This window comes from Bifidobacterium sp. 2450 (genome assembly GCF_041900695.1).
Taxonomy (GTDB): Bacteria; Actinomycetota; Actinomycetes; order Actinomycetales; family Bifidobacteriaceae; genus Bifidobacterium; species Bifidobacterium longum.
Genome location: NZ_JBHEEA010000004.1, coordinates 1 through 115343 on the forward strand (window position 1 = coordinate 1; position 115343 = coordinate 115343).

The 115343-nt window shown below is 59.2% G+C and carries 97 protein-coding genes, 6 tRNA genes and 1 pseudogene (1 of these 104 running past the window's edge); 33 read left to right on the top strand and 71 right to left on the bottom strand.

The window, feature by feature from the left end; all coding sequences use genetic code 11:
- Window positions 1–114: 114 nt before the first annotated feature.
- The gene (locus tag ACEUKI_RS02275; RefSeq protein ID WP_131218582.1) at window positions 115–1299 is read left to right on the top strand and encodes an IS256 family transposase; all 1185 of its coding nucleotides are present in this window, start codon (window positions 115–117) and stop codon (window positions 1297–1299) included.
- Between the two features lie 246 nt (window positions 1300–1545).
- On the opposite strand, the gene ACEUKI_RS02280 is transcribed toward ACEUKI_RS02275, so the two are convergent.
- The 12 genes from ACEUKI_RS02280 to ACEUKI_RS02335 all read right to left on the bottom strand — a co-directional run bounded on the left by ACEUKI_RS02280 (window position 1546) and on the right by ACEUKI_RS02335 (window position 18036).
- Window positions 1546–1728, bottom strand: coding sequence for a hypothetical protein (locus ACEUKI_RS02280; protein WP_065443404.1), 183 nt, complete (start codon window positions 1726–1728; stop codon window positions 1546–1548).
- Window positions 1729–1918: 190 nt separating this feature from the next.
- Window positions 1919–3892 carry a right-handed parallel beta-helix repeat-containing protein gene (locus tag ACEUKI_RS02285; RefSeq protein ID WP_374156452.1) on the bottom strand — a complete coding sequence of 658 codons (1974 nt, stop codon included), beginning with the start codon at window positions 3890–3892 and terminating at the stop codon, window positions 1919–1921.
- 63 nt (window positions 3893–3955) lie between these two features.
- Window positions 3956–4588, bottom strand: coding sequence for a sugar O-acetyltransferase (locus tag ACEUKI_RS02290; RefSeq protein ID WP_374156453.1), 633 nt, complete (start codon window positions 4586–4588; stop codon window positions 3956–3958).
- 72 nt (window positions 4589–4660) lie between these two features.
- Complete coding sequence (locus tag ACEUKI_RS02295) at window positions 4661–6427, bottom strand: glycoside hydrolase family 43 protein (protein ID WP_374156454.1); 1767 nt, start codon at window positions 6425–6427, stop codon at window positions 4661–4663.
- A 45-nt stretch (window positions 6428–6472) separates the two neighbouring features.
- Window positions 6473–8116: a glycoside hydrolase 43 family protein gene (locus ACEUKI_RS02300; RefSeq protein ID WP_080785952.1), complete on the bottom strand. Its 1644-nt coding sequence runs from the start codon at window positions 8114–8116 to the stop codon at window positions 6473–6475.
- A 46-nt stretch (window positions 8117–8162) separates the two neighbouring features.
- Complete coding sequence (locus tag ACEUKI_RS02305) at window positions 8163–9605, bottom strand: carboxylesterase/lipase family protein (protein WP_013141220.1); 1443 nt, start codon at window positions 9603–9605, stop codon at window positions 8163–8165.
- A 64-nt stretch (window positions 9606–9669) separates the two neighbouring features.
- Window positions 9670–10800, bottom strand: a complete 1131-nt coding sequence (locus ACEUKI_RS02310; protein WP_013141221.1) for a glycosyl hydrolase family 8 — start codon at window positions 10798–10800, stop codon at window positions 9670–9672.
- A 15-nt stretch (window positions 10801–10815) separates the two neighbouring features.
- Window positions 10816–12789 (bottom strand): sialate O-acetylesterase, encoded by a 1974-nt coding sequence (locus ACEUKI_RS02315; protein ID WP_013141222.1) that lies wholly within the window; start codon window positions 12787–12789, stop codon window positions 10816–10818.
- A gap of 156 nt (window positions 12790–12945) precedes the next feature.
- Window positions 12946–14565, bottom strand: a complete 1620-nt coding sequence (locus ACEUKI_RS02320; protein WP_374156455.1) for a glycoside hydrolase family 43 protein — start codon at window positions 14563–14565, stop codon at window positions 12946–12948.
- Window positions 14566–14721: 156 nt separating this feature from the next.
- Window positions 14722–15603 (bottom strand): carbohydrate ABC transporter permease, encoded by an 882-nt coding sequence (locus ACEUKI_RS02325; protein ID WP_013141224.1) that lies wholly within the window; start codon window positions 15601–15603, stop codon window positions 14722–14724.
- A gap of 1 nt (window position 15604) precedes the next feature.
- Window positions 15605–16642 carry a carbohydrate ABC transporter permease gene (locus tag ACEUKI_RS02330; RefSeq protein WP_374156487.1) on the bottom strand — a complete coding sequence of 346 codons (1038 nt, stop codon included), beginning with the start codon at window positions 16640–16642 and terminating at the stop codon, window positions 15605–15607.
- Window positions 16643–16761: 119 nt separating this feature from the next.
- Window positions 16762–18036: an ABC transporter substrate-binding protein gene (locus ACEUKI_RS02335; protein WP_071474302.1), complete on the bottom strand. Its 1275-nt coding sequence runs from the start codon at window positions 18034–18036 to the stop codon at window positions 16762–16764.
- Between the two features lie 365 nt (window positions 18037–18401).
- Between ACEUKI_RS02335 and ACEUKI_RS02340 the strand changes: the two genes are divergently transcribed.
- Window positions 18402–19445 carry a LacI family DNA-binding transcriptional regulator gene (locus ACEUKI_RS02340; RefSeq protein ID WP_374156456.1) on the top strand — a complete coding sequence of 348 codons (1044 nt, stop codon included), beginning with the start codon at window positions 18402–18404 and terminating at the stop codon, window positions 19443–19445.
- Between the two features lie 8 nt (window positions 19446–19453).
- Here ACEUKI_RS02340 and ACEUKI_RS02345 read toward each other — a convergent pair whose 3' ends face one another.
- Together ACEUKI_RS02345 and xylA are read right to left on the bottom strand one after the other, a co-directional pair.
- Window positions 19454–20653: an iron-containing alcohol dehydrogenase gene (locus ACEUKI_RS02345; protein WP_374156457.1), complete on the bottom strand. Its 1200-nt coding sequence runs from the start codon at window positions 20651–20653 to the stop codon at window positions 19454–19456.
- Between the two features lie 358 nt (window positions 20654–21011).
- A complete protein-coding gene (xylA, locus tag ACEUKI_RS02350) occupies window positions 21012–22361 on the bottom strand; it encodes a xylose isomerase (RefSeq protein WP_374156458.1) in 1350 nt (449 codons plus the stop codon).
- A 205-nt stretch (window positions 22362–22566) separates the two neighbouring features.
- Between xylA and ACEUKI_RS02355 the strand changes: the two genes are divergently transcribed.
- Window positions 22567–22893 carry an MFS transporter gene (locus ACEUKI_RS02355; protein WP_256867027.1) on the top strand — a complete coding sequence of 109 codons (327 nt, stop codon included), beginning with the start codon at window positions 22567–22569 and terminating at the stop codon, window positions 22891–22893.
- 19 nt (window positions 22894–22912) lie between these two features.
- On the top strand, window positions 22913–23221 hold the full coding sequence (locus ACEUKI_RS02360; protein WP_179133606.1) for a permease: 309 nt from the start codon (window positions 22913–22915) through the stop codon (window positions 23219–23221).
- 18 nt (window positions 23222–23239) lie between these two features.
- Here ACEUKI_RS02360 and ACEUKI_RS02365 read toward each other — a convergent pair whose 3' ends face one another.
- The 7 genes and pseudogenes from ACEUKI_RS02365 to ACEUKI_RS02395 form a co-directional block, all read right to left on the bottom strand.
- The gene (locus ACEUKI_RS02365) at window positions 23240–24040 is read right to left on the bottom strand and encodes a hypothetical protein (protein ID WP_115770763.1); all 801 of its coding nucleotides are present in this window, start codon (window positions 24038–24040) and stop codon (window positions 23240–23242) included.
- Window positions 24041–24962: 922 nt separating this feature from the next.
- Window positions 24963–25382 carry a peptide deformylase gene (locus ACEUKI_RS02370; protein ID WP_080785946.1) on the bottom strand — a complete coding sequence of 140 codons (420 nt, stop codon included), beginning with the start codon at window positions 25380–25382 and terminating at the stop codon, window positions 24963–24965.
- A 7-nt stretch (window positions 25383–25389) separates the two neighbouring features.
- Window positions 25390–26238, bottom strand: coding sequence for an aldo/keto reductase (locus ACEUKI_RS02375; protein ID WP_374156459.1), 849 nt, complete (start codon window positions 26236–26238; stop codon window positions 25390–25392).
- A gap of 105 nt (window positions 26239–26343) precedes the next feature.
- Window positions 26344–26514: pseudogene (locus tag ACEUKI_RS02380) on the bottom strand (MFS transporter); the annotation flags it as partial.
- A 90-nt stretch (window positions 26515–26604) separates the two neighbouring features.
- Window positions 26605–27135, bottom strand: a complete 531-nt coding sequence (locus ACEUKI_RS02385) for a MarR family winged helix-turn-helix transcriptional regulator (protein ID WP_374156460.1) — start codon at window positions 27133–27135, stop codon at window positions 26605–26607.
- 241 nt (window positions 27136–27376) lie between these two features.
- Window positions 27377–28327 (bottom strand): ROK family glucokinase, encoded by a 951-nt coding sequence (locus tag ACEUKI_RS02390; RefSeq protein ID WP_080785943.1) that lies wholly within the window; start codon window positions 28325–28327, stop codon window positions 27377–27379.
- 422 nt (window positions 28328–28749) lie between these two features.
- Window positions 28750–28826, bottom strand: a tRNA-Asp gene (locus ACEUKI_RS02395).
- Between the two features lie 333 nt (window positions 28827–29159).
- Between ACEUKI_RS02395 and ettA the strand changes: the two genes are divergently transcribed.
- The 5 genes from ettA (at window position 29160) to ACEUKI_RS02420 (ending at window position 33966) form a co-directional block, all read left to right on the top strand.
- Complete coding sequence (gene ettA, locus ACEUKI_RS02400; RefSeq protein ID WP_080785942.1) at window positions 29160–30839, top strand: energy-dependent translational throttle protein EttA; 1680 nt, start codon at window positions 29160–29162, stop codon at window positions 30837–30839.
- Between the two features lie 312 nt (window positions 30840–31151).
- Entirely contained in the window at window positions 31152–32057 is a 906-nt protein-coding gene (locus tag ACEUKI_RS02405) for an acyl-CoA thioesterase II (RefSeq protein ID WP_008782912.1), read from the top strand.
- A 273-nt stretch (window positions 32058–32330) separates the two neighbouring features.
- Window positions 32331–32891, top strand: a complete 561-nt coding sequence (locus ACEUKI_RS02410; protein WP_374156461.1) for a transposase — start codon at window positions 32331–32333, stop codon at window positions 32889–32891.
- Between the two features lie 2 nt (window positions 32892–32893).
- On the top strand, window positions 32894–33727 hold the full coding sequence (locus ACEUKI_RS02415) for an IS3 family transposase (protein WP_374156462.1): 834 nt from the start codon (window positions 32894–32896) through the stop codon (window positions 33725–33727).
- The gene (locus tag ACEUKI_RS02420) at window positions 33646–33966 is read left to right on the top strand and encodes a transposase (RefSeq protein ID WP_374156463.1); all 321 of its coding nucleotides are present in this window, start codon (window positions 33646–33648) and stop codon (window positions 33964–33966) included. The genes ACEUKI_RS02415 and ACEUKI_RS02420 overlap by 82 nt, the downstream gene beginning before the upstream one ends.
- A gap of 28 nt (window positions 33967–33994) precedes the next feature.
- Here ACEUKI_RS02420 and ACEUKI_RS02425 read toward each other — a convergent pair whose 3' ends face one another.
- The 21 genes from ACEUKI_RS02425 to ACEUKI_RS02525 all read right to left on the bottom strand — a co-directional run bounded on the left by ACEUKI_RS02425 (window position 33995) and on the right by ACEUKI_RS02525 (window position 59129).
- Window positions 33995–35017, bottom strand: coding sequence for a LacI family DNA-binding transcriptional regulator (locus ACEUKI_RS02425; protein ID WP_080785937.1), 1023 nt, complete (start codon window positions 35015–35017; stop codon window positions 33995–33997).
- A gap of 129 nt (window positions 35018–35146) precedes the next feature.
- Window positions 35147–35905, bottom strand: a complete 759-nt coding sequence (locus tag ACEUKI_RS02430; protein WP_143248076.1) for a hypothetical protein — start codon at window positions 35903–35905, stop codon at window positions 35147–35149.
- Between the two features lie 64 nt (window positions 35906–35969).
- Complete coding sequence (locus ACEUKI_RS02435) at window positions 35970–38066, bottom strand: beta-galactosidase (protein WP_080785935.1); 2097 nt, start codon at window positions 38064–38066, stop codon at window positions 35970–35972.
- A gap of 38 nt (window positions 38067–38104) precedes the next feature.
- Window positions 38105–39046 carry an ABC transporter permease gene (locus ACEUKI_RS02440; RefSeq protein WP_080785934.1) on the bottom strand — a complete coding sequence of 314 codons (942 nt, stop codon included), beginning with the start codon at window positions 39044–39046 and terminating at the stop codon, window positions 38105–38107.
- Window positions 39046–40611 (bottom strand): sugar ABC transporter ATP-binding protein, encoded by a 1566-nt coding sequence (locus tag ACEUKI_RS02445; protein WP_374156464.1) that lies wholly within the window; start codon window positions 40609–40611, stop codon window positions 39046–39048. Before ACEUKI_RS02445 ends, ACEUKI_RS02440 begins: the two co-directional genes overlap by 1 nt.
- Before the next feature lie 25 nt (window positions 40612–40636).
- A complete protein-coding gene (locus ACEUKI_RS02450; protein ID WP_080785933.1) occupies window positions 40637–41812 on the bottom strand; it encodes a substrate-binding domain-containing protein in 1176 nt (391 codons plus the stop codon).
- Window positions 41813–42428: 616 nt separating this feature from the next.
- Window positions 42429–42650, bottom strand: a complete 222-nt coding sequence (locus tag ACEUKI_RS02455; RefSeq protein ID WP_229031649.1) for an IS3 family transposase — start codon at window positions 42648–42650, stop codon at window positions 42429–42431.
- A gap of 8 nt (window positions 42651–42658) precedes the next feature.
- The gene (locus tag ACEUKI_RS02460) at window positions 42659–43339 is read right to left on the bottom strand and encodes an IS3 family transposase (protein WP_374156465.1); all 681 of its coding nucleotides are present in this window, start codon (window positions 43337–43339) and stop codon (window positions 42659–42661) included.
- The gene (locus tag ACEUKI_RS02465) at window positions 43303–44100 is read right to left on the bottom strand and encodes a hypothetical protein (RefSeq protein ID WP_374156466.1); all 798 of its coding nucleotides are present in this window, start codon (window positions 44098–44100) and stop codon (window positions 43303–43305) included. Before ACEUKI_RS02465 ends, ACEUKI_RS02460 begins: the two co-directional genes overlap by 37 nt.
- 152 nt (window positions 44101–44252) lie before the next feature.
- On the bottom strand, window positions 44253–44780 hold the full coding sequence (locus tag ACEUKI_RS02470) for a DUF3180 domain-containing protein (protein ID WP_080785932.1): 528 nt from the start codon (window positions 44778–44780) through the stop codon (window positions 44253–44255).
- A gap of 174 nt (window positions 44781–44954) precedes the next feature.
- On the bottom strand, window positions 44955–46367 hold the full coding sequence (folK, locus tag ACEUKI_RS02475) for a 2-amino-4-hydroxy-6-hydroxymethyldihydropteridine diphosphokinase (RefSeq protein ID WP_080785931.1): 1413 nt from the start codon (window positions 46365–46367) through the stop codon (window positions 44955–44957).
- 109 nt (window positions 46368–46476) lie between these two features.
- Window positions 46477–47352 (bottom strand): dihydropteroate synthase, encoded by an 876-nt coding sequence (folP, locus tag ACEUKI_RS02480; protein WP_080785930.1) that lies wholly within the window; start codon window positions 47350–47352, stop codon window positions 46477–46479.
- An 87-nt stretch (window positions 47353–47439) separates the two neighbouring features.
- Window positions 47440–48039, bottom strand: a complete 600-nt coding sequence (gene folE, locus ACEUKI_RS02485) for a GTP cyclohydrolase I FolE (protein WP_080785929.1) — start codon at window positions 48037–48039, stop codon at window positions 47440–47442.
- Window positions 48040–48133: 94 nt separating this feature from the next.
- On the bottom strand, window positions 48134–50224 hold the full coding sequence (gene ftsH / locus ACEUKI_RS02490; protein ID WP_080785928.1) for an ATP-dependent zinc metalloprotease FtsH: 2091 nt from the start codon (window positions 50222–50224) through the stop codon (window positions 48134–48136).
- Window positions 50221–50784, bottom strand: a complete 564-nt coding sequence (hpt, locus tag ACEUKI_RS02495; RefSeq protein ID WP_080785927.1) for a hypoxanthine phosphoribosyltransferase — start codon at window positions 50782–50784, stop codon at window positions 50221–50223. Before hpt ends, ftsH begins: the two co-directional genes overlap by 4 nt.
- On the bottom strand, window positions 50771–51937 hold the full coding sequence (gene tilS / locus ACEUKI_RS02500) for a tRNA lysidine(34) synthetase TilS (protein WP_374156467.1): 1167 nt from the start codon (window positions 51935–51937) through the stop codon (window positions 50771–50773). The genes hpt and tilS overlap by 14 nt, the downstream gene beginning before the upstream one ends.
- A gap of 91 nt (window positions 51938–52028) precedes the next feature.
- Window positions 52029–53519, bottom strand: coding sequence for a D-alanyl-D-alanine carboxypeptidase/D-alanyl-D-alanine-endopeptidase (gene dacB / locus ACEUKI_RS02505; RefSeq protein ID WP_080785925.1), 1491 nt, complete (start codon window positions 53517–53519; stop codon window positions 52029–52031).
- Window positions 53520–53541: 22 nt separating this feature from the next.
- Window positions 53542–55215: an ABC transporter permease gene (locus tag ACEUKI_RS02510; protein ID WP_080785924.1), complete on the bottom strand. Its 1674-nt coding sequence runs from the start codon at window positions 55213–55215 to the stop codon at window positions 53542–53544.
- Entirely contained in the window at window positions 55212–56168 is a 957-nt protein-coding gene (locus ACEUKI_RS02515) for an ABC transporter ATP-binding protein (RefSeq protein WP_080785923.1), read from the bottom strand. Before ACEUKI_RS02515 ends, ACEUKI_RS02510 begins: the two co-directional genes overlap by 4 nt.
- 94 nt (window positions 56169–56262) lie before the next feature.
- Complete coding sequence (locus ACEUKI_RS02520; RefSeq protein ID WP_080785922.1) at window positions 56263–57486, bottom strand: glycosyltransferase family 2 protein; 1224 nt, start codon at window positions 57484–57486, stop codon at window positions 56263–56265.
- Window positions 57486–59129 carry an AI-2E family transporter gene (locus ACEUKI_RS02525; protein ID WP_080785921.1) on the bottom strand — a complete coding sequence of 548 codons (1644 nt, stop codon included), beginning with the start codon at window positions 59127–59129 and terminating at the stop codon, window positions 57486–57488. Before ACEUKI_RS02525 ends, ACEUKI_RS02520 begins: the two co-directional genes overlap by 1 nt.
- A 75-nt stretch (window positions 59130–59204) precedes the next feature.
- On the opposite strand from ACEUKI_RS02525, the gene ACEUKI_RS02530 reads away from it, so the two are divergent.
- Window positions 59205–60131, top strand: a complete 927-nt coding sequence (locus ACEUKI_RS02530) for a glycosyltransferase family 2 protein (protein WP_080785920.1) — start codon at window positions 59205–59207, stop codon at window positions 60129–60131.
- A gap of 222 nt (window positions 60132–60353) precedes the next feature.
- Here the strand turns inward: ACEUKI_RS02530 and fucO are convergent, their stop codons facing one another.
- Window positions 60354–61505, bottom strand: a complete 1152-nt coding sequence (gene fucO / locus ACEUKI_RS02535) for a lactaldehyde reductase (protein WP_080785919.1) — start codon at window positions 61503–61505, stop codon at window positions 60354–60356.
- A 335-nt stretch (window positions 61506–61840) separates the two neighbouring features.
- Here fucO and ACEUKI_RS02540 point away from each other — a divergent pair, with 335 nt between their 5' ends.
- Complete coding sequence (locus ACEUKI_RS02540) at window positions 61841–62332, top strand: hypothetical protein (protein ID WP_236838342.1); 492 nt, start codon at window positions 61841–61843, stop codon at window positions 62330–62332.
- Here ACEUKI_RS02540 and ACEUKI_RS02545 read toward each other — a convergent pair.
- The 3 genes from ACEUKI_RS02545 to galE (ACEUKI_RS02555) all read right to left on the bottom strand — a co-directional run bounded on the left by ACEUKI_RS02545 (window position 62298) and on the right by galE (ACEUKI_RS02555) (window position 63732).
- A tRNA-Phe gene (locus ACEUKI_RS02545) sits at window positions 62298–62373 on the bottom strand. The two genes, ACEUKI_RS02540 and ACEUKI_RS02545, sit on opposite strands and share 35 nt — an antisense overlap.
- A gap of 47 nt (window positions 62374–62420) precedes the next feature.
- A tRNA-Asp gene (locus tag ACEUKI_RS02550) sits at window positions 62421–62494 on the bottom strand.
- A gap of 224 nt (window positions 62495–62718) precedes the next feature.
- The gene (gene galE, locus ACEUKI_RS02555) at window positions 62719–63732 is read right to left on the bottom strand and encodes a UDP-glucose 4-epimerase GalE (protein WP_080785917.1); all 1014 of its coding nucleotides are present in this window, start codon (window positions 63730–63732) and stop codon (window positions 62719–62721) included.
- Between the two features lie 283 nt (window positions 63733–64015).
- Between galE (ACEUKI_RS02555) and trmB the strand changes: the two genes are divergently transcribed.
- From trmB to ACEUKI_RS02575, 4 genes are all read left to right on the top strand, one after another.
- Window positions 64016–64921 carry a tRNA (guanosine(46)-N7)-methyltransferase TrmB gene (gene trmB, locus ACEUKI_RS02560; RefSeq protein WP_179133599.1) on the top strand — a complete coding sequence of 302 codons (906 nt, stop codon included), beginning with the start codon at window positions 64016–64018 and terminating at the stop codon, window positions 64919–64921.
- Between the two features lie 69 nt (window positions 64922–64990).
- A tRNA-Glu gene (locus ACEUKI_RS02565) sits at window positions 64991–65062 on the top strand.
- Window positions 65063–65357: 295 nt separating this feature from the next.
- The gene (locus ACEUKI_RS02570; protein ID WP_251847982.1) at window positions 65358–66161 is read left to right on the top strand and encodes an AzlC family ABC transporter permease; all 804 of its coding nucleotides are present in this window, start codon (window positions 65358–65360) and stop codon (window positions 66159–66161) included.
- Window positions 66158–66490: a branched-chain amino acid transporter permease gene (locus tag ACEUKI_RS02575; protein ID WP_080785914.1), complete on the top strand. Its 333-nt coding sequence runs from the start codon at window positions 66158–66160 to the stop codon at window positions 66488–66490. The genes ACEUKI_RS02570 and ACEUKI_RS02575 overlap by 4 nt, the downstream gene beginning before the upstream one ends.
- 178 nt (window positions 66491–66668) lie before the next feature.
- Here the strand turns inward: ACEUKI_RS02575 and ACEUKI_RS02580 are convergent, their stop codons facing one another.
- The 3 genes from ACEUKI_RS02580 to ACEUKI_RS02590 form a co-directional block, all read right to left on the bottom strand.
- Window positions 66669–67187 (bottom strand): low molecular weight protein-tyrosine-phosphatase, encoded by a 519-nt coding sequence (locus ACEUKI_RS02580; protein WP_080785913.1) that lies wholly within the window; start codon window positions 67185–67187, stop codon window positions 66669–66671.
- Window positions 67188–67310: 123 nt separating this feature from the next.
- Complete coding sequence (locus tag ACEUKI_RS02585) at window positions 67311–67973, bottom strand: dihydrofolate reductase (protein ID WP_080785912.1); 663 nt, start codon at window positions 67971–67973, stop codon at window positions 67311–67313.
- A 109-nt stretch (window positions 67974–68082) separates the two neighbouring features.
- Window positions 68083–68883, bottom strand: a complete 801-nt coding sequence (locus tag ACEUKI_RS02590) for a thymidylate synthase (RefSeq protein WP_077384829.1) — start codon at window positions 68881–68883, stop codon at window positions 68083–68085.
- Between the two features lie 199 nt (window positions 68884–69082).
- Between ACEUKI_RS02590 and ACEUKI_RS02595 the strand changes: the two genes are divergently transcribed.
- Window positions 69083–69496: an OsmC family protein gene (locus tag ACEUKI_RS02595; protein WP_007052358.1), complete on the top strand. Its 414-nt coding sequence runs from the start codon at window positions 69083–69085 to the stop codon at window positions 69494–69496.
- A 70-nt stretch (window positions 69497–69566) separates the two neighbouring features.
- On the opposite strand, the gene ACEUKI_RS02600 is transcribed toward ACEUKI_RS02595, so the two are convergent.
- The 4 genes from ACEUKI_RS02600 to ACEUKI_RS02615 form a co-directional block, all read right to left on the bottom strand.
- Window positions 69567–70604: a universal stress protein gene (locus tag ACEUKI_RS02600; RefSeq protein WP_080785911.1), complete on the bottom strand. Its 1038-nt coding sequence runs from the start codon at window positions 70602–70604 to the stop codon at window positions 69567–69569.
- Window positions 70605–70773: 169 nt separating this feature from the next.
- Window positions 70774–71508: a C40 family peptidase gene (locus tag ACEUKI_RS02605; RefSeq protein WP_080785910.1), complete on the bottom strand. Its 735-nt coding sequence runs from the start codon at window positions 71506–71508 to the stop codon at window positions 70774–70776.
- A gap of 154 nt (window positions 71509–71662) precedes the next feature.
- Window positions 71663–72409, bottom strand: a complete 747-nt coding sequence (locus ACEUKI_RS02610) for an NlpC/P60 family protein (RefSeq protein WP_115770215.1) — start codon at window positions 72407–72409, stop codon at window positions 71663–71665.
- A gap of 212 nt (window positions 72410–72621) precedes the next feature.
- Window positions 72622–73578, bottom strand: coding sequence for a CHAP domain-containing protein (locus ACEUKI_RS02615; RefSeq protein ID WP_080785908.1), 957 nt, complete (start codon window positions 73576–73578; stop codon window positions 72622–72624).
- Window positions 73579–73969: 391 nt separating this feature from the next.
- Here ACEUKI_RS02615 and serC point away from each other — a divergent pair, with 391 nt between their 5' ends.
- A complete protein-coding gene (gene serC, locus ACEUKI_RS02620; RefSeq protein ID WP_115770216.1) occupies window positions 73970–75112 on the top strand; it encodes a phosphoserine transaminase in 1143 nt (380 codons plus the stop codon).
- 130 nt (window positions 75113–75242) lie between these two features.
- Window positions 75243–75497: a DUF2530 domain-containing protein gene (locus tag ACEUKI_RS02625; RefSeq protein WP_179133598.1), complete on the top strand. Its 255-nt coding sequence runs from the start codon at window positions 75243–75245 to the stop codon at window positions 75495–75497.
- Between the two features lie 124 nt (window positions 75498–75621).
- On the opposite strand, the gene ACEUKI_RS02630 is transcribed toward ACEUKI_RS02625, so the two are convergent.
- Window positions 75622–76815 (bottom strand): cell wall metabolism sensor histidine kinase WalK, encoded by a 1194-nt coding sequence (locus ACEUKI_RS02630; protein ID WP_080785905.1) that lies wholly within the window; start codon window positions 76813–76815, stop codon window positions 75622–75624.
- Window positions 76816–77005: 190 nt separating this feature from the next.
- On the opposite strand from ACEUKI_RS02630, the gene phoU reads away from it, so the two are divergent.
- Entirely contained in the window at window positions 77006–77680 is a 675-nt protein-coding gene (gene phoU / locus ACEUKI_RS02635; protein WP_080785904.1) for a phosphate signaling complex protein PhoU, read from the top strand.
- Window positions 77681–78056: 376 nt separating this feature from the next.
- Here the strand turns inward: phoU and ACEUKI_RS02640 are convergent, their stop codons facing one another.
- The 3 genes from ACEUKI_RS02640 to lysS all read right to left on the bottom strand — a co-directional run bounded on the left by ACEUKI_RS02640 (window position 78057) and on the right by lysS (window position 81566).
- Window positions 78057–78797 (bottom strand): phosphoglyceromutase, encoded by a 741-nt coding sequence (locus ACEUKI_RS02640; RefSeq protein ID WP_007052347.1) that lies wholly within the window; start codon window positions 78795–78797, stop codon window positions 78057–78059.
- Between the two features lie 59 nt (window positions 78798–78856).
- A complete protein-coding gene (gene menA / locus ACEUKI_RS02645) occupies window positions 78857–79822 on the bottom strand; it encodes a 1,4-dihydroxy-2-naphthoate octaprenyltransferase (protein WP_080785903.1) in 966 nt (321 codons plus the stop codon).
- A 61-nt stretch (window positions 79823–79883) separates the two neighbouring features.
- Window positions 79884–81566 carry a lysine--tRNA ligase gene (gene lysS / locus ACEUKI_RS02650; RefSeq protein ID WP_080785902.1) on the bottom strand — a complete coding sequence of 561 codons (1683 nt, stop codon included), beginning with the start codon at window positions 81564–81566 and terminating at the stop codon, window positions 79884–79886.
- Between the two features lie 204 nt (window positions 81567–81770).
- Between lysS and ACEUKI_RS02655 the strand changes: the two genes are divergently transcribed.
- The 4 genes from ACEUKI_RS02655 (at window position 81771) to ACEUKI_RS02670 (ending at window position 86426) form a co-directional block, all read left to right on the top strand.
- Window positions 81771–81844: transfer RNA gene (locus ACEUKI_RS02655), tRNA-Pro, on the top strand.
- A gap of 233 nt (window positions 81845–82077) precedes the next feature.
- Window positions 82078–83268 (top strand): MFS transporter, encoded by a 1191-nt coding sequence (locus tag ACEUKI_RS02660; protein WP_080785901.1) that lies wholly within the window; start codon window positions 82078–82080, stop codon window positions 83266–83268.
- Between the two features lie 86 nt (window positions 83269–83354).
- Window positions 83355–85718, top strand: a complete 2364-nt coding sequence (locus tag ACEUKI_RS02665) for a DUF4037 domain-containing protein (protein ID WP_374156468.1) — start codon at window positions 83355–83357, stop codon at window positions 85716–85718.
- Window positions 85719–85793: 75 nt separating this feature from the next.
- The gene (locus ACEUKI_RS02670) at window positions 85794–86426 is read left to right on the top strand and encodes a DUF4125 family protein (protein ID WP_080785900.1); all 633 of its coding nucleotides are present in this window, start codon (window positions 85794–85796) and stop codon (window positions 86424–86426) included.
- Between the two features lie 149 nt (window positions 86427–86575).
- Here ACEUKI_RS02670 and ACEUKI_RS02675 read toward each other — a convergent pair whose 3' ends face one another.
- The 3 genes from ACEUKI_RS02675 to ACEUKI_RS02685 all read right to left on the bottom strand — a co-directional run bounded on the left by ACEUKI_RS02675 (window position 86576) and on the right by ACEUKI_RS02685 (window position 90705).
- The gene (locus tag ACEUKI_RS02675) at window positions 86576–88177 is read right to left on the bottom strand and encodes a S9 family peptidase (RefSeq protein ID WP_080785899.1); all 1602 of its coding nucleotides are present in this window, start codon (window positions 88175–88177) and stop codon (window positions 86576–86578) included.
- 102 nt (window positions 88178–88279) lie between these two features.
- Entirely contained in the window at window positions 88280–88969 is a 690-nt protein-coding gene (locus ACEUKI_RS02680; RefSeq protein WP_080785898.1) for a hypothetical protein, read from the bottom strand.
- Window positions 88970–88998: 29 nt separating this feature from the next.
- Window positions 88999–90705: a PspC domain-containing protein gene (locus tag ACEUKI_RS02685; protein WP_179133602.1), complete on the bottom strand. Its 1707-nt coding sequence runs from the start codon at window positions 90703–90705 to the stop codon at window positions 88999–89001.
- A 113-nt stretch (window positions 90706–90818) separates the two neighbouring features.
- On the opposite strand from ACEUKI_RS02685, the gene ACEUKI_RS02690 reads away from it, so the two are divergent.
- Window positions 90819–92102, top strand: a complete 1284-nt coding sequence (locus ACEUKI_RS02690) for an ATP-binding protein (RefSeq protein ID WP_080785896.1) — start codon at window positions 90819–90821, stop codon at window positions 92100–92102.
- Window positions 92099–92794 (top strand): response regulator transcription factor, encoded by a 696-nt coding sequence (locus ACEUKI_RS02695; protein WP_080785895.1) that lies wholly within the window; start codon window positions 92099–92101, stop codon window positions 92792–92794. Before ACEUKI_RS02690 ends, ACEUKI_RS02695 begins: the two co-directional genes overlap by 4 nt.
- A 47-nt stretch (window positions 92795–92841) precedes the next feature.
- Here ACEUKI_RS02695 and galE (ACEUKI_RS02700) read toward each other — a convergent pair whose 3' ends face one another.
- From galE (ACEUKI_RS02700) to ACEUKI_RS02710, 3 genes are all read right to left on the bottom strand, one after another.
- The gene (gene galE, locus ACEUKI_RS02700; protein ID WP_080785894.1) at window positions 92842–93864 is read right to left on the bottom strand and encodes a UDP-glucose 4-epimerase GalE; all 1023 of its coding nucleotides are present in this window, start codon (window positions 93862–93864) and stop codon (window positions 92842–92844) included.
- Between the two features lie 416 nt (window positions 93865–94280).
- Complete coding sequence (locus ACEUKI_RS02705) at window positions 94281–94928, bottom strand: HAD family phosphatase (protein WP_251847985.1); 648 nt, start codon at window positions 94926–94928, stop codon at window positions 94281–94283.
- Window positions 94929–94938: 10 nt separating this feature from the next.
- Window positions 94939–95373 (bottom strand): UTRA domain-containing protein, encoded by a 435-nt coding sequence (locus ACEUKI_RS02710; RefSeq protein WP_144169770.1) that lies wholly within the window; start codon window positions 95371–95373, stop codon window positions 94939–94941.
- Between the two features lie 5 nt (window positions 95374–95378).
- Here ACEUKI_RS02710 and ACEUKI_RS02715 point away from each other — a divergent pair, with 5 nt between their 5' ends.
- On the top strand, window positions 95379–96068 hold the full coding sequence (locus ACEUKI_RS02715; RefSeq protein WP_144169769.1) for a DUF5695 domain-containing protein: 690 nt from the start codon (window positions 95379–95381) through the stop codon (window positions 96066–96068).
- Window positions 96069–96129: 61 nt separating this feature from the next.
- Here the strand turns inward: ACEUKI_RS02715 and ACEUKI_RS02720 are convergent, their stop codons facing one another.
- The 4 genes from ACEUKI_RS02720 to serS form a co-directional block, all read right to left on the bottom strand.
- A complete protein-coding gene (locus ACEUKI_RS02720) occupies window positions 96130–97593 on the bottom strand; it encodes an amino acid permease (RefSeq protein WP_144169768.1) in 1464 nt (487 codons plus the stop codon).
- A gap of 158 nt (window positions 97594–97751) precedes the next feature.
- Entirely contained in the window at window positions 97752–98819 is a 1068-nt protein-coding gene (locus ACEUKI_RS02725; RefSeq protein ID WP_115770789.1) for a phosphotransferase enzyme family protein, read from the bottom strand.
- A gap of 380 nt (window positions 98820–99199) precedes the next feature.
- Window positions 99200–99283: transfer RNA gene (locus ACEUKI_RS02730), tRNA-Ser, on the bottom strand.
- Window positions 99284–99366: 83 nt separating this feature from the next.
- On the bottom strand, window positions 99367–100653 hold the full coding sequence (serS, locus tag ACEUKI_RS02735; RefSeq protein WP_144169767.1) for a serine--tRNA ligase: 1287 nt from the start codon (window positions 100651–100653) through the stop codon (window positions 99367–99369).
- Window positions 100654–100878: 225 nt separating this feature from the next.
- On the opposite strand from serS, the gene ACEUKI_RS02740 reads away from it, so the two are divergent.
- On the top strand, window positions 100879–102060 hold the full coding sequence (locus tag ACEUKI_RS02740) for a diacylglycerol kinase family protein (RefSeq protein ID WP_080785888.1): 1182 nt from the start codon (window positions 100879–100881) through the stop codon (window positions 102058–102060).
- Between the two features lie 4 nt (window positions 102061–102064).
- Here the strand turns inward: ACEUKI_RS02740 and ACEUKI_RS02745 are convergent, their stop codons facing one another.
- Both ACEUKI_RS02745 and ACEUKI_RS02750 read right to left on the bottom strand, forming a co-directional pair.
- The gene (locus ACEUKI_RS02745) at window positions 102065–102904 is read right to left on the bottom strand and encodes a PRD domain-containing protein (protein WP_080785887.1); all 840 of its coding nucleotides are present in this window, start codon (window positions 102902–102904) and stop codon (window positions 102065–102067) included.
- A 17-nt stretch (window positions 102905–102921) separates the two neighbouring features.
- Window positions 102922–105276, bottom strand: coding sequence for a glucose PTS transporter subunit IIA (locus ACEUKI_RS02750; RefSeq protein WP_374156469.1), 2355 nt, complete (start codon window positions 105274–105276; stop codon window positions 102922–102924).
- A gap of 486 nt (window positions 105277–105762) precedes the next feature.
- On the opposite strand from ACEUKI_RS02750, the gene ACEUKI_RS02755 reads away from it, so the two are divergent.
- Together ACEUKI_RS02755 and pgm are read left to right on the top strand one after the other, a co-directional pair.
- Window positions 105763–107325 (top strand): sugar porter family MFS transporter, encoded by a 1563-nt coding sequence (locus tag ACEUKI_RS02755; protein ID WP_080785885.1) that lies wholly within the window; start codon window positions 105763–105765, stop codon window positions 107323–107325.
- A gap of 86 nt (window positions 107326–107411) precedes the next feature.
- Complete coding sequence (pgm, locus tag ACEUKI_RS02760; RefSeq protein ID WP_144169764.1) at window positions 107412–109088, top strand: phosphoglucomutase (alpha-D-glucose-1,6-bisphosphate-dependent); 1677 nt, start codon at window positions 107412–107414, stop codon at window positions 109086–109088.
- 733 nt (window positions 109089–109821) lie between these two features.
- Here pgm and ACEUKI_RS02765 read toward each other — a convergent pair.
- Window positions 109822–110919 (bottom strand): hypothetical protein, encoded by a 1098-nt coding sequence (locus ACEUKI_RS02765; RefSeq protein ID WP_144169763.1) that lies wholly within the window; start codon window positions 110917–110919, stop codon window positions 109822–109824.
- Window positions 110920–111151: 232 nt separating this feature from the next.
- Here ACEUKI_RS02765 and ACEUKI_RS02770 point away from each other — a divergent pair, with 232 nt between their 5' ends.
- Window positions 111152–111574, top strand: coding sequence for an Rrf2 family transcriptional regulator (locus ACEUKI_RS02770; RefSeq protein ID WP_144169762.1), 423 nt, complete (start codon window positions 111152–111154; stop codon window positions 111572–111574).
- Between the two features lie 153 nt (window positions 111575–111727).
- Window positions 111728–113362, top strand: coding sequence for an FAD-dependent oxidoreductase (locus tag ACEUKI_RS02775; RefSeq protein ID WP_144169761.1), 1635 nt, complete (start codon window positions 111728–111730; stop codon window positions 113360–113362).
- A 158-nt stretch (window positions 113363–113520) separates the two neighbouring features.
- Here the strand turns inward: ACEUKI_RS02775 and ACEUKI_RS02780 are convergent, their stop codons facing one another.
- Window positions 113521–113673: a hypothetical protein gene (locus ACEUKI_RS02780; RefSeq protein ID WP_186289937.1), complete on the bottom strand. Its 153-nt coding sequence runs from the start codon at window positions 113671–113673 to the stop codon at window positions 113521–113523.
- Between the two features lie 669 nt (window positions 113674–114342).
- Here ACEUKI_RS02780 and ACEUKI_RS02785 point away from each other — a divergent pair.
- Both ACEUKI_RS02785 and rpiA read left to right on the top strand, forming a co-directional pair.
- Window positions 114343–115179, top strand: coding sequence for a ribonuclease H (locus tag ACEUKI_RS02785; RefSeq protein WP_374156470.1), 837 nt, complete (start codon window positions 114343–114345; stop codon window positions 115177–115179).
- 130 nt (window positions 115180–115309) lie between these two features.
- A protein-coding gene (gene rpiA / locus ACEUKI_RS02790) for a ribose-5-phosphate isomerase RpiA (protein ID WP_374156471.1) crosses the window boundary here: on the top strand, window positions 115310–115343 show its beginning. Its footprint extends 665 nt past the window's final position; only the first 34 of its 699 coding nucleotides appear in the window; its start codon is at window positions 115310–115312; its stop codon lies off the right edge, out of view.

Sequence of the window (115343 nt, forward strand, 5' to 3'; positions counted from 1 at the left end):
GAGATTTTGCGCACTTTGGTTTGGGCTTGAGATAGGGGCATGGCCCGTGTCCTGTGTACGATTTTCAGTCGCCAGACATTAGAAAACCGCGATTGGAAACGAGGGCACGAAGCCATGTCACAGCAGATTCTACAGGTCGACCAGGCCATGTTGGAAACCACCCTGGACCGGATGGTCCGCAAAAGCGTCGAGGAGACCCTGAACGCGATGCTCGACGCCGAGGCCGACGAGATCACCGGCGCCGCGCGCTACGAGCGCAGCGGGGACCGCAAGGCGTACCGGGCCGGCCACTACGAGCGCGACCTGACCGTCAAGGCCGGCAAAATGAGCCTGAAAGTGCCGAAACTCAAGGGCGCGGTGTTCGAGTCGGCCGTGATCGAACGATACCGTCGGCGTGAGGAGAGCGTCGAGGAGGCCTTGATCGACATGTACCTGGCCGGCGTCTCCACCCGCCAGGTCGATGATGTCAGCCGGCTCCTGTGGGGCGACCGCATGCCCTCGCAGACCCTGAGCGACAAGCTCAAGCGCGTCTATGCGGATATCGACGCATGGCGGGGCAGGCCCCTCGAACAGGATTACCCGTACCTGTTCATGGACGGCGTGTGGCACAAAAGGTGCTGGGGCGGGTCCGTGGAGAACGTGAGCATCCTGGTGGCCATCGGCGTCGGCATGGACGGGCGGCGCGAGGTGCTTTCGGTGGCCGAGGGCATGAAGGAGGACGCGGAAAGCTGGCGCGAATTCATCAAAGGCATGCTCGCACGAGGCCTCAAGGGCGTGAGACTGGTGACGGGAGATCGGTGCGCGGGGCTGGTCGCCGCCGCGGGCGAGCTGCTGCCCGATGCCCGCTACCAGCGGTGCATGGTGCATTTCGAGCGCAACATACTCGCCAGGGTCAACCCCGGGAACCGCGACTGGGCGGCCGACGCACTGAAGGCCGTGTTCTCCATGGAATCACGCGACAAGGCGTTGGAGAAGGCCGAATCCGTCGCCCGGGACATGGAATCCAGGAAACTCAAGGAGGCCGCCAAATGCCTGCGCGAGGGCATCGGCGAGACCACGACCTACCTGCTCGACGACTACCCGCGCGAGCATAGGCGTCGGATCCGCACCAACAACATGATCGAACGGCTCAACCGCGAGATCAGGCGCAGGACCCGCGTGGTCGGCTCGTTCCCCGACGGACGCAGCGCGTTGATGCTCGTCTGCGCGAGGGTCCGCTACGTGACATCCGACGAGTGGTCGACGCGCCGCTACCTCGACATGTCAAGGCTCGGTGAGACCGTACCAGCAGCGAACTGATCACCGCCACAGGGACGGGCGAAGACCAAAGTGCGCAAGAGTTCGGGCACTACCTTTCGGCCCGATATGTCAATCAATCTGCTGAAGTGAACATGAATGCATGTACCGGCTATTGTTGGGAGCACGGCACCCCCGACACGAAAGTGGCCATAGCACACCCTCCCCACTTCGACCTCGGCCAAAAGAAAAAGCCCGGCGAGCGTCCGGGCTTAAAAGGAGAAGAGAGGAAGAAGAAGATTCATCAGATCATGCTTCGTTGAATAGAGCCAGGAATTTGGCGCGCCACGCATAGCGCGTCGAGGCCAGCACCAGACCAACAGCGGTTAGCGTGACGCCAATCGGCGCAGCGGCTGGTGAAACGAATAGCAGTACGGCGTAGGCTGCGGCCAACAGGCAGAGCGACAGCAGCAGAACATGATGTGCGCGCATAGCAGTATCTCCATTGACGTTGTGTAGGTATGCATGGACTTACAGTACTTAGTTTAATGATTTAACCATATATCATATTTGTTACCAATGCAAATCGAAAAGGGGCCGGCCTGCCAAATACTGGCAGCCCAGCCCCACTCAGTGCCACACAAAGGCCGAGGCAGAGGCAACAGTCGAAACCGCAATCCCGTCACTTCGACCAGATGAGCACTTCCCCATCGTCATACGCTGCCAATGGGCCTCGGGCCGAGCATGCACCGCGCGCAGCACCGGTGATATCCCGGTCCACAACAACCGGCGAACCATCGGGATTCTCGAAATATTCCTCGACAATACGCGGTTGGCCAAGATCAGCAGTGGAGATCACCGGTCCAGTCGCCGACCGAATCGGTTCGGGCAACGAGACGGTCATCCATAGCTCATCATCGGTTTCGCGCAACGCCAACGAAGAGCCGTCATCACTCACCACGGCCTCGGCTTCGCCGGAAGCGGCCTTCGCGCCCGAAACATAGGCGTTCGAAGCCAGCAATACCGGCTGCTTCACGCTGCGATACAACTCCTCATCGCCAAGGCCAGCCTCTTCAATCAGCTGTTCATACTCCTCAAGCGAGCGCGGATAGCCGTCAAAGAACGCGGTTCCGGCTTCCGCCATACCGGCCGCACCGGCGGCAGTGCGCAACGGTTTGGCGGAATCGCCCACAGCCAAGAACAGGTTGTTGATGTACCGATCATCGCCACCGTAGACGAATGCCTCGCCGGCCACATCGGTGGCATGCGGGAAATGGTATGGCGTGGATCGGTCCAAGACGGCGGTGTGACGAATGCGACCGGCGAACAGATTGTTGACGAACGCCGCGCCTTGCGCATAGTCGTCGAAACTGAACTCGGAGGCAAACACGTTGTTCATAAACGTAATCGGCCCGTGGGTCACCTCGGTCATCACATCTCGCGTGTTGCGGTAGAACACGTTCGAATCCACCACGGTGCCCTGCGCCTGCCAGTCGAGCCACATGCCCAGCACCGAATCATGCACCCGATTGCCGCGCACCACCGTGTCAACGGCTGCGTGCATTTTAATGGCGGCCACTTCCCAGCCGAAGAACTCGCGCTTGGTGCCGATGCGGTGTATGTGGTTGCCTTCAATCAGTGAGAAGGCACAACCCATATGACCAACCACACCATTCTGGCCGCAGTCGTAGATTACGTTGCCGCGCACCACGTGCCCGCCGACTACGCCTTTCTCCCAGCCGGCATGCAACGCCTTGTAGACGGCCTCTTTTTGGTATTGGTACCCGGACTTGCGATGGGTGCGCGTCGATTCGTTGTCGCCGGTGGAAATCTCCTTGCCCAGCGAGATCGCCGAACATTTCGCGTCATGAATGCGATTGTTTTCGATAACCCACCCGCGGGACCAATGCGGGCCCACCAGCCCGACCTGATCGGCAGTCGGCGGCGTGTAGGGGCAGGCCGCCTGCGCCATTTCAAAGCCGGAGACCGTAATGTAATTGACGAACGGGCGGCTCGGGTAGAAACAGGTCTCGCGCACGTTGATTTCGGTAAGTTCCGCATTCGGATCGGCTTCATGGAAATTGGCCCAAATGGTTGTGGCCTCATCATCGACCGCACAGCACCACACGTTCACGGTGGCATCCGGATCAATCAGAGGCACGATGGAATCGGTGGCGGCGTCACGGCCGGTATCCCAACGCTGTGGGTTGCGCACCTTGTCCAGCGAGAAGACTTCGTAGAAGGATTTGCCATTCAGATACACATCGCCCAGGTGGCGTACCTCGGCCTTTGGGTCCGGATATACGGTCCAATCGCCGAATACGGTTTCCACGTACGGGTTGTATCCGTTGAAGAATGTGTTCGGGATTACGGCTTTCCACATACCATCGCCTTCGGGCTGCCATGTGTCGATACGTTCGGAGCCGGTGATTACCGGGCGCGGTTCGCCCGCGGCCGCACGGTAGACGATGCGGTTCGTGGCGCTCTCGCCGCCGAATCGGGGGTCGACGGATTCCCGATAGGTGCCGGCATGCACAATCACCTCATCGCCGGCTCGGGCGATGGCCGCCGCTTGGCCGATGGTCAGAAACGGGTCGGCCTCGCTGCCGGCGCCATTCGTCTTCGCCGCCTGCGCGGAAACATGATATTGCGTCATTGCATTGTTCCTTTCTCTCCTTTATCCCGGTTTCGCCGCGACAGTTGGGTTAGAGCGGCAAACCTACTGCTTCTCGGCAGCGGCCCGCTCTTCAGGAGTCCAGTCATCCGGGACTTCGGCAATCACATGGCAGGGATTGCCCACGGCGATGGAATCGGCGGGAATATCATGGGTGACGACTGCGCCCGCACCGATAATCGAGTTGTCTCCGATGGTGACGCCGGGGCAGATCACTGCATTGCCGCCCAGCCACACATTGTTGCCGATGGTCACGTCGGCGTTGTGCTGCCAGCCTTCCAGTCGAGGCTTGCGGGAGATGGCGTGGTTTGGCGTATAGATGCTCACGCGCGGGCCAATCAGGCAATCGGAACCGATGGAGATCGGGCCGCCGCCCACAATCAGCAGGTCCATGTTGATGAACGTACGGTCTCCGATTTTCAGGCCTAGCCCGTAATCAAGCCGGATTGGCGGGCGGAAGTCCACGCCCTCGCCGGCCTCGGGCACGAGTTTGCGGAACAGTCGCTCAGCTTCGGCGGTGTCTTCAAAGTAGATGCGATTGATGCGGTCGCACGTGGACTGCGCCTCGCGCGTAAGTTCCGGCAAAATCTCCGACTTACGGTACTGCAACCAGTCATCGGCGAACAGTTTCGCCACATCCGGGTGATCTTGCTTGAGTTGTTCGAGATCGTGCGCCATCGATTGCCCCCTTGCATTTGTTTAACGATTAAACAATATGATTGCACAATATTGTAGAGCGGGCTGAGATCATTACCGCCGCTTTACGCCGATCAGACAACCCACGAATCCGCCGGCCCATTCGGTACTGAGGAATCGCGCATCACAATCTGCCATGATACGAGCATAAGTAACGTCCGCATGCGCAATTAGTGCAATATCAGGCATTGTTCCCTCATCAATACTGTCAGGTGCAGGCTGCCCGGCAAGGAATTCCAAACGATTGCCATGCAAGCGCAATCCGAACCATTCGTTGGCCCCAAGCGCTCCAAGCGCAATGCACCGCTTATCTCCCCTATCGGTGATTTCGGCCGTCAATTGGCCGGATTCCGCTTCCGCCATGACCATGACAACATGGGTGGAATCCTGATGCATCATCATCGTGTATTCGGGCCGGGTGAACGCGGCATATTCCTGCCCGTCGACGCGCAGGAACCGGTAATCGTCACGGCCTCGAACGCCGACTAGGCGGGTATCGTCGAGCTGGATGAGCTCAGCAGAGCATGCGGCATTATCACCAGCAGCGCAATCACACCTCGCAGAGTCCACACCCCTCACTGCACATGGCAATCCATCCTCGTCAACGTCCACGACCAACTTCTCGGGAAGCCGGCCAAGCCCCGGAGCCACGACAGGCCAACCGGGATCGACGATATCGATACGCTTATTCGGCTCCCCACCGTCCAGCTTCCACGAGACCGGATTGTGCTGCCATACGACCGGTGCCACGAACGTTTCCCGGCCACAGTAGCTGAACGTTTCTCCGGGTTCCTCGCCCGGAGTCTCGCGTACGCCAAGACACGCGAGCAGCCAGCCGACGGTCGGATGCAGCAGCAGATCGGCGTGCCCAACGCATTGGACTGGCTCCCCCGCTCCCAAATGACGGTGTGTGAGGATCGGATTGCGTTTGCAAGCCTCAAACAGCCGGTCATCGCGGCCCACCACGCTTCGTTCACCGTCACGCGCCGGCTCAATCCAGATATCTTGCGCAGCAAGGTTCTTCTCAAAACCGGCGAGCGCCGCCGCGAATCCGCGCGGTGCGTGCGTGCGCATTATCATCTCACTGTGCTCGAAGCTGGTGCCGCCCTCGGCGGTCATCAGGTAGAGGTAATCGCCCACCCGGTACAAATGCGGCCCTTCAGCCCATACCGCATCCATGCCATAGCCGCGCCAAATCACGGTTTTATGGTCTTGCAACGTCCACGTGCCTGGGGCGATGGGCTGCGTCCAGATCTCGGTTTGACCATCCCACTGCGGGTGTAATGCCGGGCGCGTTTGCGTCCACCACACTGTGCCATCGCCGTCTTCAAAGATGTCCGGATCAATGCCTTCGGCCCCGGCCACCCAGTACGGGCCGCGCCATGGTCCGGTCAACTCATCGGCCTCGATGACGAAATTGCCTTGGGCGTCACGGCAGTTATCAATATCCTTCTGCGAGCATCCCGCAGCGAGCGCCTTCACCTCATCCACGCGGGCCACGGTGCATACGATCACATATCGCCCGCCGATACGGCGAATGGTCGGCGCGTACAGGCCGCCGGAATCCTCGACGCCATCAATGAGCAGCCGATGAGACATCGCCTCATCCACCGCATTCGCCGTGCGCGTCCACGTCACAAGATCACGGGTCGTATGAATGGGCAACCCCGGCACCAATTCAAACGAGGAGTTGACCAGCACGATTTCCTCGCGCGTCGTATCCCAGATCCAGGACGGGTCCGGGTACATGCCGCGCAGCACCGGGTTGGTAATGACACACGCTCTTGCCTTGAACGTTGATTGATCTTTCCTATCACACATATTGATTCTGGCCTTTCTGTATGGTCATGGCGTATCGAGGTTTGGCTATGAAAGCTCAGGCGTCTCTTCAGGTCCGAAGAACTTGAATTCACTGAAGGCAGCAGTACCACCACGCTTTTCGGTAGGTAGCAAGAACAGGCCTATTCGACATCCGATGAAGTAATCCAGCGTGTAATACAGGTCATAGGTATTCCCCAATCGGATCCAGTGCGGCGCGGATGCCGCCAAATCCGAATACTCGAATGCCACCTTGTCTCTTTTATCGGTGAAATCATAAATGGCTCGAAGCCTTACCGTGTCCCCACATAGATTCGTCCGAGCAACCTCTATCGCGGACGCATCGTAGTTTCCATCGCCCCATATCGAATCGTCATCCTTTGGCTTGATACGTACGCTAAGTGCATATCCTCTTTCCGCGCGCCGTATAGCAATATACCGGTAATAACCTTGGAAAGCCGCCAATCCAGCGAAATCTCCATCCTGCAATTGTGAAGCACCTACTGTGACTTCAGCCATGCACCGCGGCCCTACCGTGCGCTGGGTTAGTGTATTCTGTGCATAGTTCAGATTCGCTGCAATCTTTCCGCCATGCAATGTAAATGTCCCAGTAGGTTCATTGACAGACCAGAATTGATTATGAGGATTGTGATTGAACTGCCAGAAGGGCGCAAGCTTGTCAGATTTGACAATGTCCGCAACGTCTTCAGCAGACTTATCACTATCAGTTGCACAACAAAAACCATCCCCATTCAATGGCCTATACGGATAATCCGCATACGCAGTCGGAACGCTCACCTCAGTCGGCACCCTACCATCGTTGCCTAATATCGGAAATCCGTCCTCCCCGAATCTCATGGGCATGATGGTAGGCACACGTCCCAGCGCCCCACGGTCATGCATCATGAAGGCATACCATTGGCCGTCCGGCGTATCGACCATTCCTCCTTGTGCATCGCCGAGATCATGGAAACCAAGATCATCATCAAGCACTTCACGAGCTATAAACTCACCGTCCAACGCATCGGCCATCAAACAGACCTCGCTTTTACGGCAGCCGGAACGATAATGACAAGTCCACACGTAATAGCGACCATCATGCTTGTATATATGACTGCCTTCATATCCCAAATCAGCATCAGGCTCATCTTCGGCAATGATGCGATTCAGTCCGCCTGCTTTGGGCCGGCTCAGGTCAGCTTCCAGCTCCGTCAGATGCAATTGAGTGTTTCCGTGGACGATGTACACACGACCATCGTCGTCATACAGCACGCTGTTGTCATAGTAGAAGCCTTCAATCACACGCTTCGCCCAAGGGCCGGCAGGATTACACGCTTCCAGTACATAGGTTTTTTGCGTATCGTTTGAAGTAAACACGATGGAGAACAGTCCGTCATGCCAACGCAACGAAGGTGCCCACATACCGCATCCGTAGGCATTGCGTCCTCGTTCTTCCAGATTCTCTGCCGGCGTATCGTCCAATTCGGCATACGCATGTGTAAGGAACTCCCAGTGAATCAGATCGTAGGAGCGAAGTACATCACAGCCGGGCATGAGAAACATCGTGGTGGAAGCCATGTAATAGGCATCATCAACCCTGATGATATCGGGATCGGGAAAATCGCTATGGATGACAGGATTACTACCAGTAACCTTCTGCACCTTCTGCGCAATACCAGCGTTGCCGTTCATAGCCAATTATGCTCCTTTGCTTCAGACCATTGCGAATAGTGATTTCTTAGCAGTTCTTCTGCATACTTACGGATTTGCCGAAAAGCATGGCTGCTTGAGTTGCCGGCTCAAAACGAGTCCATTCAGGCAATAGCACGTCACGATCTGCGATACCGAAAGATTCATTGGGATTGCCGGTCGCCGCGAAGTTCGACCAATACCGGCTCATCATGTTTGCCAGTTCATAGTGCCAGCCGGAGAAAGGACGCCAGCATTTTCCGAGATTGTTGAATGTGAACCATAAATCCGAGGAGTGAAATGCGCCGGCATCGTCACCCGGCATGGCAACGTCAAAACGGTAATAAAAAGGCGGATTGGAGCCTCCCTGCACCCATGCCTGCATCAACTCAAGATTACCTTGTTCCCCAGCTGCAATGACCGTGCCGTCCGCAGCAGTTTCCATGAATTCACCGGTGGTGTTGCCCACAATGATATCGACCGGCTGCTGCGAGCCTTGTGCAAGGGTTACGCCGTACTGATCGGTAAGGAATCGTCCGTCCACGCAAGGCACCCAGTTGATCGGCATGGGCCAGCCTTCAAATAATTCATGATTCTGGTTCAAAGCCGGGAACCGTTCGGCCGCATCCAGCAATTCCGCAGCCGGCACGGTTCGCGCTTCCTCCACTGAACGGACGCCAATAAAGTCGAGAAAACGACTGCCAAGACGTTGTGCATCGTTCAATGAACGCAGGTGTCGGTTGAACATGCCCAAGCCTGCGCCGGACTGCATAATCGCACGTTGGAACAGATTCTCATTCATCGGCGAGCAGATTTGCGCCAATACGCTTGCCGCACCGGCCGATTGCCCGAAAATCGTAATCGCTTCGGGATTGCCGCCGAATACGGCGACGTTGTTCTTCACCCATTCGATTGCGGCGCGCTGATCCAGAAGACCAAAGTTCGCGCACGGCTCGGCGACGTCAATGCCATCCGATTCATGCTGCAAATCAGTATGCGTAAAGAAGCCGAACACATTAAGTCGATACGTCACACTAACTACGACCACGCCAAGACGTGCGAGCGCGCTGCCGTCGAATTCCTTCTCTGCAGCAGATCCACACTGGTAGGCTCCGCCGTGAATCCAGACCATGACCGGTAAGCCACCTTGCGAAGCAATCCGTTCGTCATATTGTGCCGCACCGCTTCCATGCAATGCCGGCGTCCAAACATTAACATACAGACAATCCTCGTTACGGGGCGAGTCCGGATCCATCTGCCATTCGCGACCATAGAAATCATCCGAATCCCATCGGGGCTGCATGGCGCTTGGAGCGAAATCATGCGCATGGAGCACGCCATCCCACGGTTCAACGGGCTGGGGCGCACGCCAACGCAATTCGTTCATCGGCGCTTTGGCAAAAGGAACACCGCGGAACACAGTAATGACTGGATCTTCGACGGCCATGCCTTCAATCTCACCGTACCGGGTACATACTCGTCGCAGCACCATTGCCACTCTCCTTGGATCAGGTCATATCAACATGTAAGAGCATTGTCATCGCTCGGAGCGAAAATTACCATTCACGACGGTACTGGCCGCTGAGTGCCAGAATGGCGAAAGCATAGAGGAAATTGTCATAGTAACGCCGGCGTCCCACTCGCATGGGGGTATTCCACAGCATGTGCACCCACGCGCGGGCGTTACGCACGGCGTCCGGCTCGGAGACGGAGTGCATCGCGGCCAGAGAGCCTTGGGCCGTAGCCGCCAAGAAGCCTACCGGATGTAGAACGCGCTCATCCACGGGTGTACCATCCACCTCATAAACGCAGGTGCGGTCGTGAGTTAGGAAGAAGCGCTGCAATGCGGCTGCTCGGTCACAGAGCGCAACATCAGGCACATTGTTCCAACTCGCATCCAATCCGATGTTCGCGACGGTACGATAAGCATCGGAATAGAACCAGTCATGACGTCCGAATCGCTCCTCCGTATAAGGAGTGCCATCGTAAAGGGCGTATTCGCCATTCATACCGGTATACGCATTGCATGCCGTCTTCAGATATGCACGGCTGGCTGAAGCGGCTTCACTCCAGAATGCTCGATCCTGTCCATCGGCACACTCGGCAAATACTTCATAGAAATGCGGCAGATGGTAGGAGGGGTCGCTCCACTCGGTTTCAGGAATGAACTTGATGAGCTTGTTGTCGGCATTCCACATCGGTTCGCCGTCCTCGTCTCTTCCCTTATGCACGCAGTAGTGCAACAGTTCACGGGCTTGAGCAGCATAATCGTGGATGCCACTGCTGCCCCAGCGTCGGTCGGCAAGGAACAAATCCATAGCGAAGTACTCCTCGCCATCCGGCGCAGGACCATCCGCACGATCGGAACCGTCGGGACTTACCGACCAGGAGAAGTAATGAGCATGGTGACCGTCCATCATGTACATGTGCTTCATGACCCATCCCCACAGACGATCGAACACATCTTGTCGGCCATATTGCACTGCGAGCATCATCGCGTAGCTCATGCCCTCGGTACGTACATCATTGTTACCGGTGTCCATCACATAGCCAAGTCCGTTTTCCGTCTCCCAATAGAATTTATTGGGCCCCTCGAAAATCTCGTGCCAGACTTGTGCCACGCGCGCATCAATCTCAAGCTGGTTGTATCCGCATTCGGCGAACAACGAATGTTGCGTACTTATCATCACGATGACTCCTTTTCACTGCTTGTCGCGAGATAGAGTATTCAGAATCACACGCAACGGCGAAACCATGGTACCGTTTTCATTGCACAGTAAGCCGGTGCTGGGATTATTGCGCCACGCGTAACGTAATTCCGTCGGCATTCGCCCCGGTAGACGAATCATCACTTGATTGTCAACAATCGCAGCTTTTGCTGGAGCTTGGCTCCCGTCTGCCCAAAAGAACATGAACTCGCCGGGCTCGCATCCATCTACGGTGTTCAATTGGCTTGGCGAGATATGCGACGCCGCATCACACAAACAACTGGAAATTGGATAATCACTAAAAGAGAGAACGACCGCTCCATTTACTATCCGGGCTTCAGCCAACACTGGCTGACGAACCGTGACAGATTCCCCGTAGACCAACTGTCGCGCAGCCTGGAATAGTCGCTGTGCAATCGGCTTCTTGTGTGCCGGATGCAGATCATTCCAATCACCGGCGTCGATAGTAACGACCGTCGCCGCGTCATGCACTATCTGAGCGACCTGCCACTGCGCCTCACGCACTACCGACCAACCACCATCCTCAATACAATCGATGGCAAAATTCGGCAGCTGCACAATCAAAAACGGCAATCGATCCTGATTCCATTGCCGCCGCCACAGTTCAATCATGGAGACAAGCATGTCCCGATACAACGGTGCAAAATCGCCAGTGTTTGACTCTCCTTGATACCACAGCGCCGCGCGAACACGGTAAAAGAAGCAGGGAGCGAGCATGGCATTGTACAGTCCGGTCGGTTTCCATCGTACGAAATCCTCACCCGGGCAGTCGCTTTTCACTTCACGCACGACAGCATACCGCCATGCTCCGCTCAGGTCAAACACATCGTCGCCAATGGTCAGCGTCATGGCTTTACCGGGTGTCACACGACCGGTGTCATGTTCGCATACCAGTCGAATGCGCAGCTCGTTGCTACCTTCCCGCAGCATTCCGGCAGCGATATGATAGTCACGAGGTTCGTATTGATTCGTGCGACCACCCAGCAAATATCCATTGATCCATGTGTGATCGGCATCGGTCATGGTTCCCAGCCGCAACTTGGCCGGTCGTCCAGCTGCACAGGCCGGCACGTATACGGTTTTGCGCAGTTCGAGTTCACCCCGAAACCCGTTTAATCCCTGGGCTGCGAAGAAGTTCGGCAATTCGATTGTCCGCCAACACTTCTCGTCAATTCCATAGCTGTCCGTATTCTTCCCAATTCGCGCCCAAGGCCACTGTCCTAGTGGCAACGGCCTGTCAGCCTTAGGTGACTCGGCATATCCGAGATGCTGATACCACTGGTCCCGGGCCATTATACTGTTGGCACTTCGCTCTGAGGCGACACCTTCACCCAGATAAGGCTGCAATGTGCGCAGCACTTCAGGAAAAGCTTCCAATGATTGCTTATCCATCCACGATTCGATGGGCGAACCTCCTAAGGAAACGTTTAGCAGACCCACCGGAACTCCAAGATGCTTACGCAGCAAACGGCCGAAGAAGTACCCAACAGCGGAAAAACCAGGCAGTCCTTGCTCATCGCATGCCGTCCAGCCAGCTTCCTCATGATCGGCGCAAGGGCCGTTAAAATCATAGCAAGGAACCACCTTGTACTGCCGGAGCAGCAAATCAGGCTCGCGCTCAAATTCGGCAGCATATTCTTCACCTACCCATGCCATGGGTAATTCCATATTGGACTGGCCTGTGCACAGGTAGACTTCACCCACGTAAACTTGACGGCTGACCTGTTCTTCACTGGATGTGCTGATATTCAATACGTACGGTCCGCCAGTCTCTAGTGCTTCAAGGCTGACGGACCACGAACCGTCCTCGGCTACGGCACTTGAGACGGACTGCCCCTGCACGCTTACTGACACAATCTCGCCAGATGTCGCCCATCCCCAGATTGTTATTGGCATGGATGATTGCAATACGCATCCATTGTCCAGCAGTTTCGGCAGATGCAGCATTCGAAGCTCCTTCACTTGAAATTGGTTGGCACCACTATTCCAATGGTTGCATTAATACGGGTGCATCTCACGTATATAGCAACATTGACAGGTATCAATGGGCGAAATCGACCGGTTCCTCATATTGAGAAGGTGCCAGCCGAAATGCAGTGCGTTTTACAGTTCCTTATAGTCGAAGTGGTCGAACGTCGCCTCCTTTCCGTATCCGGAAAGGTCCACGGCCGCGAGTCCCACGAACGCGCCAGTGAAGAATCCACCATAGTTGCGGGCCACATGGTCGTCGGAGAGCACGGCCGCATCCAACGTGACCGGAATCTGATGCCAGATATCGCCGTCGAACGAGTACTCGTACGTGTAGGTGCCAGTACGCACCTTGGTGCGTAACCACACGCCATTCACGTCGTCCGGCACTTCGATTGCCTTGTCCTTCAGATACGAGGTATATGTGTCGAAGTCGTTCTGAGCCACTTCAATTACACGTTTGTTTCGCTTCTCGTTCCAAGTGACGAACACCCACGACCAGCACAGGTGGTTGTAGAAGTTGGTCAGGCCGGCCATCTGCATGTAGTTGTTCGGCTCGAACGTCACCTTGGTTTCGGCGTTGAAATCGAACGCCTGCCAACGGCGTCCTACCAGCGACAGTTCAAACAGGTTTGCCAGCGACCCTTGACCACGCAAGGTCAGCGAGCCGCCGCCCACGCGGCCCATGGTCTCAGTGAATGGCACACGCAGGGTATTCCAGTTGAGGTCGAGTTCGCTCGATTCGAACTCGTCATGCTGGCTGTGATCCGTAGGGGCCTCGGTTGCGATGGCGTCGGCCGGGGCTTCGACGTAACGCTCTCCCCCATGGCCGCCGACCACGTACGGCCAGCCATCGCCATCCCACTCGACCTTCTGGATCGAAGTCTCTCGGCCGAGCGTGCACCAACCGCGCACACCATGAGCCGGCTCGTTCTCGTGCCGCCAGGGCCTGCCGCACAGCGAAGCGTAATACCATTCGCCGCCGGGCGTATCCACGAGTGCTCCATGCCCCTGCTTTTGCAGGTAGGTGCCGGGGGTATCGAAGTTGGAGATGAACGGATTGCTCGGCATGCTTTCGAACGAAAGCTCATCCAAGGTTCGCGAGCGGGCCACGGACTCCTGATGCTCGTATTGGGTGCCGCCTTCCGCACAAAACAGGTAGTACCAGCCATTGATGGCGTAGAGGTGCGGTCCTTCGACCAATTTCACATCGGTGCCGCGCCAGATGGTGCGGGCTGTTTCCGGCTTCAATTGCATGGTTTTGACATCGAATTCAGTCAAGGTGATGCCGTCGAACGGATGATGATATTCACGGAAGTCCCAGGTTTGCTGCACCAGATACTTGCGTCCATCGGTATCATGGAATAGGCTGGCGTCGAATCCGACGCCATTGACCCGAATCGGATCGCTCCACGGACCACGAATGTCGTCGGCGGTAACCAGATAGTTCGCGCAATCCTTGAACGCGCCGTTGACGATTTTCACGTCGGTGTAGATAAGCCAGAATTTGCCGTCCGCATAAGACAGGTCCGGTGCCCAGATGCCGCCACCGGAGGGATTGCCCTTCATATCCAGCTGGGAAACGCGGTTTAAGGGCCCGGGCAGCAGATTCCAGTGAACCATGTCGCGGGATTCATGCAAACGGACTCCCGGCCACCAGTCAAATGTGGAATTTGCGATGTAGTAGGTGTCGCCGACGCGAATCATCGAAGGGTCCGCGTTGAACCCAGGAAGTACGGGATTGGAGATCTTCATGGTCTTCTCCTCATTGAAAAGAAAGGGTGCCGTGGGAAGGACCAGGGAAGGAAGAGGATGAAAGGAATCGGAGCTTGAGGGGAACCGATCGATTATCCCTCCCACGGTACGCCTGTGGGATGCGCCGGGCGAGCCCGCTCGGCGACTGCTGTTCGTTCAGCCCTTGACCGCGCCAGTCAGACCGCCCACAATCTTCTTCTGGAAGATGGTGAAGCAGATGAGAGCCGGAAGCATGGCCAACGAGGTGAATGCCAACACAGCTGCAGTATCAACGGAATGTTCGGAGCTGAATGCCTGCACGCCAAGAGGCAGCGTGTACTTGCTGGAGCTGCTAAGCACAAACATGGGCAACATGTAAGCGTTCCAGCTGCCCACAAATGTGAGAATACCTGTGGTGGCCACGCCAGGCATGGACAGCGGGATGACCATACGGGCGAAGAATCCAAGGCGTGAGCATCCATCCAGCAGCGCAGCCTCTTCAAGTTCCATAGGAATGGACTGGAGGAACGGCACTAGGATGATGATGGTCTGAGGAAGCCCGAAGGCAATCTGTGGCAGGATAATGCCAGCTAGAGAGTTTGAAAGGCCAAGGTTACGAATCAGCAGGTACAGCGGCGTGATGCCAACCGTCATCGGAAACATGAGGCCGGCGGAGAACAGCGCGTACATAAGTGGCGCATAGCGGAAACGGTATCGGGCGATGACGAAGCTCACCATAATGCCGAGTACCACCACACCGATCATCGTGCAAATACCGACAATCAGTGAGTTGACAAGCTCACCCCAGAAAATATCACTGTTGATGACGTTGATGTAATTGTCAATCACCCAAGGATCAGGCAGGCCGGAAGGATGGTTAGTAATCTGCGAATTGGTACGGAAACCACCAAAGATGATATAGAGTACCGGCGTGACGCAGATTGCCACCAACACCAGCGAGAAGAAGTAGACCGCTGGGTTGCCCCATGGTGTCTTGGAGGATGGTCGATATCCGTTCTTTACGGAATACTTGTTTTTTGCGGAAACTGCTGCCGACATCTCACTTCACCTCATTAGTTGCGACTACAGCATGACGCTGCGATTCCTTGTCACGCTTAGCTGCGCGCTTCTTTGCCTGCTTTTGTTCGGTCAAAGCACCATCAAGATCACGGTTGAGCACCAGACGCTGATACAGCAGGGCAATGACCAGAGAAATGATGAAGATAATCAGGGCCACAGCAGAGCCATAGCCGTAGTTGCCAGCGTCACGGCCTTCGCGCACCATGTAGGTAGCCATCGTAGAAACACCTGCGGTAGTGGACACGAACTTGCCCCACACGATGTAGACCAGATCGAACAGCTGCAGCGAACCAATCATGGACAGGAACACCCAGATACGCAGGGTGGGGGCCAGCAATGGCAGAGTGATGCTCTTCTGCATTTGCCAGAATCCCGCGCCATCAACTCGAGCGGCTTCATACAATTCCTCAGGAATGGATTGCATACCAGCCAACATCAAAATGACGGCAAAACCAATATATTTCCAGCTAATGAGCAGAAGCAACGTCCACATGGCAATCTTCGGATCAGCCAGCCAGTCGGGACCTTCGATGCCAAAGTTTGCAAGAATTTCATTGATGGCACCAGTCTTTTGCAGCAGAAGACTCCACCCGGTACCTACGATGACTTCGGAAACCACATACGGCACGAATATGAGAGTACGAATCAAAGCGCGGCCCTTGAACTTCTGGTTAAGCAGTAGTGCGAACAAAATAGCCAATGGAGCCTGAATGACCAAGGACCCGATCACAACTTCGAACGTATGTAGAATGGCCGCCTGGAAATTCGGATCGGTCAACGCAGTAATGTAATTTTGAAAACCGATGAACTGACCAGTTTTCTGAGGAGAACCGTAGCCCTTCCACTTATAAAAGCCGTAGTATGCACCGAGGATGATGGGCAAGATCACGAAGAAGCAGAAGATGATGATTGCCGGTGCAGACAGGATAAAAATCTCAATGTTGCGCTGAATCTTGCCATTGTCGGTGCGCTTGGTTTTGTTTGAAACGGACGACCTCCCCTTGGCCGACCCCGACATGCTTACGCTCGTCATTATTTCACTCCATCACAATCGTTATCACAATCGTTCTCGAATTAACGGTGCGCAGGGGGGCATACTGTGTATGCATATGCCCCCGCACCGAATTCATATCAACGTCAGCCCTTGGCTGCCGCGTCCTTCATCGCCGTCACGATGTCAGCCGGAGTGCCCTGGCCGGACAACATGTTCACGATGCCAGCGTTCAGCGCATTACCGATGTTGCCACCCAGAGCGGTATCCATCCACAGCTTCATGTCGTCGGAGTTGTTGAGCGCCTCAATGATCTGCTGCAGATTCTCGTCAGCCACCACATCGTATGCCTCGACGGAAGCCGGAATAGTAGAGAATGCAGTGGCATACTTCTCCTGCCATTCCTTCTCGCCCATGAAGTTGACGAAGTCGATAGCAGCCTGCGGTGCTTCCGGATTCACCGAGAAGCCGGTTGCAGCACCCATCAATGCACCGGCCTCACCCTTGCCACCGTCAACAGAGGGGAAAGCGAAGAAGCCGAGATCAGCCATGGGTTGCTTGTCCGGGGTCAAGTCCTTGAGTACACCAGGCTCCCAAGTACCCATGAGCTCCATAGCAGCCTTATGATTGGCCAGAAGGCCCGCGGAGGAGCTTGCACCCTGCTGTGCAGTGGTGGTCAAGTAGCCTTCATTGAATGCATCCATATCAGCAAGTTCCTGAAGGTCTTCGCCAGCCTTGGTCCAGCACTCATCAGAGAAGTCCTTCTCATTGACACCCTTGTTGTAGGCATCAGTGGAACACTCGCGCAGAGACAGCCAATAGTACCAGTGGCCAGCGGGCCATGCATCCTTGCCACCAAGAGCAATCGGATCGATGCCGGCGCTACGCAGCTTCTTCACCGCATCTTTCAGTTCACTGAAGGTGGTAGGTACCTCGCCAATACCGGCCTGCTTGAACAAATCCTTGGAATACCAGATGCCGCCAGGCTGGACAGTGACAGGCACGCCGTAGATTTTGCCGTCATATGTAGTGGAGCTCAATGAGGATGCCATCTGCGTCTTAATGGTGTCGGAAATCTTGTCGGTCAAATCCATCGCCTGACCTGCATCCACCATGTCCTTGGTCTTGGCTCCACCGAGGGCCATATACACGTCCGGACCAGAAGACGGATCCTGCATGGCGGTGGTCAACTTGCCTTCGAAGTCCTCATTCTGAATGGTTTCAATCTGAACAGTCACTCCGGGATTCTTTTCTTCAAAAGCTTTTGCGAAATCCTCCCAGTACTGCTTGCCATCACCAGAGGTGGCGTTGTGCCAAAAAACGATGGTGTTATCGTCTGCGGAATTGCTGGTGCCGCACGCACTCATGCCGAAAAGCGTGGCCACTGCAAGAGTCGCCGCAGCAACGGACTTGAACTTCATTGTCGTCTCCTTATTGTTCTTGACCAGCATGAAACCGATCCGCGATTTACGAAAGTTTCGAAAGGTATATCAGCCAGTTACATATCTAACAGCTGGTAATTAATGATGTTTTCAGTGAAACCTCGCCGTTTCACCTATTCCATCAACCTTCTTTAACTTTATCGAAAACTCGCTTTACGTTTTCGATACCTTTATCATAGAGAGCCTTAGTCTGACGGTCAAACGAAATTTATATCGGCTTTTTTACTATCAAAATCGTTGAAATTCCAACCTTTTTCACTTATGTACACCATTCTTTATCGTCAAATTGACTTTACGAAAGTTTCGAATATACTGATACCAACATTCTCTGATGAAGGCGGTCAATGATGGCGTCGGCAGAACAGCGCAAAAGCAACGACGAGAACAAGGTCAAACTTGCAGACATCGCCAAACAGACTGGCTACTCACTGGCCACCGTGTCCAAAGCCCTGAACGGCAAGGCGGATATTTCGGAGGCGGCCCGGCAGGCCATTGACAAAGCCCTGAAAGACAACGGCTACATTCGCCGCGTCTCCCCCTCCCGCAAACAACGCACCATCGAGGTGGTATTTCGGGATTTCGAGACCATTTGGGCGCTGGAGGTGCTCAGGGGCATCATCACGGAGGCCAAGCCGCACAACATCAATGTCATGGTTGCGGAAAGTGGCGACCGGCAGCACCCCGACTCTTCCTGGGTTGAAGGCATCATCGACCGCCAGCCCATTGGCGCTATTCTGGTGTTCTCCAACTTGACGGACAAGGAACGCAGCATGTTCCAATCACACGGCATTCCTTTCGTCGTCTTCGACCCTTCCGGCAATCCGGCATTAGATGATCTCTCCGTACAGGCGGACAACTGGATGGGCGGCGTCATCGCCACCCGTCATCTGCTGGAACTCGGCCACAAGCGCATCGGCATCATCACCGGACCGGATGAAATGCTCTGCTCACGTGCCCGGCTTGACGGCTATTCGGCGACCCTCGCCGAACGCAATATCCCCACCTCTCCCGAACTCATCACCGAAGGCGATTTCACCACGCTAGGCGGTTACGAAGGAGCCATGGCGTTACTTGAAGACGAACAAAGTCGCCCGACCGCCATCTTTGCAGGCAATGACCTACAGGCCATGGGCGTTTACGAGGCGGCCCGTCAACTGAAAATCCGTATCCCCGAAGATCTGTCCGTTATCGGATTCGACGATATACAGACCGCCGCGTACATGGGCCCGGCGTTGACCACGGTCCGCCAGCCATTGCAAGACATGGCCGCCACTGCAGCCCGCATGGTCATCGATACCAATGAAGGACGCAAGATTCAGAAGCGCGTGGTTCTTTCTACGTCTTTGGTGGTGCGGGACAGCACGCGGCGGCTCAAATCACGGGATTAGTCCAACCGTCAGAACGACACCGGTTCCTTGCATGCCTCGAGAATCGCTCGGGCATCGTCACGGTGAATCTGCACGAATGAGCCGCCGGCCTCACCGGCATGATCGGCGTACTTGTCGAGAGAGGCGGGATCGTCGGGCACGCCGGCCTCAGAAAGAGTCAGCGGCGCACCTACGCGACGCAGGAAATCGACATAGCGATCAATGCCTTCCTCGGCCACCGTGCGATCGGTTTTGCCGGTGGGCGTCACCCCCCACACGTCGACCGCCCAGCGGGCAAAGCGAGCCGTCACCTCATCGTTGACCAAATACACGTATGCCATCCAATGCGGGTGGACCACAGCCAGACCAGCACCGTGAGCGATATCGGTGTATGCGGACAGCGCGTGCTCGATGCCGTGCGTCACCCAATCCTCTTCCTTGCCGCGCGAGATAATGCGGTTCAGAGCCAACGTGGAATCCCACATTGCATTGGAGCGAGCCTCATAATCTTTCGGATCGGACAAGCACGCTCGCCACGAACGCAGAATATGACGTTGGATTCCCTCGGCGATTTCGTCGGAAAGGTTGTCGTCCACCGGATAGGAGAAATACTGCTCACACGTGTGGCAGAACATGTCCTCGAAGCCACACACCGTCTGTTCGGCGGGCAATGTCATCAGGTAGCTTGGATCCAGCACGGAGAACCTGGGCATCAGCGGGAACGACGTATAGCCGAGCTTGCGGTTACGTTCCCAATTGGTGAGCACGGCCGCATCTCCCATTTCCGAGCCCGTTGCCGCGGTGGTGAGCACCACGCCAACCGGAATCAGCCCTTCAGGTGCCGGTTTGCCGGTTTCGATGTAGTCATCCCACAAATCCTCATCATCACCGATGCCGGAACCCAACGAAATAAATTTCGCGCAGTCGATTACCGAGCCACCGCCAACGGCCAGAATCAGGCCGACGCCATGCTCCTTGACCAGTCGTACGCCTTCCAGCGCTTTGTCCAATCGCGGGTTCGGCGTAACGCCGGGCAGCTCGATGATTTTGCGCCCGGTTCCTGCCAGCGCAGCCATCACATCGTCATAGGCACCGTTGCGTTTAATCGATCCGCCGCCATACACCACCAGAACGGCGCCCTCGACACGCTCCACCTCCTGTGCGATATGGCGCGCCTGCCCTTTGCCGAAGTAGATCTTCACCGGGTTACGGAAAATGAAATCTCGCATGCGTAACTCCTTTGTTGTGCTGATGTTCCCCTGAGAACAGCTTATCTTCTCCTGCCGCCGATATGTTCACCGTCGCCAACACGTCACCGTCAACGCACCCCTCCGCGAACATGTTCGCCCCCACCCCAATCCACCCCCCCCAACCCCGCCACAACCAGAAAACCGCCCTTGGCGACGTTGCCTCAGGCGGTTTTCCAGCGGAAGGAGAGAAAGGAGAAAGAAGGAATGGAAAGGTGCCATGCGGGCATAACACAACACCGCACATGGCGAAACTATCGAATCAGCCCATCGGGCGCACTGGCATCATAATTGATGTGTACACGCCCGATGGAGCGAATTCAATCGGTCAGACCGATGGTCACTCGACCTCAGCCAGGGCATCAATGATGTAGTTGTTGATGGTGGCCTTGACGGACTCGAGGTGATCGGACTTGGTGGCGGCGATGAGCTCGGACTGCGGCTTGTCGAGGCTGTAGGCTTCGAGGTCGGCCAAGGTGACGTTGCCCTCGTCGATGTCCTTGCCGATGCCGGAGTCGTAGGAGCTGTAGCGCTCGGCCTGAAGATTCTGGATGAAGCCGTCCTGGTTCATCTTGTCGGCAACCAGCAGGCCGGCGGCGTAGGCATCCATGCCGGCGATGTGGGAGCGGAACAGGTCCTCCTCGTAGAAGGAGGTACGGCGCGGCTTGGCGTCGAAGTTCAGACCACCGTGAGGTCCGATGGAGCCGGCCTGCAGGACTTCCCACATGACGGCGACGGTCTCGTACAGATCGGTCGGGAACTCGTCCATATCCCAGCCGATGAGCTTGTCGCCCTGGTTGGCGTCGAGGGAACCGAGGAAGCCGGACTCGCGGGCCACGCGGATCTCGTGCTGGTAGGTGTGGCCGGCCAGGTTGGCGTGGTTGCCTTCCAAGTTCAGCTTGAAGACGTCGGTCAGGTCGTGGTTGCGCAGGAACTCGATGGCGGTGGCGGCATCGAAGTCGTACTGGTGCAGCGTCGGCTCCTTCGGCTTCGGCTCGATCAGGAACTGGGCCTCAAAGCCGATTTCCTTGGCGTAATCTGCGCACATGTGGAAGAACTTGGCGATGTGGTCGGTCTCGCGCTTCATCTCGGTGTTCCACAGGTTCTCGTAGCCTTCGCGGCCACCCCAGAACACGTAGTTCTCGGCGCCCAGGCGCTTGCCGATCTCCAAGCTCTTCTTGAGCTGGCCACCGGCGTAGGCGTAGATGTCGGCGAACGGAGAAGTGGCGGCTCCGGACACGAAGCGCGGGTTGGTGAACAGGGAGGAGGTGTTCCACAGCAGCTTGACGCCGGTGGACTTCATGTTCTCCTCGATCTTGTCGACGACCTTGTCGAGGTTGGCGTTGGTCTCGCGCAGGGTGTCGCCTTCGGGGGCGATGTCGCGATCGTGGAAGCAGAAGTACTCGACGCCCAGCTTCTGGAACAGCTCGAAGGCGTAGTCGACCTTGGCCAGAGCCTGATCCATCGGATCGGTGTACTTGTAGTACGGACGATGAGCGGTACCGGTACCGAACGGATCAACCAGCTCCTGGTTCATGGTGTGCCACCATGCAACGCCGAAACGCAGCCAGTCCTTCATCTTCTTGCCGGCAACAACCTTGTCAGCATCGTAGTAATGGAAAGCAAGGCCTTCCTTCGGTCCCTTAGCGCGGCCGACGTACTCAACCTTGTCAACATCCCACAGACCCATTTGGGCGCTCCTTTGCAGTAGGCGATATTACGGATTGCAGGACTAATAATAAAACGAGCGAACTAAATTTGTCAAATGATTGAATTAATACGCCGCCTCTCAGCGTGTTGCTAGCCATTGCAATGGTTTTCGAATGCAGTCAAGGCACAAGATAGTATGAGCAAGCCAAGAAAGACGACTCAGCCAAGAAAACGAGGCTCGATAATTGACGTCACGCAATTCCTCGCCGGCCACCGCTGAGGCCGGCTCCACCACCCCCGCCAACTCCGACAGCACCACCCCTGCCAACACCACTGCCATGGTCATCACCCTGATGATCGGCTCGTTTGTGGCCATTCTCAACCAGACGCTGATGATTTCCGCACTGCCCACGTTGATGCATGAATTCGATGTGCCCAGCAGCACCGTGCAATGGCTGACCATCGGATTCATGCTCACCAACGGCATCATGATCCCGATCACCGCGTTCCTCATCGAGACCTTCACCACGCGCCAGCTGTTCCTGTACGCGATGGGCATATTTGCAGAATGATCTTGGCGTTAATGCACTGGTGTCCGGTCTGGTGATGATGCCGAGCGGCATCGCCATGGGCATCCTGAACCCGGTGGCAGGCAAGATGTATGACCGTATCGGTGGCCGGCCGCTCGCCTTGCTGGGCTTCGCGATCATGACGTTTGCGGCTGTGCTGCTGGTCACCATCATGAACACGCACACCGCGGCGGCCATGCGCACCGGAGTGCCGGAAGCGGCGGCATCGGCCATTGGCATGCGGGCTTCGTTCCGCACGGTCGCCATTGTGTGCGCGGTCCGTTTGGTCGCATCCCTCTTCATTCGCGACCGTGGACGTCGCCCCGGCTAGCAGCGTTAAGCGATTCATTCATCGATCGTAGGCTTTCCTGATGATCTCATCCAACGTGCCAGCATTACGCGCCTTTTCCATATCCTCCCAGTCGAGACCGGTGTCTTTGGCTCGCCCGTAAAAGAATCGCACGAGCCCCGCGAAATCCGGCTTAAATCCGTTGCGCTGAAATGTGCGAACCAGCGAATCACCGATTTCTGGGTCGTCGGGCCTGCGTGCCTCATAAATCGGAATGGCGCATGACCTCCATGCTCCTCGAACATGCGCAATGCGATTGACGATCACGCCACCGTGCGCACCGTCATATTGCGCGGCGGCATGCGGGTCCGCCACCTCGTAGGTGCCGCCGTGGATCATGTCTTCGAGTATGATGCGCCCCGTGACCGCTCTGGCATCACGAATCCAGAACATCGACGCGAAATTGGTGTCGTCAAGTTCGCGAAAATCACGTATTTCACGTGCGCCAATCCACGAGTCACTGTCATGCATGAATTCAGCCAAAGCCAGAAACGGTGAAATGCCTACGCTTGGGCCATATTCCAGTTCGATGCGTAGATCCTCGGATTCGTCGCCGGTCAGTCCCACGCCGCTGACGGCGCAGTCATAGGCAAACCAATCCCAGAACCACCATTCGATCCTTTGCAGTACCTGCTTCGGATACTTTTTGCATGGGTTCAGATTCACTTCGTGATAATATGTGCGTCTCGCTTCGGCATAGACGGCGAGATTGCAGCGTTTGAACATCTCGGCTACGTCTTTGGTGTCCAGCATTGCTGGCAAACCGGCATTTTCGGCAGTAGTAGTGGTTGCGGTGCTCATGGTGTTTCCCCTTCATGTGATGTGGACGGCGGGCTACGCTGCCCGCCGTGAGGCACACTGTATGACGTTCGTGCGGTGGCCCGCAAGCCCGCATGGCGAAATGGTGGATAAGTGGAAAACCCAATGATTCCAAGGGGTATGGAATGTGCATAACAGTGGCTACCGTCGGTGGATAACCGCACTTTCTTGCAGGTTATCCACTGATTGCGCAGCTGTTATCCACCGTCTCTGGGTTATCCACATCGCCTCTGGCGTGTCGTCCACTGTCAGCAGTCGATTTCTGCTTCGTTTGGCGTGTATAAGTGCACGGTGAAGTGTATAACTCCGCGCATTAGGCATATTTGCTACTGAGAAAGGTCCCGAAATCGCCTTCGAACGCATAGCTACACTCAGCAGATATATTCAGCATGGCAATAGACCCACTTAGGCACCAGCGAATGATTTTCCCCCGCTTATAGAGTCGGCAAAGGCCCAACACCTGTCCCAACGCCGACGCTACTGCACTGGCAGCGTCGGCAGAGGCCCACAACTTGGCACAGCAACGACGCTAAAACCGCCCAGCATCGTTACACGTCCAAGTTTTGGCCGCTAACGACGCTTAATGAACGCTTAGCGTCGGCAGCAGGTCACGCACTGGTTCTCCACCGACGGTAGCGCTCCTTAGCGAAGCCAGCCCGCCACTCTTTGGCACATCACCGACGCTGAGAGAACCTCCAGCGAAGCCAACCAGCCAACCGCTGACAACATGACACCACCCACACCCCTCAGCGAAGCCAACCAGCCAGCGCATGGCACCCCAACACCGATGAGAACACCCACCCCACCAGTGCACAAAAAGGCTGGTCATAGCGGTTGCGATGCAATCGCATCGTAATCGCGATGACCAGCCTCGGGAGTTGGGCTGCAACGAGCACCGAATGAATCAGATGATGATGCCGTTGCAGTGATCAACTTCGTGCTGGATAATCTGCGCGGTCCAGCCGACGAAGGTGGCGTGGCGGGCGCGGAACCGACGGTCCTCGTAGTTGACCTCAATACGTCGATAACGCAGTGTGCGGCGTTCGCCGGTCAGGGACAGGCATCCTTCCTGGGTGTCGAAGGCACCGTCCGAAGCGGTAATCACGGGGTTGAGCATCACCGTTATGCGCCCGCCAAGGTCTTCATCCACAAAGACGATGATGCGTTTGCCTACGCCAATCATGTTGGCGGCCATGCCCACGCACCGTGAACGGTTGGCCTCCAGCGTGTCTACGAGGTCTTCGATCACCTGCTCGTCGCCGGGCCCGGCCGCTTCGGACGGCGTGCGCAAAAACGACCGCGAAGTCATAATAGGACGTTGCATGCTGGAATCACGCTTCTTCGTGCCAGTAGGGGTTCTGGCCGAAGGTGTGGCCTTCGGGGTTGTCCATCGCGGCGATATCGGCCATGTCCTGATCATCGAGCTCAAAAGCGGTCAGGTCAAGGTTCTGGCGCTGGCGTTCCGGGTTCAGGGACTTCGGGATGGCCACGTCGCCGTACTGGAGGTGCCAGCGCAAAATGGCCTGGACCACGGAAATACCGTGCTTGGCGGCGATGCGCTTCAGATCCGGATCGCGCAGCATCTGGTTGGCCCGGCCCAGCGGGCTCCATGCCTCGGTGATGATGCCGTGCGCATTGTCGTAGGCCAGCTGTTCGCGCTGCTGGAAGTACGGGTGCAGCTCGACCTGGTTGACGGCCGGCGTCACACCCGTATCGCGAATGAGCAGGTCGATGTGGCCGGGCAGGAAGTTGCTGACGCCAATGTGCTTGACCAAGCCGCGTTCGCGAGCTTCGACCAGCACTTCCCATGCCTCGACGAACTGACCCTGGCTCGGGTTCGGCCAATGAATCAGGTAGAGGTCGATGTAGTCGAGTCCCATCCGGCACACGCTCTCCTCAATGGTGAGCAGCGCCTCATCGTGAGCATGGTGGCGGCCAGGCAGCTTGGACGTGACGATGATGTCTTCGCGCGGCACACCGGATTCGCGGATGGCACGACCCACCACGCCCTCGTTCTCATAGTTGAAAGCGGAATCGATGAGTCGGTAGCCCTGATGAATGGCGGACTTGACGGCGTCCACGCCGGCCAGGCCGTTGACCTTGTAGGTGCCGAAGCCGGTGGCGGGCAGTTCGAGACCGTCGTTGGCCTTGCGGATCGGAGTGACCGGTGGTTCAAGCATGATAGTTCTCCCGCTTCTCCTGTGATGGCATATCTGTTCCATCATAAAGCCAACCAATCCGCTGCGGGCATACTATTTGACTTCCCCCATTTCCGGCGGGCGGCGAGTGGTGAGCCACTGCACCACCGAAGCGCCGATGGAGAACTCATCCATCAGCGTGGAGTAGGCGATGTTCAGTGACGTTTCCGACAGGATGCCGAGGAAGGTCAGAATCGCAAGTGAGACGACCGCGATGACGAGTTTGTTGGAGACCGGCTGCTTGCCGCCGTTAGGCAGTGTCGTTGGTTGCGTTGGACTGTGTTATCGGTCGCGTTGCCGATGGGCTGGCTACCGGTTGTACCGGTTGTTACCGGTTGTTACCGGTTGTTACCGGTTGTTGGCGTCCTGCTGCATGAGTCGCAAGGCTTCGGTCAAGGTGCGTACCGTGGTTTCGCACTGGTCCACGGTCAGCCCGCCGAGCAGCTGGCTTAGATGCGCGCGATATTCCTCCACGTAGATGCGGCGGATATCCAGGCCGCGTTCGGTGAGCGTAAGCGTCACCGCGCGGCGGTCGGTGGCATCGGCGTGTTTGACGACAAGTCCGAGGTCGGCCATTTCGCCTACAAGCTTGGTGATGCTTGGTGTAGTGACGCCAAGGAATGCGCTGACATCGCCCACGCGCGCGGTGCCGATATCCTGCCCGTTCTGTTCGTTGATATGCCAGACGGCGTCGATCACGTGAACATAGCGCGGCTTCAGACCTTTCGGCAATGCCGGCATCAGTTCGGTGATGGTTTTGGCCTTCCAGCAGGCGTCTATAAGACTGCGTACTTCCTCCACCGGCAGCCGGCCAGGCTTGGATTCGGTCGCGGACTCGATTTCGGTCTGGGATTTGCTCATCGCTGACCCAACCTCCATTTAGTTACCAATAGTCATTACCTTTAATAACTATATGTAACCTCTAGACAAACCCAACGCTCCCTTCGTCCACGTTGGGTTCCGCTATTTTCGGGAAAAACAACAGTGCGGTGATTCCCAAACGAGAATCACCGCACTGTATTATTTGCGATTATTTGCACGCCGCTATCTGCATTGTGCGCGTTATCTACGCACCGCTATCCACGTCGCCGTAAGACCGGATGCCTTGCGTTCGGCCGCGTCAGCGCAGAGCTAGGTTGGCCGCGCCGATGAGGCCGGCGTCTTGGCCGGCGGTGGCGGCGACGATCTTGGCGTGGGCACGATAGGCGCTGCCCTCCAGGAAGCGCTGGTAGTTGTAGCGGGCCGGCTCCAGCAGAATGTCACCGACGGCCACCACACCGCCGCCGATCACAAACAGATCCGGATCGAGCACGGCGGAGACGGCGGCCATCGTGCGGCCAAGCCATTCGCCGATCTTGCCGAATGCGTACAGGCCGAGCACGTCGCCTTCCTGGGCGGCCTGGGAGACCATCGGGCCTTCCAGCTTGGCGATGTCGCCGCCACACAGCTCCATGAGACGCTTGGCATCCTGCGGACGACGGCGCACGGCGGACTTGGCGAAGTTCTCCAGCGAAGTGCCCGAGGTGTAGCGCTCGGCGCAGCCGCGCAGGCCGCAGCCGCAGTGGTCGCCGTCCGGGACCATCGGCAGGTGGCCGAGTTCGGAGGCCATGCCAAAGGAGCCGCGGTACAGCTGACCGTTGATCACGATGGCGCCGCCGAGGCCGGTGCCCACGGTCAGCGCGACCATGTTGGAGCTGCCCTGACCGGCGCCATGTACGAATTCGCCCCAGCCGGCGCAGTTGGCGTCGTTTTCAACGATGACCGGCACAGCATGGTCGACCAGCGCGCCGACGTGCTCGGACAGGTCGTAGTTGATCCAGGCCGGGATGTTGGCGGAGAAGGTGAGCGTCTTGCGGTCCGCGCTCACATTGCCGGCAGCGGAGATGCCGATGGCCTCGATATCGGTGTGCCCGGCGGCCACAGCCTCGCGGTACACCTCGGCGATGTGCTGGTTGATGGCGTCGGCGTCCATCGGCGTGGGGACACGCCAGCGCTGGATGATGCTATCGTTTTCATCGCAGACGGCGGCGGCGATCTTGGTTCCTCCGATATCAATGGCGAGCGTGGTCACGGCTTACTCCTTGAAGGCTTGTGTGGCGTACGAGATAGCGAAAATAGTAATGAGTTGCCACGACCTCCCATAGCGTATTTTTCATGATTTGTCATATCTCGCGCACGTTCTGCCAATGTGACCCTGCACACGTTTTCACCATTTGTAAGTACTGTTAACGCTAACGTTGTCATTCAATAGCAAACGTTGTCATTCAGACTATCGGCGTGTCGAGCAGAGCCCAAGGCCAGCACGAAACCTTCGGTATTTCCATGCGATACGGCACCGGCATCGACTGGAACGACTTCCACACCAGGGTCGAATGGCAATCAAACGACTAAACACCAGACACACATTTTGGCCTATAACCCGACATATTTCGCCCTACACCACGAAATACGGCAAAAGAACAAAAAAGCTCCTGACATTTGTCAGGAGCTTGGTGGCGACCCCGGCCGGACTTGAACCGGTGACCTCCGCCGTGACAGGGCGGCGCTCTAACCAACTGAGCTACGGGGCCATCTGTACCTCAATGAAGCACAGGAGAACATGCTACAGCATCGCCGGACCGTGGCGCGTCGCCCGGCGCGTCGCGCCACGGCAATGCCAGGCCCATCCATTACCCCTCCAAGCCATAGCGACGCCCGCCATTCCAGCCCTTCCGATACCATGGTGGGCGGTGGTTTGGCGTGGATTCGATCGTTATGCGGACAGGGCGGCACAGGCCTGACGCGGCGCACCGCGATCCGTGATTCGGGGGCGTGCTCCGCGCTGCACACAGCGTATCCATCACAAACTAAAGACTAAAGAAACAGCGGAATTCCAACCCCTTTTTAAGGAGTAACTGCACAACATGGCAGAATTCGTATTTCAGATGATCAAGGCCCGCAAGTCTTACGGCGACCGCGTGATTCTCGATGACGTGACCCTGAGCTTCCTGCCCGGCGCAAAGATCGGCGTCGTGGGCCCGAACGGCATGGGTAAGTCCACCCTGCTCAAGATCATGGCCGGTCTGGAGACCGTGAGCAACGGCGAGGCCACCCTGACCCCGGGCTTCACGGTCGGCATCCTGCAGCAGGAGCCGCCGCTGGACGACACCAAGACCGTGGGCGAGAACATCAAGATGGCGTTCGGCCCGATTGCCGAGAAGGTCGCCCGATTCAATGAAATCGGTGAGGAGATGGCCAATCCGGACGCCGACTTCGACGCCCTGATGGAAGAGATGGGCAAGCTGCAGACCGAGATCGACGCCGCCGACGGCTGGGATCTCGACTCCCAGCTCGAGCAGGCGATGGACGCCCTGCAGTGCCCGGACCCGGACACCCCGGTCAACGTGTGCTCCGGTGGCGAGCGCCGCCGTGTGGCCCTGTGCAAGCTGCTGCTTGAGGCCCCGGACCTGCTGCTGCTCGACGAGCCCACCAACCACCTGGACGCCGAGTCCATCCTGTGGCTGGAACAGTTCCTGCACCAGTACAAGGGCGCTGTCATCGCCGTCACCCACGATCGTTACTTCATGGACAATGTGGCCGAATGGATCTGCGAGGTCGACCGCGGCCACCTGTACCCGTACAAGGGCAACTACTCCACCTACTTGGAGACCAAGGCCAAGCGTCTGGAGATCCAGGGAGCCAAGGACGCCAAGCTCGCCAAGCGACTGAAGAACGAGCTCGACTGGGTGCGCTCCTCCCCCAAGGCCCGTCAGGCCAAGAACAAGGCCCGTCTGGAACGTTACGACCAGATGGAGAACGAGGCACGGAACAACAAGAAGCTCGACTTCTCCGAGATTCAGATTCCGGCCGGCCCGCGCCTGGGCTCCACCGTGCTGGAAGCCAACCACATCCACAAGGCCTTCGGCGAGCGTGTGCTCATCGACGACCTGTCCTTCACGCTGCCGCGCAACGGCATCGTCGGCGTGATCGGCCCGAACGGCGTGGGTAAGTCCACGCTGTTCAAGACCATCGTGGGCCTGGAACCGCTGACCAGCGGCGAGCTGAAGATTGGCGACACCGTCAAAATCAGCTACGTGGACCAGAACCGTGAGGGCCTGGACCCGAACAAGAACCTGTGGGAAGCCGTGTCCGGCGGCCTCGACTTCATCGAGGTGGCCGGCGTGGAAGTGCCGACCCGCGCCTACGTGGCCAGCTTCGGCTTCAAGGGCGCCGACCAGCAGAAGCTGACCGGTGTGCTGTCCGGTGGTGAGCGCAACCGTCTGAACCTGGCCCTGACCCTGAAGCAGGGCGGCAACCTGCTGCTGCTCGACGAGCCCACCAACGATCTGGACGTCGAGACCTTGGAATCCCTCGAAAACGCGCTGCTCGAATTCCCGGGCTGCGCTGTGGTGATCTCCCACGACCGTTGGTTCCTCGACCGTGTCGCCACGCATATCCTCGCGTGGGAAGGCGACGACGACAACCCGGCCAAGTGGTACTGGTTCGAAGGCAACTTCCAGGCCTACCAGGAGAACAAGGTGGTACGCCTCGGCGAGGATGCGGCCCGCCCGCACCGCCTGCACAAGAAGCTTGTGCGCGGCTGAGATACGCCGGCATTAGTGCCACAACGCGCTTTATACGTCGAAAGCCGTCCCTCAGGGGCGGCTTTCCTCATAATTGCTCCATGGCTGCCCCGCCCCGCATCCAATAAAACCCCATAGTCGTCTACGTCAACACACTGGCAGCGCAGCAGCAACGTAGCGGCAATGCACCGCATAACCAGCCGTTTACCTTCCAAACAGTCTCGTTACATTTCACTCCCGGAACTCTTAACCCCCACCGGATAGACTGCCAACCATAGGTTGGAATACGATAACCGAATATTGAACACAGCAGAACAAGAATCGAGGAACGCCATGGCTCAGGCAACCACCGTAACTCCATTGGACCATCTGGTGAAGGTGCTGAAGTTGGGCGAGCCTTCCGCTTACCGCAATCACACATATATCAATGGCGAGAGTATGTACTTCCCCACCGGCCGCGTCTACGGTGGCCAGGTCATCGCCCAGTCGGTGATCGCCGCGTCCAAAACAGTGGGCCCTTCACGCCTGCCGCATTCGGTACATGGCTATTTCATTGCCGCCGGCGATATTCGTCAAGACCTGTTGTTTGACGTCGAGAACCTTCGCGACGGCCGCTCGTTCTCCGCTCGTCGGGTCAACGTCACCCAAGCCGAGGGGTCGATTCTCACGGCCATCGCCTCTTTCCAGGAGACCGGCCAGGAGGGTGTGGAATTTGCCGATCCGATGCCGGAAAACCTGCCCGATCCCGAAACGTTGACTTCCGCTAAGGAACTCATGCAGCCGTTCGCCGAGAAGTCGCCGTTCGCCAATTACTATGCCGAGAAATCGCCGTTCGATATCCGCCACGTGACGCCGACCGTGATGCTGCGCGCGGACAAGGATTCCGCCGAGCATGATTCCGGCAAGCAGATGGTGTGGATGAAGGCCGATGGCCACGTCGATGTGCCGCAGGTCATGCATCGTGCGATGCTGGCACTTGGCTGCGATCAGGTGATGATGGAGCCGGTGCTGCGCCGCGCCGGACTGTCGATTTCCACACCGGGCATTTCCTATGCGTCCATCGACCATTCGATGTGGTGGTATCAGGATATCGATATCAACGAATGGCATTTGTATGTGCAGGATACGCCTATCGCCGCGCACGGACGCGGACTCGGCATCGCCAAGGTGTATGCGCAGAATGGCGACTTGGTAGCGGCGATTGCGCAGGAGGCCATGGTTCGCGTGCCGCAGGAATAGTCTGGCAATACGCCTGACAATGAGACGTACGGCGATCTCGCCGGGAAGGGCAGATGCACGATGCTCTGCACTGTACATTGTGTTGTCAGTTGACAACTACTCTGTATGAAGCTATCTCACGTTTTTGGCAATATACCGCTGTGTAATTTGTTGTCAACTGACAACAAATTACAGACCGTGTTTGCTGTTCTGCTGGAGGAGTGGGGATAGTTAGAGGCTTCTGGGCAGAATGGGTGGTGCCTAAACCTATCCGTTCCGGCAAAGGAGCCTCCGATGTCCAAGAGTACCAATGTCAGTGTTTCCATGAGCCCGTCGTGCGCGGGGGCGTGGCGCAGGCTGGAGCGGTCGTTCGAAGGCGACGGGGCGATGCTGCCCGTGATGGTGCGCGGCCTGGCGGACGCGTGGAACGAGTCCGGCACGGCGATCGGCGAGGCGTCGGACGCGCTGAACCTCGAATCGCGTTCCGTCGCCCCGTTCACCCGCTGGATTGGCTACAATGTATTGGACTGGTTCATGCGGGACATGACAACGGAGGAGTTGATCATCATGGCCGATCCGAATCGTCCCCGTCATTACGAGGAGGAGTTCAAGAGGCAGATCGTGCAGCTGTACGAGAACGTCAAGCCGTCGTCGCAGATCAGGGCGGGGTACGGCATCCCGCGTTCCACGCTGCAGCGTTGGGTGCAGGGCATCCGCAACAGCGGCTCGACCAGGGCCGTCGACAACCGGACGCCCGAGCAGAACGAGCTGATCGAACTGAGGAAACGCAACAGGCAGCTGGAGATGGAGGTCGGCGTTTCAGAACAAGCGGCGCCGGTATCCGCGCGAAGGTAGACGTGATACGGTCCGACGCCGGCCGCTGCCCGATATCGGCGCAGTGCGGGGTCCTGGGCGTTGCCAGGTCGGCCTACCACTGGATGCTCGAACACCCCGAGGCCGAACGCGCCGACCCTTACGAGAAGGATGTGGGGCGCGTGTGGAGGGACGGCGGCAAGGTGTACGGGGCCAGGAGGATCAAGCACGCCCTGGGGCACGAGGGCGTGACGCTGTCCCGCCGCCGCATCAACCGGATCATGGAGGGGAACGGCATGGCCGGCTCCTATTCCAAGGCCGCCTATAGGCCACGCCCGGCCAGGCCGAACGACGACCCGGCTCCCAACATCCTCGCCCGCGAGTTCAATGGCTATGCGCCGCGCACCCATCTGGCCTCCGACCTGGCCTACGTGAGGGTCGGCAGTTCGTGGGCGTACGTCTGCCTGCCCGGCGACCTGGCCAACCGGCAGATCGCCGGCCATTCGGCCGGCGTCAGGCACGACGCCGATCTCGTGCTGGCCGCGTTCGCCGCGCTGCGCTTCCCGCTGGATGAGATCGAGGTGTTCCACACGGACCGCGGCGGCGGGTTCACCGGGGAACGCATCGAACGCATGCTCGACGTGTTCGGCATCACGCGTTCCCTTTCCGGACCCGGCAACCCATACGACAACGCGGTGGTCGAATCCACCGACCGGCTCGTCAAGAAGGAACTCATCCACAGGAACGTCTACACGAACGTGGAGCAACTACGCTCGGACGTCAACCGGTACGTGTGGTGGTACAACCACCAACGGCTCCACTCGACCCTCGGGTACCTGAGCCCCGTGGAGTTCACACAACAAGGAAACACCCTCTAGAAACAGTCCAACACACCGTTGCCAATCCAAACTCGCCCCGGAAGACCCGCCGTCATGGGCCCGACATCCTCAGGACAACCGAACTGGGCTGTCCAAACGCCAGGCTCGAGGCGTCCGACAACAGGATCAAGGTCACCATACGCACGGCCTACGGCTTCCACCACGCGAACAACATCATCGCCCTGATCATGCTCCGCTGCGGCGGACTCGACATACACCTGCCCCAACCAAGAACCTAACCCACGAAAACAGCAGAAGCCTCAAATATTAATGCGTGGTAATGCGGCTTCGCGTTGAACTGCGCACCACCAGCTTGGAATCCATCACCGTTACCGCGCTCACCGATCTTCCTTCGATGACATCGACCAGCAAAGACACCGCCTTACGCGCCACGGCCGGCAGATTCTGTTTGACCGTTGTCAGCGGTGGAGTGGCATAGGCAGCGCCTTCGGCGTCATCGAAGCTCACTATCGAAATATCTTCTGGTACACGCAACCCTTTCCGGACCAAAGCCGAAATCACGGCCATCGCCATATGATCGGAAGCCACAAATATGGCATCTGGCCTATGAGAGAAATCCGTGTCCATCACGATATCGTAGGCCGACTTCGGCGACCAGGACGCCTGAAGCATTCTGCCCGGCCCCAGTTCTTGCTGCCGTAAGGTATCTTGCCAGCCCTGCATACGCCGCCGCTCATCGAACCAATCCTGCGAACCGGCCACATGCCAAATCTCTCGATGACCGGATTGCGCGAGATGCCGGATCGCCCGGCAAGCGCCGTCATACTGGTTCTCCCCCACCATAGGAATACCGATATCGCTCAATTCAGAGCTCACGATAATGACCGGTTCCGGCACATTGCAGTCCACGATGGTTTCAGACAACTCTATACGCGGAGCAATAACGATGATGCCCTCCGCAGACAGCGACCTGAATTTGGTGAGAGCCTGCATAAAGCGCTCACGGAATGGCTTGTCCACGGTAAGCACCACGGACATATATCCCCTCAGCGAGGCGTATTCCTCCAACTGCACCAACACGTTCGCCGTAGCATAACGGATTGAACGATCAATCAGCACACCGATAATTCCCGAACGATTGGTGATGAGAGAGCGAGCGAATTTATTGGGCTCGTAATGCAGAGTTTTAATTGCCGCCTGAACTGCTTGACGCGTTGCCGGCGATACTTTCGCGGTACCGTTGATGACTCTGGAAACCGTGGCTGGGGAGACTCCGGCGACCCGTGCCACATCCAGAATGCCCGAACGCGCGTTTTTATCGTCGCCCATAAGGTCTCCTCTTCGTATCGTAATGGTTGGAATAATTACATTTTATTAGCAGAATCTAACACTGGTGCGTTATGAAAAAGGGCGTGGGGAAAATTTTGCTTTTCACCACGCCCTTGCATTGTTCAGGAATTACGAACGCAATGCCACTGCAGTGCCTTCAGCAAGAACCTTAGCGACCGCCAATTCCTTGTTCTTTGCGGTGCGGAACTGCTCGAAAGCGTCCCGAGTCCAGACCAAGGCGGTGGCGTCGGAACGATGATGCTTAGTCATCCATTCCATGGCACGAGACGTGACCTCGCCAAGATCGCCCTTGATGTCAACGCGCTCGGCGTCCACCGTCGTCAGCTCAACCATGGTCAGTTCAGCATCAAAGGTCATCACCAGGCTGGCCCACAGGCCGCCGTCATCATAGACACCCAGCAGCAGGGAGGACTCCGGCTGCACCCAGCGGTTGGCCAGCACAATGGCCTCGTTGCGGGTCACACCGAAACGGTACTGGAGGCCCAGCACCTCCTTGGCCGGCCCCGGATAGGTCACCATGGTGTCCGGATACTCATCCAGCAGAGCGTAGGTGCGATGTATAAAGGAGTCGAGCGGTTCATCGGCGACCCAAGACTGCTGCATACGGGAGAAGTACTCATCGAAAGCACTCCGCTCGAATATGGCGACGAAGTCCACATTGTCGGCATTCTGCTCATAGAGCTCCTTGGCCTGCTTCTGCGCGTCGGTAATGCTTGCCGGTGCGCCTGCAACCGGGAGGCCGTCGGTGTGCTCGCATTTGCGAACCACGCCGTTGTCGTGCAGCACGATGATGCGTTTCTTCTCCTTGGCTGATTCCAGAAGCAGATCCTGCGCGTTGCGCCACTGATCAATATCAATATCTTCCATTAGGACGTCTTTGCCCAACATGGCGTATTCCTTTCGTGTGATGTATTGCGATAGTTGGTTGTTATCAGTTGACAGCGCAGTCGCAGATCATAATCGTGTACGGTTCGAGCGTGAGGTCAAGGCCGCCGTTCGCGACATTGAGCATCACGTCATTCCACAGTTCGCGAGCGCTGACCAGCGTACGGTCGACGGACACGTGGGTGGTGATGGTCTGATCAGTGGGATTGCACACGAACACGATCTGACGATCGTCGTTAGTCACGTCATCGTGAACCACAACATCCACACGGCTGTCGTCGCTGATGAATCGAGTCACGTTGGTGGTCTGTGCAATCGTTTCACCGATGTTCTTGGCCTGCTCGAGGGAGGGAACCACGATGGCGTAGCCGGAACCGACCGACACGGCCGACGTGCTTCCAACGCGTCCCGGGGCAAGACCCAGTGCATCCGCAAGCACGGTGCAGGGCTCCATGGTGTGTCCAAGCGAAGGAACCTTCGGTCCGACGACCAGCAAACCACCGGCTATGGCATACTCGACGAGAGCACGCTGAGTGGCCTCATCCAGCCAGTCCTCCGTGGCGAGAACCACGGCACGGTAGCCGGCCCAGCGCCGCGGATTCAGGTCGGTGTCCGAAAGCACATAGCCCACGCCGCTGGTCTTCAACGATTCGTTGAATGCGTTGAAGTAATCGCCCTTCTCGCGGGAGACGATGGAATCGAAGCCGAACTTCTCATCCGCCACCGTCATTCGGTTCGGGTACTCGGAGAATCCGGACGGAGTTTCCAAGAAGTCGCCGGGGAAGGAGACCAGCACGGAAGAGGCCTCAAGACGGTCGTATTCGCGGTTGGCCAGCAGCAGCACGTCGCTGCGGCGGCGCAGGTTGCCGAAATCGACGCCCTTGAGAATCTCGTTCATGGTCTTGTGCATCTTGGACATCGGACGAACGGTTCCGTCACGGCGAATCGGCGAGAAGAACCACTTGTCGCGTTCGACGATCATATAGCGGCTGAAACCCTTGATACCTTGCATCAACGCGGCCTTGGTGACGAACTCCTCATCGGCTGCGTCGCCCGGATGCAGGTACCAAGCCCACACGCCGGCGATGAATTCAGGAATGTACGGGAAACGGCTGGAGCCCACCACATAGGAGGCGACGGTCTTCACGTGATTGTACAGATGCTTGCGCGAGTAGATGTCGAAGCCGACGAAGTCGAGCTTCTCCTCCAGCTTCGGCAGATTGAACGGGCACGTGAAACCGGAGGCCGCACCACCCGGTCCCAGCGGATGCGGGTAGTTGTGGAACAGCGCAATCTGGTCAAGGCCACGCTCACGCAGCATACCAGCCAATCGATCCATGGAATCGATCAGGTAACGCTCGCGATATTCCGACCAATCCGTGTACCACGGGATGCTGGCCTGATCCGCACGCTCGAAGCGGCGCGGCGGCTGGAAGGCATCGAAATCATCAATATGGCCGAGTCCATACGCGGTGGCGACGCCTTCCACTGAGCCGTACTTGCCCAGCAGGAACTCGCGGTAGAGCTTCAGGGAAGCATCGGAGAAGTCTCCGGAGTAGGCATTGATGCCGAAGAAGAATGCCATCTCGTTATCGACCTGGCAGGCCACGATGCCGCCGCCGTTGTTGACCGCATGCTTGGCGAGAATCGGGCAGATCGCGTCATACCACAGTGCGGTCTCTTCGAAGAACGCGTCGGTGGCGTACGAAAGTGCGGGAATCGGCTTCGGCACCTGAGTCAGCACGGCCCTTGCTCCGCTGGAGTTCTTGGCCTGCAGACGCTCATCATCGAGAATGCGCTTGGGGTAGCCGAACCAGGTCATTTCGGAGTTGATCTGCGGGCCGGGGCGCACCACGATGTTCAGCCCCTTGTCTTCGCACAGGGTCAGGAAAGCATCGATGTCCGTGCGGGGATCCACCTGACCGAAGTCGAACACACCGCGGGACAGCTCGTGGGCTTCCCAAGGAATGTAGATGGACACCATGGTGAATCCGAGGTCGACGATTCCGTCAAGAATCTTCTCCCACTTGTCTCGGTCAAGACGCCAGTAATGGATTGCGCCACCGTACAGTTCGGCTCGTTCGCCGTTGACCTTAATCGCCGAATCGTCAACGGTGACGACTCGATTAGCTGTGGTTGTCATGAGTTGTTCCTTTCGTTATTCCACATGTGTATGGAAAATCAATCGTTGCTGCGCTTGGCCAATGCGACGGCCAGCACGATGATGATGCCGCGCACCACCTGCTGCTGGGCGGAAGATAGGCCCGCGAGGATAAGTCCGTTGTTGATCATTGCCATGAGGATGGCGCCGGCTGCTGCGCCGACCGCGGATCCACGACCACCCGAGAGTGCGGTGCCGCCCAAGATCACAGCGGCGATCACGTTCATCTCATCGCCATCACCCCACTGGAATCGTCCTGATTGCAGACGCCCTGCGTAGAGCATGCCGGCAACGGCCGCGCACATGGCGGATGAGAACATCACCGAGAAACGGATCTTCGCCACATCGATACCGGAGTATTTGGCGGCCAACGGATTGGCACCGACCGCAAGCGTGTACTTGCCGAACCGTGTCTTGCCGAGGATGATCACACCGATGATGAAGAACACCAGAGCCCAGATGATGATCACCGGGAAGATGCCGATCTGGCCGCCGCCAAAGATGAAGTTGTAGTTGGCGTTCAGAATCGGCTGAGGCGAGGAGTCCGTAATCCATTGGGCGACGCCTACGGTGATGCCCATCATCGCCAATGTCGTCAGGAATGACGGTATCTTTGCCCAGGCGACCAGCAGGCCGTTGATCACGCCGCACAGCACACCCACGAGCAATCCGGCGAGCACACCGGCCACGATGCCGAACCGGGCAATGGCCATGGCTGTGGCCACTGAGGCGAGACCGGCAATCGAGCCGACGGACAAGTCGATTTCCGCGGCGCCTATCACGAATGTCATCGCCATGGCCATCACGATGATGATTGAGGACTGGCGAAGGATGTTGAGCAGGTTGACCGTGCTGGTGAATCCTTTGCCCGACAGCATCAGGGCGAACAGGATGAACACCACTACGACGCCGACGTAGACGATATTGCTTCGAATATCGATTTTCTTTAATGCTTGTACCATTATGACTCTTTTCCTTCCAATGCTTCGCTGCCTTGGATTGATTGGCTTTCGTCAGCGTCCGTTCCGGCGTGCTGAATAGCGAGCTGCAGATCCGCTTCCGTGTCGATGCCCTCGCTGCTGAGTTCGGCGACTACTTTGCCGCGCTTCATCACCACGTATCGGTCGCACACCGCGATCATTTCCGAAAGCTCGGAGGAGATGAACAGCACACCTTTGCCGCCATTGGCGAACTCGGTCACACTGGCCAGCACTTCCGACTTCGTGCCGATGTCGACACCGGCAGTGGGCTCGTCCATAATCAGCAGATCAGGCTCACGCCCCAGCCATTTTGCAATGACGATCTTCTGCTGGTTGCCGCCGGACAATCTCGATGCGGGGGCTGCGGGATCGTCCACCTTGATTGAGAACCTCTGGATAAGATCCGAAGCGATTGCCTCAATCTTCTTATTGGACAGCAATCCGTTGCTACGGCATTCGTCCAAGCGGGTCAGGGTGAGGTTGTTGCGTACCGAATGAGATACCACCAGACCCTGCTCGCGGCGATCTTCCGGAACCAGAGCCACTGCATGAGACATTGCGTCCTTGGCGGACTTGGGCGCATACGGTTTGCCGGCCAGTTCGATGGTGCCTGACGTGATCTTGTCGATGCCGAACAGTACGCGAGTCACTTCGGTGCGGCCCGATCCCATAAGACCCGCGAGACCAACGATCTCGCCGGCTCGCACTTCGAAACTCACATTGTCGACGCCCTCGTTGGCGCTGAGGCCGGTGACCTTCAGCAAGGTACCGCCGATCTTGGATTCCTGCTGCTGATGCTTGCCGAGCTTTTCCGTATGCTGACCGACGATGCCTTCGATAATCTCCTCATCGGAGATATCGGCGACATTGGAAGTGAGCAGGTTCTTGCCGTTGCGCAGAATGGTGATTCGGTCGGCGATCTTGCGAATCTCATCCATACGATGGGAGATGTAGATCAGCGAGATGCCTTCGTTCTTGAGATGCCGCACCAGATCGAGGAATCGTTCCGTTTCCGCGGCGCTCAACGAGGCCGTGGGTTCATCGAGAATCAGCACCCGGGCATCGGCGCGCAGCGCTTTGGCGATTTCCGTCAACTGCCAGTATCCCGTTGCCAGTGTTCCCACTTCAACATCCGGGTCGAGGTCGACGCCCAATCGGTCCAGAAGCTGCTTCGCTTGCTTGCGCATGCTTTTCTTGTCCAGAAAATGGCAGCTATCCAGCGTCTCCGCGCCCATGAAGATGTTCTGCGCGACGCTCATTGTGGGGACGAGGGAGAATTCCTGGAACACCATGCCGATTCCCGCCTTGCGTGCGGTCTCGATTGACAGTGAGGTGAATTCTTCCTCGCCTATCTGCACCGTGCCGGAGTCCAGGGAGTAGACGCCTTGCAGGATTTTCATCAGCGTCGATTTGCCGGCACCGTTTCCTCCTGCCAGTGCATGGACTTCGCCACGACGCAGATCGAACGAGACATCGTCCAGCACGCTGACCCCGGAAAACTGCTTATGGACATGCTCCATATGCACTACTGAGGTTTGAGTTTCCATTGTGCTTCCGATCATGTACGGCTTATTACTTCAGCAGATCTTGGATGTCGCTCGGCAGAGAATCGTGGTAGACCTCTTGCCATGCGTCCGAGAGATTCGTCCGGGTCACGGGGAGTGCGGACAGTGCCACGTAAGTGGGGTAATCCTTGCCAAGCACTCGGGAACCGGCGGCGATCTCCGCCTCGGTGACGCCCTGATTGTACGGACGCTGAGCCGAGGTCCCGGCGATCAGCTGGTTCTGGGCCATGGCCACGCCGATGGATTCGCCGAGGTCGATGGTGGTGATCTTCAGGTCGGTACGGCCGGCGCTACGAGCGGCAGCCATAACACCTTCAGCCGGAACATCCCACGGAGCCCACATACCCTTCAGGTCGGGGTTCTGGTTGATGATTGCGTCGGCCTGAGACTGGGACTGGGAGACCAGATCGGAATCGGAAACACCCTTCTCGGCGATGATTTCGATGTCGGGGTATTCGTCCTGGATGGTCTTCTTGAAGCCTTCGTAACGCTGTTCGGTCACGAAGAAGTCCGCGTCGTGGTACAGGGCTGCGATCTTGCCCTTCTTGCCGATGGAATTGGCGAGAATGTGAGCGGAGGCAACGCCGTTGCCGTAGTTATCGGCGGAGACCACGGACACATAGTCCTTGCCTGCTTCGAGATCATTGGCCGGCTGATCCATGAACACCAGAGTGACTCCGGCTTCGGCCACCTTCTTGTATGCCGCAACGGTTGCCGTAGCATCGGTCGGGATGGAGATGATGATGTCGGGGTTCTGGGCCAGCACGGTTTCGATATCGGAAACCTGCTTGTCCGGGCTGAAGTCCGCATCGGTAATGGCGATGATCTCAACACCGAGCTCTTCGAAAGTGGCCTTCAGACCAGCGACCTGAGCGTTGTACCAATCATTGCCTGCGTAGTGGAACACCAAGGCCGCCTTGAGATGGGCGTCCTTGATCTTCTGCACTTCCTCATCCGTCAGATTGGCGACATCCGCGGATGCCGCTTCCTCACCGTTTGCGCCGGTGGACAGCACCTTGCCGTCAATCGCCTTTTCCGCCACGGAGAGGGCGGTGGCCGCAGTGTCTTCAGTGCTTTCCGTGGAGGTGGACGAGGAGCAGGCCGTGAGCATTGACACGCACACCAGGCCCGCAATTACCGCCGATACGGCATTGCGTACTTTACTGTAGGGGCTCTCCTTCATTGGTCCTTCCTTACTGTGTCCTTCATTGGGCAATATCCGCCGAATTGCTTCGGCCGAGGCGGCAAGAGCAACGGTGCATTTGTCGCCTTTGGAGTTATGAAAAGCTTTTCATAAGCAGGCTCACAAAAAGCACGTTTACGAAAAGCAGCTCTTCGCGTTTCGGTGGCCCTCCGCATTTGAGTTACATGGGCCTGAAAAGCTTTTCATTCACTATAACAGCCGACCTGCACGAGCGCAAGCCATGGAGTCAAAAGCTTGCCCACGGTGTGTCGCGAGCGTTTTCTTGGTGTGTTTTTAACGGGGGACTAGACGCAGCATGTCGAGACTCCGATTGCTAATATCGCGCCACGGCTCGAGCGCCGAACGTTCCACCCAAGAACCGTGGAGCGATTTCGCTGCCATGGTTCATGAAATCAATCGATTTTCGCGAACCGTGGCGAGGAAGCTGAAAAAGACTTCCGGCCGTCTGTCGGCATGCAATCCGAGACCGGCGGAATACCGCATCCCGAGCAACACCCATGTGTATGTGTTCAATTGGATGTTGAGGTTTGGGGGGTGGTGACGTTTTGTTGGACTTCGTTGTCTGAATGGTCGTTCGCAACGATAGCACGCACGTTCAGGCGACGAGCCCGAGCTGGATGCGTTTGTCCATGATGCTCATCCCGTATTCGAGTTTGATGCGCTTGTCCCTGTGCCAGACCATGTACTCGTCGAGCATTTTGGCGAACCCGTCGATCGAGACGCCTTGGAAGCTTCGCTTGTGGAAGAACTCCTGCTTGAGCCTGCCGAGGAACCCCTCGGCGGCCGCGTTGTCCGGACTGCAGCCCTTCGCGCTCATCGACCGCGTCAGCCCGTGCTCCCCGCAGATGCGGATCCATTCGTCCCACCGGTAGCGGCATCCACGGTCCGAGTGGATGATCGGCGTCTCGCCGGTCTTGAGCGTGGAGCACGCGGACTCGAGCATCCCGTTGCCAATGCGGCGTTGGGGCTCGTGCCGATCGTCCACGCGACCGGCATGCCGCCGTGGCGGCCGATGACCGGAGACAGGTACACCTTGCCCGCCGGGATCGCGAACTCGGTCAGGTCCGTGACCCACAACCGGTTCGGCGCCTCGGCGTGGAAGTCGCGGTTCACCGGGTTCTTCGGGGCCTTGGTGAGCTCGCCCTTGTACGAGCTGTACCGCTTCGCGCTCTTGAACAGCGGCACCGGACCATGCGGGGTCATCAGCCGCATGACCCGTTTGGCGGATGCCCTGACGCCCATGCTTTTCGGCTCCAGATGGACGCGCCTGTACCCGTAGCGGCGTCTGCTGTTCTCGAACGCCTCGCGCACGAGCTCCGGCAGCGGTGCGTCCTTGTCGGGACGTTTCATGGCGTTGAGCCGGTAGCGGTACGCGCTGCGCGCGATGCCGACCATGGGCAGCAGGCCTCTGGCGGTCACGCCGAGCTTCTCACTGGTCTGTTCGACGAGGATGGCCTTCTCGCGGCTGGTCAGGTTTTCCGGGACTGCGCCCGGCTCTTTTCCCAACGGCTCCGACGCCCCACGGCGGATCGCGATCTCGATGTCCGGTTCCCTCTTCTCCCGCCGCTGCCGCTCGACGTCGGCGTCCAGCTCGTCCAGACGGGCCGTGTCTCCGCCGGCCTCTTCTCCGACGCCGCCACCGCGTCCGCCAGGCCGGCCGCGTCCCGGGGGCCGGATGCGGCCGTCGGCATGGTCGTCGGCGTCAGGGGCTCCGCGCCGGTTTTCCCCTCCCCGGCCGTCGGGGGCTTCTCTCCGGGTGTCTCCGTCACGTGCGCCTCCTTGGATACGGCGAGCATCTGCCGTTTCCGGTTTCTCACGACGGACGCCTCCACGCCCAGTTCGGCGGCCGCCTCGCGTGATTTCAACCTTCCGGACGCGACCGCGACCACCGCCTCCCGCTTCGATTCCTCGGGAACCGGGCCGTGCCTCAGCCTGCGTCGGCCGGGGACGAGCTCGTCGATCCACGCGGTGAACGGCTCATGGCTTTTCGGATGGCCGAGCGCGCGCATGGTGCGTTTCAGACGCCTGCCGTGTCCGAGGTAATGTTCCACGGCGGCCTGTCTCTGCTCGTCCGTGTACCGCCGGTACCGTTTCCCGCGAGTGGACTGTCTTCCGGTGCGTTCCTCCTCGAGGCGTCCCCGGTACCACACCGGCAGCATCCCCCTGCTGGGATAGCCGAGTTCGTGTATCACGTCCGCGGCGCAGCGCTCGTATCTGATGTACAGGTCCACGGCCCTGTCGCGCTGCTCCTTGCTGTACTTCACCATAAAAGGGTTCTCCTCCCGGTCGGGGAGTCCAAAAAATGTCACCACCTCGAAATGCGAAGAGCCAGTTAACTAAACACGGTGCGAATTACACAGCGTAGAACATCACACATACCCCAATATTTCTCGCACGCGGCCAATAATTGCTGTTCGGACTACCGCTTGTAGGCTTGGGCTATGTCGCTATGGCGCTTGGCTTCCTTGATTTTCGGGTTTTCGGGGCCTTCGTTCGGCGGTAGCTGGCACAACCATTCGCCGATAATGCCGATGATCATGTCGGCGATGCACACCACGGCCGCAATTGCGCACTCGGTGACGGCGTGTGCATAAAAATCCGCCTCAATATGGCTCAGGCTCATCACAATCTGACCGCCATACCAGCCGGCAAGCGTTGCGCCCGCCAATCCCAGTGCCTTTGCCAACACCAGCGTATACACCGCGATAGTGGGATTAATGAAGCTATGCGGACGCTTCTTGGGGTCGGTATTCGCGTATTTATGCACTTGCAGGGCCAAGATCAGCACGATAACGCCCAGCACGGCCAGCAATCCGGTCACAATCCGAGGCGCACCAATCAGCGACAGTCCCGAGCTTTCGCCGTAGGAGGCCAGACCGATACCCGCCAACAGGCCCAGCACGGCACCGATCACATACTGCCACCATGGTGTTCGCCGTGTTTTCATGTCCGGCCTCCTTATCGTTGCGTTGCTGTTTGCTGTTTGCGAACGGCCCTCGCGCCTGGGCTGTTCATCTTGATTTGGTTTTCGTCACTGCCATGCCCGGCTGTTCGAGGCCGGAGACTGGTCCGTCACCGTCTGGTTTCTAGCCTACCGTTCGTAACTGGTTCCGCCATCAGCTCAACTGTTCGACAGTATCCAGTTGTCCGATAGCAATCCGACCTGTCCGGCATCCGGTGCCATGGCCAAAAGGAAGGCCACCGGGTCGCCGCCCAGAGAAGCATTCGGGTCCATATCCAGCCAAGGTGCCAATACCGACGCATGGTTACGGGCCGACGGCCAAGGAATGCTGCAGTTGGGCTCGTCGGAAGTCACGCCTTCCATGTCGACAAGGTCAAGGTCGACTGCCAGATCATGAACGCTTTCGATGCTGCCCAATACGGCAATCAGGTCGGCGGGCGGCAACTTGGTTTCGATTTGGATGACCGCGCTCATCGCGTCTGGGCCGTCGAAATGGCTGACATGGTAGAGCGGCGAAATGCCCTGTACCTGATTGCCAGGAACACTGTCGATGGAAACGATGGTTTCGCGGAACAGCCGTTCGGCATCCTGCGAGGTGGAACCCAGCGAAATAATCGCCTTGCGTGAGACGGGTTCCGACTCCGACGCTGATTCTTGCTTGACTGCATGCCCGCCGAGCATCCAGTCTTCGCTCTCGAGCTGCACGGCGTTACGGTTCGGCGCGGCGGCCAGCAAATCGGCTACAGGCCCCTCATGGGCTCCGGCAAGTTTGGCGTTCGGATTCAGCGCCGCCCAGGGAGCCAGCACAAACGCGCGCTGCCAAGCACGCGGATGGGGCAATGCCAGATCCGGATCCGCGCTGGTGATGCCATCAAAGTCGATAATGTCCAAGTCCAACGGCCTGGAATCCCAATGATTCTCACGAATTCGCCCATGGTTCGCTTCGATGTTTTGCAACGCGGCGAGCAATTCGTGGCTGCCCATTGTGGTTTCAAGCTCCACCACGGCGTTCAGGAAATCCGGCGTACCGTCAGCCATGCCCCACGCGGCCGTGCGATAGAGCGGCGAAATACCGGTCACCTGCGTGCCAGGCAACGCATCGATTTCTCGAATGGCGGCTCGCAAGGTGGATTCCACCTCGCCCACATTGCCCCCCAAGGCCACCACCGCGTTATGGATGACATGCTTTTCAGCAGTACGTCCATTATCGGTGGCACGCACGCGCGAGATGGAGACCGATACATCTGCAAAAGCCACGACGATGGGCGCGTGAGGCTTGTGCACGGTGACGTCGATGGAGGCGACGGCCGGCGCATCGGCAAGAATCTTATCCGCGATACGTTGGGCCAGACGCTCGATCAGGTCCACATGAGGGCCTTCGATGACAGCCGCGATATCCTTGGCCACGCGGCCGTAATCGATGGTGTCGTTGAGATCGTCGGATTGGCCGGCTGCGGCCAGATCAAGGTGCAGGGTGACGTCCACGACGAAGGTTTGTGGCCGTTCGTGTTCAAAGGCGAGCACACCGTGGGTGCCGTTGGCATGTACGCCGGTAAGTGTGATGGTGTCCATTGGTAAGGCTTTCTGCTCAAATGCTCCCCTCAGTCGCCTTCGGCGCCAGCTCCCCTCGCCCGAGTGGAGCCAAGACCTAGAAGCAACCAAAAACAGGGAGCCAGGGGAATCATGCGTATTCGCGCCAGGTGTTGCCGGCGATGACGGCGGCGCGGCTTTTGGCCACATCGTGTACGCGCACGGCCCATGCGCCGTGCTCGGCGGACAGGGCGGACAAGGCTGCGGTCACGTCGTCGCGCTGGGCCATGGTCGGGCCATCAGCACCGGCAGCACCCGCCCCGGTAAGCATCGCCGAAATGAAGCGCTTGCGGGACTGGCCAATCAGCACCGGATATCCAGTGGCGCGGAAGATCTCGAGTCCGGTCAGCAGCGGTAGGTTATGCTCGATGCCGGGCTTGGAGAAGCCCAGACCAGGATCGATGATAATGCGCTCAGGCTTTACGCCGGCGGCCAGCACGCCGTCGACTTGGCGCATGAGTTCGTCGTGTACGTCGGTCAATACGCCATGCTCGTATACGGAGGTGTCTTGATCGGGGTTCGCGCCCTTGGAGCCGGCGAGCCAGCCGCGCCAATGCTGCACGATGTACAGGCAGTCGTGGTCGGCGACCACGTGCGGCAGTTCGGCGTCCAGTGTGCCGCCGGACACGTCGTTGATAATTTGCGCGGCCTCGCTCAGTGCGGCGGCGGCCACGGATGCGCGCGTGGTGTCGATGGACAGTACGGCACCGGCCGGAATCAACGTCTTGACGGCGCCGGTGATACGGGCCAGTTCGTCGGCCTCGGACACGCGCTTGGCACCGGGGCGCGTAGATTCGGCGCCGATGTCGATGATATCCGCGCCGGCGGCCATCATGTCGCGCCCGTGCTGGGCCGCCTTGGCTGGGTCCAGCCACAGGCCGCCGTCCGAGAACGAGTCCTCGGTGATGTTGAGCACACCCATCACCATGGTGTGCGTAGTGTCATGCAACGCCTGCAAATCAGTCATAGGTTATCTCCCCTTCGTTGTTTCCCTTCGCTCCCCTCAGTCGCCTACGGCGACAGCTCCCCCTCAGAGAGGGGAGCCTAGGTTGCGTCACTTGTCAAGAATCAAGCTCATGGCTTCGGCTCGGGTAGCGGGGTTGCGTAGCAGACCGCGCACCGCAGAGGTCACCGTGCGGGCGGAAGACTTCTTGATGCCGCGCATCGACATGCACAGGTGCTCGCATTCGGTCACCACAATCACACCACGTGCGCCCGCATACTCGACCAGCGCGTCGGCGATCTGCTGGGTCAAACGCTCCTGCACCTGCGGCCGGCGAGCATACACCTCAACCAGTCGGGCGAGCTTGCTCAGCCCCATCACCCCATCCTTGGCGGGAATGTAGCCCACATGGGCCACGCCATGGAAAGGCAGCAGGTGATGCTCGCACACCGAATACAGTTCGATGTCCTTGACCAGCACCAGCTCGTTAGTGTCCACGTCGAAGTGCTTCTCCAGCACATCGGCCGGCGAGGCCTGCAGACCGGCGAACAGCTCGCGGCACGCGCGGGCGATGCGGTCAGGCGTTTCCACCAGTCCCTCGCGCTCGGGATCCTCGCCAATCGACTTCAGGAACAGACGTACGGCCTCGCGCACGCCTTCCTCGTCGTATGTGCGTTTCTCCCGCTGGCAAGACTCTATATTTTCGTTCATCTCATCTCTCCCTTGTCATTGTCCACAACGACGTCGGCCCGGCCTGCGTACGTGAGAAACCACATGAACAGGTCGGGCCGAATCGTCATCGTGTCTACTCTTCCGGCTTCATGCCGACCGAGCGCTTGAGGCTTTCGGGAATCTCCACCGGCGGCTTGTCCGAGTCGGGGCGGCGGTCGTTGGACAGCCACACCGGACGAACCGGAGCCTTCTTGATCGGCGCGAAGATCGCCGCAAGTTCCTTCTCGTTCAGGGTCTCCTTGACCAGCAGCTGGCGGACCAGCTCGTCAAGAATATCGCGGTTGTCGTTGATGATGGTCCATGCCTCGGTGTGCGCGGTCTCCACCAGCTTCAACACTTCGTCATCGATCACTTCAGCGGTACGATCGGAGTACTTGCGCGGCTGCAGACCATCCATCACAGTGGTCTGATCGTCGTCGGAACCCCACTTGATGGCGCCGAGCTTATCGGAGAAGCCGTATTCGATCACCATCGTACGGGCGATGCTCGTAGCCTTCTCGATATCGTTCGAAGCACCGGTAGTCGGGTCGTGGAAGACGATTTCCTCGGCGGTGCGGCCACCCATCGCGTAGGCCATCTGGTCGAGCAGCTGGTTGCGCGACTGCGAGTAGCGGTCGGAGGTCGGCATGACGGCGGTGTAGCCGAGGGCGCGGCCTCGCGGCAGAATCGTCACCTTGGTCACCGGATCGGTGTTGTTCAAGGCGGCGGCCACCAGCGCATGGCCACCCTCGTGGTATGCGGTGTTGCGCAGCTCTTCCAGAGCCATGCCCTTGGACTTGCGCTTCGGGCCGGCCTGAACGCGGTCGATGGCCTCGTCGATGGCGCGGTTGTCAATCAACTGGGCACCGGCACGGGCGCACAGCAACGCGGCTTCGTTGAGCACGTTGGCCAAATCAGCACCGGTGAAGCCCGGCGTACGCACGGCGACCATATGCAGGTCGACGTCCGGTACGAACGGCTTGCCCTTGGCGTGCACCCTCAGAATTGCCTCACGGCCTTCCAGATCAGGGGCGGCCACACCTACCTGACGGTCGAATCGACCCGGACGCAGCAGAGCGGGGTCGAGCACGTCAGGGCGGTTGGTGGCGGCGATGATGATGAGGTTGGTGTCGTTGTCGAAACCGTCCATCTCGACGAGCAGCTGGTTCAGCGTCTGCTCGCGCTCGTCGTGGCCACCGCCCATACCGGAGCCACGCTTGCGACCCACAGCATCGATCTCATCAATGAAGATGATGGCGGGAGCGTTCTTCTTGGCCTCATCGAACAGGTCACGCACACGGGAGGCACCGAGACCCACGAACATCTCGACGAAGTCGGAGCCGGCCATCGAGTAGAACGGCACACCGGCCTCACCTGCGATGGCTCGGGCCAGCAACGTCTTACCAGTGCCGGGAGGGCCGTACAGCAGCACGCCGCGCGGGATGCGCGCACCCAGCGCCTTGTACTTGGACGGATCCTTAAGGAAGTCCTTGATTTCCTCGACTTCGGCCACGGCCTCGTCTTCACCGGCCACATCGGCGAACTTGGTGGTGGGGGTCTGGCCCTCAAGCAGCTTGCCGCTGTTCTTCTTGCCGCCCATGCCGAGCATGCCGCCGGCGCCGCCCATGCGGCTCATCAGCCACCAGAACAGGGCGAGGATGATGACGAACGGCAGAATCGAGGTGATGAGGTAGCTCATCACACTGGTCTGCTCGATATTCGAGGTCCAGCCCTTTTCGAGATCGCCGTTCTCCACGGCCTTGGCCACCTGTGCGCCTTGGGCGAAGGTGTAGTGGAACTGCACGTTCTTGCCGTAGTTGGTCACCTTGCCGGTGTCGGCGTTCTTCTTGGTGTAGTCATTCTTCAGCTCAAGGCGGACGACCTGCTTGTTGTCCGTAATCTCGGCGTATGTGGCCTTGCCCTGATTGATCAGCGCGAAACCATCTTTAGTATCGATGGTTTTGGTGCCACCGCCGGCGAACATCTGGAACATCAGCACAACCATGACCACGAGCACGGCACCCCACAGCCAGGGGGACTGCCATATCGGGCGGTTCTCTTTGTTGCCTTTGCCATTGTCCCCGTTATTGCCATGGTTGAACGGGTTGGTGAACGGGTTGCCGTTGTTACGGTTGTTGTTCGGGTTCGGGTTATTGCCGTTACCCGGCCCTTGCGGGAAGCTCATGCTTGCACTCCTTGGTAGACGGACGGCTTGAGGACCGCGATCGAATCGAGGTTACGGTAGCGTTCGTCAAAGTCGAGGCCGAAGCCGACGACGAACTCGTCCGGAATCTCATAGCCGGCGTACTTCACATCAACGTCCACCTCTCGGCGGGAAGGCTTGCTCAGCAAAGCGAAGACTTCCACGGAAGCGGCACCACGACGTTTCAGTTCTGCGACCAGCCACGCGAGCGTGCGTCCTGAATCAACAATATCCTCCACAATCAAAATGTGCCGTCCGCGAACATCGGCGGACAAATCCTGCCTGACTGTGACCTCACCGCTCGACACTGTGCCCGAGCCATAGCTCGACAGGCTCATAAAGTCGATCTGTACAGGAATGCTCATGGTCTGGGTGAACGCGACCAGCGTATTCACGGCCCCTTTCAGCACCGCAACGAGCAGCGGATTCTTATCGCGGTAATCCTCGCTCGCGAGAGCAGCCATCTCGTGGATCTTGGCATCGATCTGTTCTTTGCTGACCAGCTCGTGGTCAATATCTTCCTCAACGTCAGCGATTCGCATGCGCTCCATCTTGGCACACGCGAATGACGTGTTTCTTGCGATTGGCTGAATAACCTCTGGGAAGTGAGACGCCGCCTTGCCCATGCCAATCGACGACCAGCCGGTCGATGGCGGCAATCTGGGCAGCACTGGCGTTCACACCGGCTTGGCTCAGCGCGTGAGCGATGACCCGCAACCGAATCGCCTCTGGCTCACGTGCAATACGTTTGACGCTAATCATCAGGCCGATGCCATGGCTTGAATCGTTGGTATCGCCTGCCGCACAGGCTCGTGGCGTATCGGTCGATACCGCTGCCGACGATGCCGGCCAATCAACTGCCGTAACCGCCTCCCCCATCACCTCGTCGGATCGCTGATCCAAATACTCCTTATCCATTCTGGCCAACCGTGCGCTTTCGGCGAAATGGCGGGTGACATTGAATCCAGCGAATCGTTCGATGGCCGGCAGCAGGTCGTGGCGCACCCGCGAGCGCAACGGATAGTCATTCGGCAACTCGCCGTCTACCGCATCGCCATTGGTGGGGTCATCCCAATATTCCATACCTAAGTCTTCACAGATGCCGGTGGTTTCGGCTCGAGTAAGGGTAAGCAGTGGCCGCGCAAAAGTCGCGCCACTGCGTGTGAAGACCTGCGGCATGCCAGCCAACGCATCCACGCCTCGACTGCGCAGCAGGCCAATCAATACGGTTTCCGCCTGATCGTCCATAGTGTGGGCCAACAGCACGGCAATGGCACCCGATTCATGCGCCGCGGCGCACAGCTCGTCATACCGGGCCTGCCGTGCGGCCGCTTCGAGGCCCTCGCCGCGCGCCTGTACGGTTGCGTTGCGCACGATGACCGGGCCCAGTCCCAACGCGCGGCAACGATCCGCGGCCTCGCTGGCGACCTGTTCGGAACCCTCCTGCAAGCCGTGATCCACAATCACGGCACCGCAACGCACGCCCATGGACGTGCATACGATATGGCTCACCGCAGCCAGTGCCATCGAATCGCGCCCGCCTGAACAGGCCACGAGCACGAGTGGCGCATCGGAGGCAACGGCATGGTCCCCATGCTGCGCGAATTCGGGAGCCTGCACATCGCATAGTTCCACGGCGCTCAACGTTGCGCGGACCGCGCCTACGGCCTTGCGCAATCGTGCGGAATATGCCATGTACTCACCACCTTTTTTTCTGGTTATAGGCACTCGTGCGTTTATGGACGTTTACGGCCTTTGTAGCCCTTGATGGCCCTTGATGCCTCTTTTACAGCCTCGCGAGCTTGGTGATGAACGAGTCGATGGCGCTACGTGCGGCGGCATAATCCTCAGGATTGTTGACCACCACGGCAAACGACAACGCTCCCCCATTGGTGCGGGACACATTGCCGGCCATCGACGTAACCGTGCCGAGGCTGCCGGTTTTGACGCGCAGCAGACCAGCCACGGCATCATCCGTATACCGATCCTGCGCCGTGCCCACCAACCCCGCGATGGATAGACCTTCCGCACCAGCAGCACCGCTCTCGGTGGTCAGATTACGTTGTTGGACGGCCGCCAGCGTGCGTACGGTGAGCCGGGAGCCGGGAGACAGGCCGGAGCAATCGGCCATGGTCAGACCGGATGTGTCGAGACCGAGATCGTTCAGAGTGGATTTGACCGCTTCCGTGCCGCCTTCAGGACTGTTTGTCGCTGATTTCGCCAAGGCGGTGAGTCTGCCGAACTCCTCGGCCAGCGTATTGTCCGAATGCCGCAACGTGTATGCCATGATTTCGGACAGTGTTGCCGAACTCACCGAAGCCAAAGGCGTTTCGCCGGATGGAGCGGTGTTTGCCGTCACGTCTCCGGTAACGGCCACGCCGTTCGATTGGAGCAGTTCGGCGAATTTCGTGGCCGCGTCGCTGGCGGTGTGCTGGGACAGTTCCGGGTATCCGGCCGAATCATCGGGGTCGGCCGGCGCAGGCGTATCGGCGGTGTATTGGCGGCCTCCATCAATCGCCATTGATGAGACCGGCGTGAAGTAGACGGTGTAGTCGCTTAAGACTGCGCCGCCTTCCGACAGACCTGCGGAAATGCGTGAGTCGCCGAATAGGGTGTCGTCGTACTCGAGATTGACGGAAGTGATGCCTCGCTGGGCGAGCGCGGCCACGGTGGCCTTGGCCAAGGTGTTCAGACCGGCACGTCCGTTGGTATGGTTGGCGTCAGAATCGCCTGCAGACAGCAGCATGTCGCCATTGCCTTTGAGAGTCAACGTATTGGTGCCGTCATCGGATTGGGTGAGGAACACTTGGGTATCCAAGGTGGATGCCATATTCAGGGTGGATGAGGCGGCGAGCGCGGTCAGCGTTTTCAGTGTGGATGCAGGCTCGCGTGGAGTGTTCGACTCGTGTTCGGCAGCGACGGTGCCTTGGGCGTCTTCAATGATCACCGACGTATCGTTTCCCACGCCTTGCGCGGACAGCAATTCGTTGACCAGCGCAGAAGCGGCCGTGGAATCAATGGCCTTGTTCGTGTTCAAGGTGCCAGCGACGGTGCCGCCCGATTTGGCGGTGGCTGGATCGGCAAAAACAGGTGCGGTGACGGGCTTCAACGTCAATAATCCGGGGGCCACGTCGGTGATGTCGGCGGCGCAGTACCCCGCGAACAGGGCGATGGTGGTCAGTGCGGAAATGATGACGGTCAGTGTTCGGCGATGCGATCGTTGGGTCCGCCGTTGCGCTTCACGCCGCTGACGGCGTGATACCGCTGTAGATACCATCGTGCTCCTTATGCCAAGGCGATCATTTCTGCAATGAGGCGAACGAGTCGAGTGTTGCCACAATCGAGAGCATTCGCGCATCCATCAGCTTACCGCCCAGCCATGTCCCGAGTGCCAGGATGCCGATGCCGTTGGCCAGCGCGACCGGAATAATCGCCAGCCATATGCCGCCTTCGGCTCCCGTCAGCAGCATGACCAGCGCCACGATGCCGGTGGGCAGCATGAGCAGCAGGCTGCCGAGCATGTAGACGAACGGGAAGAAACCTTGGGCCATGGCGCGGCCTTGAGGCGCGGAGAACGGCTTGTCCATTGAGGCGACCGGGTACATCAGTACACAGGAGGTGACTTCGGACACACCCAGTCCGCTCAAGGCGACGCCCATGCCCACGGCGAGGAAGATCAGGCCGATGACGAGCTCATCGGGCTGCGCCCAGCGGCCGGTCAGTGCGCCGACCAGCACGATGCCGGCGAGATAGAGCAGCACCATGTGGACGACCATGATGCCGACGTAGACGCGTACGCGGCCGATTCTGTCGGTCCGGCCACGCACGCCGGCGATGGCTTCCATGGTGAAGCCGCGGCCGTCATATGCGAGCCCGTTGCTTTCCACCACGGACATGAACCAGCCACACCAGATCAGCGACTGCCAGACGACCGCGCTGATGCCGTGCGCCTGGAAGGCGAAGATGATCAGGAACAGGACCGGCATGGCGAAGGTCATGGCTTGGCGGGGGTCTCGTTTGAGATAGGTGATCAGGCGTGCGGACACCGCGCCGGATGCCGAATCGGGCATCCATGCGAATGCGCCGATGCCTTTGGCGGTCTCGGACGGACTGTTTGCGCCGATGGTGAGCCGTTCATGCCTCAAACACCAAGTGCATACGGCGAAGCAGACAATCCATGTGACGGCAAGGATGGCGATGCGGGCGAGCAGCACCGCCCAGGCTCCGGTAAGCGCGTCGAACGGCAGTTGGAAGGCCGCGCCGAACGGCGTCCATGCGGCGATGGTGGTCGCCGCGCCCCAGGTTTCGGTGTTGAGGCTGAAGGCTATGCCGGAGTTGACCAGAATGTTCGGCAACTGGCAGATGATGACGAACGTCAGCACGATGAAGATGTAGAACGCGCCTTTGCCGCGTTTGCTGGTCACCAGCGTGGTGGATAGGGCGATGAGCAGTTTGGAGATGCTCATCATGGTGATGACGGCCAGCACTGCGGCGAGGAGGGAACTGATGATTACGGCTGGTCCCATATGCCGATAGGCCAGTGTCCAGAGCATCAGTGAGGCCACGCCGGTAAGGGCGGGGATGCCGGACAGGCCGGAAAGCAGCAAGCCGAATTGCAGGTTGCGGTCGGCGATGCCGTAGAGCGCGAATTTGCGTGGGTTCATGATGGAGCCTTCGCCAAGCATCATGAGCTGGATGAAGCCGATGAAGATGGTCATGGTCGCGCCGACCAGCACGACGACTATGTTGACGATGCCTCCGGGACCAAGGATGTTCAGCGGAAAGCCATCCGCGTTCACGGTGAAGGGCGGCAGTATGCCGATGAACCATGCGAGCACGCCGGTGCCGATGATGGTGCCGGCCGCGAGTACGGCGGAAAAGACATAGGCGACGGTCTGCCACGCCGATTTTCGCAGGGTGGCGAGCGTGAGCGTCCAGCGCAGGCGGACCAGGGTGATGGCGCTGCTGATCATCGGCGGGCCTCATCGGTAGGTGTGGCGGGCGTAGGCGGAATGGGATGGGCCGGCTGGGCCGAAGTTGGTGCTTGGGCTTGGGCCTGCCCGCCATCGAGCCACGCGAGATGGGCGGCTTCGTGGCGGCCGCCGACCAGTTGCAGGAAGCGGTCTTCGAGTTCTTCGCCAGCAGCGACCTCGTCCACCGTGCCGGCCGCGCACACCAGACCATTGTTGATTACTGCCACGTGCGTGCACATCTTTTCGACCAATGCCATCACGTGTGAGGAGATGATCACCGTACCGCCGGTCTTCGCGTATTCGATGAGAATGTCTTTGAGGTTGGCGCTGGACACCGGGTCCACGGATTCAAACGGCTCATCCAAGACCAGAATGCGCGGGCTGTGAATCATCGCGGAGGCCAGGCAGATTTTCTTGGTCATGCCGGCCGAGTAATCGGTGACCATCGTGTTGGCGGCCCCAGCCAAGTCGAAAGCATTGAGCAGGTCCTGGGCGCGACGCGTGGTCTCCTCGCGGCTCATGCCGCGCAGCATGCCGGAGTAGACGAGCAATTGCAAACCGGTCAGTCGGTCGAAGATCTGGTCGGGCTGGGGCATGACGCCGATCATGCGCTTGGCCGTGTTCACGTCGCTCCACACGTCATGGCCCAAAATCATGGCGGTGCCGGCGTCCGGCACCAATAGACCGGTCACCATATTGAGCGTGGTGGTTTTGCCGGCGCCGTTAGGGCCCACCAGTCCGTAGAACGAGCCGATTGGAATGTCAAGTGCGAGCCCGTTGACGGCGATCTTCCGGTCGAAGTGCTTGAACAGGCCGCGAATGGACACCGCCGCATTCGGATTCGGCGGCCATGCTTGCGGCTGTGGCTGTTGCGGCTGCGAAGACGTGGGAGCGGCGGCTGGCATCATCGGCGGCTGAAATCCGACATTCCCCTGAGTATTGTCTAAGTTCATACATCCACTCTAGCCCACCAGCCACCCCTCAGCGAAACACCCCCGGGTTGCTGTTGGATTGCCCCGCTGAGCGGCTCCGGACTAGCGGAATCGGTCAGCCCTTATGCGCGATGGGCTTCCACTGGGCTTTGGCGAAGATGGCCTGGAAGGAGATCGGCACGTAGCTGAGCATGTAAATCGGGAAGCTGAGCACATAGGCGAGCAGCTCCTTGTTCGTGGCACCGATCTGGTCGTGCTCGACAATGATGGTCAATGCAGCCAATGCCATCAGGCCCAACACCGATGTGATGATGCCGCTGGACCAAACGGCCAGCGATTGCAGCTGGCTCAGCCAACTCACGAAGCCACACGCGGCGAACAGCAAGCCCATTACCGCGCGAATCACGCCCAACACGGTAAACGGACACAGCATCAAGGTGAAGTCGATGCAGGAGAAATCACGTTCGCGAACCGCGCGTTTCAGCAATGCCGAGCCATAATAACGGAATACCTGCAGGAACCCCTTGCTCCAACGCAAACGCTGACGCCAACTTTGCGAGAAGGTAACCGGCTGCTCGTCGTAGAGGATCGCAGTACCGCAATAGCCGATGCGGTCGCCATGCAGAATCGAATCCATAGTGAATTCAAGATCTTCAGTGAGCAGGTGGAACTTCCATCCCTTGTTCCGCTTCATCACCTCGCGGGAGAACATGAATCCCGTACCGCCCACATGGCAAGAGGAACCGAGAATCATACGCGAGTTAGACAGGAATCGCGATTCACGGATGAACCACAGCGCAGAACCAGAAGACACCCAGTTATCCGCCAGATTCACCGAATTACGGTAGCTGGTCAGAATCTTGAATCCGGAGCAGAACGCCTTGTTCATTTCCTCGAAGTAGTGCTTGTCCAGCTTGTTATCGGCATCGAACACGAAGTAGGCCTCATAATCATCGGCCACACCGATGTCGAGCATATGCCCCAACAGATACGTCAGCGCATATCCCTTGCCAACCAGTTCAAGATTGTGGCGTTCCACCACATGGCAGCCCAAAGACCGCACCACGTCGGCGGTGTTGTCGGTGCAGTTGTCGGCCACCAGCCAGATGTCGATGAGGTCGGACGGGTAGGTCTGATCGCGAATCGACCCAATAAGGTTGCCAATCACGTTTTCTTCGTTGCGCGCGGAGATCAGTACGGCATACCGGTTGGTCATCGGGGCGTCGGGGAAGCGCACGGGCTTGGCGAACAGGGACATCACGATGCACAGCCCCTGATATATCATGCCGGCACCACCGACGATTACCAGGAGAATATCGAGCACGGAAAGCAGGGTCATCAGCGCCACCCCGCCCTAGGATTGCTGGAGGCAGATTGATCAGACTGCTTGGTTTGCTTGCGTTGCTCGGGCTGCTCAGACTGCTGCGTATCCGCGGCACCACGCTGCGGAATCGCCGCCGTATCCGGCTCGTCAGAGCTTGCATCCGCACCGACTGTATTATCGGCGTTATCGGTATCCGGCTCCGGCTCAGTGCCACGCAATCCCTTGCGAGCGCTGGAGGATAGCACGTTCTTCGGAATCGCCACGGTGGCGGAATCGTCCAAATCGGATTCTTTCGTCTCGCGTGGCGGAATCGCATAAATCTGTTCCTGCAGCAAACGCAGTTCCTCGTTCATCGGCACACGGCTGGTGGACCCCTTGGCCGCACGCGGCATGTGTTCGCCGATTGGCTGCAGCACATGCTCGCCGAACGCTTCGGACGCCTTGACGATCTTGGACTTCTTCTCCGGAGTCGGATCATTCATCAGCGGTGAGTCAATCAGCTCATAGCGCTTGGTGTACGCACGGAAGATGGCCTGCAGCGATGCGGTGACCGGCAGCGCCAGGAACGCGCCGAACGCGCCGAACAGCGAACCGAACGCCAGCACCGCAAGGAAGGCGACGGCCGCGTTGATATCCATCGTGCGCTGCGAAATCCTCGGCGAGAGAATCAGGTTCTCAATCTGCTGGTAGACAATGATGAACACCAGCACCGCCACGGCGTACGTCCATCCGCGGTTGCCCCAAGCGAACAGCACCGGCAGCGCGCCGCCGATATAGGTGCCGACCGTGGGGATGAACTGGGATACCACGCCGCAGAACAGGGCCAACGGCAGCCAGTAGGGCACACGCAGAATCTCTAAGAAGATGGCAGTGCAAGTGGCATTGATCAACGCCAGAATCGAACGGGAGAACAGGAAGGACGAAATCTGGCCTTGGGCCACAGTCCACACCAGCAGGAATCGGCGCTGCGTGTTGGGGGCCAGCCACTGGCAGAAGGAGCGGCGCAGTTTGGGACCGGCGGCGGAGATGTAATACGCGGTCATGACCACGGTCATGAGGTTCAGCAGGAAGGAGAACAGGCCGCCCACCGTACTCATGGCGGTACCGGCAAAATCGGTGACCCACGAGGTCTGGATATTGTTGAAGATTTCCATGCCGAGATTGCTGATTTCCGGCATCTTGAATGTGGCATACTGGTCCACCAACTCACGAATCTGCTCATACATGGCCGGCAAACCGCGGACCATGGCAATCATCTGCTGTACGAACATGTTGCCAAATAGCGTGAGCAGCACACCCCCGACCACGGCCACGCCCACCAAGCTGACGGCGGAAGCCACGCCACGCTTCCAGCCATGAGCCACCAGCGCCACAACCAACGGCTCGACGGCCAGCGCCAGGAACAACGAGATGATGATGTCAAGCACCAGATAGGAGATGTCGCCCCACGAGCGCCAGCAGAACATGAACACGATGACGGCGAGGGCCACATACAGCAGCGCGCGGCCGAACCATTCCGGTGGCCTGCGGGAATCTCCCTTGGCGGGGAACAAAGTACCAAAGTCGATACGATTCTCGTCGTCCGGGTCTGCCCCGGCCTCTACGGCACCGGTTCTCGACGTGTCGTTGCTGTTTACGTTTCGCGCGCGTTCGCTCATGGCTCCCCATTGTAGCGAGGGGTTTGAAGCTCGGATACGCCGGCGGCGTACACCCGCTTTTCTATTGTTGATGTTATGCTCAACGTTTCGATCATCATCCCAGCGTGGAACGAAGCCGAACGCATCCGCGACTGCCTGCTGAATGCCACCCGTCAGACCATCATGCCGCATGAGGTGCTGGTGGTGGACAACCGTTCTACGGACAACACCTGTGCGGTTGTCGAACAGTTCATCGCCGAACATCCCGAGGCCCCGGTCAAACTGTTGCACCAGAACGATGAACAGGGGCTGATTCCCACCCGCAACTTTGGTCTGAACGCCGCGACCGGCGATGTGCTGGGCCGTTTTGACGCCGACTGTATGATTCGGCCTGACTGGGTGGAGGTGGTCTCCGGCATCTTCACCGAAGACCCGGCCGCGATGGGCGCCACTGGTCCGGTGATGTATTACGACATGCCCTCACGTCATTTCGGGTTGAAAGGCGACAATTCCTTACGCAAGCGAATCTACCGTGCCGATGGCGGCCAGCCGCTGCTGTTCGGCTCGAATATGGCCTTGCGCGCTTCGGCCTGGCATCAGATCGCGAATGAGGTCTGCCGAGATAAGGCCGATGTGATGCATGAGGATATCGATATTTCCCTGCATCTGATGGGCAAGAATCTGAAAACCGTGTACTCGCCGCGCATGATCGCCGCGATGAGCGCGCGACGGATGGACACGTCGCTGAGTTCATTCCTGAACTACATGCGACGTTTTAAGAATACGTTTGATGCACATCCGCAACATACGCGCACGCATAAGCCGGAGGTGTTGTTCACCGCCATGTATCCGGCGATGCACATGTTCTACCCGGTGTGGCAGAAAGTGCTGAATTCCGCGGATATCAATCCTGCTGAAGCCGCGTGGATCAACGAGCAGATGGAACTGGCGGAGGCGCAAGGCAAGCAGCTGTACGACGAGACCCCCACTGACGAAGTCTACGACGAAAAGCACGAAAAGTAGCTTGATATACGAGCCCTCTCTGCTTATGCAAGCTCCCTCTGATGAGGGAGCTGTCGAACGAAGTGAGACTGAGGGAGAGACTGCGACGCAGTCGCTAAAACATTGAATCGGCCGCAGGCCGATATCTATTATTCAGCGGCTACGCCGCAACTTCTCTCCCTCGGTCAGCTACGCTGACAGCTCCCTCATCAGAGGGAGCTAATGCTTACTGTCATCGACTGATCACATCAGCGACTTGTAAATCGCGAGGATGTCCTCTTCGGTTGCCTGACGCGGGTTGCCGGGGGTGCACACGTCGTGGAACGCGTCGTGAGCCAGCGGCTCAAGGTCGGCCTCGGTGGCGCCCACTTCGGAAATCGTGGTCGGGTTCTTCAGATCCACGGTCAGCTTGTGGACGGCCTGCACGGCCTCTTCGCGCACCTTCTCCAGGTCGCCGGTGTAGGCGTCCTCGATGCCGAACGCATCGGCGATGTCGCGGTACTTCTCACCGGTGAAGTCCTTGTTGTATTCCATGACCGGGGCCAGCAGAATACCGTTGGCCACACCGTGGGCCACGCCCAGACGACCGCCCAGCGGGTGAGCCATGCCGTGCACCAGACCGAGGCCCACGTTGGAGTAGGCCATGCCGGTGATGTAGGACGCGTAGGCCATCTGCTCGCCAGCCGGAATGTCGCCGTCGGCGGACTTGGCCAGGTTCTTGGCAATCATGCGAATAGTCTGCATGGACAGGCAGTCGGACAGGCTCCAGGCACCCGGGGTAATGTAGCCCTCGATGGCGTGGGTCAGGGCGTCAAGTCCGGTGGCGACCTTCAGGCCGCGCGGCATGGAGTCGGTCAGATCCGGGTCCACGAAAGCGACGATCGGGATGTCGTGCGGGTCGACAGCCACGAACTTACGCTTGTTGGCGGTATCGGTGACCACGTAGTTGATGGTCGTCTCGGAAGCGGTACCAGCGGTGGTCGGCACGCCGAAGATCGGGACGGACGGGTTCTTGGTATCCGCGACGCCTTCCAGAGAAAGCACGTCGGCGAACTCCGGGTTGGCGGTGATGATGCCGATGCCCTTGCAGGTGTCTTGCGGGGAACCACCGCCCAGGCCGATCAGGAAGTCCGCACCGGACTCGGCGAACTTGGCGACGCCGTCCTTAATGCACTCGACCGGCGGGTTCGGCTTGACGTTGGAGAACACTTCGTAGGGCAGGCCGGCCTCATCCAGAACCTTGGTGACCTTCTCGGCGGTACCGGTCTCCAGCAGTACCGGATCAGTGACGATAAATGCCTTGGTGAAACCGTGCGACTTCGCGACGGCAGGAATCTCCTTGATCGCGCCACGTCCGAAGTATGCAGTCTGGTTGAAAATCATGCGGTAGACCATAGGGGCTCTCCTTTTGAACTAGTGTCTTAACTGGTGGTCCACTCTGTCTTTGAGTGGTCCAACGGTTCCCCAGTCTACTCCGCGCATAAGCATTCACCTGAAAACACGTTGAAAGAACAACACTGAAAATAATGGCAAGAAATGGCGGAATTCCGCACTTGTCGAAGTATTGTCCATTGACCAAACCAGTTCAATCGCCCGAAATCTCAACGATAAGACCATTTTCCGGAGTCGCTTGATGCTCTCCGAGAAACTCGTCTCCTATCCGCTTACTTCGCGCGTAGCGCAATCAATACCTGCTGCACTCCTTCTACTGCTGGGGCCAGCTCGGCACCGTGGTCATCTCCACGCTGTTTCTGTTTGCGTTCGGCACTGACTCATGGCCGGTTCTCGCTTGCTTGTGGGCGATTGTGCCTGCCATCGGCATCGCGATGTTCGCTGGCGCTCCCATGCCGCGCATTGTGCCGGAGGGCACGGCGACCATGCGGTTCGCCGACTTGTCGAAGAAGCCGGTGTTCTACCTGATGTTCCTTATGATGCTGTGCGCGGGCGCGGCCGAACAGGGCATGAGCCAGTGGGCCAGCGCGTTCGCCGAGTCCGGTCTGGGCGAGACCAAGGTGATTGGCGACTTGGCGGGACCTGCCGCATTCGCCCTGATGATGGGCCTGTCCCGCACGATTTACGGAGTGCTGGGGCATCGACTGAATCTCAGCCTTTGCATTGACCGGCCAGCCCGCCGGAGTAGGTACGTGACGGATATGCAAAAGCCCCGCACAAGGCGGGGCCTTATCATGGTGGCTCCGAACGGCGTCGATCCGTTGACCTAGCGATTTTCAGTCGCTCGCTCTACCAACTGAGCTACAGAGCCATGAACAGTCAAAAACCCGGATAATCCGGGCTTCATAACCATTCCAGCGACCCCGGCCGGACTTGAACCGGTGACCTCCGCCGTGACAGGGCGGCGCTCTAACCAACTGAGCTACGGGGCCATTGTTCTCACTTGCGTGAGGCAACAGATGTACATACTACTGAAATTCGCCGGTCATGCAAACTTCGGCGTGTTCCGCATAATTTCAAGGTTTTTGCTATCACCAGCACGCGAACACGTCTGCCACAAACATCCACAAAACGACGAAGGGCGCGACCGGAACCCCGGTCACACCCTTATGAACAGAAGCACTTCACGGCATCCACCGCAAAGCAATCGTCAATCTCAGTCAGCCTGCTTCCAGGTGTCGACGTCGATGTGGTGTTCGGGGTTGGCCTGCCAGGCATCCCACGCGGACTTGACGATGTCTTCCACGTCGTACTTGGCGTGCCAGCCCATCTCCTCGTTGATGCGCTTCGGGGAGCCGATCAGGTGCGGCGGGTCGCCGGCGCGGCGGGCCATGACAGCCTCGGCGAACGGCAGACCGGTGACCTTCTTGACTTCGTCGACGATCTGGCGCACGGAGGTGCCTTCGCCGGTGCCGACGTTGAAGGCGTCGTACTTGCGCTCGTCACGGTCGAGGTACTTGAAGGCGGCGATGTGGGCGTCGGCCAAGTCGGAGACGTGGATGTAGTCGCGCACGCAGGTGCCGTCCGGAGTCGGGTAGTCGTCGCCGAAGATGGCGGGAGCCTTGCCCTGCTTGAGGCGATTGAACAGCATCGGGATGAGGTTCAGGATGGCCGGATCCTCAAGCTCCACCGGACCGCAGCCGGCCACGTTGAAGTAGCGCAGCGCGCAGAAGCGGATGCCGAACGGCTGCTCGCAGGCGCGTGCCATCCACTCGCCGAACAGCTTGGTCTGGCCGTAGGGGTTGATCGGCAGCATCGGGACGACGTCCTCAGGCACCACGTCGACCGGCGGCACACCGTAGGTGGCGGCGGAGGAGGAGAAGACGAGCTTCTTGGCGTTCTTGGACTGGGTCATGCCGGTGAGCACGTTGAGCATGCCGTTGATGTTCTGCTGGTAGTACCACAGCGGCTTCTCCACGGATTCGCCGACCTGCTTGCGAGCGGCGAAGTGGATCACGGAGTCGACGCCTTCGGCATCGAGGATTTCGGCCAGACGCTCGCCGGCGCCCGGGGCGGCGATATCCATGCCGTACAGGCGGGAGCCTTCGATGCGAGTGGGCTTGCCGTAGCTCAGATCGTCGACGACAACGACCTTTTCGCCGGCCTGATGGAGTGCGTGAACGACATGCGCGCCGATGTAGCCGCAGCCGCCGGTGACGAGAACTGTCATAGTTGACCTTTCCTTGTGCGGGTTGCAAAGTGTCGGCCGTGGGGAACTCAGCGGCTGTTCACTTTTGGTCCGCTTTGTTACCTTTTGAAACAATTTGAGTATATCACACGAACATAATCGCACAAAACGGTGGTGTCGTCCGGCAATATCTGCATTCATTAGGTCGATTTGGCGTTCATTAGGTAGGTCGGCCCGGAGCCGGCCCGCACGGACACCGGGTAAATGGCTTGATATGGTGGTTGGTATCGCACACCACCTATCTAATGAACGCCAAATCGACCTAATGAATGAACAGCGGTGCGGCGCACAAGGAAAATCCGAGGAATATATGACCGATCCCGAATCCACAGCAATCGATTCCGTCGCCGCGATGGCCACGGACCACACCGAGGCACCGGCGCACCCCCTGCACAAGGTGCTCTCCTTCGTACGCCGCTCCGGGCGTTTGGACGATCGCCTGCAGCGCGCATGGGACAACTATGCCGGCACATATCTGTTGGATATTGCGGCCGGCAACCTGCTGGACGTGCGCGAAGGCGTCACGCTCGACCGCGCGTTCGTGGAGTCCGCATGGGGCAACGACAATCCGCTCATTGTGGAAATCGGCACCGGGCAGGGAGAAAACGTGGTGGCAGCAGCCGCAGCCCACCCGGAGACGAACTTCCTTGCCCTAGAGGTCTATGACCCCGGCGTGGCTCACACGCTGCTGCTCGCCGGCAAGCAGGGGCTGACCAACATTCGCGTGGCCCAGGTCAATGCGCCCGAGCTGTTCAAGGTGACCGCGGCCGGCACCGTGGCCGAGGTATGGACCTTCTTCCCCGACCCTTGGCCCAAGAAGAAGCACCACAAGCGCCGCATCGTGCAGGAGGCCATGGCCGGCGACATTCATCGCGCACTGGTCACAGACGGCGTCTGGCGCATCGCCACCGACATCGAGGACTATGCCCTGCACGTGCACGAGGTGATGGACGGGCTCAACGGTTGGAAGAACCTGGGCAGCGTAACCGTCAGCCTGCCAACCGAACATGTGGGCAAGGGCAATGCCGACATGGCCGCCGATATGCCGCACGCCGACTTCACCGAATCCGAGCGATTCGAGGGCCGCGTGCTCACCAACTTCGAGAAGAAGGGCCTGGCCGCCGGCCGCGTGATTCATGACTTCACCTATCAGGCCGTTACTCTGAACTGATTGCGACACGCCGAAATGCTGTCGATTTGCATAACCGAACAACCTCCCGTAGAGTAATTCGAGTTGTTCGCCCCCATCGTCTAACGGTTAGGACACCAGACTTTCAATCTGACAACGAGGGTTCGACTCTCTCTGGGGGTACTTCACTAAAGACCTCGGTCATAGCGACCGAGGTCTTTTCGTATTCGCGGGACCAGGTCTGAAAGCATTCGGCCCGCTTGATATGTGCTCATGCTTTCATCTCAGCACGTGTTCGCGCCCGCCACAAGGACTATCCCACCGTAGACGATGTGACATCCTCCACACTGTGACTTCGCGCACAGGGTCCCGACGCCACCCTCACCCCGTTTATCGACACCATGCGTGTATAACCGCATATGGCATCATCGGCGAACATCGGCCGGCAGACCAGTTGTACAAGGAGAACATCATCCACATGGCAGACACCGCCAACACCAACACCAACGCCTGGCTGCCGGCGTTCAAAGCGGCATTTCCGCTGACCATACCGATTTGCCTGGGGTTCCTGTTTCTCGGCGCCTCGTATGGCATTCTCATGGGCACCAAAGGCTTCTCCTTCGTATGGCCGATGTGCATGAGCGCGTTCATCTTCGCCGGTTCAATGGAATTCGTCACGGTGAATCTGCTGCTCTCCGCGTTCAACCCACTCGCCGGCTTTCTGCTGGCCCTGATGGTCAACGCCCGTCACCTGTTTTATGGACTATCCATGCTCAGCAAATTCAAAGGGCTCGGCTGGAAGCGTCCGTACCTGATTTTCGGTATGTGCGACGAGACCTTTGCCATCAACTCCACCGCGAAAATCCCCGCCGGTATCGACCGAGGCTGGTTCTACTTCTGGGTCACGCTGTGCAATCAGCTGTATTGGGTGACCGGCGCCACACTGGGCGGGCTGATCGGCGCGCATCTGCCGTTCAATACCGACGGTCTTGATTTCGTACTGACCGCGCTATTTCTGGTGATCTTCCTCGATCAGTGGCTCGACGGCAAGCACCGCGAGCAACTGTCCGCCGTCATCGGTGTGCTGACATCACTGGCCTGCCTGCTGATATTCGGGGCCAATGATTTCATGATTCCCTCAATGATCGCCATGCTGATACTGTTCGTCGCGCTACGCCCGCATCTGGACGTGTTGCGGCCGGCCGCCGACGCCCCGGAAGCCACGGCAGACCATGCCATGAGCCACGCAGCGGACCAGCAGAAGGAAGGACAGACGCGATGACGATGACCATCTGGCAAGGCGCAATCACTATCGTGACGGTGGTGCTGGGCACGATGTGCACCCGTTTTCTGCCGTTTCTGGTGTTTCCCGAATCCAAGCAGCCGCCGCGCATCATCGAGTATTTCGGCCGGGTCCTGCCCTATGCGATGACCGGTCTACTGGTGGTGTACGCACTGCGCAACACCCCGATTCTGACCGGCTCACACGGCCTTCCGGAACTCATCGCCTGCGCCGTCATCGTGCTGCTGCACGTATGGAAACGCAATATGCTGCTTTCAATCGCCGGCGGCACGATTGTATATATGTTGCTGGTGCAACTGGTGTTCTGAGGCACCAGACTCGTTAGTCTCTCCCTCCGCTTCGCTATGCTCAGCACCTCCCTTACAGAGGGAGGTATTATTCTGTACCTTCCTCTGACGAGGGAGGTGGCACCGCGAAGCGGTGACGGAGGTAGAGACCCGCAGTCGTAAGACTGCGAAACACACAGCATCGGCCACAGGCCGATTCCTACAGCTGCTTCGCCACCCAATCGACGATGTACGGGGCGACTTCCTCAATCTGGTCGATGGCGACCTCGAACTCGTGTTTGCCGCCGTACCACGGGTCCACCAGATCGATCTGATCTTCGCGGCCGGGCTTCGGCTTGGGCAGATTCGGGTCGAAGCTGCGGTACATGTGCACTTCGGCGCGCTTGCCGGCCGGCAGCATGCGCAGCAGGGCGCGCATGTGGGAGGCGGTCATCGGCAGGAACAGGTCGGTACGGTCGATTTCCTCACGTGAGATGCGGTGTGCGAAGTGGTCACGCGGAATCTCATCACCATAGCCACGTTCGCGTAGCACGCGCACGGCACGCGGGTCGATCGGGTGGCTCCACTCCTCATCGGACACACCGCTGGATTCCACGTTCACCTGGTCGCCAAGACCGCGCTCATTAAAGGAGTGACGCAGAATGATCTCGCCCATAGGCGAACGGCAGATATTGCCGGTGCAGACGGTCATTACGGTGTAGGGCTGGGTATTGCTCATAGCTTTGAATCAATCCTCAATCGGGCTTCACCGGGCCGCACACGGCCCGAATGCGTTTTTGGGGTCGAATGAATATGAATCCGGCTCATGCCGCTATAAAGGGCATAAGCCGGATTCGCATGCTTACTTGGTTTTAGCCAAGATACGGAAACGATAGGAATCGATGCCGGACTCCTCCTTGGCGGGCGTATGCCACTCGCCCACTTCGGATTCCCGCCACATCCCGGCCTCGACCAGCGACGCCATATCGGGCGCGTAGCTGTCGGCATCCACGGTGGCGGCCAAATCAGTCACATAGGCTTTGTCCGCGAACGGCAAAGCCTTGGCGAACAGCTGGGCACCGCCGATGATCCAAATCTCCGAACGGTCCAGACCGTCGTCCGGAATCGCCTCCTGACGGGCCATATCAAGCGCGTCGTCAAGACTGGTGACCACAGTGGCCCCCGGCGCACGGTACATCGGATCGTGGGAAACGACGATGTTGTCGCGGTTGGGCAGCGGCCGGTACTTGACCCCCAGCGATTCCCAGGTCTTACGACCCATAATCACCGGATGGGAGACGGTCAGCTCCTTGAAATGCTTCATATCCTCGGCACAGCGCCAAGGCATGCCGCCATTGAGGCCGATGGCACCGGCGCGACCTTCCTTGTCGCGGGCTTCGGCCCAGATAAGATTCACCGAGAAGGTTTTGGGATAATCGTCACCCCAGTCTTCTTCAGTGGCAGACAGCCCGGCAGATCCGGGCTCGGGTTCGTGATAGCCGCTACGGCTACTGTCATGCTCCATTTCGCTTACTCCTCCTGGATTGCGGAACTGGGCCTTAGTGTAGTGGACAGCGAAGACTCGGGGTCCGTCACCTTCACAGTCTTCGCTGTCCACGAAATGGTAATCAGCATCAGACCGCAACAGGTGCCTTAATAGTGGGGTGATGCTGGTAGCCGACGACCTTGAAGTCCTCATACTGGTAGTCGAACAGGGAATCGGCCTTACGGATCTCGATGGTCGGGTACGGGTAGGGCTTGCGGCCCAGCTGCTCAAGGAACTGGTCGACGTGGTTGTCGTAAACATGGCAGTCGCCGCCGGTCCAGACGAATTCGCCCGGCTTGAGCCCGGTCTGCTGCGCCATCATCATGGTGAGCAGCGAGTAGGAGGCGATGTTGAACGGCACGCCGAGGAACATGTCGCAGGAACGCTGGTACAGCTGGCAGCTTAGCTTGCCGTCGGCCACGTAGAACTGGAAGAGCGCGTGGCAGGGCGGCAACGCCATCTTCTCCACCTCGGCCGGATTCCACGCGGAGACGATCATGCGGCGCGAATCCGGATGATGCTTGATGAGGTCGAGCACATTGGAGATCTGGTCGATGGTGCGATTCGGGTCCTCGGGGGTCGGCGCGGGCCAGGAACGCCACTGCACGCCATAGACCGGGCCCAGATCGCCGTTCTCGTCCGCCCACTCATCCCAAATATGCACGTTGTGCTCCAGCAGCCAGTTGATGTTGGAGGAACCCTTCAAAAACCACAGCAGCTCGTAGGCCAGGCCTTTGAAGAACACGGTCTTGGTGGTCAGCAACGGGAAGTACTTCGACAGGTCGAAGCGCATCTGCTGGCCGAACAGGGAAATCGTGCCGGTGCCGGTGCGATCGGACTTCAGTGTGCCTTCGGTCAGGATCTTGCGCACCAGGTCCTCATAGGGCATCGGAATGTCCGTTTCGGGACGTGCGGGGATACGGGAGCGAATATCTGCGAGTTGTTCTTCGGTCAAAGCCATGTGCACCAGTGTAGCTTAGGGACATAATAGAGAAGTCCAATGATGCGGGAGAGCGGCCAGGTGCCGCGCTCCCCCGCTGGCATGGCGATGGGCCAGATCGTCGGCGGCTGAAAATAAAGGAGCAGCTATGGGTAAGCGACTGTGGGTTGAGCGCAACAAGGACGGTTCGTGGGATGCGTTCAGCGACGATGGCGCACACATTAAGTTCGGCAAGGATCGTGGCCAGTTCACGCCGGGCGATCTGATGAAGGTCGCGCTGGCCGGTTGCGCCGCGCTGTCCAGCCAGTTCGCCATCGAACATACGCTGGGTGAGGGCAAGGGTGCCAAGATCGTGGTGGATGGCACGTACGACCCCGAGAACGACGCCTACACCGGTTTCGAGGAGCAGGTGGTGATTGATGCTTCCGACGCCGGCCTGTCCGAGGAGGATGCCGACAAGCTCAAGGAGCGCGTCACCCGCCATATCGACAAGGGTTGCACGGTCAAGCACACCTACGTACAGGAGACCCCGGTGCGCATGAACGTCACCGTCAAGCACTGACGTACTAATAAACCGACGTACTAATAAATTAAGCTCCCTCATCAGAGGGAGCTCATTGTATACCCGGACTTTACTGCCTGTCGGGATCGATGGTCTTTTCGATCTGCTGGGCGACTTCAGGCTCGGCTGCGGACACCGGAATCTCCTCGACGCCGGCAATCTCCTCCAGCGACTTGGTAGGCACTTCGGCGGGCGAGCTCGGCACGGTGTCGAGACGCGATTCCGCAGCCTCAACATACTTGCGTGGCACCACGTACACCGGGCCAACCGCATGCTGCAGCAGTCCCTGGCTGGTGGAGCCCAGCAACAGTCCGGTGAAGCCACCGCGGCCACGGGAACCGACAACAACAACATCGTGATCGTAGCTGGCCTTGGTCAGTGCGCTGACGGCCGGGCCGGAAACGATCTGCTTGTTGATTTTCAGATCAAGATGCGATTCCTGCAACGGCTTGATGCGCACCTCAAGATCGTCCTTGTAAGACTCCATGACGGCATCCTCGCCATCCACGCCCTTCAGGTTCGGCACAGCGGAAATCACGTCCAGTTCCGCACCCCAGCACGTGGCGAAGTCGGCGGCAATGTCCAGCGCCTTCAGACCCCACTTGGATTCGTCGGAGCCGACGGCCACCTTGGTGATTGTGTTGTTCAGGTGCATCAGGTTGCCGTCATCATCGGTGTACGGCACCACTACAATCGGGCAGTAAGCATATGCCGGCAGCGACGAGGACGTGGTGCCCAGCAGACGCTCGGCCAGACCGCCCTTGCCACGGTTACCAATGACGATCAGATTGTAGTTACGCGACAATTCGACGAACACCGATGCCGGGTCTCCGGTAACAATCAGTGTGGCGGCTTCGACGCCCTGCTCGTCTGCGATGGCCTTGGCCTTGGCCAGAATCTCCTGAGCATCGGAATGCGCGGCGTTATCGTCCCCCATCGCCGTGTAAGTGGCATCGAACGAAACGGCGGCATAGCTCGGCAGGGAATATGCGCAGACAATCTGCAGCGTCAGCCCCGCGTGCTTTGCATAATTCGCGGCCCACCATGTTGCCTTGTAACTGGCATGCGACCCGTCAACGCCGACGAGAATGGCCTTGTCGTTAATCATGACGACCTCCTTGAAGGTATTGCGGCACGAATACCGCGTACCTCCAACAATACCCCGCGACACTCGGTTTGGCCGGTATCCTCCGCTCAAAAAGAAATCCGCGTATACGAAAAAAGGCACATCCCAAAGGACGTGCCTTAATACGAATTCGCTTACCGCATAATTCTTGTTACATCACGCGGCGAATGGAATATCCAGCTCCACCGAACACGGAAACATTGCTTACTGCCGTTCCCTGCACCGGGTTCATAGCATTCATCACCTGTCCGTTACCGATGTAAATGGCCGCATGAGTACCATTCGCAAGAATGTCACCCGGCTTAGCATCCGCCAAGCTTGCGACCGGAGTACCCACAGTGGCTTGAGCACCAGAGGTACGCGGCAGGGAAAAGCCAAACTGGGAGAAGACGTACTGTACAAAACCGGAGCAATCCCATCCTGCCGGAGTGTTGCCGCCGGCAACATACGGATAGCCTTGGAACTTCAGTGAGAAGCTAGCAAGCTCAGCGCCAGTGCCAGTCATTTTACCCAAGTCAACCTGTGGAATCGACGCACGCTGTTCAGAGCGGCTGGCTGCCGCAGCAGCGGACTGGGCTGCCGCAGCTTCACCAGCGGCTTTCTGAGCCGCCGCCGCAGCAACAGCCTCCTTTTCGGCCTGAGACTCGGTCTGTGGCACATCAAGAGTCTCGATGCCACCCCATTTAGAGTTCTCGTCAACCGAAGTGGAGGTGGATTCGGCGAACAAATTCTTCTTCACCGAACTCGCCTTCGGGAAAGAACGCGAGGACACCACAGCACTCGTCTGCGCGGAATCGGCAGAGGCAAACGGGGCTACGCATGCAAACATAGCACCCGTGGCGATAACCGCCACTAATGTGGAAATAATATTCTTAACGTTCGTCATCAGCGCCTTACCTTAGCACACATGGGTCGATTTCATAACAGGAATGTCTTTTCGAAGATGATGTCGCGGGTGTATCACTCGGCAAGAGAACGCAACAGGCCTCAGATACCGATTGGCATCCGAGGCCTGCAATATATCAATCAATAAGACTGCATCACGGGATACGTACCACGATGGTGAGTTTTTCGGTCATGGCGCTAGCGAGAGCCACGCTGTAGCCGTTCCAGCCACCATGGACCGCCTGACCGTTGCCGACATACAGCGCCACATGATCGTAGTGCGCGCCGCCATTCCATCCACCGGTGTTGGCATAAATCAGAATATCGCCCGGCTGCAGGGACCCGTCTGTAACTACGTGGCCACCGGGAACATTGACATACTCTTCAGGCCAACCGTGGAAGATAATACCACGGGCCGCCAACGCTTGACTGACCAATGCGGTGCAGTCCATGCTCTGTCCGATCAAAGAATACGCACGGTCGATAGAGACACCGGCACCAGCGGAAACCAAACCACTGGCATCGGAATAAGTAACAGAAGAGCGAGACTCATTACGGTTCGCGGCGTTGGCCTGCTTCTGGGTCGCCTGAGCCTCGGTCTCCGTCTGCTTCTTGGCCTCCTCTTCGGCAGCCTTCTTGGCCGCTGCGGCATCCTTTTCCGCCTGAGATTCCGTCTGCGGCACGTCGAGGTTCTCAATGCCGCCCCAATCAGCATTGTCCTCAACGCTCGTGGCAGTGGCTTCAGTCGTCAGATCTTTGCGCACCTGGGTGTACGAGGGAAAGGACTTGGTGGAAGTCACAGTAACACCCTCAGCTGCAGTCGCTGCAGGAACAAACATAAACAAGCAAGCACAGGAGACAATCACGGCAACAATGGAAGAAGCTACAGTTTTGGTCTTCATAGAACCATCACCCTACACGGTGCGCATTAACTCGTACAGGATGGAAGAAATAAAACACCCCGGAGCTATTGGGATATATCGGCGTGTCGGCACAGGTCAGTTCGGACTAATACGCGGCCGCAACACTTGAAATGTCATTTCGCGCGAACGATTGCCGATAGGGCGACGTCACATCCGAACAGTAATCACCGAATGTAAGCCAATGAAATGAATCAGTAGTGAACGTACTGGAACTTACCGGCTTCGGCGGCGCTGAACGTACGGGTCGAAATCACACCCAATCCTTTGGCATTGGATTCGGAGATCTCAATGGAGCCGTCGGCATTGATCTTTTCCAGAACGGCAACATGGCCGTATGTGCCATCGGCATTGGCCTGGCCAGGAGCGAACACCACAGCATCACCGACATGGCGAGGAGTGTTGTCCACCCAATAGCCCAGAGCGGAAGCTGACGCCGCCCATGCGCCACCATTGCCGAAGTTGCCGCTGGAAGGCAGTCCCAGTTCGGCACGACGCTGGTACGCGTACCACGTGCACTGACCCCACGGATAGTTGTTGGAGTTGGTGCCAACGGCATGGTTCGGGTTGAAGCCAGCCGGCACAGCATCGCCATCGGCATCCATGAGAGCCGACACCACAGGATTGTTCGCATTATTGCGATTCATCAGCTTGGCGTCCAAGGTGCTGTCTGAATTGCTCAGCCCCCAACCGCCTTCATTGGTGGACTGTGCGGTAACGGAGGATGAACTCAGATCAGTACGTGCTTCGGAACGAGAAGCCGCAGTCACATCGCTGATGCGCTTAATCTGCGTGGTCGTCGTGGCCGGATCAGCCACGAACGAGTTCGTGGCGTCGTCATTGCTGGAAAACGCGAGAGCACCTGCGGCCGTGCCGACCAGAGCGGCCAGTGAGGCCGAGGCAAGAATATGGCTACGGCGTTCAGCGGCACGAGCGGCCTCACGAATGGAACGGCGGGTCTGGGGAGCGATTTCGTTGATCTTCTCGGCAATGGCCGGATCAAGTCCCAAAACAACGGCGTCGCTACCAGCGGATTGCACCGCACGCACAGCACGAACGGAATGAGAACCCTTGCCGGAGGCAAACAACGCCTTCGCTAAGCTGAACTTCTGGCGCGAGACCGTGGTCGCTTTATGCGAAGCATGCTTCATACTACGTTAACTCCTTGGATGGGTTCGGCGGGGTCATTTCGATGACCTCGTATGACCGTCACAATTGAGTACTGTACAACGAACAGAGGTCAATCCTCAATGTGATCCCCACCATCCGGGTGTGTCAAACGATTTACGTAACCGTGCGGCAGGGTGAAAAACTGCCTTGTTTCCGCCCGTTCACGAACCTCACTATCCGGTTATCGGAAGAATCACTAACTCATGTCATTCCGACACGCCGTAGCCATGATGTGCTGCGTACATTCTGCACTGCATTCCGCATTGCCACCACTGCCGCCCGGCACCCCGGAATTCCGCAGTAGCCCCGCAGTAATCCCGCACACCGAGCATTATCCGCGATATTCCCCAACACTGGTCTACCCTTGAAACCATGACTATCACACTGAGTATTCCCGAGTCGCTGAAGCCCGAAGATGGTCGCTTCGGCTCCGGCCCCAGCAAAATCCGCCCCGAACAGATCGCCGCGCTCGATGCCGGCGCCACCACCCTGCTTGGCACATCACATCGCCAAGCACCAGTCAAGCAACTGGTCGCTTCGATTCGTGAAGGTCTGCGCGAGTTCTTCCACCTGCCTGAAGGGTATGAGGTGGCGCTTGGCAACGGTGGCGCCAGCGCGTTCTGGGAGATTGCCTGCGCTTCGCTGATCACCCGTCGCGCCGCATTCGGCACGTATGGCTCGTTCAGTGCCAAGTTCGCCGCGTCCGCCGCGAACGCGCCCTCCCTTGAAGACCCGGTGCTGTTCCCCGGCGAGCCGGGCACTTACCGTCTGCCTGAGCTCACCGAGGGCGTGGACACATATTGCTGGGCTCACAACGAGACCTCCACTGGTGTGGCCGCCCCGATTCGCCGCGTGCCCGGCAGTCGTGAAGCCGGTGCCTTGACCGTCATCGACGGCACCAGCGCAGCCGGCGCTTTGCCTGTGGACATCGGCCAGACCGACGTCTACTACTTCTCACCGCAGAAGGCCTTCGGCGCCGATGGCGGTCTGTGGGTCACCATCCTCTCCCCCGAAGCTATCGATCGTGCGGCAGGCGTCGAATCAAGCGCTCATCTGGAAGGCGCACATCGCTGGGTGCCGCCGTTCCTCTCGCTGACCACGGCACTGAACAACTCCCGCAAGGATCAGACCCTGAATACGCCCGCCGTGGCCACCCTGATCATGATGGAAAACCAGATTCGCTGGCTCAACAACAACGGCGGCCTCGCCTGGGCCACCACGCGTTGCGCCAAGTCCGCATCCATCCTGTACTCGTGGGCCGAGCGCTCCGAATACGCCGCTCCGTTCGTCGTCGATGCGGACGCCCGCTCGAACGCCGTGGTCACCATTGATCTGGACGAGCGCGTCCAGGCTTCTCAGGTACTGTCCATCCTGCGCGAGAACGGCATCGTGGACGCCGCCGGCTACCGCAAGCTGGGCCGCAACCAGCTGCGCGTTGGCGTGTTCCCCTCGGTGGAACCGGCTGATGTCATGGCCTTCACCAAGTGCGTCGACTATGTGGTTGAGCACCTGTGATGGCGGTCTATGCCTCGCATTGCCGACTATATATGCCATGCACATTGATCGGTCTCAACTGATACCGATTGAATAAATCGTAGGGAGGGGTGTTTGACGCCCCTCCCTACTCTTACTACAGTGCATGAGTATGAAGTTCGCGCCTCTCATTGACCCTGCCGTCCGCAAACCCGCACCCAAGCCCGTACGGGTGGATCTGCGTAAGGTGTTTGCCATCGGTACCGGTCTATGGATTGTGGCGTTGATTGTCGTGCTGATTCTGCTGGCCGTGGGCTACAGCGTAATGCCGTTGGTGATTATGTGCGTGGCCGGCGTCATTATTGGCTCGCTACTGCTGGTCTGGGAATACTTCGACCGCTGGGACTACCGCCGCCTCGGACAGTAACACAACACAAGCTCCCTCTGATGACGGGAGCTGTCAGCGTAGCTGATTGAGGGAGAGACCACGGCCGCAGGTCGCTCATCAAACAGCATTGGTGGCATGCAAGGCATGCCACCAATTCCTTGCCTCACTGCGCCAGCGGCAACGTAAGGCTGAACGTACTGCCTTGCCCGGGCGCGCTCCATACGGTCGCATCACCATGATGGGTCAGCGCCACATGCTTGACGATGGCCAAGCCTAGGCCCACGCCATCCGCCGTGCGATTGCTCTGTTCCGCACCCCGGTAGAACCGCTCGAAGATGCGCGCCTGGTCCTTCTTAGCGATGCCCGTGCCTTGGTCGATCACGCGAATCACCGCGCGGTCGCCATCCTTGTCTTTGGATGCGGACACGCTGACCACGCCATTTTCCTTGGAATAGCCGATGGCGTTTTCGATGAGCTTGGTCACGGCGCTGTCGATCTGGTCCGCCTCACCATTGATGACTAGATCATCGTCGCCCTTGATGTTCAGCTGCACGCCAGCCTCGGCTGCCTGCGGCTCCAGTCGCGCCGCCGTGGCCCTGAGCTGTTCCATAACGTTCAGTCGGTTGGCGGAAGACGGCGTAATCGGCTCCTGCGCGCGTATGAGCAGCAGCAAATCAGACACCATGTGGTTAAGCTTGCTGCAGCTGGAACGCACCTGGCGAGCGTCGGCAGCCACCTGCTGTTCGTCCAGATTGCCGGACTCCAGCGAATCGGCGAGTTTGGCCAGAGCCTCAGTGGGGCCCAACAATTGCTCGGACACATTGGTAATAAACGAGTCACGCACTTGAGCGAAACGAATCACATCACTGACATCGGTAATCAACACGATGACGAACTGCTCGTTGATACGCCCTACAGTCACCTTCAGCCAGTTGGGGCGGTGGACGGACTGCGTGGCGACGTGATCGCCCTTGTTCTGGTCTGCGACGTACCGCTCCGGAGTATCGGTGGTCAAGTCGAACTGGCGCTTGCCACCGGACTTGCGCGCCTCGTGAATGGCATCCAGCACATGCTGCTGGGCAATGGCGTCATCTGACACCACACCCAGGCGGTAGGCGGCGGGATTGCAGCGGACCACCTCGTCGTGCTCGTCGACCACCACGGACGCACCTGGCAGCATGGACAGCAGCGTGGCGGTGTCGTCGGACAGATCGTCATTGTCGCCATCATCGGCCAGCGGCGATTCCACGGACACTCGATGTGTCGCAAATCCCACGATGAGCGTGATGATTCCTACCACAAATAAAACAGCCGCGACAATAAGAGCAATCGCGGTGACGAGCGGCATCTGTGTCATGCCCCCATTCTTTCACGCCACACGCCGGGATTGCGGTTTGCCGGCACGCCGGTAACATGAATTTCAGGTGAACAATCCAATGAACAGTAGAACAACTTGAGGTTGCCATTACCTACGTTGAAGTGGGGAACAAGTACTGGAATAATACACTGGTACAGGTTGCAATAAGCAAGCATGAAAGGCTAGAGAAATGCGCGTTATTTTCAACGAGGAGCTGAAGCAGGTTGCTGACGACCTCGACCGTATGGCGCAGAACGTGCGCAAGGCGATCAAAGGCGCTGGGGAAGCCCTGCTGAATCAGGACGTTGAAGCCGCACAGACTGTGATTGACGGCGACATCGAAATCGATGCCCTGGAGTCCTCTGTGATCGACCAGTGCGTCAAGCTGCTCGCCAAGCAGAACCCGGTGGCCACCGATCTGCGTGTGGTCGTTTCCACCATGCGTCTGGCTTCCACGTTCGAGCGTATGGGCGATCTTGCCCGCCACGTGGCCGAGGCCGCTCGCCGCACCTATCCGGCCGCCGCGATTCCTGAATCCGCTCAGCCGGTGTTCGCCGAGATGATCGACTTCCTGGACAACACCGCTGACCAGCTGGTGGCCATGCTCTCCGATCGCGATGCCAAGACCGCCGAGGCCATCATCCTGGCTGATGACAAGCTGGACGATCTGCACCACCAGACCTTCGATCTAGCGCTGTCCGATGGCATCACCCGTCAGCAGACCGTGGATATCGTGCTGCTGGGCCGCTTCCTGGAGCGTCTCGGCGATCACGCCGTGTCCGCCGCCCGCCGTGTGGTGTACATCGTCTCCGGCTTCGACCCCACCAAGGAGCCGACCCGCGACGAGGGCACCGACATCGACTGATTGGGACTTGTTCTCACATTGGGCGAATAACTGAACACTTGTTCTCCTGTGGTTTGAGGAGGATGCCTGAAAACGGCGATCCGGCTACGGCTGGACGCCGTTTTTTGTTGCTTTTGGGCGGTACACCGGCGTATCCATGGGGCGGCAAAACACCCATAGGGCGGTAACTTGCCCATGGGACGGTTTGAAGGATATGTGAAACCGCGGAATTAAGCCATTCTGACATACCGCCCCATGAGGGTTTTACCGCCCCATGGGCAAGTTACCGCCCCATGGGGTAATCACCGCCCCATGGGGATTTGGCAGGCATAGCAAAGGGGAACCGCACGTTATGTGCGACTCCCCTTACAGCTTGTACCGTGTTAGCGGCTTAGGCTCACTTCTGGCCCTGAGCGGCGACAGCGGCGGCACCGGCAGCAGCAGCCTCCGGGTCCAGGTACTCGCCACGCGGCTTGATCGGCTTGAAGTTCTCGTCCAGCTCGTAGAGCAGCGGGATGGCGGTCGGGATGTTGACCTTGGCAATCTCTTCCTCAGACAGGTTGTCCAGCATCTTGACGATGGCGCGGAGGGAGTTGCCGTGGGCAGCAATCAGCACGGTCTTGCCGGCCTTGAGCTCCGGCTCGATAGCGGACTCGAAGTACGGCTTCACACGCTCAACAACGTTGGCCAGACACTCGGCTTCCGGAACCGGATCGCCGGCGTAGCGCGGGTCGTTGTTCTGGGCGTACTGGTCGTTCGGGTCGATCTCGGGCGGCGGGGTGGCGTAAGAACGGCGCCACAGCATGAACTTCTCGTCGCCGTACTCTTCGCGGATCTCGGTCTTGTTCTTGCCCTGCAGAGCGCCGTAGTGACGCTCGTTGAGACGCCAGTCACGCTGAACCGGAATCCACAGACGATCTGCGGCATCCAGAGCGATGTTGGCGGTGTTGATGGCGCGACGCAGCAGGGAGGTGAACACGATGTCCGGAAGGACGTTCTTCTCCTTGAGCAGCTCGCCGCCACGCTTGGCTTCGGCTTCACCCTGCTCGGTCAGCGGTACATCGACCCAGCCGGTGAACTGGTTGGTTTTATTCCATGCGCTCTGTCCATGACGGAGCAGTACTAGTTTATAAGTCATACGGTTCAGTCTACAGCCGCGTGCGCCTAAACACGAGTATTCGTCTTATTATTTCGCTCTCAGAGCGCCACGGAAACCGCCAGCACCACCGCAAACAGCAAGGTCTGGAAGCTGGCGGCGGGCAGAGCCGGGCGGAATTGACGTTTATTCACGCTGGAGACCATGCGCGCAGGTATTCCGGTGCCCGAGATCAACAGCACTGCGCCCCACGGCCACCATAATGTGCCGCACATCAGCAGGGCGATGATCCATGCGATGACGCAGCACACAATCAGCAACGTACGCGCGCCGGACTCCCCCAGCCGTACGGCCAGCGTGCACTTACCATGCTCACGATCCTCGTCGATGTCACGGATATTGTTCACCATCATGATCAGGCAGGAGAACAGGCCAGCCGCCACAGCACCCAATAGTCCGCCGACGTCCACCGTGCCGCACAGCGCGTATTCGGTGCCCAATACCGCAGCCAAGCCGAAGAACAGGAACACGCCGACTTCTCCCAGCCCGACGTATCCATACGGATGCTTGCCACCGGTGTAGAACCAGCCGGCTAGCAAGGAGGCCGCGCCCACGGCCAGCAACCACCATGCTTGGGCGAGCACGACCGCCACAACACCGCATATGCAGGCGATGGCGGCGCAAATCATCGCCGAGAACAGTACATGCTTGGCCGGTACCAGTCCGGATGCGGTCAGTCGCTGGGGTTTGCCTGATTTCGATTCGTCCGTGTCACGCCCGGCGTCAGTGCCGCGGATGCCATCGGAATAGTCGTTCGCGTAGTTGACGGCGATTAGCAAGAACAGCGCGACTAGCAGGCACAGGATGGTCACCGGCCAGAATCGGTCCATCAGCAGGGTCTGCTGTTCACGGGCCGTGGCGCAGGAGGCCGGTTCGGGATATATTGCGATGCAGGTGCCCGACTGCTCGATATGCACGTATGCCATCGCCGCCCCAACCATCACCGACGCGATGGAAGTGGCCAAGGTCTTGGGACGCGCGCCCCGAACCCACAAGCCGATGGACATAGGCAATCCCTTTCATATATAACTCGGCTCCCCTCTCTGAGGGGAGCCAGAGTATGCCTAATCAGCCAACGAGCGGCTTGACCAGCGGGAAGGTGATGGTCTCGCGAATCGTGGCACCGGTCAAGGCGATAAGCAGTCGATCAATGCCCATACCCATACCGCCGGCCGGAGGCATGCCCACGCCGAGAGCCTCGAGGAAGTCCTCATCGATGTCGCAAGCCTCTTCGTCGCCGGCGAGCGCGTCCTTGGCCTGAGCCACGAAACGTTCACGCTGCACGATCGGGTCGTTGAGCTCGGAGTAGCCGGTAGCCAGCTCGAAGCCGCGCACGTAGAGATCCCACTTCTCCACCACGCCGGGCTTGGTGCGGTGGCCCTTGACCAGCGGGGAGGTTTCGACCGGGAAGTCACGCACGAAGGTGGGCTCGTAAAGCTTGTCCTCGTAGAAGTGCTCCCACAGGTGTTCGACGAGCTTGCCGTGGTTCTCCACGTCATCGCGCTCTACGCCGAGCTTGTCGGCGATGGCGCCCAGGTGCTCAACGGAGGTGCCGGGGGCGTCCGGGCCGCCGTTCGGCACGATCTCCTCGCCCAACGATTCGGACAGGGAGTCGTACATGCTGATGGTCTTCCATTCGCCGCCGAAGTCATATTCGGTGCCGTCGAGCAGGGTGACCTTGTGCGAGCCGTAGACGTCCATGGCGGTCTTCTGCACGAGCTCCTTGACCAGCTGGCCGATGGAATCATAGGTGCCATAGGCCTGGTAGGCCTCGACCATGGTGAATTCGGGGGCGTGCGTGGCGTCGACGCCCTCATTGCGGAAGTCACGGTTGATTTCGAACACGCGATCGATGCCGCCGACCAGGCAGCGCTTGAGGAACAGTTCCGGGGCGATGCGAAGATACAGGTCAAGGTCGAAGGCGTTCATGTGCGTGGTGAACGGGCGGGCGGCCGCGCCACCGTGCAGGGTCTGCAGCATCGGGGTTTCGACCTCGAGGAAGTCGTGGTCGTCAAAGGTGCGGCGCAGGGAGGCCACGGCCTTGGAGCGGTTGCGCACCATGTTGCGGATGTTCTCGTCCGCAATCATGCCGATGTACGGCTTGCGGGTGCGGGTGTCTTCGTTCAGGTCCTTGTGCAGGGCCGGCAGCGGCTGCAGGGCCTTAGAGGCGATAGCCCACTCAGTGGCGAATACGGACAGTTCGCCGGTCTTGGAGGCGATGACGCGGCCCTTGAGGTACAGGTGATCGCCAAGGTCGACGAGCTGCTTGAACTGCTTGAGCGAGTCGGCGCCAATCTCCTTCTTGGAGATCATGCCCTGAATCTTGGTGCCGTCACCGGCGGACAGCTGCACGAAGCACAGGCCGCCCGCGTTGCGCAGGAACAGCACGCGGCCAGCAATGCCGACCATGTCTTCGGTCTCTTCGCCAGCCTCGAGCTTGCCGCCATACTTGGCGCGGACCGCCTCGATGGTGTCGGTGACGTCCAGGTGCACCGGGTAGGGGGCGATGCCGGCCTCAAGCATCATCGCGCGCTTGGCCACGCGCATCTGCACCTGCTCGGGGTGGGCCAGCGGGCCGAACTCCTTGTTGGAGGGGTCCACGGCTTCGTCCAGCGTGGCACCGGACTTGATCTTCTCGCGGATGGTGGCGTCCTGCTTGAGCAGCATTTCCGCACGTTCGACGGTGCTCATCTGCGGGACGGCCGGGGTTTCATTCTCAGTGTTTTCGGTATTTTCGACAACTTCAGCCATGATTCATCAGTGTACGCAAGGCCGGCGATTATGAGCCCGGCAGACCGCACGGCCATCTGAACGCCCGCCCACATGACGCAAAACCGGCTCCGCACAAGGCTTGAGAGACCTGTACACATGGCGAATCCACCATCACACAACACTCGCGACATGCCGATTTGCATTGTCCACCACCACAATGTAGTATCTACGTCTGTTGCCAAACGGGCTGTAGCGCAGCTTGGTAGCGCGCTTCGTTCGGGACGAAGAGGCCGCGGGTTCAAATCCCGCCAGCCCGACAACTGGACTGGATTGTTGAGAAATCAGCAATCCGGTTTTTCGTTTCCTGTCCCAACAATCAAACCAAGCGATCGAACAGCGGTAAACAACCCGCCGCACACAGCGACAAACCACATCACGGCAGGCCCCGTATTTGTTGGCGGACCACCGTAATATATCGCTCGAATCAATCGATTGCCGCACTGTTTTTTGTAAGTAATACTGAAGTAATACTGAAGTAATTAGAGGAACCATGAAGAAGAGCCTGCTTGCACTGGTTTCGGGCGCGTTCATTCTCGGTGCCGCCGAGTTCGTGATGATGGGCATTCTGCCGCAGGCCGCGGCCGCCACCGGCGTGGACATCCCCACCGCAGGCCATTACATTTCCGCGTATGCGATCGGCGTGTGCTTCGGCACACTGATTCTGGTATTCGGCCGCAAGGTGCCGCCGAAGAACCTCATCATATTGTTTATGGTGATTGCCTTGGTGGGCAATCTGGCTTCCACGTTCTCCGTCAATGCCGCCATGCTGGTCGTCGCACGATTCGTCGCCGGTCTGCCGCACGGCGCATTCTTCGGCACAGCCACACTCATCGCCAAGACTCTGGCGGAGAAAGGCAAGGAGGCGCAGGCCGTATCCGTGATGGTCACCGGACAGACCGTGGCCAATATGCTCGGCGTACCAGCGGGCACCTTGATGGCCGAGTTCCTTTCCTGGCGTCTTGCCTTCGGCATTTTGGCCGCTTGGGCGGCAATGACAATTGTGCTGGCGTTGGCGTGGATTCCGTACGTTGCACCGATTAAGGACGCAGGCATCGCCGGTCAGTTCAAGTTCCTCACCCGTCGTGGCCCGTGGGTGATTCTGGCCGCCGTGTTCACCGGCAATGCCGGTGTGTTCTGCTGGTGGAGCTACGTCTCCCCTTGGCTGCAGAAAACCGGCGGATGGTCGTCTTCCCTGGTGCCGATGCTGATGATGCTTGCCGGCTTTGGTATGGTCATCGGCGGTCTGCTTGGAGGTCGCCTGACCGACCATTGGAGGCATGCCGGCGCGGCCGCAATAGGTCAGTCCATCTCCTGCTTCGGCTTGTTGCTGGTGCTTATCACTCCGGGCAATCAGCCGATGACCGCTGTACTGACGTTCTGGATCGCCATCGGATTGTTCTTTACTTCCGCTCCACAGCAATTGCTGATGACCGAAGCCGGCCAGGGCGGCGGCGAGCTGATCGCCGGCGCGGCTGTACAGGTGGCGTTTAACTTCGGCAATGCCATCGGCTCGATTGTCGGCGGCGCGATGCTCACCACCTTCTCGATGAACTATCGCTATACCGGCCTGGGCGGTATGCCGCTGGCCCTGCTTGCCGTAGGGCTGCTGGCCTTCTACTCGTGGCGCTGCGAAACCGATACCGACGACATTCACCGCATGCGCGAAATCAAGGTGGACTGAGACCAAGCTCACATTCGCCTCCCTGACGTGTTTGTTCACAGTATTAATAGACTGAAATCAGACACGGTTCAGGGAGGTCTGGCGGTATGGATGAGGAAGCACTGCTCAAACAATTCGCCGCGCAATTCGCGCATGGTCCAGACGATGCCGACGACACCGATGCGGCGGCCGCAGCACAAGGTGCCGATTCCACGGCGAACCAGGCCACGGACGATGCCAATCAATCGCCCGCAACCTTTGATACCCAACAATTCCTGAACGGACTGGACGCGATCTTCGATCGCCACGCGGCCGCCACCGAAGCCGGCCCGTACTTGGAACAGGCGATGGTGGACGCGGAAAACGCCGGCGACGAGGCCGGACTGCTCACCGTGCTCAACGAAACGATGGGCTTCTATCGCTCGCAAGGTCGGCACAAGGAGAATCAGTGGATTGTGCAGCGAGCGCTGGAACTGGCCGCTCGTATGGGCTTGACCACCGGCACATCCGAGGCGTGGGCCACCACGCTAATCAATTGCGCCACCGCGACGCGCGCGGCCAAACAATACGATCAGGCCGAGGATTTGTATCATCAGGCGCAGAGTGTCTGCCGGCATTCGCTGGCACCCACCGACCGTAGGCTCGCAGCGCTGCACAACAATCTGTCGATGCTCTACAGCGAGACGAATCGGCCCGACAAGGCGGAACTGGAGTTGCGTGAAGCGCTGCGCATTATCGAAGCCTCGAGCGTGAACCCGGACGCGGATATCGACGTGGCCAGCTCGCACACAAATCTGGCGTTGACCCTGCTGACCGAACACAAGTTGGAGGGCGCGCATTGGCATGCAGCCAAAGCGCTGGAAATCTATCGCACCGGCCATCTGGAACATTCCGCGCATTATGCCTCCGCACTGGCGGGCTTCGCGCAGGTGTGCTTTGCCGAGAGACGGTATGCGGATGCGGTTACTGGATACCGGCATGCGCTGGCCGTGATCGAGGAATGTTACGGCAAGGACACCGATTACTGGCGTATCACCGCCGACAATCTGCGGCAGGCCGAGGAAGCGGCGGCGCAGGCCGGGGTGACGGTTGACAATGCGGGTGTTGCTGGCGATGCAGGCGCGCTGCCCCAGTCCGGATCGCGGCTGCCGAACAGCCCGGCACAGGACAAGACCGGTGCGAACGCGGCATCTTCCCCATCCACCGTTTCGGTGTCGACCGGTTCTGCGGGCGCGGCCGAGGCCGTTTCCGCATGCCCGGTGTCCGGACTGAAGTTGGCCCGCGCGTTCTGGACGCAGATGGGCAAGCCGATGATTGCGGCGAAGTATCCACAGTATGCCGGGCGTATCGCCGCCGGTCTGGTGGGTCATGGCTCGGAATGCTACGGATTCGATGATGCGTATTCGCAGGACCACGATTTCGGCCCGCGCTTCTGCCTGTGGCTTACGGATGAGGATTACGCGGCCATCGGCGAGCAACTTGAGGCCGATTACGAGGCACTGCCGCGCAAGTTCAGCGTGGATGCGCAAGGCCGCGTGACGTTCGAGGCGCATGCCAGGTCCGATGCTTCCGGAGCATTCCCCTCCGCAGGTGCAGGCTCCACCGTCATACCCGATGCGGCAAACGCACCCACCCCCGGCACCGCTACGGACGATACCGCCACTGCCGAGTCAGGCGCGGCGTCCTCTGATATGGCGGAAGCGATGACGACTCCGACCGATGCACCGCTCTCCCCCGTCACGCCGCGCGCACAGGGCGCGAATCGCCGTGACGGCGTGTTCCGCATCGGTGACTTCTTTGAGTCGATCACCGGGTATCGCACTGCGCCGGCGCAGACCGCGCCGCATGAGTGGCTAATGCTTCAGGAATCGACCTTGGCCGCCGCCACCAATGGTGAGGTGTTCGCCGATCCCACCGGTCTGTTTTCCAAGATGCGCCAAGGGTTCAAGAACATGCCCGACGATGTGCGGCTCGCGCTGATCTCCAAGCGACTCGGCATGATCGCCCAGGCCGGTCAATATAATCTGCCGCGTTCGTTGAAGCGCGGCGACGGCGCGGCCGCATGGCTGTCCATCCACGAGTTCGTGCAGGCCACCGCCTCGTTGGTGTTCCTGGTTAACGTGCCGATGGTGGTGGGCTATATGCCGTATTGCAAGTGGCAGTTCGCAGCATTGCGCAAGCTGTCTGGCTCGATGTTCGCGCTGTTGCCGAACGCGGGCGAACAGTTGGAAACCGTGATGCGATTGAGTTCGGCAGCCTGCTATGGCGGGGCCGGATTCGGCGAAGGCGGCAAGGGCGCGGCTCCAGCAATCGAGAAAATCAACGATATTGTGGAGCAGATTGCGGTGGATATCGTCAAGGAACTCAAACGCGAACACCTGACCACGTCCGGTGAGACCTTCCTCGAATGGCAGCGCCCGTATGTCGAGGACCACATCGCCTCTGATGATCCGGTGCTTAAAAGTTTGTAGATTCAAGCTCCCGCTGTCACGGCTTCGCCGTGCCACCTCCCTCATCAGAGGGAGGTATTAGCGAAAGGAACGTCGATGACCAACGAACTGACTGATGATGAACTGCGCGAGGCTATTGTGCGCCATGAATGGGATCAGTTCCAGCGCACCAACAATGAGGGTGGACGCGCGGCATGCCAAGGCAACTGGCCGGTGTTCCACCAGATGCGGCTGGCCCAGTTCCTCACATGGGAGCGGCCATTACTCACCAGCTATGCCGCTGATCTTGACGCGGCCGACCACGTGGGCCGCAACCTCGTGACCGAAAAATACGGCCGCATGATGGCCTCCACCGCGCCGGAAGATTTCACGAAGAACATAGAGCCGTATATTCCGCGTCTCTCTGAAGAGCGCGTGGCCCGTCAGGAACAGGTCATCGCCCAGCAGGTCGCCTGGGCCAAGGATTTCCGCGAGCGCTACCCCAAGCTCGGCGAGGCGATGCGCGTACTCACCACCACCGAAGACACACCATCTGCCACCTCATTCGAAACCTATCTGCGCGGCGAGCTTGGTACGTATTCCGACCAGACCTTCGAACGTTACGAAGCGATGATTGGCGAGCGCGCCGCAGCCAGCCCGCAACGCAATATCACTGAGGAAACCTTGTTGCACACAGTCCAGCTCGGCGGTTTCGACACCTTAGAGGAGGCCGAAGCCTCCCAAGCGTAATACTCAGCCATTCACTGTGTATCGGACACCCCGACTGATGTACGCCGGCCGGCCACACCCAGGCCAACGCAATCTGCCGATCGCCCCACACCCAGACCACCAACGCAGCCTGCCCGCCAAGCCCCATTTACCAGCGCACATCGGCAGAATTACAGCGAGAATAGGCCCCAGAATGCCAGTGTCATCAGTGTGGTGAGAGTGCCGAGCGCTACCATCACGCATATGACGCGCCGCACACCGACGATATCGGCGCGGCAATACCAGACACGTTCCATTTCCCAAGCAAACAGCGCCACCAACAGCATGGTCGCTATTCGCAGCACCACCCATCCGACGGCAAACAGCCGCGGTTGAGGCATAACCAATACAGCCGATACGCCTACGGCGCTCATATAGCCGTACAACAGCCCAGTAATCACCACCACCGCTGTGCCGATACCGGCAGATAAGCCGGCAATGCCGTGCAACATGCGCCGCTGGGCGGCCCCCAGCTCACTCGGCGTCGCATGCATGGCCCGCACAGTCGCCACACTACGTCGCCCGGCCAGCAACGTCTGTAGCCAAGAAAACACAGTCAAGCCAATACCTAATATCGCCGCCATCACGATCAGCACGGGCCCTGCCACCATCAGACCGGCCAGCACGCCGAGCGAGCCGACGATACCGGATCTGGTACGTTGCGGCGCGGCGAAGCGCTGGTGAGGTGTTGCACCGGCGACTTGAGGCGTTGCCCATCCATCGGCTTTGGTTCCGGCAGTCACACCGTTCACCCAATTTTCCAGCGCTTGCGTATAGCCTTCGGCCAATGGCAGGTTCGGGGTGAATAAGCCCTCACCAGCCCGCATCTGATGGTTGCCGGCGAAATAGCGTACGGTGACGTTCTCGTTGCCGGACTTGTTGGCCGTAGCGATGACCCGCTGCGCCCCCTGTTCGATGGGCATGGCCGTATCGTAGGTGCCGTAGTTCACCAGCACCGGCATGGTGAGGGATTTCAGATACCGGTCGGCATCAAAGTCGGCATAGGCTAGATCAAATGGCGCGTAGTCCAGCGACATCAATTTGGCCATGTCTTTGACCACGGGCTTGGGCGCGCCGGCCTCATGTGTATAGGCGCTGACAGCCATGGCCATTTGCTCACGTCCATTGAACACCGGTGCGGATGTAAGTATGGCGAAGGCGATGTCTTGCCGTTTCGAGGTTAGAATCGTTGCGATCCAGGTGCCTTCGGATTCGGCGTAGATGCCGGTTTTGGCGGGGTCCACGCCGCTTATGCCACGCAGCACGTCGAGCGAACGCCCGTATTCGCGAGCAAAACGCGGGTAGTCGCGATGCAGCACGGTGTAGTTGTCGTTGCGCTTGGCCGGCACCAAGGTCACGATACCGGCAGAGGCCATGGCGTTGGCGATATCGCCGAAATCCTCGGCACCGCTGGTACCGGACCCGTGAATGAACAGACAAGCCGGGCGTGGCCCGGGAGCGCCGACCGGTTCACGTAGTACGGCGGGTAGCGTGACGCCGTCGCCGGTCTTGATGGATAGTCGGGTTTCACGCGTACGATATCGCCCCTCGTGGGGAATGTTCGCATGGGCAGGGGTGATGGTGGTGTCGGCAGAAGCGATAACGATGTGCTTGGTGTAGGGCCGCGTGTTCCATTGCGGCATCATCGCCCAGCCAAGTGTGGCGAATACCAGCGTCATCGCCATCGCGGTGGCGATGACGCTCGCTACCCGCCGCACCGAAATCCGCTTCATAGTTACTATGCCTCCCCCATCAGCATAGAACGGTCGGCTCTTATCGGTCGGCTCCCGTCATAATGTGCTTCTACTGGGACCGTGATGCAATGGTTTGTAACGCTATTTTCTCTTCTTGACGACACCGACTATGGCCCATACAACGGCCACTATTACCAGAATCAATCCCACTACGGCACAAATAATAGCCGTCAGCAATTGCGGATTCGGCGAGAACAGCGAAATCATCCGATCCGGAGATATGTACCCGAAAACCAGCGCGATCACGCCGATAATCACGCCTAATAGTCCGAATACCACAGTAGGCGCGCTGGTGCTCTGTTTCTGGATGTTCTTGGCACTCTTGACATCCTTAGCATTCTGGACGTTCTTGGCGCTTCCCCCAGGCTGGCATGGTTTGCCGGCGGTCTGAGACTGCTCATAGGGAGGTCGTGCTGAAGATGCTGCGTACATCGGCACATCATCGGCAGATGGAATCGGCCCGTCATCCCCCTCCACGGCATCGGCAACTGTTTCCAGGGCAATCCGATCTGTGGTTGGTTCGATGGGCGATGGAGAGGCAGCTGTTGCCTGCGTATCCACATCCGAGACCGACGCATCCGCATGATCGTCGGGGACGGGCAGCACAGCCGTTTCGTCATCATCCGCTGCGGATGGCAGCACCGTGGTATCGGTTCGGTCATCGACGGTCACCATGGTTGTGGTCGCGGTGGTCGCGTCGGTTTCGGAAGGTATGGCCGTGGTCGGTGTCGCATCCTCGATGGAGGCGAATTCCTTGGTTTCATCAGTCATGATTCCATCTCCTGGTTGCAACGGCTTGATCATTCCGATTGTTCGGTTGTGTTCTTGCTTGTACTGTTGCCGTTGTATATATCGGCAAGCGGCTGGAACGTGGAGCCTTCCCAATCGGAGGCGTACACCACGTTGACGCGTGCTTCCACCACATAGGGAATATTGATTTTTAATTCTGGGCCGTTGTCCGGCATGGCGGATTCCTTATACAACCATTCGTAATCAGGCCCATTGGCGGCACTTTCAGCTTCGAAGAAAACAACGCTTGGACCCATGTAGTTGTTGTATACCATCTCGTATTTGCCGCCAACGCCACTCGAAGTGGAGTAGGAGTCGGCGGTGCCGAAGGCGTAAGTGCAGGAATCCGGCAGAACGATATGCACTTGCGCCTGTGTTGCGGCTATGGTGATGGTACCGACCGGGCAATTACTGATGGAAGTTTTGCCATCCAGCATCTTCACCGTGTGCGGTCCATGTGTCTTGTCCCAATCGGACCAATCAATGATTGCCTGATCGGTGTTGTAGTTTTCACCGCTGAACGCCACACCTTGCTGCAATGTTTCGAACGTGGCATCGCTGGCATCGGCAACGAAGACGCCATCCTTTTGTACATCGTTCATGCCGTCGCTGTTTCTCGCACTGACAGATTGGCTCAGTGAAACAACAGTATTGATGCCGCTGGCACCAAGACCACGGTAGTACACGCCATACGTGCCTGAAACGATGGTCATGCAGAGCGCGCATCCACCGGCAACCAGTCCGAGAGGAATCAGACCACCGGTACGCCGTCCTCTGAATCCGAGAATGATGACCACCAGCCCCATCACTATGCATACTGCGGCAATCCAGATGGTGCTCAGACGCATAATGCCGATAACACCCATGTCGTTTACCCAAATCAGTCCCATCAGACCGGCAAAGGAGAGGAAGGTAAGGCCCAGTATGCTCAAGACCACGATTGGGCCCGCCGGCTTGCGGCGCTTGGACTCGGTGGGGGCATAGGCCGTCGCATTCATACGGTCGGGGGCAAACGGCCCGTTGGGTACTGTGCCGGGCATCGCGCTGGGCACTGTGCCCGGCATCACGCTGGGCATCGACCGATAGACAGGCTGTGAAACAGGCTGTGAAACACTAGGCGCGGTTCGTGAAACAGGTTGTGAAACAGGTTGCGGAGCTGAATACAAAGGAGATTGAGGGACTGGTTGCGCGGCTGGATATGAGGCAGGCTGTGGAGCTGGATATGACACAGGCTGTGAAACCGGTCGCGGCGCAGATGCCCCGAATCCGTACCCTTCCTGCTGGCGAATGCCGCTTTTGGCCAACAACCATAGTGCTAAGGCAGCGAGCGCAATACAAACCCACCCCGCACCTGGAATCACGATTGCCACGGCGAGGAACAGGAAGCATCCCAGACAATTCCAGTCCCATTGGCCGGCAATGAGGTCCTCGGCCAAGATGTGCCCATCGCGTACATCCGGCATCAGAAACCAGCCGAGTGCGTACAGAGCTGCGCCAAAACCGAAGAACAATGTACATACAATCACCAACGCACGTACTAATGTGGGGCTCCAGCCAAGCCGTAAAGCGATGCCGCTGCATACGCCGCCGACCCACCGGTCGTCGCCGCGAACCAGTCCACTGGATCGCACCCAAGTGAAGAAGCGTCGCGATGTCTTGTTTTTTTGCGGACCAGGCTGCGGCTGTGGCTGATACGGATTCGCGTTTGGATTGCTCATGATTCCATTACACCGCCCGACCACTGCCACAACGCTCGGGGAACACCCTGATTGTTCCCTGAACGCCGGGTAAAACCCCGGCCGCAACGCCCTGAGCGCGGCACAATAGGAGTATGACGTCATCTCCCGAACCATTGCTGCCCGCGCGCATGCCGTTGACGCGCCCCCGGCAGGGCCGTTGGCTCACCGGCGTGTGCAAGGGCATCGCCCTGCACTTGGGCATCGGCGTGGCATGGGTTCGGATTGCGTTCATCGCACTGACCGTCCTCTACGGCGCAGGCATCATCGCTTATGTATTCCTGTGGGTGTTCATGCCTGCCGGAGACCCGGTGGCGGCTGCGGCTCGCACAGTGCCCGTTGATCAGGCGCCGCTTGCGCGAGGCAATCAGCCACTTGCCGCTCATGACGACGAATCGGCTGCCGCATCGGAATCATTGTCCGAGGTCATCCAACGTGCTCCGAAACCGGCCGTCGTGGCATTGGCCGGTTTCGCGTTGATGGCCACCGGACTGCTGCTCACCAGCACCGGTGCGGATGTCCAGATTGTGTTTCCGCTGCTGGTAGGGTTGGGCGGCATCGCACTGGCATGGATGAATCTTAGTCCGCGAGGCACGCAGCTGTTGTCTATGTTGGGCGGCATCGCACTGATTTTCATGGGATGGGCATTGTATGTGCGTAATGTCAGCATTCCTGAGTGGGGCACCTCTCCTCGACGCATTGTTGCCAGCGGATTCGTGATGATCGTCGGTATCGTGGTGGCGGTGATGCCGTGGGCGAACGCGATGCTGCAACGGCTCACCCACGAGCAGGCATTGAAGGAGCGCGAAGAGGAGCGCGCGGACATGACCGCCCATCTGCATGATGGCGTGCTGCAAACGTTGGCGCTGATTCAGCTGCACTCCGAAGAACCGACCACCGTATTCGCCCTGGCGCGTAGCCAAGAGCGCGAGCTGCGCGAATGGCTGTATCAGGAACGTTCCACATCGGATCGTTCGGTGGGAGCCGGATTGAAGCAGATCGCCGCCGAGGTGGAGGACGAGCACGGCAAGCCGATTGAGGTGGTCACCGTGGGCGACGCGCGGCCGAGCGCCCAGACCGATGCGCTGCTGGACGCCACCCGTCAGGCGTTGGTCAATGCGGTCACGCATGGCGGTGAGCCGGTGTCTTCGTATTGCGAGGCCAGCGACACGATGGTTGAAGTGTTCGTGCGCGACCATGGCGAAGGCTTCGATATGGACGCCATTCCACCCGACCGGCTGGGCATCCGTGAATCGATTATCGGCCGCATCAAACGGCGCGGCGGTACAGTGGAGATAGTGTCCAGAGCCGGATGGGGCACCGAAGTCAGAATGCATATGCCAATCGCGCTGAAAGCGGCGCAGGGAGAGCATCGATGAGTGAAAACGAGACAGCCAAGATTCGTGTGGCCGTGGTCGATGACCATGAGATGTTCCGTGCGGGCGTAATCGCCACGTTGCGTGATTTCTTCGATATCGTCGGCCAAGCGGCGGACGTGCCCGGTTCGGTGGCGATGATCGCACAGACCAAGCCGCAGGTGGTGTTGCTGGATGTGCATGTGCCCGGCGGCGAGGGTGGCGGCGGTGCCGAGATCCTCGCCAAATCGCGGCCTTACTCCCCCACTACCGTGTTTCTGGCATTGTCGGTTTCGGATGCGCCGCAGGATGTGGGGGCGGTGATTCGTGCCGGCGCCCAAGGCTATGTGACCAAGACGATTACCGGCACTGATTTGATTTCATCCATCAAGCAGGTGCATGAGGGCTATGCCGTGTTCTCGCCAAAACTGGCCGGTTTTGTGCTTTCGGCCTTCCAGGGTGTGCCGGCGGCGGGGTCTGATGGCGGCGCTGATGGTGCGGCACGGGCTCATGATGAGGAGCTGGACCGGCTGTCCGCCCGCGAGCAGGAGGTCATGCGGCTGATCGCGCGTGGTTACACGTATAAAGAGGTGGCGGCCGAACTGTTCATTTCGATCAAGACGGTCGAAACGCACGTGAGCTCGGTGCTGCGAAAGCTTCAGCTTTCGAATCGCACCGAGCTCACCCGTTGGGCCGCCGATAGGCGCATCGTGTGATGAAACGACAATGAGCTCCCTCATCAGAGGGAGCTCATCTGCTCATATCACTCCGCGTCGCGGAAACCGTTGGGGTTCTTGGTCTGCCAGTTGAGGGAGGAGGCGGCCATGTCGTCGATGGTCAGCTCGGCCTTCCAGCCAAGCTCCTTCTCCGCCTTGGAAGCGTCGGCATAGCAGGCGGCGATGTCACCGGGGCGACGCGGCTTGATCGCGTACGGAATCGGATGACCGGCGGCCTGCTCGTAAGCCTTGATAACCTCAAGCACGGAGTAGCCGTGGCCGGTACCCAGGTTGTAGACGGACACGCCTTCCTTGTCGATGTGGTCAATGACGGCCACGTGACCCTTGGCCAGGTCGACCACGTGGATGTAGTCACGCACACCAGTGCCGTCGGGCGTGTCGTAGTCGTCGCCGTAGACCTGGACTTCCTTGAGCTCGCCGACCGCGACCTTGGCCACGTACGGGGTGAGGTTCGCCGGAATACCCTTCGGGTCTTCGCCCAGCAGGCCGGACTCGTGTGCGCCGACCGGGTTGAAGTAGCGCAGCAGCACGATGGTCCAGGACGGATCGGCCACATGTACGTCGCGCAGGATCTGCTCCTGGAACAGCTTGGAGGTGCCGTACGGGTTGGTGGTGCCGCCGGTCGGCGTCTCCTCGGTAATCGGCAGTTCCTTCGGCGTGCCGTACACGGTGGCGGAGGAGGAGAAGATGATCTTCTTGACGTTGTGCTTCTTCATCACCTTGAGCAGCACAAGCGTGGAGTACAGGTTGTTGTCGTAGTATTCGATCGGCTTGGCCACGGACTCGCCCACGGCCTTGAGACCGGCGAAGTGAATGACCCAGTCGATGTTGTTTTCGGTAAAGACGCGTTCCATAAGCGCCTCATCGCGCGCGTCACCGTCGTAACGCTTGACCGGCTTACCGGTGATCTGCTCGACGCGCTCAAGCGCCACGGGAGACGAGTTGCCGTAGTTATCTACGGAAATAACGTCGTAGCCCTTGTTGAGCAGTTCGATGTCGGTGTGGGTGGCGATGAATCCAGCACCGCCCGTAACCAGAACAGTAGTCATATTTCCTCCTTGGAAGGACTTGCCTTCGGTTTTCCTTCAGCATTGAGCTTACTTCACTTGACCTGTTTCACCTAGCGGCAAAACCAAGGCTTTCGAGGAATGTTTGCGTGGTGGCTTTCTGCTTGAAGACGGCCGTGTTGCCGAGGATGCGGTAGCAGACGCTGCCGAGCTCGTCGTGCACGGCTTGGCGGATGGCCTCGCGGTCGTGGTTTCCGTAGTGAAATCACTACCTCAGTGTGATGACTGATAGCTGATGTATGCCCTCATTCTTTTATTGCCAACTTAGCTAACAATTACCGCGCGCCCGTTGAGGCGAGCAGCGTTAAACCGGTTCGATGCTCGATTGTGCGGGTTTGTTCATTTCATTAACTCCCCTTACAAAGCATCCGTAATTGCGGGGTCCTCTTCTCTACCGACTACGCATCCACTGCGACGCCTAGCTGGCGTAGGGACCGGCGCGCTTGGGGCGCGTCGGTGAAGGCTATGCCGTGCATGCCCACCGCGCAGGCGGCTTCGGCGTTGCGCGGCTTGTCATCGAAGAACACTGAAGCGGCCGGATCGATGCCGAACCGTTCGATCGCGCGACGGTAGATGGCCTCGTCCGGTTTGCGTATGCGCTCCTCGGAGGAGACCACCACATCGCGCAGCAGATCCATCGCCGGGAACTTCGCGCAGGCGGAGTCCACATATTCCGTGGTGAAGTTCGTCAGTCCCCACATGCGTATGCCGGCTCGGCTCAGATCGGCCATCAGCGATTCCATGCCGTCGATCATGCCGGCGAGCGCCAGCTCGTACCGTTCGAAATACACGCGGAACACCCATGCCGCGGCCGGGCCGTGGTGCTCCTCGTAATCGGCGAGTATCCGCTCCTGACTCCAGCCGGAATCCGACAGCGCGTCGTAATGGTCGAACCCGTATTCGTCGGCCGGGTCGAAGAACATGTCGATCACGCCGGGCGGGTACTGGCCCTCCAGCGGCAGGCGCGGCTGCCAGTCGAGCAGCACGTCGCAGAAGTCGAACACGACGTCGGTGATGGGAGCGGCCGGTGCGGTCATTTCACTCATGCGACCCACCTTAGCGAGTCCCCGCGCCCGAGCCGACACCGGCACCGGCCGTGGCCGACAGCCGCACATACCCCACATGATGCATGGTGAATCGCATGCGATCGGCGAGGTACACGTCGGTGGTGCGCTCGAACGGCGTGCCGTCGTCGCTGCGGGCCACGCGACGGATGCGCATCAGCGGTGTGCCGACCGGCACCCGCAGCAGCTCGGCCTCGTGCTCGCTGGCCGTCACCGATTCCAGCGTCTCGTCCACATCGTGCGGGCGCAGACCGTAATCTCGTTCGAACATCGTGTAGAACGGCTGCGTCAGGTCGCGCGCCAGGAATTGCGGGAACAGGTCGGCCGGCAGATGCGAGATCTCCAACGACAGCGGCCGCCCCTCGATGGAGCGCGGCCGCATGGCAGTACCAGTCCGAAGGCGGCAACACCACCGCCGCAGGCGCATACAGAATGATCAAGGTGCAGAACCGCTGGTGGATGTGGAGCGGCGAAGCCGACCTCGGCTTCTGGGGCGCGTTGCGTACCGCCTCCGTGAACGTCGTCAACGACAAGATCCTCGGCGAATACGCGTATGGCGTCGATCTGAAGACCGACAGCGGCACCTATGTGATCACGCCGAAGGACGGCGTGCGCCGGAAGGCCGTGTTCTACAACCTCGGCAAGCTCGGATTCGAACTGAGCGGAGCCAAGTACACGAAGGCCACGGTCGCGGCCGACGGCAAGAGCGTCACGCTCGAGCTGGAGAACACTCAGGGCGACGGCGCGTACACGCCCACCGTCGACCTGACCAACCTGCCGGAAAGCGAGTGGAAGGTCTCCGTCGCCGGCTCAGGTTCCGGTTCCGACGCGACCGCCGACGTGGCGCGTGCGGATGACGGCTCGGCCACGGTGCCGCTGTCGCTCGAAGGCTCCACCGCCACCGTGACCATCAGCACCGGCGACCCTGATCCGTCACCGAATCCTGATCCGTCGCCGAATCCGGATGACGGCTCGGGTGATGGCTCGGACAAGGCCGACGCCGGAACAGGCAAGTCCACACCGTTGTCGGCCACCGGCAGCGACGTCACCGGTTTGCTGATCGTGGCATTGGCGTTCATCGTGATCGGAACCACCGTTCTGATTCGTAGCCGCCGCGACTGACTACGGCGACTGACTGCAGTGACTGCCGCCGGCGACTGACACCGGCCGGCGGCAGTCGCCGTTAACGAGAGCGCCCGTCGGGGGAGAGCACGAGGTGCTTGCGGCCGTAGAGCGCGAAGAAGATCGTGGCGAGCACGTAGATGGCGACCATCACGTACACGGCCAGACGGTAGTCGGGGTTGAGCAGCACGGCCACGAAGATCGCGAAGGCGAGCCGGCCGGCGATCACCGCGCCCGGAGTGCCGAAGCGCGAGATGAACGGACGCTTGATGTCGGGCAGGTTCTTCTTGAGCAGCACGTACGAGACCATCTGCAGCAGGTAGGCCAGCACGGCGCCCCACACGGCGATGTTCAGCACCACGGAACCCGCGCCGTTACCGCCGTAGGCGATCACGAACAGTGCAGCGAAACCGATCACGGCACCGACGATCAGACCCCAGTACGGCGTCTTCTTCTTGCCGGTCAGAGACAGGAACGCCGGGTAGTAGCCCGCGCGAGACAGCGAGTAGAGGTTGCGTCCGTAGGCAAACATGATGCCCTGGATGGAGGCGAGCAGGCCGATCAATGCGAATGCGGAAAGCACGGCGGCGAGGTTGCCGGGCAGGATGGCGCGGTAGCCGTCGAGCAGCGGCTCGTCGGAGCCGGCCAGCGCCGCGGAACCGACCACGGTCGGGTTGAGGAACACGATGATCAGCGCGGAGATGCCCAGCGTGAAAATGCACAGGCGGGAGGACTTGGGGATGTTCTTCTCGGGCTCGCGCACTTCCTCGGCGGCCAGCGGCAGCTGTTCGATGCCGAGGAACAGCCACATGGCGAACGGCATGGCGAAGAAAATCGCGCCCGCGCCGAACGGCAGGAAGCTGGAACCGCCCGAGGTCGGGGCGATGTTGAGCAGCGTCGAGAAATCGGCCTTGCCGGTGACGACCGCACCGATGCCGAACAGCGCCACGATGGCGAGCGCCGCGATCGACACGACTTCGGCGAAGCGGAACGAGGTTTCGGCGCCCAGCCAGTTGACGACCACGAAGATCGCATACAGGCCGAGCCACCACACCCATTGCAGTCCGGCATCGTCAAGCGAGAATCCGGTCAGGTCCGTCAGGATCGCGTCGGCGTAAGCGGACGAGAAGTAGACGATGGTCGCGGCGGTCATCACGTATTCAATGGTTTCGGCCAGTCCGGTGAAGAAGCCGCCCCACGGGCCCATGGCCGCACGGGCGAAGGAGTAGGCGCCGCCGGTGTGCGGCATGGCGGAGGCCATTTCGGAGATGGAGTTGAGCATCAGCACGTACATCACGTACACGACGATCGCGGCGACGAGCATGCCGCCCCAGCCGGCTTGGGCGATGCCGCCGTTCCAGCCGGAGAAGTCGCCGGAGATGACGGCCGAGATACCGATGGCCCACAGGCCGAATGCGCCCGCGGTGCGTTTGAGCTGGCGCTTCTTGAAGTAGTCCTCGCCGGTTTTGACGTAGGTTACGCTGCTCAGGCCTCGGCCTGTTGCCGTTGTTGTTGTCGCAGACATGATGACCGCCTTCCTCTCTACGGTGTTTTGCGGATGTTGCGTTTGGGATTGGGGTGTGATTATTGGGATTTGGGATAGTGATGTTGACGATGTTCAGTTATGACAATTCGCAAGGTACCGGGCGACCGCCGCGTGCGCCGCGTCATGCCGCCGACGGATCAGTGCAGCAGCCACAGCGGGTCGGCGAGATAGCGCGCGGCGCACATCACGGAACCGGGAGCCTCCTCGGCCGCCATGCCGTCTGGCAGCGCGTCGGCGCGGTGGTTGGTGGTCCAGCCGAGCATCTGCAGGCGGCGGATCATCGACAACGCGCTCATCATCTTCAGCTCGTCGCCGGTGAATTCGCCGGCCACGTTCTGGTAGCCTTCGACCCACGCCTTGGCCAGATCCGGAGCGTACGGCTCATGTTCGATGAAGCTCAGCGAGGACGCGTAATCGTAGAGGTACCAGCTGTATCCGGCGTCGTCGAAGTCGATGATGGTGAGCTTGCCGTCGGGTCCCTTGATCACGTTGGACGGGCGCAGGTCGGCGTGGATCAGTCCCCAGGTCTGCTGGGTGCGCGGCACCTTCATCACCACGTCCATCGCCTTCCACAGCGCCTTGTTGCACAGTTCCTTGTCGCTGTCGCTCAGCGGCGCGGTCTCCCAGCGTCCCCAGCGCGGCGAAGGACCGACCATGTTCGACAGGTCCCAATTGAAGCGCGTGAACCCGTACGGCGGTTTCCACGTGCGCGACTGCTGATGGAATTTCGCGGCCCATTCGCCGATCGTCACATAGTAGGGGGCCGGGTTGTCGAGATCCTCCAGCACGGTGCCGTCGACGAATTTCGTGGAGATCACCGTCCAGCCGACCTCATTGCGGTCGTGGATCTTGGTGACGAAGGTGCCGCGCACGGTGGGTACCGGGTTGATCAGACTGATGCCGTCGATGTCGTGCAGGGCGTTGAGCCAGCTGATCTCCGAGGCGACCGCCTCCGGGCCGCCGACGTATCCGGGCTGGGAGACACGCACCACGCCTTCGGGCTTGCCGTCGAGCAGCAGCACGAAGGTCGCGTTTTCGGACACGGTGATGAGGTTCAGTTCGGCGCGCTCGTAGTTGATGCCCCATGCGCCGCACACGCCCTGGAACAGCCAGAACGGTGCAGGATCGCCTTTCTTCAGACCGCTGAACGTGTCCAGACTCACCACAGTGGTGGGATCGTCAAGCAAACTTGCAAGCTGCGACATCGTACCTCCCATGCCATTCGTATTGCCTGCATCGCGCGGCGCCGTTCGCGCTGCGTTCGCATTGGATACTGTGTATTGTGGAGGATCCGGGTATACGGCTCACGATCGTGCTGTTACGGCATCGTTAAAAACAACCGCCCCAATATTAATGGTTGATTTCCTCATAGTCGTGGAGTCCGTTTGAGGTGTGTGGTGGGGCGGGGCTGGCAGGGAGGGGACGCGGAGGAAGCTCGATATATGACAGCAAAAAAACTTCTTTTTCTCGCCCCGATGGTGAGCCTCGCCGTTGAGAATCGAGGACACGACGGCAGTCGCGCAGGGGGGCCAGCTCTATCAGAAGGATAGAAAAAGGGCCACCGTGGAACACGGTGGCCCTGATGCGGGTAGAGCGAGATTCGAACTCGCGGAGGCTAGGCCTCAACGGTTTTCAAGACCGTCTCCTTAGACCGCTCGGACATCTACCCATAGGGGTGCTCGAAGCACGGGAACCATGTTATCGGCACCCCTCGAATACCGCTTATGGCGGTCACGGCAGGCCGACCGGAAATCAGGCCTCCCACTTGGTGGGCTCGATAACTTCCTTGCCGCCCATGTAGGCGCGCATGGCCTTCGGGATCTCGATGGAGCCGTCCTTCTGCTGGTGGTTCTCCATGATGGCGACCAGCCAACGGGTGGTGGCCAGCGTGCCGTTCAGGGTGGAGACCGGGCGGGTGCCGCCGTCTTCCATACGCTCGCGGATGTTCAGGCGGCGAGCCTGGTACTCGGTGCAGTTCGAGGTGGAGGTGAGCTCGCGGTAGCGGCCCTGGGTCGGCACCCAAGCCTCGCAGTCGAACTTACGGGCGGCGGAGGAACCGAGGTCGCCGGCGGCGGTATCGATGATGCGGTAGGGCACCTCGACTTTGGCGAGCATCTCCTGCTCCATGGCCAGCAGGTGCTCGTGCTCCTTGTAGGAGTCCTCCTGCTTGGCGTAAACGAACATCTCCACCTTGTCGAACTGGTGGACGCGGATGATGCCGGAAGTATCCTTGCCTGCGGCACCGGCCTCGCGGCGGTAGCAGGAGGACCAACCGCAGTAGCGCAGCGGGCCGCTGCCGAGGTCGAGGATCTCGTTCTCGTGCATGCCGGCGAGCGCCACTTCGGAAGTGCCGACCAGGTACTGGTCATCGGGCTCGCGCAGACGGTAGATCTCGTCGGCGTGGGAGTTCAGGAAGCCGGTGCCGCGCATGACCTCGGGGCGCACGAGCGTCGGGGTGATGGCCAGCGTGAAGCCGTGCTCTTCGGCCTGGTCCACGGCCATGGTGAGCATGGCAATCTGCATACGGGCCACCTGGCCACGCAGGAAGTAGAAGCGGGAGCCGCCGACCTTGACGCCGCGGCGCATGTCGATGCCGGCCACGCCGGTGCCGAGGGTCAGGTGGTCCTTGGGCTCGAAGCCTTCGGCCGCGAAGTCGTGAATCTGGCCAACCTTCTTGACGACCACGTAGTCATCCTCGCCGCCTTCGGGAGCTTCGGGCTCCACGATGTTGGAGAGCTTCCACATGGCGGTGGTGTATTCCTCGGCTGCGGAATCGGCCTTGGACTTGTATTCGGAGACCTTCTGGGACAGTTCCTTGGTTTCGGCGATGAGCTTGGCCTTCTCGTCCGCCGGGGCGGAGGCGACTTTCTTGCCGATTTCCTTCTGCTGGGCGCGAGCCTCTTCGAAGGCCTTCAGCGCCTCACGACGTGCGGTGTCGGAGGAGAGCACTTCGTCGACGAGTTCCACGGACTCGCCGCGCTTGCGCTGGGATTCCTTGACGATATCGGTGTGTTCACGGATGAATTGAATATCAAGCATGGGCACCAGACTAGCCGCGTAAGCAGACACTGACAATGGCCGAATGTGGGGGGGGAGTCCTGAGGAAGCCCCGGAAAAGTCGATGGACGAGCCGACTGACGAATTTCGGCAGATGAGACGCAATTGAATCATAATCGCATGTAACGGGGCTTTTGCGTGCAGGAACTGTTCATGTATGGGTCGAAAATGTCGAAGTTCCCGCGATTCACGCTAACAATAGGAATCATGCCCCAACCTGCGCTCACCGTGTTTCTCGTCGTTGCCGCGATTGTTATTGTCGCGGTACTCATTGCCGTCATTGTCATTGCCTTGCGCGCGCAACGCCGCCGCAGACTGGCTCAGACGCTGGAGAAGCGCCGTGATGACGAAGTGCAGTATGCGTTCGTCGTAAACCCGTCCAAGCCGCAGGCCACTTCGCACAAGCTTCATATCCAGGAGTTTTGCCGCGCCAAAGGCTTGAACCGCATCCGTTTCTACGACACTCAGCTTGATAAGGACGGCAGGGTTTGCGCGCTGGAGGCACTGGAGGACGGCGCCGACGTGGTGATTGCGGTCGGCGGCGACGGCACAGTGCGCACGGTGGCGAGCGCCGTCTCCGGCACCGGCCATGCGCTGGGCATTATCCCCATCGGCACCGGCAACCTGTTTGCCCGCAATATGGGCATCCCCGTGGACGATATCGACGCCGCACTGACCGTGGCCACCTCCCACGGCTCCCGCTTGGTGGATATGGGTCGTCTTACTTTGCTCGATCATCCGGAAGACGATCACGGCCATGCCTTCCTGATCATCGCCGGCATCGGATTCGATGCGGCCATGATCGACGACACCGATCCGGAGCTTAAAGCGAATATCAGCTGGCTCGCCTACTTCGTGGGCGGCGTGAAGAACCTGTTCGCGCCGAAGTTCCGCGGCGATCTGACCGTCACCAGCGCCGACGGCTCGACTCACACCATCAAGCGTCTCGATTTCCGTACGGTAATGGCCGGCAACTGCGGCCAGATTCCCATGTTCTCGCTGATGCCGGCGGCATCCTATGACGATGGTCTGCTGGACTTCGAAATCATCGACACCACCGGCGGCATCCTTGGCTGGGCCAATCTGTTCGGCGACGTGGTGCATCAGACGATTATCGGCAAGCCCGAACAGAATCCGCTGTCCACGAACTCGACCATCGAACAGGTTCAGGGCGTCAGTGCCGAAATCACATTGGAAAAGCCGGCCAAAGCGCAGGTGGACGGCGACATGCTACCGGAAACCAAACATATTCGTTTCTCAGTGGATCATCGCGCGCTGATCGTGCGCGTACCCGACGCCTCCGCGCTGGAAAAGACTGCGCAGGCCGCTGCCTCAAACGCCACCTCGGATTTCGCCGAAATGACCGGCACGCTCGAGCCGATTCGCTGATCCGCTACGATGCGTGGCCGGTGACTCGGGCGACGTGCATTGCCAGATAGGCGGTTTCGTCGTCGCTGATATCCGTGTCGAGGCGCAGTTCGAGCAGAGAGGCGATGGTTCGCGCGCATCGCAGCGCAGCGGGGTAGGACTCACGAATCACCTTCATCACCGGTGCCGGCTCATCCGTCAGTTGCTGGTGCTGGTGGATGCGTACGAACAGGTAACGCAGATGGGTGATGAACCTGCCCACATTCACGGAACTGCGGTCCAACGTGATGCCGTAGCTGTGGTCGATAATGTCAAGCAGTTGCTGGATCACGCCCGTCATCGTATACGTATAGGACAGGTCGCCAGTGGCGAAGCCGGCGTTGACCAGATGCATGGCAAGCGCGGTGGCCTCGCCGTCCGGCAGCGTGACGTCGAGCCGCGCATTGAGCGATGCGAGCATCGCACGCCCCTGCGCGTATTCCTGCGGGTACAGGTTGCTCACCTCGCCGAGTAATGGGTAGGTAATGTCGATGCCGCGCCGCACCCGCTCCACCGCATTCGCCACGTGGTCCGATAGGGCCATGACCAGCGTGGTGCTGCCGGTCTCGCGCTCCCCCAGTCCGGCTTCCTGCATGGATTCGACGACCACGCGGATGATTTCGGGCGGAATGTCCGCCAGCATCTGCGCCAGATGGTCCGGGTCACGTCCGTCCGCCGGTACGAAGGTGCGCACGACTTTCGACTCGTCGACCGCATGCCCCGGCTTGGCCTGGAACCCCAGTCCACGGCCGGTGAGAATAACTTCACCGCCGTCGCCGTCTTTGGCGAGCACGACGTTGTTGTTGAACACTCGCAGTATTTCCATGGCATCCTTTCGCAACGTCATTGTTCCACATCGATGATCGGGCTACCGGCTGATACGGTTTTGCAGTCACCGCCGTTGCCGCCGTTGTTGTCGCCGCTACCGTCGCCGATCAACGGCGTGACCACGGTCAGTTCAGCGGCGTTGACCACCGTCACCACCACCACAACGCTGTGCCCGGCCGCCGCAACTTTGCTGAAATCCACGGTGGCCAGTGGCTCTCCCGCCGCGATCCGCTCGCCTTTAGCCACGACCACGGCGAATCCTTCGCCATCCATATCGGCGGTGTCAATGCCGATATGAACCAGCACTTCGATGCCGCCATCGGTTTTAATGCCGAAGGCATGGCCGGTTCGGGCCACGGTTTTCAGCGTGCCACTGACCGGTGCGAGCACGGCTGTCTCACCGGTCGTCTCCGACACGACGCCTACACCCTCCCCCAGCGCGCGGGAGGCGAACACCGGATCGCCAGTCGCTTCCAGATTCACCAGCCGGCCGGCGACCGGCGACAAGATGGCGTTGGAGTCAAGAGCCCGATCAGGGGCAGCCCGCGATGGAGAATCTTCCGCAGACTCCACATCCGACACGGTCGTGTCAATCCCCCTCGCCATATCCTGCGGGCGTGCGTTCTCGTCTGCCGAGACCATCTGCGTCTTGGTGGCGCGCGACGGCGTGCGGTACCCGAACAGCACTGTCAACACCATCGCCATTACAAACGCAACGGCGATGGACAGCGCGTACACCCACATCCGATCGAACACCGGAATCGTCAGCAACGAGGAGAAGGCGAATGCCGTAGTCGTGACGCCCCGGACCATCTGGCCGGATGGCAGCACGGACGGGAACAGCCAGCCGAGCACCGCGCTGGTCACGCCGCCGGCCGCGCAGCCGGCGAGCAGCCAGCGGTAGACGCGACGGTGATGCAGATGGATGCCGTACAGGCTCAGTTCCGAAACACCACCCAGCAATCCCGCGAGCAACGCCCCCACCGCGGTCTGCCGCATAGCCGAATCCTTGCCGCGTACGGCCAGCACGAGTACGCCGGCGGTGGCACCGAAGCAGGCAAAGTTCCATACACCCATCGGACCTTGGACGAAGTCGTAGCCGAGCGTCTGAATGTTCATCAGCATCAGGGCGTTCAGCGGCCAGTGCAGGCCGAGCGGCACGAGGAACGGGTAGAGTATCGGGATGACGAGCGCGAACAGGAACGGCACGTGCGCGTTAAGCCATGCCGTGGCCGTGCCCAGCCCGCTGCCGAGCCATATTCCCAGAGGCCCGATGACCAGTATGGTGAGCGCGAAGACGACGACCAGTGAGAGGAACGGCACGAACACCAGCTGCACGCTGTCGGGAATGACGCGCTTCAGCCCGTGGTAGACCACGGCGAGCACGGCGGCCATGAGCAACGGTACGAAGACGTTGCCGCTGTAGTCGTTGAGTTGAATCGGTATGCCGAAGGCCGACACGGTGCAGGTTTCGGTGCCGAATGTGGCGGTGGCCGAGCATTGAATCGCCCCGGAGAGAGCGCTGGATACGGACGTCCCGGACATTCCGGACATCACGCCAGTAAACTGCGGGGTCATAAGCGCGGCCATAATCGCACCGCCGAGCCAAGGGTCGACGTCCAGTTTCTTGGCCGCATTGTAAGCGATCATAATCGGCAGAACGGTGAACACACCCTCCCAAATCGCCTTGAGTAGTATCCAACCGGTGGACGTCTCGCCATCAGGCACAATGCCGAGTGCAACGAACACGTTGACGATGGCGATGACCAGCGAGGCACCGAGTAGCATGCCCAGAATCGGGCGGAACGAGTCGGACAGGTAGTCGAAAAACGCGGCAGCCCGGGCACGGGCGGTACCGCCCCACTCGCGGATGGTACGAGGCATGAAGTGACGGGATGTATTGGTTGGGCCGTGACTCTGCTCAGTGTCGGTGGCGGTATCGCGCAATGGTGCGACGTTGTCGGAAAGGTTCGGCGCGGGCTGCGTAGGTTGCGTTGGCTGCGTAAGTTGCGCGGACTGAGTGGATTGCGCGGACTGAGTGGATTGCGCGGACTGCGTTGGCCGCGACGCCGCCGATGGTAATTGCGTTGCCGGAGTCAATCGCGCTGCCTGCATCCGAACGATCTGCTCGTACACCGAGGCGACCGCTCCGCCGATGATGACCTGATAACGATTGCCGGTTCGCGGGAATGCGCCGAGGACTCCGGGGATGGATTCGAGACCGTGCTGGCTGACCCGGCCGGCGTCGTCCAGTTCGAAGTGCAGTCGCGTGGCGCAATGGGTCAGGTTGGTAATGTTCGCGGAGCCGCCGACGGCATCAACGATGCACGCCGCAATCACTGCAGGCGTTGCGTTCGATGCGTTCGCCACGGTTCCTCCTTGCTGCCGTATGCCACTGTGTTCCATTATCGGCGCTGGGTGCTCCAAAAGCACGGCAATGCCGGCAAAGCATCGCGAAACGGCAACTATGCGCTACGGTGCTCCGCGATAGCGTTCCGCTATGGTGTTCCGCCGCACCCGTTCTCCGTATTTGCCGCAGCGCCCATTCCGACTTCATTCCACCATGCAGAATCCTGCAATCGTTGTCAAAAATCATCGTTTTTCACCGCCTATCCGGAGTGTCGCGACCGAGAAAGTCGTATTCTATCTTTCACACACGTTGCGTAGCAGGGTTGTTACTCAAAATGAGGCAAGACCTGGAGTGACGTGGAATTTGCGTATCGTAATATGCGAATTCCACGTTGTTCCAGGTCTTTTTTTGTTTTCGGGCGACTTCAGGCAATCGAAGCCTGACCTTGCATGCGGCAGAGGGGCCACGCGGCAGGCGCGACCCGTCAACGGCGAAAGGACAAGGCAATGACGACGACAACGGCATCACCCGTATCGAAGCAGACGGCATCCGCGGCGCAGGAAACCAGCGCAACCGGCGCGGCGGCCCACGCAATCGAAACCACCGGAACCATCGAAACCAGCATGGCCGGGGTGGCGGACGCGGCCACAAACGCGGCAGCTAACGCAATCGAGGACCTCGAAGCCGCCGAATCACGCGGCTTCTCCACGCGCTTCCCGCTCAACAGCGCATTCATCTTCACCTTCGGCGCGCTCGGCGGCATGCTGTTCGGTTTCGACACCGGCATTATCTCCGGTGCCTCCCCGCTTATCGAATCGGACTTCGGCCTGAGCGTCTCCCAGACCGGCTTCACCACCTCCTCGGTGCTGATCGGCTCGTGCGCAGGTGCGTTGTCGATCGGCGCGCTGTCTGACCGGTTCGGCCGCAAGAAGCTGCTCATCGTCTCCGCACTGCTGTTCCTGCTCGGCTCAGGCCTGTGCGCCTCCTCCACCGGATTCGCGATGATGGTGTGCGCCCGCATCATCCTGGGCCTCGCGGTCGGCGCGGCTTCCGCCCTGACCCCGGCGTACTTGGCCGAACTGGCGCCGAAGGAGCGTCGCGGCTCGCTGTCCACGCTCTTCCAGCTCATGGTCACCTTCGGCATTCTGCTGGCCTACGCCTCCAACCTCGGATTCCTGAACTACAACCTCTTCGGCATCCGCGACTGGCGCTGGATGCTCGGTTCGGCGCTGGTGCCGGCCGCCTTGTTGCTGCTCGGCGGCCTGCTGCTGCCCGAATCCCCGCGTTATCTGGTGAACAAGGGCGACACCCGCAACGCCTTCAAAGTGCTTACGCTGATTCGCAAGGACGTGGATCAAACCCAGGCGCAGATTGAGCTGGACGAAATCAAGGCCGTGGCCGCACAGGACACCAAGGGTGGCGTGCGCGAACTGTTCCGTATCGCTCGTCCGGCGCTGGTGGCCGCCGTTGGCATCATGCTGTTCCAGCAGCTCGTGGGCATCAACTCGGTGATCTACTTCCTGCCGCAGGTGTTCATCAAGGGCTTCGGCTTCCCTGAAGGCGACGCAATCTGGGTGTCGGTGGGCATCGGCGTGGTGAACTTCGTGAGCACCATCGTGGCCACGCTTATCATGGATCGTTTCCCACGCAAGGGCATGCTGATCTTCGGTTCCATCGTGATGACCGTTTCGCTCGCAGTGCTCGCCGTGATGAACTTCGTGGGCGACGTGGCCGTGCTGGCCGTGCCGACGATGATTCTCATCGCTTTCTATATCCTCGGCTTTGCGGTCTCGTGGGGCCCGATTGCCTGGGTGCTCATCGGCGAGATCTTCCCGCTGAGCGTGCGCGGCATCGGCTCCTCCTTCGGCTCGGCGGCGAACTGGCTGGGCAACTTCATCGTCTCCCAGTTCTTCCTCGTGCTGCTCGATGCGTTCGGCAACAATGTGGGCGGCCCGTTCGCGATTTTCGGCGTGTTCTCGGCCCTGTCCATCCCGTTCGTGCTGCGCTTGGTGCCCGAGACCAAGGGCAAGTCGCTGGAGGAAATCGAGAAGGAAATGACCAAGCGCTAGACAACCGGCACACGATTCGCACAAAAGTTGACAACTCTTAACATAAGAGTACCCAAAGTGGCGAAAAACGTGGCAGAATAGGGAGCATGGTAGCAAACAATGCGGGTCAGCCCGCCACCCCAGCAGATCTGATTAATGTCGATGAGGTTATCGGCAAGTACTATGACCTCGTCCCCGATCCCGAAGTCCCCGAGCAGCGTGTCATCTTCGGCACCTCCGGTCACCGCGGATCGTCCCTGAAGACCTCGTTCAACGAGGCCCACATCATCGCCATCTCCCAGGCCATCGCCGAATACCGCAAGAAGGCCGGCGTCACCGGCCCGCTGTACCTCGGCTCCGACACCCACGCGCTGTCCGGCCCGGCCAAGAAGACCGCCATCGAGGTGCTCGTCGCCAACGGCGTGCACGTGCGCGTCGACTCCCGTGACGACTTCGTGCCCACCCCGGTGGTCTCCCAGGCCATCCTGATCCACAACCGTGCGGCCGACGGCACCCAGCGCTTCGAGGGCGAGGGCCTCGCCGACGGCATCGTCGTCACGCCGTCCCACAACCCGCCCACCGACGGTGGCTTCAAGTATGACCCCGTCACCGGCGGCCCAGCCCCGGCCGAGACCACCAACGCCATCGCCGCTCGCGCCAACGAGCTGCTCGGCGACTTCAAGTCCATCAAACGTGTGCCCTACGAGGAGGCCATCAAGTCCGAGTACGTCGAGGGCTTCGACTTCCGCGAGCACTACGTGGACGACCTGGAGAACGTCATCGACTTCGACGTGATCCGCAACTCCGGCGTGCGTCTGGGCATCGATCCGCTCGGCGGCGCTTCCGTGAACTACTGGCCGCTCATCAACGAGAAGTACGGCCTGAACATCGGCGTGGTGCGTCCTGAGGTCGACCCGACCTGGCGCTTCATGACCATCGACCACGACGGCAAGATCCGCATGGATCCGTCTTCCCCGTACGCCATGAAGGGCCTGGTCGACGAGCTCAACGCCGGCGCTTGGGACAAGTACGATCTGGTCGGCGGCACCGACCCGGACGCCGACCGTCACGGCATCGTCTGCCCGAACTGGGGCGTGATGAACCCGAACCACTACATCGCCGTGTGCGTGGAGTACCTGTTCGGCGGCAACCGTCCGGGCTGGCCTGAGGGCGCAGCCGTAGGCAAGACGCTGGTCTCCTCTTCCCTGATCGACCGCGTGGCCGCATCGATCAACGCGAAGGTCATCGAAGTGCCGGTGGGCTTCAAGTGGTTCGTGGACCCGCTGTTCAGCGGCGAAGTCGCCTTCGGCGGCGAGGAGAGCTCCGGCATGAGCTTCCTGCGCAAGGACGGCCGCGTGTGGACCACCGATAAGGATGGTCTGATCCCCGACCTGCTGGCCGCCGAGATCACCGCCAAGACCGGCAAGAACCCGGCCCAGCTTCACCAGGAGCAGGTCGAGCGCTTCGGCGAGTCTTGGTACAAGCGCGTCGACACCCCGACCACGCTGGAGCAGAAGGTCAAGTTCGCCAAGCTGACCGGTGATGATGTGGCCGCCACGCAGCTGGCTGGCGAAGACATCACCGCCAAGCTGACCGAGGCACCGGGCAACCACGCCAAGATCGGCGGCCTGAAGGTCACCACCAAGGACAACTGGTTCGCCGCCCGCCCCTCCGGCACCGAGAACATCTACAAGGTGTACGCCGAGTCCTTCGTCTCCCCCGAGGCTCTGGACAAGGTGCTCGACGAGGCCACCGTCGTGGTCGACAAGGCCCTGAGCGAGTGAAATCGCTGCGTTAGTCGCGTTCACCGCAACTAATAAGGCTCTGCATTGGATTCATACAATCCACTGCAGAGCCTTATTTTTTAGCGCATATGCAGTTCGCGACCACTGAAACACACAGGTCAACGGTTCTCCTCATGCACCATGACCGCATTTTCTCAACATCACTGCAGGGCAGGACGGCCAGATGACCGCGAAACGTTCGACTACCTACATTATGACCGAGTTTCACATCATCATTGTGGGGTCACAGCGGCCAGATGACCACCGAAGCGTTCGGTCGGCTTGCATCATGGTCGAGTTTTAACATCGTTGTGGGACGCCACGACGAATTTGCCCATTCCAGAGTTGCCATCCCACAAAAGCGTGGGACAACAGCTAAGTCAATCGTTTTACATTTCCCCCATCCCACACACTCAAACTGGAAACCCCGGAAAGACGCCATTCCTGCCACACCCGTCACAGCCATTACCCGAGGGGCCGTGGGACGCCACGTAAAAATCGGCAAAACACGCGTAGCGTCCCACACCCATTGACGCAAATCCACGCCCAATGCACCGACAACACCCCCCAATCGACCACTATGACACATTTCCCTCCACAATCGAACACTAGTCATTCACGAAATCCATCACTACGAGGCATCGCAATCGAACGGCATGCAATATCAAGCACACACCACAACAACAGGTCGTACAAATATTGCCTTTACATCAGTCCGTTTCGGACATTATGGTCACAGCAGGCTCTGCGCCAACTCTTCAAGAGACATGGCAACTACATGAAACTCGAATACGGCACCGCGCGAAGCAAGCGCCCTCGCCACGTTGAAAGCGAATTCAGCACGAGCGTCCTCGTTAGCGATACTTGCCGCCGTGGCGACGAAGACCAGCCATCTCCGCCCGACCAGCACACCCCTTTTCTCTTGGTCACGGCGCCATTGAGTCTTACTCGTACGATGATGATCGCCATCATATTCAACAGCGACCTTGAACTCCGGCCACGCTAAGTCCAACGTTATGGGAGCTCCAGATGCAAAAGCCGCGTCCGGCACCACATAGTTCGCAACCGGCTGTGGAATCCCATGCGCTACCAGAGAGAGTCGTTCTTCTGATTCTTTGGGCGAATCAGCACCAGGTGATATCAGGGGCAATGCTCGAACGCAGGACGGGCGCCCTCTAAATCGGGTAAACTGCTCCACGAACTCCACCAAATCCTGATAGATCGCAGCAGCATCACGATCCTTAGCCAATACTGGCTGTTTGCTCGTAGCAGTGATAACGGCATCCCCGAGCACAATCAGGGACTCAAAAGAAACATACGGGGCAAGTTGGGCCCATACGTGAAACAGGTCCAGCGCAAACACGTGTTGGTTCATTTCCACATTGGCGGCTTTAGCCGCATGTTTCCAAATATGCGTTTGCAGTGGTGCATGGCGTGTACGAAACCGCTTGCTCTTAACGCTGGATACAGCGTGCAGCTTGGCCGAGTCGAGGTCGCAATCGGCGGGAATCGGTACGGATTGCAGAGCGAGGGAAGTGGTCATGCCGAAAAGTAGCTTCTTGCCAGCCCGTTTTGCTTCCTCGGTGCAGCGTGCGACCATGTCGCGTTTGCGCTGGGCGAGGCTTTCGCTCATGGTCGGTGCCGCTGCAGAATCATGTGCACCACTGTTCGGCGATGACGAGTCGCGAGAAGTCGGGTATTTCGAATCAGCAGAAAACGACCCCGCGAATTCGGGCGGAGCAAAATCTGCCTCCGATTCCTCCGGAGGCGGATCATACATAGAGCCTGGCAGAGCTCCATAGTTGGTGATGCCGTCGGTCATGCTGTTCATGACACCACCATATGGGTAGTGGGTGCGGAAACGGAAGCCGATCCGAGGTATGTGGTCCTAGCTTCACTTACGCACATTTGTTGTGGATAACTATGTGGACAACCTCACTTATACACATAGTTATCCACCTCTCCAACCCCCGATTTGACAAACTAACTGTATCTGATATGGTTACAGTACCTTAACTGTACATACCATAGTTACAGTATCAACTCGATAAGGAGGTCGTTTCATGAACGGCGACTATTCACTGGCAGTGCACGCATTGGTCTACCTTGACCATCGCGCCACACACCTGCCCAGTCAGATCCTGGCCGAGAACATATGTACCAATGCGGCGCGCGTGCGCAAAGTAATGCGACTGCTCGCCTCAGCCGGACTCATCGCCACTAAAGAGGGTGCTGAAGGCGGGTACGCTCTGGCCCGGCCCGCCGCCGAAATCACTTTGCGCGCGGTAGCGGAAGCCACCGGCACCACTTTTGTGGAAGTGAACTGGACACCGGGCGACGTACACGAGGATTGCTTGGTGTCATCTTCAATGGGCGCAGTGATGGATGACATCTATGCCGGTCTCAACCGCACTTGCCTCGAACAACTCGAACACACCACCATCCACGACATCACCGAACAGATATTCAGCGAGCGCAAAGGCTAATAATCCCGCGCGCTTCCCTCAGACAGCATCAGTCGATAACGCTTCGGCAGTCAAAGAAGAAAACAGACGCCGCACGGCACACAACACATCAGCACGGCGCACGACGTATCAGCACAACGCACTCTTATCACTCGAATATGTAAGGAAGTGACCATGTCCACCAGCACACCCAATGCCGCCAGCACACCCAGCACCTCCCCCACTATCACCACCGACGCCCTGATCATCGGATTCGGCAAGGGCGGCAAAACCTTGGCCGCCAAGCTCAGCGCAGCCGGCCGCAAGGTCGTCGTCGCCGAGGCAAGCGCCAACATGTACGGCGGCACCTGCATCAATATCGGATGCTTGCCGTCCAAGTCACTGATTTTGTCCGCCGAACAGGCGCGGCGGGATGGCGCGAACAGTACTCCCGAAACCCGCGAAGCAGCGTTCGAGGCTGCTATCAAGGAGAAGCGCCGCGTCATTTCGACGCTGCGCGACAAGAACTATCACAAGCTCGCCGACCAAGACAACATCACCGTAATCACCGGCCGCGCTTACTTCACCGGCCCTCATAGCGTGGAAATCGCCACCGCTGAGGGCCCGGTCGCCGTGACCGCCAGCAAGATCTTCATCAATACCGGTGCCACGCCGCGCATTCCGGATATTCCCGGTATCCGCACTACGCCCGGCGTCTACACCAGCACTGGACTGATGGATCTCGACGATATGCCGCAGCGACTGGTGATTATCGGTTCAGGATTCATTGGACTTGAGTTTGCCTCGATGTTTGCCGATTTCGGCACGGCGGTTACCGTGCTGCAGCACAATGCCGAGTTCCTGCCGCGCGAGGATGCGGATGTGGCGGCCGCGATTCGCGCACAGTTGGAAGCGCAGGGCGTCAAGTTCCTGTTCAACGCGGATACCAAGGCCATCGCGCCTGCTGCTGACGGCGGCGTCAGGTTGTCCGTTGCGGTGAAGGGTATGACTCGCGGCGCATCGCAAGCTTGCGATTCCACCCCCGCCGGCACCGGGAACGCTCATACCGATATCACCGGTGCCACCGACGCCACCGGCACCACCGACACTGCAACAACCACCAGCCCCACTAGCAACCCGACCGATCACGCCACGATGTCACACGTTCAAACGAAACTATCAGACGATGGCGAGCCGCGGTTCGCCGAACCGGCTGAAGCCCGATTCTGCCTGACCACCGACGCGGTACTGGTGGCCACCGGACGTACGCCGAACGTCGAGGGACTGCATCTTGAGGCGGCTGGCGTGGAGCTCACCGAACGCGGTGCTGTGAAAGTCGACGAGCTTCTGCGCACCACAGCAACCGACATTTGGGCTCTGGGCGATGTGAACGGCGGCCCGCAGCACACGTACATTTCACTGGACGACTATCGCGTGGTGTGGTCGCAGCTCAATGGTTCCGACCGTCCGTACACGGTGAAGGACCGCAAGCATGTGCCGTCGAGCACATTCCTCGCCACGCCTTACTCTCGCGTGGGATTGAATGAGCGCGAGGCGAAGGCGGCTGGATTGGATTATGTGGTCAAGCGATTGCCGGTGGCCGCTGTGCCGAAGGCCCAGGTAATGCGGCGACCGGATGGTCTGATGAAGGCGATTGTGGAACGCAATACTGGCCGCATTCTGGGTGCGATGATGCTTTCCGTCGAGTCGCACGAGGTGATCAATATCGTCAAGTTGGCGATGGATCTTGACACGCCGGCCAGCACGTTGCGCGATATGGTGTTCACGCATCCGACGATTGCCGAGGCACTGAACGACTTGCTCGCGTAGTTTGTTCGCATAGCACGCCCGCGCAGCATGACCCGCGTAGCGCAACCCGCAACAGACTCCCCTAATGCGCGCGAAGGTCCTCATCGACGTAAACCGATGAGGACCTTCGCGCTGTTGTCATGATCCGTACACGACAGTAATCACACCCGAACCAGCCGTTACTTCAAGCCGAGCTTACGGTCCAGAATGTCGGAGGCATCCAATCCTAAGCGGCGTCGGATGAACCAGCCAAGACCGAGCGGCAGGCCGGAAGCCAAGGCCATGCCGCCTGAACCGAGTGCCACGGTTTTGGCGTTGTCTGCGATAAGCATGGTGCCCTTGGATGCGGCCGTGGCCGTGATAGTGCCCTTGCCATCCTTTAATATCCAGTACTGGATTGGTCAGCGTCCAGTAAGTCATGCCACCGTAATAGACGATGGTGAAACTTCCCTGCCATTCAAGATGAGCGGTGTCGGTATCCGGGTTCGCCGTACCGCTGCCATTCGAGATGCGTACGATATTGCCGGAATAGGTCGGCTGCTTGCCCGACGCCCCGTCAGCCGGATTCGATACGTCGAAGTTGAGACCGGATGATTTACCGCTGATGCTGCTGCCATATTTGTTAGTGCACTTATTCGCCCAGTTCGGCTCCTGATAGGTGTCGTCCGCCTCTGGTTTGAGGATTTCGACGTTGCCGTCACTGGTTTTGTACAGTCCCTTATTCTCATTCCAGATACCGGATGCGCCATTGTTGCCGACCTCACCCGCAGAGAGGAAATGTCTTGTTTTTCTTGTGAGCGCTCACCTATTCACGCGCGCGATGGCATGTTTTTCAAGCAAAGTCAATAGGTGTGATGTTATTCACACTCTTCACTACGTTGTTTTGCCTCGCGCTGGGCAGCCCCACTTCAGCAAGAGATTGCACAGCTTGCGTTAGGGTGGAGAACATGACTATCACAGTATCCACAGACGGTTCCGCATTAGGGAATCCAAACGGGCCAATGGGCTGGGCCTGGGCCGATCATGAGCAGAACGCCGGCGGCAAGCCCGGCCATAAGCACGACGACCACGGCTACGACGCCGGCGGCGCGACCAACGGCACCAACCAGATTGGCGAACTGTGCGCAGTGTTGGAAGCTTTGCGAGCGCATCCGGGCCCTGAGCCATTGCTCATCGAATCGGATTCGCAGTACGCCATCAATTGCTCGACCAAGTGGGTCAAAGGCTGGAAGAAGAACGGCTGGAAAAATTCACAGAAAAAACCTGTGAAGAACAAAGAGCTTATTCAGGCGATCGACCGCGAAATCTCACAACGCCCCGGCCCGGTAGATTTCCGATGGGTCAAAGGTCACGCCGGCAACGAGGGCAATGAGCTGGTCGATGAACTGGCACGCACCTACGCGGGCGATTGCCGTTCAGGTGCGCGCAACGGCTATCTACCAATTGAAGGCTGGCAGTCGCTGCTGGGCTCCGAATACGCACATGGCACCGATGTGCCTCCAGGCGTGCAATTGGTATTGGACGGCAAAGCGGATGCGGCAAGTTTGTGCAAACCAGCTGCGGCGACGGATTCGACGGATGTCACAAGGCCGGAGACCAAGTCTTCGTCACACTTAGCGGCACAATCAACGCAACCTGTACAATCAACGCAACCTGTACACCCCGTAAAGCCCAGTGGGCTGACGGTATCCGGTACGCTGACCTTCTCCCCCGCGCCGAAAACGAGCCCGTATTTCAACGGGCAGCTGATGCCGATCAAAGGCAGCATCGAAATCGAAGGCTATGTGGACGGCGACGGCAACCTGACCATCACCAACGCACCATTCGTACGACACTAACACCCAAACACACGAATATGTACTGCAATCGGACACGATGGCACACAATCGCTCATTCGCGTTAGGATAGGAGATAAGGCTTCACGCCGTTGATCCGTGCGGCGGAGGCAAGGATGGCAAAGGAGAAACCATGGATAAGGCACAGCAGGATGCGCTGAAGAAGG

What these genes read in the sequence shown, in the direction of transcription:
- ACEUKI_RS02275 (WP_131218582.1), top strand. Translation starts at nt 115, where the DNA reads ATGTCACAGCAGATTCTACAGGTCGACCAGGCCATGTTGGAAACCACC.
- ACEUKI_RS02280 (WP_065443404.1), bottom strand. Translation starts at nt 1,728, where the DNA reads ATGCGCGCACATCATGTTCTGCTGCTGTCGCTCTGCCTGTTGGCCGCA.
- ACEUKI_RS02285 (WP_374156452.1), bottom strand. Translation starts at nt 3,892, where the DNA reads ATGACGCAATATCATGTTTCCGCGCAGGCGGCGAAGACGAATGGCGCC.
- ACEUKI_RS02290 (WP_374156453.1), bottom strand. Translation starts at nt 4,588, where the DNA reads ATGGCGCACGATCTCGAACAACTCAAGCAAGATCACCCGGATGTGGCG.
- ACEUKI_RS02295 (WP_374156454.1), bottom strand. Translation starts at nt 6,427, where the DNA reads ATGTGTGATAGGAAAGATCAATCAACGTTCAAGGCAAGAGCGTGTGTC.
- ACEUKI_RS02300 (WP_080785952.1), bottom strand. Translation starts at nt 8,116, where the DNA reads ATGAACGGCAACGCTGGTATTGCGCAGAAGGTGCAGAAGGTTACTGGT.
- ACEUKI_RS02305 (WP_013141220.1), bottom strand. Translation starts at nt 9,605, where the DNA reads ATGGTGCTGCGACGAGTATGTACCCGGTACGGTGAGATTGAAGGCATG.
- ACEUKI_RS02310 (WP_013141221.1), bottom strand. Translation starts at nt 10,800, where the DNA reads ATGATAAGTACGCAACATTCGTTGTTCGCCGAATGCGGATACAACCAG.
- ACEUKI_RS02315 (WP_013141222.1), bottom strand. Translation starts at nt 12,789, where the DNA reads ATGCTGCATCTGCCGAAACTGCTGGACAATGGATGCGTATTGCAATCA.
- ACEUKI_RS02320 (WP_374156455.1), bottom strand. Translation starts at nt 14,565, where the DNA reads ATGAAGATCTCCAATCCCGTACTTCCTGGGTTCAACGCGGACCCTTCG.
- ACEUKI_RS02325 (WP_013141224.1), bottom strand. Translation starts at nt 15,603, where the DNA reads ATGTCGGCAGCAGTTTCCGCAAAAAACAAGTATTCCGTAAAGAACGGA.
- ACEUKI_RS02330 (WP_374156487.1), bottom strand. Translation starts at nt 16,642, where the DNA reads ATGTCGGGGTCGGCCAAGGGGAGGTCGTCCGTTTCAAACAAAACCAAG.
- ACEUKI_RS02335 (WP_071474302.1), bottom strand. Translation starts at nt 18,036, where the DNA reads ATGAAGTTCAAGTCCGTTGCTGCGGCGACTCTTGCAGTGGCCACGCTT.
- ACEUKI_RS02340 (WP_374156456.1), top strand. Translation starts at nt 18,402, where the DNA reads ATGATGGCGTCGGCAGAACAGCGCAAAAGCAACGACGAGAACAAGGTC.
- ACEUKI_RS02345 (WP_374156457.1), bottom strand. Translation starts at nt 20,653, where the DNA reads ATGCGAGATTTCATTTTCCGTAACCCGGTGAAGATCTACTTCGGCAAA.
- xylA (WP_374156458.1), bottom strand. Translation starts at nt 22,361, where the DNA reads ATGGGTCTGTGGGATGTTGACAAGGTTGAGTACGTCGGCCGCGCTAAG.
- ACEUKI_RS02365 (WP_115770763.1), bottom strand. Translation starts at nt 24,040, where the DNA reads ATGAGCACCGCAACCACTACTACTGCCGAAAATGCCGGTTTGCCAGCA.
- ACEUKI_RS02370 (WP_080785946.1), bottom strand. Translation starts at nt 25,382, where the DNA reads ATGCAACGTCCTATTATGACTTCGCGGTCGTTTTTGCGCACGCCGTCC.
- ACEUKI_RS02375 (WP_374156459.1), bottom strand. Translation starts at nt 26,238, where the DNA reads ATGCTTGAACCACCGGTCACTCCGATCCGCAAGGCCAACGACGGTCTC.
- ACEUKI_RS02385 (WP_374156460.1), bottom strand. Translation starts at nt 27,135, where the DNA reads ATGGAGGTTGGGTCAGCGATGAGCAAATCCCAGACCGAAATCGAGTCC.
- ettA (WP_080785942.1), top strand. Translation starts at nt 29,160, where the DNA reads ATGGCAGAATTCGTATTTCAGATGATCAAGGCCCGCAAGTCTTACGGC.
- ACEUKI_RS02405 (WP_008782912.1), top strand. Translation starts at nt 31,152, where the DNA reads ATGGCTCAGGCAACCACCGTAACTCCATTGGACCATCTGGTGAAGGTG.
- ACEUKI_RS02410 (WP_374156461.1), top strand. Translation starts at nt 32,331, where the DNA reads ATGTCCAAGAGTACCAATGTCAGTGTTTCCATGAGCCCGTCGTGCGCG.
- ACEUKI_RS02425 (WP_080785937.1), bottom strand. Translation starts at nt 35,017, where the DNA reads ATGGGCGACGATAAAAACGCGCGTTCGGGCATTCTGGATGTGGCACGG.
- ACEUKI_RS02430 (WP_143248076.1), bottom strand. Translation starts at nt 35,905, where the DNA reads ATGGAAGATATTGATATTGATCAGTGGCGCAACGCGCAGGATCTGCTT.
- ACEUKI_RS02435 (WP_080785935.1), bottom strand. Translation starts at nt 38,066, where the DNA reads ATGACAACCACAGCTAATCGAGTCGTCACCGTTGACGATTCGGCGATT.
- ACEUKI_RS02440 (WP_080785934.1), bottom strand. Translation starts at nt 39,046, where the DNA reads ATGGTACAAGCATTAAAGAAAATCGATATTCGAAGCAATATCGTCTAC.
- ACEUKI_RS02445 (WP_374156464.1), bottom strand. Translation starts at nt 40,611, where the DNA reads ATGGAAACTCAAACCTCAGTAGTGCATATGGAGCATGTCCATAAGCAG.
- ACEUKI_RS02450 (WP_080785933.1), bottom strand. Translation starts at nt 41,812, where the DNA reads ATGAAGGAGAGCCCCTACAGTAAAGTACGCAATGCCGTATCGGCGGTA.
- ACEUKI_RS02455 (WP_229031649.1), bottom strand. Translation starts at nt 42,650, where the DNA reads ATGAGCGCGAAGGGCTGCAGTCCGGACAACGCGGCCGCCGAGGGGTTC.
- ACEUKI_RS02465 (WP_374156466.1), bottom strand. Translation starts at nt 44,100, where the DNA reads ATGGTGAAGTACAGCAAGGAGCAGCGCGACAGGGCCGTGGACCTGTAC.
- ACEUKI_RS02470 (WP_080785932.1), bottom strand. Translation starts at nt 44,780, where the DNA reads ATGAAAACACGGCGAACACCATGGTGGCAGTATGTGATCGGTGCCGTG.
- folK (WP_080785931.1), bottom strand. Translation starts at nt 46,367, where the DNA reads ATGGACACCATCACACTTACCGGCGTACATGCCAACGGCACCCACGGT.
- folP (WP_080785930.1), bottom strand. Translation starts at nt 47,352, where the DNA reads ATGACTGATTTGCAGGCGTTGCATGACACTACGCACACCATGGTGATG.
- folE (WP_080785929.1), bottom strand. Translation starts at nt 48,039, where the DNA reads ATGAACGAAAATATAGAGTCTTGCCAGCGGGAGAAACGCACATACGAC.
- ftsH (WP_080785928.1), bottom strand. Translation starts at nt 50,224, where the DNA reads ATGAGCTTCCCGCAAGGGCCGGGTAACGGCAATAACCCGAACCCGAAC.
- hpt (WP_080785927.1), bottom strand. Translation starts at nt 50,784, where the DNA reads ATGCGAATCGCTGACGTTGAGGAAGATATTGACCACGAGCTGGTCAGC.
- tilS (WP_374156467.1), bottom strand. Translation starts at nt 51,937, where the DNA reads ATGGCATATTCCGCACGATTGCGCAAGGCCGTAGGCGCGGTCCGCGCA.
- dacB (WP_080785925.1), bottom strand. Translation starts at nt 53,519, where the DNA reads ATGGTATCTACAGCGGTATCACGCCGTCAGCGGCGTGAAGCGCAACGG.
- ACEUKI_RS02510 (WP_080785924.1), bottom strand. Translation starts at nt 55,215, where the DNA reads ATGATCAGCAGCGCCATCACCCTGGTCCGCCTGCGCTGGACGCTCACG.
- ACEUKI_RS02515 (WP_080785923.1), bottom strand. Translation starts at nt 56,168, where the DNA reads ATGAACTTAGACAATACTCAGGGGAATGTCGGATTTCAGCCGCCGATG.
- ACEUKI_RS02520 (WP_080785922.1), bottom strand. Translation starts at nt 57,486, where the DNA reads ATGACCCTGCTTTCCGTGCTCGATATTCTCCTGGTAATCGTCGGTGGT.
- ACEUKI_RS02525 (WP_080785921.1), bottom strand. Translation starts at nt 59,129, where the DNA reads ATGAGCGAACGCGCGCGAAACGTAAACAGCAACGACACGTCGAGAACC.
- ACEUKI_RS02530 (WP_080785920.1), top strand. Translation starts at nt 59,205, where the DNA reads ATGCTCAACGTTTCGATCATCATCCCAGCGTGGAACGAAGCCGAACGC.
- fucO (WP_080785919.1), bottom strand. Translation starts at nt 61,505, where the DNA reads ATGGTCTACCGCATGATTTTCAACCAGACTGCATACTTCGGACGTGGC.
- galE (WP_080785917.1), bottom strand. Translation starts at nt 63,732, where the DNA reads ATGACAGTTCTCGTCACCGGCGGCTGCGGCTACATCGGCGCGCATGTC.
- trmB (WP_179133599.1), top strand. Translation starts at nt 64,016, where the DNA reads ATGAATGAACAGCGGTGCGGCGCACAAGGAAAATCCGAGGAATATATG.
- ACEUKI_RS02570 (WP_251847982.1), top strand. Translation starts at nt 65,358, where the DNA reads ATGGCAGACACCGCCAACACCAACACCAACGCCTGGCTGCCGGCGTTC.
- ACEUKI_RS02575 (WP_080785914.1), top strand. Translation starts at nt 66,158, where the DNA reads ATGACGATGACCATCTGGCAAGGCGCAATCACTATCGTGACGGTGGTG.
- ACEUKI_RS02580 (WP_080785913.1), bottom strand. Translation starts at nt 67,187, where the DNA reads ATGAGCAATACCCAGCCCTACACCGTAATGACCGTCTGCACCGGCAAT.
- ACEUKI_RS02585 (WP_080785912.1), bottom strand. Translation starts at nt 67,973, where the DNA reads ATGGAGCATGACAGTAGCCGTAGCGGCTATCACGAACCCGAGCCCGGA.
- ACEUKI_RS02590 (WP_077384829.1), bottom strand. Translation starts at nt 68,883, where the DNA reads ATGCCCTATGAGGACCTGGTGCGCAAGATCCTGACCGAAGGCACACTG.
- ACEUKI_RS02595 (WP_007052358.1), top strand. Translation starts at nt 69,083, where the DNA reads ATGGGTAAGCGACTGTGGGTTGAGCGCAACAAGGACGGTTCGTGGGAT.
- ACEUKI_RS02600 (WP_080785911.1), bottom strand. Translation starts at nt 70,604, where the DNA reads ATGATTAACGACAAGGCCATTCTCGTCGGCGTTGACGGGTCGCATGCC.
- ACEUKI_RS02605 (WP_080785910.1), bottom strand. Translation starts at nt 71,508, where the DNA reads ATGACGAACGTTAAGAATATTATTTCCACATTAGTGGCGGTTATCGCC.
- ACEUKI_RS02610 (WP_115770215.1), bottom strand. Translation starts at nt 72,409, where the DNA reads ATGAAGACCAAAACTGTAGCTTCTTCCATTGTTGCCGTGATTGTCTCC.
- ACEUKI_RS02615 (WP_080785908.1), bottom strand. Translation starts at nt 73,578, where the DNA reads ATGAAGCATGCTTCGCATAAAGCGACCACGGTCTCGCGCCAGAAGTTC.
- serC (WP_115770216.1), top strand. Translation starts at nt 73,970, where the DNA reads ATGACTATCACACTGAGTATTCCCGAGTCGCTGAAGCCCGAAGATGGT.
- ACEUKI_RS02625 (WP_179133598.1), top strand. Translation starts at nt 75,243, where the DNA reads ATGAAGTTCGCGCCTCTCATTGACCCTGCCGTCCGCAAACCCGCACCC.
- ACEUKI_RS02630 (WP_080785905.1), bottom strand. Translation starts at nt 76,815, where the DNA reads ATGACACAGATGCCGCTCGTCACCGCGATTGCTCTTATTGTCGCGGCT.
- phoU (WP_080785904.1), top strand. Translation starts at nt 77,006, where the DNA reads ATGCGCGTTATTTTCAACGAGGAGCTGAAGCAGGTTGCTGACGACCTC.
- ACEUKI_RS02640 (WP_007052347.1), bottom strand. Translation starts at nt 78,797, where the DNA reads ATGACTTATAAACTAGTACTGCTCCGTCATGGACAGAGCGCATGGAAT.
- menA (WP_080785903.1), bottom strand. Translation starts at nt 79,822, where the DNA reads ATGTCCATCGGCTTGTGGGTTCGGGGCGCGCGTCCCAAGACCTTGGCC.
- lysS (WP_080785902.1), bottom strand. Translation starts at nt 81,566, where the DNA reads ATGGCTGAAGTTGTCGAAAATACCGAAAACACTGAGAATGAAACCCCG.
- ACEUKI_RS02660 (WP_080785901.1), top strand. Translation starts at nt 82,078, where the DNA reads ATGAAGAAGAGCCTGCTTGCACTGGTTTCGGGCGCGTTCATTCTCGGT.
- ACEUKI_RS02665 (WP_374156468.1), top strand. Translation starts at nt 83,355, where the DNA reads ATGGATGAGGAAGCACTGCTCAAACAATTCGCCGCGCAATTCGCGCAT.
- ACEUKI_RS02670 (WP_080785900.1), top strand. Translation starts at nt 85,794, where the DNA reads ATGACCAACGAACTGACTGATGATGAACTGCGCGAGGCTATTGTGCGC.
- ACEUKI_RS02675 (WP_080785899.1), bottom strand. Translation starts at nt 88,177, where the DNA reads ATGAAGCGGATTTCGGTGCGGCGGGTAGCGAGCGTCATCGCCACCGCG.
- ACEUKI_RS02680 (WP_080785898.1), bottom strand. Translation starts at nt 88,969, where the DNA reads ATGACTGATGAAACCAAGGAATTCGCCTCCATCGAGGATGCGACACCG.
- ACEUKI_RS02685 (WP_179133602.1), bottom strand. Translation starts at nt 90,705, where the DNA reads ATGAGCAATCCAAACGCGAATCCGTATCAGCCACAGCCGCAGCCTGGT.
- ACEUKI_RS02690 (WP_080785896.1), top strand. Translation starts at nt 90,819, where the DNA reads ATGACGTCATCTCCCGAACCATTGCTGCCCGCGCGCATGCCGTTGACG.
- ACEUKI_RS02695 (WP_080785895.1), top strand. Translation starts at nt 92,099, where the DNA reads ATGAGTGAAAACGAGACAGCCAAGATTCGTGTGGCCGTGGTCGATGAC.
- galE (WP_080785894.1), bottom strand. Translation starts at nt 93,864, where the DNA reads ATGACTACTGTTCTGGTTACGGGCGGTGCTGGATTCATCGCCACCCAC.
- ACEUKI_RS02705 (WP_251847985.1), bottom strand. Translation starts at nt 94,928, where the DNA reads ATGAGTGAAATGACCGCACCGGCCGCTCCCATCACCGACGTCGTGTTC.
- ACEUKI_RS02710 (WP_144169770.1), bottom strand. Translation starts at nt 95,373, where the DNA reads ATGCGCCTGCGGCGGTGGTGTTGCCGCCTTCGGACTGGTACTGCCATG.
- ACEUKI_RS02715 (WP_144169769.1), top strand. Translation starts at nt 95,379, where the DNA reads ATGATCAAGGTGCAGAACCGCTGGTGGATGTGGAGCGGCGAAGCCGAC.
- ACEUKI_RS02720 (WP_144169768.1), bottom strand. Translation starts at nt 97,593, where the DNA reads ATGTCTGCGACAACAACAACGGCAACAGGCCGAGGCCTGAGCAGCGTA.
- ACEUKI_RS02725 (WP_115770789.1), bottom strand. Translation starts at nt 98,819, where the DNA reads ATGTCGCAGCTTGCAAGTTTGCTTGACGATCCCACCACTGTGGTGAGT.
- serS (WP_144169767.1), bottom strand. Translation starts at nt 100,653, where the DNA reads ATGCTTGATATTCAATTCATCCGTGAACACACCGATATCGTCAAGGAA.
- ACEUKI_RS02740 (WP_080785888.1), top strand. Translation starts at nt 100,879, where the DNA reads ATGCCCCAACCTGCGCTCACCGTGTTTCTCGTCGTTGCCGCGATTGTT.
- ACEUKI_RS02745 (WP_080785887.1), bottom strand. Translation starts at nt 102,904, where the DNA reads ATGGAAATACTGCGAGTGTTCAACAACAACGTCGTGCTCGCCAAAGAC.
- ACEUKI_RS02755 (WP_080785885.1), top strand. Translation starts at nt 105,763, where the DNA reads ATGACGACGACAACGGCATCACCCGTATCGAAGCAGACGGCATCCGCG.
- pgm (WP_144169764.1), top strand. Translation starts at nt 107,412, where the DNA reads ATGGTAGCAAACAATGCGGGTCAGCCCGCCACCCCAGCAGATCTGATT.
- ACEUKI_RS02765 (WP_144169763.1), bottom strand. Translation starts at nt 110,919, where the DNA reads ATGAACAGCATGACCGACGGCATCACCAACTATGGAGCTCTGCCAGGC.
- ACEUKI_RS02770 (WP_144169762.1), top strand. Translation starts at nt 111,152, where the DNA reads ATGAACGGCGACTATTCACTGGCAGTGCACGCATTGGTCTACCTTGAC.
- ACEUKI_RS02775 (WP_144169761.1), top strand. Translation starts at nt 111,728, where the DNA reads ATGTCCACCAGCACACCCAATGCCGCCAGCACACCCAGCACCTCCCCC.
- ACEUKI_RS02780 (WP_186289937.1), bottom strand. Translation starts at nt 113,673, where the DNA reads ATGCTTATCGCAGACAACGCCAAAACCGTGGCACTCGGTTCAGGCGGC.
- ACEUKI_RS02785 (WP_374156470.1), top strand. Translation starts at nt 114,343, where the DNA reads ATGGGCTGGGCCTGGGCCGATCATGAGCAGAACGCCGGCGGCAAGCCC.